Annotated in this window: 86 protein-coding genes, 2 tRNA genes, 22 pseudogenes and 1 riboswitch (2 of these 111 running past the window's edge); of the genes and pseudogenes, 58 read left to right on the top strand and 52 right to left on the bottom strand. The window is 62.3% G+C overall.

From position 1 onward, the window contains the following. Positions 1 to 485, top strand: the 3' portion of a protein-coding gene (locus tag ACF2JD_RS02620; protein ID WP_005325689.1) for a YebC/PmpR family DNA-binding transcriptional regulator. The gene continues 256 nt to the left of window position 1, outside the view; only the last 485 of its 741 coding nucleotides appear in the window; its start codon lies beyond the left edge, outside the window; it ends in the stop codon at positions 483 to 485. A gap of 270 nt (positions 486 to 755) precedes the next feature. Then, the gene (locus ACF2JD_RS02615; protein ID WP_395948742.1) at positions 756 to 2381 is read left to right on the top strand and encodes a phosphoethanolamine transferase; all 1626 of its coding nucleotides are present in this window, start codon (positions 756 to 758) and stop codon (positions 2379 to 2381) included. Between the two features lie 230 nt (positions 2382 to 2611). Here the strand turns inward: ACF2JD_RS02615 and nagC are convergent, their stop codons facing one another. The 3 genes from nagC to nagB are packed head-to-tail and all read right to left on the bottom strand — an operon-like array spanning position 2612 to position 5786. After that, positions 2612 to 3826, bottom strand: a complete 1215-nt coding sequence (gene nagC / locus ACF2JD_RS02610; RefSeq protein WP_162519201.1) for a DNA-binding transcriptional regulator NagC — start codon at positions 3824 to 3826, stop codon at positions 2612 to 2614. Positions 3827 to 3830: 4 nt separating this feature from the next. Further along, on the bottom strand, positions 3831 to 4976 hold the full coding sequence (nagA, locus tag ACF2JD_RS02605; RefSeq protein WP_440986693.1) for an N-acetylglucosamine-6-phosphate deacetylase: 1146 nt from the start codon (positions 4974 to 4976) through the stop codon (positions 3831 to 3833). 9 nt (positions 4977 to 4985) lie between these two features. After that, the gene (nagB, locus tag ACF2JD_RS02600) at positions 4986 to 5786 is read right to left on the bottom strand and encodes a glucosamine-6-phosphate deaminase (RefSeq protein ID WP_163148582.1); all 801 of its coding nucleotides are present in this window, start codon (positions 5784 to 5786) and stop codon (positions 4986 to 4988) included. Positions 5787 to 6057: 271 nt separating this feature from the next. On the opposite strand from nagB, the gene nagE reads away from it, so the two are divergent. Next, complete coding sequence (gene nagE, locus ACF2JD_RS02595) at positions 6058 to 7512, top strand: N-acetylglucosamine-specific PTS transporter subunit IIBC (RefSeq protein WP_106887386.1); 1455 nt, start codon at positions 6058 to 6060, stop codon at positions 7510 to 7512. 123 nt (positions 7513 to 7635) lie between these two features. Then, positions 7636 to 10299, top strand: coding sequence for a beta-N-acetylhexosaminidase (locus ACF2JD_RS02590; protein ID WP_408857173.1), 2664 nt, complete (start codon positions 7636 to 7638; stop codon positions 10297 to 10299). Positions 10300 to 10478: 179 nt separating this feature from the next. On the opposite strand, the gene ACF2JD_RS02585 is transcribed toward ACF2JD_RS02590, so the two are convergent. The 4 genes from ACF2JD_RS02585 to ACF2JD_RS02570 are packed head-to-tail and all read right to left on the bottom strand — an operon-like array spanning position 10479 to position 15178. Beyond that, the gene (locus tag ACF2JD_RS02585; RefSeq protein WP_440986692.1) at positions 10479 to 11243 is read right to left on the bottom strand and encodes an XdhC family protein; all 765 of its coding nucleotides are present in this window, start codon (positions 11241 to 11243) and stop codon (positions 10479 to 10481) included. Beyond that, the gene (locus ACF2JD_RS02580) at positions 11236 to 12453 is read right to left on the bottom strand and encodes a c-type cytochrome (RefSeq protein ID WP_440986691.1); all 1218 of its coding nucleotides are present in this window, start codon (positions 12451 to 12453) and stop codon (positions 11236 to 11238) included. Before ACF2JD_RS02580 ends, ACF2JD_RS02585 begins: the two co-directional genes overlap by 8 nt. Continuing rightward, positions 12450 to 12980, bottom strand: coding sequence for a (2Fe-2S)-binding protein (locus tag ACF2JD_RS02575; RefSeq protein ID WP_163135940.1), 531 nt, complete (start codon positions 12978 to 12980; stop codon positions 12450 to 12452). The genes ACF2JD_RS02580 and ACF2JD_RS02575 overlap by 4 nt, the downstream gene beginning before the upstream one ends. After that, positions 12977 to 15178: a molybdopterin cofactor-binding domain-containing protein gene (locus ACF2JD_RS02570; protein ID WP_440986690.1), complete on the bottom strand. Its 2202-nt coding sequence runs from the start codon at positions 15176 to 15178 to the stop codon at positions 12977 to 12979. The genes ACF2JD_RS02575 and ACF2JD_RS02570 overlap by 4 nt, the downstream gene beginning before the upstream one ends. A gap of 108 nt (positions 15179 to 15286) precedes the next feature. Here ACF2JD_RS02570 and glnS point away from each other — a divergent pair, with 108 nt between their 5' ends. Then, positions 15287 to 16948 (top strand): glutamine--tRNA ligase, encoded by a 1662-nt coding sequence (gene glnS, locus ACF2JD_RS02565; RefSeq protein WP_163135936.1) that lies wholly within the window; start codon positions 15287 to 15289, stop codon positions 16946 to 16948. Between the two features lie 129 nt (positions 16949 to 17077). Here glnS and fur read toward each other — a convergent pair whose 3' ends face one another. After that, positions 17078 to 17506, bottom strand: coding sequence for a ferric iron uptake transcriptional regulator (gene fur, locus ACF2JD_RS02560; protein ID WP_111911275.1), 429 nt, complete (start codon positions 17504 to 17506; stop codon positions 17078 to 17080). Positions 17507 to 17750: 244 nt separating this feature from the next. Between fur and ACF2JD_RS02555 the strand changes: the two genes are divergently transcribed. After that, positions 17751 to 18251, top strand: a complete 501-nt coding sequence (locus tag ACF2JD_RS02555; protein ID WP_393936353.1) for a DUF4442 domain-containing protein — start codon at positions 17751 to 17753, stop codon at positions 18249 to 18251. Positions 18252 to 18297: 46 nt separating this feature from the next. Here ACF2JD_RS02555 and fldA read toward each other — a convergent pair whose 3' ends face one another. From fldA to ACF2JD_RS02535, 4 genes are read right to left on the bottom strand one after another with little or no spacing between them, the layout of a single operon-like run. Then, a complete protein-coding gene (fldA, locus tag ACF2JD_RS02550) occupies positions 18298 to 18822 on the bottom strand; it encodes a flavodoxin FldA (protein WP_005325673.1) in 525 nt (174 codons plus the stop codon). A gap of 38 nt (positions 18823 to 18860) precedes the next feature. Next, a complete protein-coding gene (gene ybfE / locus ACF2JD_RS02545; RefSeq protein ID WP_440986689.1) occupies positions 18861 to 19157 on the bottom strand; it encodes a LexA regulated protein in 297 nt (98 codons plus the stop codon). Positions 19158 to 19177: 20 nt separating this feature from the next. After that, positions 19178 to 19399 (bottom strand): DUF2788 domain-containing protein, encoded by a 222-nt coding sequence (locus ACF2JD_RS02540; RefSeq protein WP_106887376.1) that lies wholly within the window; start codon positions 19397 to 19399, stop codon positions 19178 to 19180. A 55-nt stretch (positions 19400 to 19454) separates the two neighbouring features. Further along, the gene (locus ACF2JD_RS02535; protein ID WP_408857232.1) at positions 19455 to 20219 is read right to left on the bottom strand and encodes an alpha/beta fold hydrolase; all 765 of its coding nucleotides are present in this window, start codon (positions 20217 to 20219) and stop codon (positions 19455 to 19457) included. A gap of 288 nt (positions 20220 to 20507) precedes the next feature. Here ACF2JD_RS02535 and seqA point away from each other — a divergent pair, with 288 nt between their 5' ends. After that, positions 20508 to 21014 carry a replication initiation negative regulator SeqA gene (seqA, locus tag ACF2JD_RS02530; RefSeq protein ID WP_163155970.1) on the top strand — a complete coding sequence of 169 codons (507 nt, stop codon included), beginning with the start codon at positions 20508 to 20510 and terminating at the stop codon, positions 21012 to 21014. A gap of 54 nt (positions 21015 to 21068) precedes the next feature. Continuing rightward, positions 21069 to 22718 carry a phosphoglucomutase (alpha-D-glucose-1,6-bisphosphate-dependent) gene (gene pgm / locus ACF2JD_RS02525; RefSeq protein WP_234677544.1) on the top strand — a complete coding sequence of 550 codons (1650 nt, stop codon included), beginning with the start codon at positions 21069 to 21071 and terminating at the stop codon, positions 22716 to 22718. Positions 22719 to 22802: 84 nt separating this feature from the next. On the opposite strand, the pseudogene ACF2JD_RS02520 reads toward pgm, so the two are convergent. Continuing rightward, positions 22803 to 23683, bottom strand: a pseudogene (locus tag ACF2JD_RS02520) (DMT family transporter). A gap of 96 nt (positions 23684 to 23779) precedes the next feature. Here ACF2JD_RS02520 and ACF2JD_RS02515 point away from each other — a divergent pair. Then, positions 23780 to 24330: pseudogene (locus ACF2JD_RS02515) on the top strand (MarR family winged helix-turn-helix transcriptional regulator); the annotation flags it as partial. A 180-nt stretch (positions 24331 to 24510) separates the two neighbouring features. Here the strand turns inward: ACF2JD_RS02515 and mltB are convergent. The 11 genes and pseudogenes from mltB to ACF2JD_RS02460 form a co-directional block, all read right to left on the bottom strand. Then, positions 24511 to 25482, bottom strand: a pseudogene (mltB, locus tag ACF2JD_RS02510) (lytic murein transglycosylase B); the annotation flags it as partial. A 140-nt stretch (positions 25483 to 25622) separates the two neighbouring features. Further along, positions 25623 to 26276 carry a CDP-alcohol phosphatidyltransferase family protein gene (locus tag ACF2JD_RS02505; protein WP_440986688.1) on the bottom strand — a complete coding sequence of 218 codons (654 nt, stop codon included), beginning with the start codon at positions 26274 to 26276 and terminating at the stop codon, positions 25623 to 25625. Next, the gene (locus ACF2JD_RS02500; protein ID WP_440986687.1) at positions 26269 to 26931 is read right to left on the bottom strand and encodes an ATP-binding cassette domain-containing protein; all 663 of its coding nucleotides are present in this window, start codon (positions 26929 to 26931) and stop codon (positions 26269 to 26271) included. The genes ACF2JD_RS02505 and ACF2JD_RS02500 overlap by 8 nt, the downstream gene beginning before the upstream one ends. Before the next feature lie 23 nt (positions 26932 to 26954). After that, a complete protein-coding gene (locus ACF2JD_RS02495) occupies positions 26955 to 27410 on the bottom strand; it encodes a hypothetical protein (RefSeq protein WP_440986686.1) in 456 nt (151 codons plus the stop codon). Positions 27411 to 27569: 159 nt separating this feature from the next. Continuing rightward, positions 27570 to 28496, bottom strand: a complete 927-nt coding sequence (locus tag ACF2JD_RS02490; protein ID WP_440986685.1) for a hypothetical protein — start codon at positions 28494 to 28496, stop codon at positions 27570 to 27572. 147 nt (positions 28497 to 28643) lie between these two features. Continuing rightward, positions 28644 to 29824, bottom strand: a pseudogene (locus ACF2JD_RS02485) (ABC transporter substrate-binding protein). Between the two features lie 18 nt (positions 29825 to 29842). Then, positions 29843 to 31995 (bottom strand): annotated as a pseudogene (locus tag ACF2JD_RS02480) (FAD-dependent oxidoreductase). Next, a complete protein-coding gene (locus ACF2JD_RS02475) occupies positions 31992 to 32573 on the bottom strand; it encodes a carboxymuconolactone decarboxylase family protein (protein WP_440986684.1) in 582 nt (193 codons plus the stop codon). The pseudogene ACF2JD_RS02480 and the gene ACF2JD_RS02475 overlap by 4 nt, the downstream one beginning before the upstream one ends. Further along, the gene (locus ACF2JD_RS02470) at positions 32563 to 33273 is read right to left on the bottom strand and encodes a DUF1499 domain-containing protein (protein ID WP_163135916.1); all 711 of its coding nucleotides are present in this window, start codon (positions 33271 to 33273) and stop codon (positions 32563 to 32565) included. The genes ACF2JD_RS02475 and ACF2JD_RS02470 overlap by 11 nt, the downstream gene beginning before the upstream one ends. A gap of 203 nt (positions 33274 to 33476) precedes the next feature. Continuing rightward, complete coding sequence (locus ACF2JD_RS02465) at positions 33477 to 33755, bottom strand: peptidylprolyl isomerase (RefSeq protein WP_005325619.1); 279 nt, start codon at positions 33753 to 33755, stop codon at positions 33477 to 33479. A gap of 79 nt (positions 33756 to 33834) precedes the next feature. After that, a complete protein-coding gene (locus ACF2JD_RS02460) occupies positions 33835 to 34209 on the bottom strand; it encodes a hypothetical protein (RefSeq protein WP_163155948.1) in 375 nt (124 codons plus the stop codon). Positions 34210 to 34738: 529 nt separating this feature from the next. On the opposite strand from ACF2JD_RS02460, the gene tamA reads away from it, so the two are divergent. After that, positions 34739 to 36514, top strand: coding sequence for an autotransporter assembly complex protein TamA (gene tamA / locus ACF2JD_RS02455; protein WP_408866307.1), 1776 nt, complete (start codon positions 34739 to 34741; stop codon positions 36512 to 36514). 76 nt (positions 36515 to 36590) lie between these two features. Next, positions 36591 to 40364: pseudogene (gene tamB, locus ACF2JD_RS02450) on the top strand (autotransporter assembly complex protein TamB). A 168-nt stretch (positions 40365 to 40532) separates the two neighbouring features. On the opposite strand, the gene ACF2JD_RS02445 reads toward tamB, so the two are convergent. Both ACF2JD_RS02445 and ACF2JD_RS02440 read right to left on the bottom strand, forming a co-directional pair. Continuing rightward, positions 40533 to 40617 (bottom strand) — tRNA-Tyr (locus tag ACF2JD_RS02445). A 30-nt stretch (positions 40618 to 40647) separates the two neighbouring features. Further along, positions 40648 to 40732: transfer RNA gene (locus ACF2JD_RS02440), tRNA-Tyr, on the bottom strand. Between the two features lie 126 nt (positions 40733 to 40858). Here ACF2JD_RS02440 and ACF2JD_RS02435 point away from each other — a divergent pair. Further along, positions 40859 to 41367 (top strand): annotated as a pseudogene (locus ACF2JD_RS02435) (VC2046/SO_2500 family protein). Between the two features lie 108 nt (positions 41368 to 41475). Here the strand turns inward: ACF2JD_RS02435 and hpf are convergent. Next, positions 41476 to 41813, bottom strand: a pseudogene (gene hpf / locus ACF2JD_RS02430) (ribosome hibernation-promoting factor, HPF/YfiA family). A gap of 392 nt (positions 41814 to 42205) precedes the next feature. On the opposite strand from hpf, the gene ACF2JD_RS02425 reads away from it, so the two are divergent. From ACF2JD_RS02425 to yciA, 5 genes are all read left to right on the top strand, one after another. Next, on the top strand, positions 42206 to 44722 hold the full coding sequence (locus tag ACF2JD_RS02425) for a putative bifunctional diguanylate cyclase/phosphodiesterase (RefSeq protein WP_025326381.1): 2517 nt from the start codon (positions 42206 to 42208) through the stop codon (positions 44720 to 44722). Between the two features lie 86 nt (positions 44723 to 44808). Beyond that, positions 44809 to 46725 carry a transglycosylase SLT domain-containing protein gene (locus ACF2JD_RS02420; protein ID WP_163148563.1) on the top strand — a complete coding sequence of 639 codons (1917 nt, stop codon included), beginning with the start codon at positions 44809 to 44811 and terminating at the stop codon, positions 46723 to 46725. A gap of 178 nt (positions 46726 to 46903) precedes the next feature. Beyond that, positions 46904 to 47902 (top strand): LacI family DNA-binding transcriptional regulator, encoded by a 999-nt coding sequence (locus ACF2JD_RS02415; protein WP_106887359.1) that lies wholly within the window; start codon positions 46904 to 46906, stop codon positions 47900 to 47902. A gap of 246 nt (positions 47903 to 48148) precedes the next feature. Then, on the top strand, positions 48149 to 48964 hold the full coding sequence (locus tag ACF2JD_RS02410; protein ID WP_440986683.1) for an NAD-dependent epimerase/dehydratase family protein: 816 nt from the start codon (positions 48149 to 48151) through the stop codon (positions 48962 to 48964). 142 nt (positions 48965 to 49106) lie between these two features. Continuing rightward, positions 49107 to 49505, top strand: a complete 399-nt coding sequence (gene yciA, locus ACF2JD_RS02405) for an acyl-CoA thioester hydrolase YciA (RefSeq protein ID WP_005325590.1) — start codon at positions 49107 to 49109, stop codon at positions 49503 to 49505. Positions 49506 to 49511: 6 nt separating this feature from the next. Here yciA and ACF2JD_RS02400 read toward each other — a convergent pair whose 3' ends face one another. After that, the gene (locus tag ACF2JD_RS02400) at positions 49512 to 49736 is read right to left on the bottom strand and encodes a hypothetical protein (protein WP_025326386.1); all 225 of its coding nucleotides are present in this window, start codon (positions 49734 to 49736) and stop codon (positions 49512 to 49514) included. Positions 49737 to 49847: 111 nt separating this feature from the next. On the opposite strand from ACF2JD_RS02400, the gene ACF2JD_RS02395 reads away from it, so the two are divergent. Then, positions 49848 to 50693 (top strand): endonuclease/exonuclease/phosphatase family protein, encoded by an 846-nt coding sequence (locus ACF2JD_RS02395; protein ID WP_106887356.1) that lies wholly within the window; start codon positions 49848 to 49850, stop codon positions 50691 to 50693. 69 nt (positions 50694 to 50762) lie between these two features. Here the strand turns inward: ACF2JD_RS02395 and ACF2JD_RS02390 are convergent. Both ACF2JD_RS02390 and gloB read right to left on the bottom strand, forming a co-directional pair. Then, positions 50763 to 52306, bottom strand: a pseudogene (locus ACF2JD_RS02390) (LysM peptidoglycan-binding domain-containing protein). 69 nt (positions 52307 to 52375) lie between these two features. Then, positions 52376 to 53142 (bottom strand): annotated as a pseudogene (gene gloB, locus ACF2JD_RS02385) (hydroxyacylglutathione hydrolase). 81 nt (positions 53143 to 53223) lie between these two features. Here gloB and ACF2JD_RS02380 point away from each other — a divergent pair. Next, positions 53224 to 53946, top strand: coding sequence for a class I SAM-dependent methyltransferase (locus ACF2JD_RS02380; RefSeq protein ID WP_168235455.1), 723 nt, complete (start codon positions 53224 to 53226; stop codon positions 53944 to 53946). A 69-nt stretch (positions 53947 to 54015) separates the two neighbouring features. On the opposite strand, the gene rnhA is transcribed toward ACF2JD_RS02380, so the two are convergent. Beyond that, positions 54016 to 54480 carry a ribonuclease HI gene (rnhA, locus tag ACF2JD_RS02375; protein WP_111911319.1) on the bottom strand — a complete coding sequence of 155 codons (465 nt, stop codon included), beginning with the start codon at positions 54478 to 54480 and terminating at the stop codon, positions 54016 to 54018. Positions 54481 to 54532: 52 nt separating this feature from the next. On the opposite strand from rnhA, the gene dnaQ reads away from it, so the two are divergent. Then, positions 54533 to 55267 carry a DNA polymerase III subunit epsilon gene (gene dnaQ, locus ACF2JD_RS02370; protein WP_440986682.1) on the top strand — a complete coding sequence of 245 codons (735 nt, stop codon included), beginning with the start codon at positions 54533 to 54535 and terminating at the stop codon, positions 55265 to 55267. Further along, positions 55264 to 56529 carry a TIGR03503 family protein gene (locus ACF2JD_RS02365; protein ID WP_440986878.1) on the top strand — a complete coding sequence of 422 codons (1266 nt, stop codon included), beginning with the start codon at positions 55264 to 55266 and terminating at the stop codon, positions 56527 to 56529. Before dnaQ ends, ACF2JD_RS02365 begins: the two co-directional genes overlap by 4 nt. Before the next feature lie 80 nt (positions 56530 to 56609). On the opposite strand, the gene ACF2JD_RS02360 is transcribed toward ACF2JD_RS02365, so the two are convergent. After that, complete coding sequence (locus tag ACF2JD_RS02360; RefSeq protein WP_440986681.1) at positions 56610 to 58127, bottom strand: HD domain-containing phosphohydrolase; 1518 nt, start codon at positions 58125 to 58127, stop codon at positions 56610 to 56612. A gap of 173 nt (positions 58128 to 58300) precedes the next feature. Further along, positions 58301 to 60757, bottom strand: coding sequence for an acyl-CoA dehydrogenase FadE (fadE, locus tag ACF2JD_RS02355; protein WP_440986680.1), 2457 nt, complete (start codon positions 60755 to 60757; stop codon positions 58301 to 58303). 256 nt (positions 60758 to 61013) lie between these two features. Here fadE and lpcA point away from each other — a divergent pair, with 256 nt between their 5' ends. From lpcA to ACF2JD_RS02340, 3 genes are all read left to right on the top strand, one after another. Further along, positions 61014 to 61592 (top strand): D-sedoheptulose 7-phosphate isomerase, encoded by a 579-nt coding sequence (gene lpcA, locus ACF2JD_RS02350; protein ID WP_106887349.1) that lies wholly within the window; start codon positions 61014 to 61016, stop codon positions 61590 to 61592. Between the two features lie 121 nt (positions 61593 to 61713). Further along, the gene (locus ACF2JD_RS02345; protein ID WP_106887348.1) at positions 61714 to 62511 is read left to right on the top strand and encodes a class II glutamine amidotransferase; all 798 of its coding nucleotides are present in this window, start codon (positions 61714 to 61716) and stop codon (positions 62509 to 62511) included. Between the two features lie 297 nt (positions 62512 to 62808). Beyond that, positions 62809 to 63144 (top strand): Hpt domain-containing protein, encoded by a 336-nt coding sequence (locus ACF2JD_RS02340; RefSeq protein WP_106887347.1) that lies wholly within the window; start codon positions 62809 to 62811, stop codon positions 63142 to 63144. A gap of 14 nt (positions 63145 to 63158) precedes the next feature. On the opposite strand, the pseudogene ACF2JD_RS02335 reads toward ACF2JD_RS02340, so the two are convergent. Beyond that, positions 63159 to 64084: pseudogene (locus ACF2JD_RS02335) on the bottom strand (gluconeogenesis factor YvcK family protein). Positions 64085 to 64196: 112 nt separating this feature from the next. Between ACF2JD_RS02335 and ACF2JD_RS02330 the strand changes: the two are divergent. Together ACF2JD_RS02330 and ACF2JD_RS02325 are read left to right on the top strand one after the other, a co-directional pair. Further along, positions 64197 to 65381, top strand: coding sequence for an FIST N-terminal domain-containing protein (locus ACF2JD_RS02330; RefSeq protein ID WP_440986679.1), 1185 nt, complete (start codon positions 64197 to 64199; stop codon positions 65379 to 65381). 18 nt (positions 65382 to 65399) lie between these two features. Further along, positions 65400 to 67481, top strand: a complete 2082-nt coding sequence (locus ACF2JD_RS02325; RefSeq protein WP_440986678.1) for an ATP-binding protein — start codon at positions 65400 to 65402, stop codon at positions 67479 to 67481. Positions 67482 to 67737: 256 nt separating this feature from the next. Here the strand turns inward: ACF2JD_RS02325 and ACF2JD_RS02320 are convergent, their stop codons facing one another. The 4 genes from ACF2JD_RS02320 to narQ form a co-directional block, all read right to left on the bottom strand. Next, on the bottom strand, positions 67738 to 68313 hold the full coding sequence (locus tag ACF2JD_RS02320; RefSeq protein WP_111913686.1) for an LON peptidase substrate-binding domain-containing protein: 576 nt from the start codon (positions 68311 to 68313) through the stop codon (positions 67738 to 67740). Positions 68314 to 68626: 313 nt separating this feature from the next. Beyond that, positions 68627 to 69052 carry a globin domain-containing protein gene (locus ACF2JD_RS02315; protein ID WP_440986677.1) on the bottom strand — a complete coding sequence of 142 codons (426 nt, stop codon included), beginning with the start codon at positions 69050 to 69052 and terminating at the stop codon, positions 68627 to 68629. Between the two features lie 163 nt (positions 69053 to 69215). Continuing rightward, positions 69216 to 69854: a two-component system response regulator NarL gene (gene narL, locus ACF2JD_RS02310; protein WP_005325544.1), complete on the bottom strand. Its 639-nt coding sequence runs from the start codon at positions 69852 to 69854 to the stop codon at positions 69216 to 69218. Then, complete coding sequence (narQ, locus tag ACF2JD_RS02305; RefSeq protein WP_106887342.1) at positions 69854 to 71566, bottom strand: nitrate/nitrite two-component system sensor histidine kinase NarQ; 1713 nt, start codon at positions 71564 to 71566, stop codon at positions 69854 to 69856. Before narQ ends, narL begins: the two co-directional genes overlap by 1 nt. Before the next feature lie 79 nt (positions 71567 to 71645). Further along, a riboswitch (molybdenum cofactor riboswitch) is annotated at positions 71646 to 71785 on the top strand. On the opposite strand from narQ, the gene moaA reads away from it, so the two are divergent. The 20 genes and pseudogenes from moaA to ACF2JD_RS02205 all read left to right on the top strand — a co-directional run bounded on the left by moaA (position 71773) and on the right by ACF2JD_RS02205 (position 87262). Beyond that, positions 71773 to 72768: a GTP 3',8-cyclase MoaA gene (gene moaA, locus ACF2JD_RS02300; protein ID WP_440986676.1), complete on the top strand. Its 996-nt coding sequence runs from the start codon at positions 71773 to 71775 to the stop codon at positions 72766 to 72768. (Overlaps the previous riboswitch by 13 nt.) 250 nt (positions 72769 to 73018) lie before the next feature. Beyond that, positions 73019 to 73528 carry a ferredoxin-type protein NapF gene (napF, locus tag ACF2JD_RS02295; RefSeq protein ID WP_440986675.1) on the top strand — a complete coding sequence of 170 codons (510 nt, stop codon included), beginning with the start codon at positions 73019 to 73021 and terminating at the stop codon, positions 73526 to 73528. 8 nt (positions 73529 to 73536) lie between these two features. Next, positions 73537 to 73827 carry a chaperone NapD gene (locus ACF2JD_RS02290; RefSeq protein WP_226989672.1) on the top strand — a complete coding sequence of 97 codons (291 nt, stop codon included), beginning with the start codon at positions 73537 to 73539 and terminating at the stop codon, positions 73825 to 73827. 125 nt (positions 73828 to 73952) lie between these two features. Then, entirely contained in the window at positions 73953 to 76442 is a 2490-nt protein-coding gene (napA, locus tag ACF2JD_RS02285; RefSeq protein WP_440986674.1) for a nitrate reductase catalytic subunit NapA, read from the top strand. Positions 76443 to 76457: 15 nt separating this feature from the next. Further along, the gene (gene napG, locus ACF2JD_RS02280; protein WP_429100315.1) at positions 76458 to 77192 is read left to right on the top strand and encodes a ferredoxin-type protein NapG; all 735 of its coding nucleotides are present in this window, start codon (positions 76458 to 76460) and stop codon (positions 77190 to 77192) included. Further along, a complete protein-coding gene (gene napH, locus ACF2JD_RS02275) occupies positions 77189 to 78064 on the top strand; it encodes a quinol dehydrogenase ferredoxin subunit NapH (RefSeq protein ID WP_163155913.1) in 876 nt (291 codons plus the stop codon). Before napG ends, napH begins: the two co-directional genes overlap by 4 nt. Next, complete coding sequence (locus tag ACF2JD_RS02270; RefSeq protein WP_106887336.1) at positions 78064 to 78519, top strand: nitrate reductase cytochrome c-type subunit; 456 nt, start codon at positions 78064 to 78066, stop codon at positions 78517 to 78519. The genes napH and ACF2JD_RS02270 overlap by 1 nt, the downstream gene beginning before the upstream one ends. A gap of 12 nt (positions 78520 to 78531) precedes the next feature. Continuing rightward, positions 78532 to 79153, top strand: a pseudogene (locus ACF2JD_RS02265) (cytochrome c3 family protein). 336 nt (positions 79154 to 79489) lie between these two features. Then, positions 79490 to 79996 carry a molybdenum cofactor biosynthesis protein B gene (gene moaB, locus ACF2JD_RS02260; protein ID WP_440986673.1) on the top strand — a complete coding sequence of 169 codons (507 nt, stop codon included), beginning with the start codon at positions 79490 to 79492 and terminating at the stop codon, positions 79994 to 79996. A 9-nt stretch (positions 79997 to 80005) separates the two neighbouring features. Continuing rightward, a complete protein-coding gene (gene moaC, locus ACF2JD_RS02255; RefSeq protein ID WP_440986672.1) occupies positions 80006 to 80530 on the top strand; it encodes a cyclic pyranopterin monophosphate synthase MoaC in 525 nt (174 codons plus the stop codon). Beyond that, positions 80527 to 80769, top strand: a pseudogene (gene moaD, locus ACF2JD_RS02250) (molybdopterin synthase sulfur carrier subunit). The gene moaC and the pseudogene moaD overlap by 4 nt, the downstream one beginning before the upstream one ends. Before the next feature lie 44 nt (positions 80770 to 80813). Further along, complete coding sequence (moaE, locus tag ACF2JD_RS02245; protein WP_440986671.1) at positions 80814 to 81272, top strand: molybdopterin synthase catalytic subunit MoaE; 459 nt, start codon at positions 80814 to 80816, stop codon at positions 81270 to 81272. Between the two features lie 115 nt (positions 81273 to 81387). Further along, positions 81388 to 82087, top strand: a pseudogene (modA, locus tag ACF2JD_RS02240) (molybdate ABC transporter substrate-binding protein); the annotation flags it as partial. A gap of 116 nt (positions 82088 to 82203) precedes the next feature. After that, a pseudogene (modB, locus tag ACF2JD_RS02235) lies at positions 82204 to 82872 on the top strand (molybdate ABC transporter permease subunit); the annotation flags it as partial. 54 nt (positions 82873 to 82926) lie between these two features. Next, positions 82927 to 83967 (top strand): molybdenum ABC transporter ATP-binding protein, encoded by a 1041-nt coding sequence (gene modC, locus ACF2JD_RS02230; protein WP_440986877.1) that lies wholly within the window; start codon positions 82927 to 82929, stop codon positions 83965 to 83967. Positions 83968 to 84037: 70 nt separating this feature from the next. After that, entirely contained in the window at positions 84038 to 84817 is a 780-nt protein-coding gene (locus tag ACF2JD_RS02225; RefSeq protein WP_408846383.1) for an alpha/beta fold hydrolase, read from the top strand. A gap of 112 nt (positions 84818 to 84929) precedes the next feature. Further along, positions 84930 to 85973, top strand: a complete 1044-nt coding sequence (gene parM / locus ACF2JD_RS02220; protein WP_234568201.1) for a plasmid segregation protein ParM domain-containing protein — start codon at positions 84930 to 84932, stop codon at positions 85971 to 85973. After that, a complete protein-coding gene (locus ACF2JD_RS02215; RefSeq protein ID WP_440986670.1) occupies positions 85966 to 86691 on the top strand; it encodes a hypothetical protein in 726 nt (241 codons plus the stop codon). Before parM ends, ACF2JD_RS02215 begins: the two co-directional genes overlap by 8 nt. A gap of 127 nt (positions 86692 to 86818) precedes the next feature. Continuing rightward, positions 86819 to 86926 carry a Bor/Iss family lipoprotein gene (locus ACF2JD_RS02210; protein ID WP_440986669.1) on the top strand — a complete coding sequence of 36 codons (108 nt, stop codon included), beginning with the start codon at positions 86819 to 86821 and terminating at the stop codon, positions 86924 to 86926. Positions 86927 to 87202: 276 nt separating this feature from the next. Then, positions 87203 to 87262, top strand: coding sequence for a hypothetical protein (locus ACF2JD_RS02205; protein ID WP_440986876.1), 60 nt, complete (start codon positions 87203 to 87205; stop codon positions 87260 to 87262). Between the two features lie 22 nt (positions 87263 to 87284). Here ACF2JD_RS02205 and ACF2JD_RS02200 read toward each other — a convergent pair whose 3' ends face one another. Together ACF2JD_RS02200 and moeA are read right to left on the bottom strand one after the other, a co-directional pair. Continuing rightward, positions 87285 to 88106, bottom strand: coding sequence for a molybdopterin-synthase adenylyltransferase MoeB (locus ACF2JD_RS02200; protein WP_440986668.1), 822 nt, complete (start codon positions 88104 to 88106; stop codon positions 87285 to 87287). Continuing rightward, positions 88103 to 89328 (bottom strand): annotated as a pseudogene (gene moeA / locus ACF2JD_RS02195) (molybdopterin molybdotransferase MoeA). Before moeA ends, ACF2JD_RS02200 begins: the two are co-directional and overlap by 4 nt. Before the next feature lie 370 nt (positions 89329 to 89698). Between moeA and folE the strand changes: the two are divergent. Next, positions 89699 to 90355, top strand: coding sequence for a GTP cyclohydrolase I FolE (folE, locus tag ACF2JD_RS02190; RefSeq protein WP_106887327.1), 657 nt, complete (start codon positions 89699 to 89701; stop codon positions 90353 to 90355). A gap of 278 nt (positions 90356 to 90633) precedes the next feature. Further along, positions 90634 to 92283: a methyl-accepting chemotaxis protein gene (locus ACF2JD_RS02185; protein ID WP_408857196.1), complete on the top strand. Its 1650-nt coding sequence runs from the start codon at positions 90634 to 90636 to the stop codon at positions 92281 to 92283. 243 nt (positions 92284 to 92526) lie between these two features. Here ACF2JD_RS02185 and ACF2JD_RS02180 read toward each other — a convergent pair whose 3' ends face one another. After that, on the bottom strand, positions 92527 to 94257 hold the full coding sequence (locus tag ACF2JD_RS02180) for a formate--tetrahydrofolate ligase (RefSeq protein WP_440986667.1): 1731 nt from the start codon (positions 94255 to 94257) through the stop codon (positions 92527 to 92529). A gap of 66 nt (positions 94258 to 94323) precedes the next feature. On the opposite strand from ACF2JD_RS02180, the pseudogene ACF2JD_RS02175 reads away from it, so the two are divergent. After that, positions 94324 to 94739: pseudogene (locus ACF2JD_RS02175) on the top strand (hypothetical protein). 61 nt (positions 94740 to 94800) lie between these two features. Here ACF2JD_RS02175 and ACF2JD_RS02170 read toward each other — a convergent pair. Further along, positions 94801 to 95700 (bottom strand): annotated as a pseudogene (locus tag ACF2JD_RS02170) (LysR family transcriptional regulator). A 110-nt stretch (positions 95701 to 95810) separates the two neighbouring features. Between ACF2JD_RS02170 and ACF2JD_RS02165 the strand changes: the two are divergent. The 4 genes and pseudogenes from ACF2JD_RS02165 (at position 95811) to ACF2JD_RS02150 (ending at position 98721) form a co-directional block, all read left to right on the top strand. Beyond that, positions 95811 to 96371: a YceI family protein gene (locus ACF2JD_RS02165; protein ID WP_025326429.1), complete on the top strand. Its 561-nt coding sequence runs from the start codon at positions 95811 to 95813 to the stop codon at positions 96369 to 96371. Further along, a pseudogene (locus ACF2JD_RS02160) lies at positions 96371 to 97122 on the top strand (hypothetical protein). The gene ACF2JD_RS02165 and the pseudogene ACF2JD_RS02160 overlap by 1 nt, the downstream one beginning before the upstream one ends. A 169-nt stretch (positions 97123 to 97291) precedes the next feature. Further along, on the top strand, positions 97292 to 98413 hold the full coding sequence (locus ACF2JD_RS02155; RefSeq protein WP_163138133.1) for an adenosylhomocysteinase: 1122 nt from the start codon (positions 97292 to 97294) through the stop codon (positions 98411 to 98413). Continuing rightward, positions 98410 to 98721: a SelT/SelW/SelH family protein gene (locus tag ACF2JD_RS02150; RefSeq protein ID WP_163158005.1), complete on the top strand. Its 312-nt coding sequence runs from the start codon at positions 98410 to 98412 to the stop codon at positions 98719 to 98721. Before ACF2JD_RS02155 ends, ACF2JD_RS02150 begins: the two co-directional genes overlap by 4 nt. A 64-nt stretch (positions 98722 to 98785) precedes the next feature. Here ACF2JD_RS02150 and ACF2JD_RS02145 read toward each other — a convergent pair. Both ACF2JD_RS02145 and pepT read right to left on the bottom strand, forming a co-directional pair. Then, a pseudogene (locus tag ACF2JD_RS02145) lies at positions 98786 to 100515 on the bottom strand (lysophospholipid acyltransferase family protein). Between the two features lie 199 nt (positions 100516 to 100714). Further along, complete coding sequence (pepT, locus tag ACF2JD_RS02140; protein ID WP_440986666.1) at positions 100715 to 101938, bottom strand: peptidase T; 1224 nt, start codon at positions 101936 to 101938, stop codon at positions 100715 to 100717. Here pepT and ACF2JD_RS02135 point away from each other — a divergent pair. Together ACF2JD_RS02135 and speA are read left to right on the top strand one after the other, a co-directional pair. Further along, the gene (locus ACF2JD_RS02135; RefSeq protein ID WP_440986665.1) at positions 101894 to 102349 is read left to right on the top strand and encodes a hypothetical protein; all 456 of its coding nucleotides are present in this window, start codon (positions 101894 to 101896) and stop codon (positions 102347 to 102349) included. The two genes, pepT and ACF2JD_RS02135, sit on opposite strands and share 45 nt — an antisense overlap. A 648-nt stretch (positions 102350 to 102997) precedes the next feature. Beyond that, complete coding sequence (speA, locus tag ACF2JD_RS02130; protein ID WP_111912556.1) at positions 102998 to 104899, top strand: biosynthetic arginine decarboxylase; 1902 nt, start codon at positions 102998 to 103000, stop codon at positions 104897 to 104899. A gap of 127 nt (positions 104900 to 105026) precedes the next feature. Here the strand turns inward: speA and ACF2JD_RS02125 are convergent, their stop codons facing one another. From ACF2JD_RS02125 to ACF2JD_RS02105, 5 genes are all read right to left on the bottom strand, one after another. Next, positions 105027 to 106136 (bottom strand): LPS O-antigen chain length determinant protein WzzB, encoded by a 1110-nt coding sequence (locus ACF2JD_RS02125; protein WP_440986664.1) that lies wholly within the window; start codon positions 106134 to 106136, stop codon positions 105027 to 105029. 124 nt (positions 106137 to 106260) lie between these two features. Continuing rightward, complete coding sequence (locus ACF2JD_RS02120; protein ID WP_440986663.1) at positions 106261 to 106494, bottom strand: hypothetical protein; 234 nt, start codon at positions 106492 to 106494, stop codon at positions 106261 to 106263. A gap of 269 nt (positions 106495 to 106763) precedes the next feature. Next, positions 106764 to 107051, bottom strand: a complete 288-nt coding sequence (locus ACF2JD_RS02115; protein WP_440986662.1) for a hypothetical protein — start codon at positions 107049 to 107051, stop codon at positions 106764 to 106766. A gap of 229 nt (positions 107052 to 107280) precedes the next feature. Next, on the bottom strand, positions 107281 to 109389 hold the full coding sequence (locus tag ACF2JD_RS02110; protein WP_440986661.1) for an EAL domain-containing protein: 2109 nt from the start codon (positions 109387 to 109389) through the stop codon (positions 107281 to 107283). 271 nt (positions 109390 to 109660) lie between these two features. Beyond that, entirely contained in the window at positions 109661 to 110338 is a 678-nt protein-coding gene (locus tag ACF2JD_RS02105; protein ID WP_440986660.1) for an HNH endonuclease, read from the bottom strand. Between the two features lie 267 nt (positions 110339 to 110605). Here ACF2JD_RS02105 and ACF2JD_RS02100 point away from each other — a divergent pair, with 267 nt between their 5' ends. Next, positions 110606 to 111073 carry a hypothetical protein gene (locus ACF2JD_RS02100; protein ID WP_440986875.1) on the top strand — a complete coding sequence of 156 codons (468 nt, stop codon included), beginning with the start codon at positions 110606 to 110608 and terminating at the stop codon, positions 111071 to 111073. Positions 111074 to 111187: 114 nt separating this feature from the next. Then, entirely contained in the window at positions 111188 to 111556 is a 369-nt protein-coding gene (locus tag ACF2JD_RS02095) for a VOC family protein (protein WP_440986659.1), read from the top strand. A 13-nt stretch (positions 111557 to 111569) separates the two neighbouring features. On the opposite strand, the gene ACF2JD_RS02090 is transcribed toward ACF2JD_RS02095, so the two are convergent. Both ACF2JD_RS02090 and gdhA read right to left on the bottom strand, forming a co-directional pair. Continuing rightward, positions 111570 to 111785: a DUF3955 domain-containing protein gene (locus ACF2JD_RS02090; protein ID WP_139746071.1), complete on the bottom strand. Its 216-nt coding sequence runs from the start codon at positions 111783 to 111785 to the stop codon at positions 111570 to 111572. A gap of 185 nt (positions 111786 to 111970) precedes the next feature. Continuing rightward, positions 111971 to 113329 carry an NADP-specific glutamate dehydrogenase gene (gdhA, locus tag ACF2JD_RS02085; RefSeq protein ID WP_440986658.1) on the bottom strand — a complete coding sequence of 453 codons (1359 nt, stop codon included), beginning with the start codon at positions 113327 to 113329 and terminating at the stop codon, positions 111971 to 111973. Positions 113330 to 113966: 637 nt separating this feature from the next. On the opposite strand from gdhA, the pseudogene rluF reads away from it, so the two are divergent. Beyond that, a pseudogene (gene rluF / locus ACF2JD_RS02080) lies at positions 113967 to 114991 on the top strand (23S rRNA pseudouridine(2604) synthase RluF). 131 nt (positions 114992 to 115122) lie between these two features. Here the strand turns inward: rluF and ACF2JD_RS02075 are convergent. Further along, positions 115123 to 115343: pseudogene (locus ACF2JD_RS02075) on the bottom strand (MFS transporter) (its annotated part continues 945 nt past the right edge of the window); the annotation flags it as partial.

Here is a 115343-nt window from a genome sequence, read left to right as displayed (position 1 = left end):
TTTATGAAGGTTACGGCCCGGCGGGCTCCGCCGTCATGGTGGAGTGCCTGACCGACAACCGTAACCGTACCGTGGCCGAAGTGCGTCACGCCTTCAGCAAGTGCGGCGGCAACCTGGGCACCGACGGCTCTGTGGCCTACCTGTTCAGCAAGAAGGGTCTGCTGACCTTCGTGGGCGTGGACGAAGATGCCCTGATGGACGCGGCCCTGGAAGCGGGCGCCGATGATGTTGTCACCGAAGAGGATGGCTCCATCGAGGTCTACACCACCCCGAATGATTTCGGCACAGTGCTGGATGGCCTGGAAGCCGCCGGCTTCAAGCCCCAGAGTGCCGAAGTGACCATGATCGCCTCCACCGAGGCCGAGCTGGACGCCGACACCGCCCCCAAGCTGATGCGTCTGATCGACATGCTGGAAGACCTGGACGACGTTCAGGAGGTCTACCACAACGGCTCCATCTCCGACGAAGTGGCCGCGCTGCTCTGATCTGATCGCACCGCCCCTGACCGGGGATAAATACCAGACGGCAGCCTAAGGCTGCCGTTTTTTTATCTTACTGACTCTCCTCTGGCCCCATTTCCCTCGCTTTGCCTCCCTTAATGCCCGCTTAAGTTTGCCTTTCTAGGATCAAATTGCATCCGGGCCGCTGTGCCCATCACCGCGTTGTCTGCTCGGGAAGAGAGACGGGTGACAGGGATGCCCACAACGGAGCCCCCATGCAGGGTCTCCAGATCACTGGTTTGTCGGAGTCTTCTTATGCGCCTCACTCTGGGAGTGATGAAGGTCAATCTGTTGCTGGTGCTGCTGTTTGCACTGGTGTTCAACTGGCCCATTTTCCTGCACTTTTACCGTATTCTCAGCGCCCTCGAGCACGTCAAGGCGGGGTTTGCCCTCTCTATCCCCCTGGTGCTGGTCGCCGCCCTCAATGCGGTCTTCCTGCCGTTCACCTTCCGCTATCTGCTCAAGCCCTTCTTCACCTTCCTGATCGTCACCGCCTCCCTGGTCAGCTACGCCATGCTCAAATACGGCATCATCTTCGATGTGGGCATGGTGCAGAACATACTCGAAACCAACAGCGGGGAGGCAAGCTCCTACCTCAATGGTTCAGTGGTGCTCTGGTTCCTGCTGACCGCCGTGCTGCCGGTGCTTGGCCTCTTGTGGCTGAAGATCGAATACCCAACCCCCTGGTACAAGGGGCTGGGCATGCGTCTGGCGGGGATCGCCCTCTCCCTGCTGTTCCTGGTCGGCGTCGCCGCCCTCTATTACCAGGACTACGCCTCGGTCGGGCGCAACAACCATACCATCGTCAAAGAGATAGTCCCCTCCAACTACGTGCGCGGTCTCTATCGCTACGCCAGGGATATTCTCTTCGCCACCCCTGTCCCTTATCAGCCGATAGGCACAGATGCCAGGGTGGTGGACAAGGGCGGCAAGCCGACCCTGATGTTCCTGGTGGTGGGGGAGACGGCCCGCAGCCAGAACTACTCCCTCAACGGCTACCAGAAGCAGACCAACGGCTTCACCATGAAGGAGCCGGATCTCGTCTCCTTCAGGGACGTGCGCTCCTGTGGCACCGCCACCGCAGTCTCGGTGCCCTGCATGTTCTCCAACCTCACGCGCCGTGGCTATGACGAGACCCTGGCCAAGTCCAGGGACGGCCTGCTGGACGTGCTGCAACACGCCGGTGTCTCTGTGCTGTGGAAGGAGAACGACGGCGGCTGCAAGGGGGTGTGCAATAACGTGCCCACCCTGGAGATCGAGCCCAAGGCCTTCCCCCAATACTGTGAAGGGGACTCCTGCTATGACGAGGTCTTGCTGCAGGGGCTGGATCGGCAGATCGCCGGGATGAAGGGCAAGCAGGGCAGCAAGCTGGTGGCCTTCCACCTGATGGGCAGCCATGGCCCGACCTACTATCGCCGCTACCCGGCCGGGGATCGCGTCTTCCTGCCGGACTGCCCGCGCAGCGACATCGAGAACTGCAGCAACGAGGAGCTGGTCAACACCTATGACAACACCATCCGCTACACCGACAAGGTGCTGTCCCAGCTTATCGCCAAGCTCAAGACCCTGGAGAGCCAGTACAACGTGGGGCTGGTCTACCTGTCGGATCACGGGGAATCCCTGGGGGCGCTGGGGCTCTATCTGCACGGCACCCCCTACAAGTTCGCCCCGGACGATCAGACCCGGGTGCCCCTGCTGACCTGGCTCTCTCCCCAATTGCAGCGGGATCGCGGGCTCAATCAGGATTGCCTGCGCCAGGAGGCGGGCAGCAAGCGCTTCTCCCACGACAACCTGTTCCACTCCATGCTCGGTATCATGGACGTGCAGACCCAGGTCTATGACGGCAAGCTCGATCTGTTCAAGCCCTGTAGGGCGGGGTGAGTCAGGCTAACCGAACGCGACAACCTGTTGCCCCGCACCATGCTCGGTATCATGGACGTGCAGACTCAGGTCTATGACGGCAAGCTTGACCTGTTCAAGCCCTGTAGGGCGGGGTAAGCCACCGCGTCCGATTACGCCGCTACGCGGCTAATCGAACCTACGCTCGAAGCATCCATCAATAAAAAACGGCAGCCACTGGCTGCCGTTTTTGTATCTCAAGGCTTGGACCTTTACTTCTGCTCCATGATGATCTGCAGCAGATCCCCTTCCAGCAGGGAGCGCTTCACCAGGGCGAAGCCGCCTATGGTGGGCTGGTTCTGGAAGCGTGCCTTTACGATGGGCAGGCCACGGTGGAAGCTTGGCAGGGACTGGTGCTCGACGCAGCGACGGATGGCCGGGATCAGTATCTCTTCGGCGGCGGTGATTTCGCCGGCGATCAGCACCTTCTGGGGGTTGAACAGGTTGACCGTGATGGCGATGGCCCGGCCCAGGTGTTCTCCCACGTTCTCGATCACGCTGCGGGCCAGTTCGTCACCGGCCACGGCAGCCTTGCACACCTCCTGGATGGTGATGTGCTTCTCCTGCAGCGAGCTCAGGTGGCCGCGGCTGATGAGCTCCTTCACCTTGTCGACGATGGCCTCATTGGAGGCGATCGTTTCGAGGCAGCCGAAGTTGCCGCAGTGGCAGCGCTTGCCGAGGGGTTCGACCTGGATGTGGCCTATCTCGCCGACGTTGCGGTTATGACCGAGGAATACCTGCCCCTTGGTGATGATGCCGGAGCCGGTGCCCTGGTGCACGCTCACCAGGATGGAGTCCATGCAGTCGCGGGACTCGCCGAAGAAGTGTTCGGCCAGCGCCAGGGAACGGGTGTCGTTGCCCACGTAGCAGGGGAGATTGAAATGGTGCTCCAGCAGCTTGGCGAGCCCCAGGTTGCGGATCTGGTAGGTGGGGGTGTAGATGACCATACCGGATTCCGGGTTGACCAGACCCGGCATGGTGAGTGCGATGCTGATGAGGTTGCGGCTGCGCTCGGTATTGGCGTCGATGAAGGCGCCAATTTCCCGCAGCAGCATGTCGACCACGGGCTGTTGCTCTATCTCTGTCACCTGGGTGATGTGCTGATCGAGCTCCTTGCCGTCGAGGTCATACAGGGAGAGCTGCAGATAGCCGCGGCCAAGCTTGGCGGAGACAAACTGAAAGCGATGCTTGATGGTGGTCAGGGAGATGGCGCGTCGTCCACCGGTTGACGCCTGGGGTGACGTCTCCCTGATCAGCCCATGCTCGATCAGTTGCCGGGTTATCTTGGTCACGCTGGCCGGGGCCAGCTGACTCAACTCGGCAATTTTGACCCGCGAGATGGGCCCCTGCAGGTCAATGAGTCGATAGACGACGGCACTGTTCACCTGCTTGATAAGATCTACGTTTGCTATTTGTCCGCCAGTCATAGTGTCACTGTGTTGTGTAGTGTCCGTTAACCACGGTCCCGCAGACCGTGAAGGCCTGATCAAAGACGGTGAGGTTGGCAATTTTTCCGACCTGGATACTACCGAGACGTGAGTCCCATCCAATGGCGCGAGCGGGGTAAAGGGTGGCCATTCTCAGTGCTTCATCGAGCGGTAATCCGACCTGTTTGACCAGATTCTCCACCCCTTCAATCATGGTGAGGGCGGAGCCGCCGAGTGTACCATTCTCATCGACGCACTGACCATCGCGGAAATAGACGGTTGCGCCACAAAAATCAAACTGCTCAAAGCCTTCCGGTGCACCGGCCGCTGCGGTGGCATCGGTGACCAGCACCAGTTTCTCGCCGAGGATCCTGTGTGCCAGGCGCACGTTGGCCCAGTGCACGTGGTGACCGTCGACGATGACACCGGCATAGACATCCTTGCGATCATAGATGGCGCCCACCACGCCAGGCTCGCGACCGTTGAGGGTCGGGGTCATGGCGTTGTAGAGGTGGGTGGCAAAGCGCATGCCGTTGTCAAACCCGGCCATGGCCTGGTCATAGCTGGCAGCGGTGTGACCGGCGGAGACCAGGATGCCGGCCTCCACCAGGCGACGGATGTGCTCCGGCTTGTTGCGCTCCGGCGCCAGGGTGATCTTGGCGATGGCGTCGCTGTTGGCGCAGAAGAAATCGATCATCTCGTCGACGGGCTGACGGATCTGCTCGGCCGGGTGTATGCCCTTGCGCTTGAGGTTGGTGTAGGGCCCTTCCAGATGGACCCCCAGCACCTCGTTCGGATGGGCGGCCATGTAGTCGCGGGTCACCGCCACTGCCAGCTTCATGTCGGCATCCGGACTGGTGATCAGGGTCGGCAGGAAGCTGGTGGTACCGGACTTGAGATTGGCCGCCTGCATGGTGGCCAGGGTCTGGGTGGTGATGTGACCGTTGAACATGACGCCACCGCAGCCATTGAGCTGGACGTCGATGAAGCCGGCGCTGAGGTTGGCGCCCTTGAGATCAATCTGCTCAATGCCCGCTGGCAGTTCGGCCAGGTGGGAGATGGCGACAATCTTGTCGCCTTCGATCAGTACGCCGTGGCCGGTCAGCACGCAGCTGCCGGTATAGAGGGTGCAATTAGTCAGTGCGTACATGACGGCTCCTTACAGGCGGTCGATGTTGGCGGCTTCCAACTGCTGGAAGTAACGGACCGTCTTGACTTTCAGCTCCATGGTGGAGGGCTCGTCGCACACCATCATGCCCTTGGGATGCAGTTGCAGGGTGGAGATGGTCCACATGTGGTTGACGCAGCCTTCCACCGCGGCCTGCAGGGCCAGGGCCTTGGCGTGGCCTGTCACCAGGATCATGATCTCTTCGGCATCCATCAGGGTGCCCACGCCCACGGTCAGCGCCAGCTTGGGCACCTGCTCCATGTCGCCACCGAAGAAGCGGGAGTTGGCGATGCGGGTGTCCTCGGTCAGGGTCTTGACCCGGGTACGGGAGGCCAGGGAAGAGGCCGGCTCGTTGAAGGCGATGTGGCCGTCGTTGCCGACGCCGCCCATGAAGAGGTTGATCCTGCCGTAGGACTTGATCTTGTCTTCGTAGCGCTTGCACTCGGCCACCAGATCCTCGGCATTGCCGTTGAGGATGTTGATGTTTTCCGGGCGAATGTCGACGTGATTGAAGAAGTTGTTGTACATGAAGCTGTGGTAGCTCTCCGGGTGCTCCTTGGGCAGGCCCACGTACTCATCCATGTTGAAGGTCACCACGTGCTGGAAGCTCACCTCGCCGGCCTTGTGCAGCTCGATCAGGCGCTTGTAGGTCGTCAGCGGCGTGCCGCCGGTGGGCAGGCCCAGCACGAAGGGGCGGTCGGCTGTCGGTTTGAACGCATTGATGCGGTCAACGATGTAACGGGCAGACCAGAGACCCACCTGGCTGGCAGACTTCAACGGGATCAGGCGCATTTTATATACCTCAGTACGGTTGCCGCACAGGATTGACGGCAAGGGACCAAACACGGATTCAAGTTGTTTTATAGCGTAAATAAAGATTGCGAACTAAGCCACATCTATCCGCTACCTTTATCTCTGTTGAGTGATAATGATCACGAAAGCTGGTTTATTAATTTGCGCAGCGAAATAAAACACATAGACTGCCAATCAAGCCTTGATGGCTTATGCGTCGAACGTGATAAGCACTTAATTTCTAGAAAAACATCAACTAAGGAGAGGAACCGTGAACATTCTCGGTTATTTGCAAAAGATCGGCCGTGCCCTGATGGTGCCGGTAGCGGTATTGCCTGCCGCAGCGATCCTGATGGGGATTGGCTATTGGATTGACCCGAACGGCTGGGGCGGTGGAAGTCCGGTCGCAGCTTTCCTGATCAAGGCGGGTGCCGCCATCATCGACAGCATGCCCGTGCTGTTTGCCGTGGGTGTCGCCTATGGCATGTCCAAGGATAAAGACGGTTCCGCCGCGCTGGCCGGTCTGGTCGGCTTCCTGGTGGTCACCACATTGCTGAGCCCGGGCGCCGTTGCCCAGATCAAGGGTATCCCGGCCGACCAGGTGCCGGCAGCCTTTGCCAAGATCAGCAACCAGTTCGTCGGCATCCTCTGCGGTGTCATCGCGGCTGAGCTGTACAACCGCTTCAGCAGCGTCGAGCTGCACAAGGCGCTGGCCTTCTTCTCCGGCCGTCGTCTGGTGCCGATCGTGACCTCCGTTGTCATGATCGTTGTCTCCTTCATCCTGATGGCCGTCTGGCCGGTTATCTATGGTGGCCTGGTGAACTTCGGTGAATCCATCGTCAGCATGGGCTCCACCGGTGCCGGCATCTACGCCTTCTTCAACCGTCTGCTGATCCCGGTCGGTCTGCACCACGCCCTGAACTCGGTGTTCTGGTTCGACGTGGCCGGCATCAACGACATCCCGAACTTCCTGGGTGGCCAATCCTCCATCGACGCCGGCAAGGCTGTCGTGGGCGTGACCGGCATGTACCAGGCTGGCTTCTTCCCCATCATGATGTTCGGTCTGCCGGGTGCGGCACTGGCCATCTACCACAGCGCGAAGAAAGAGCACAAAGAGAAAGTTGCCTCCATCATGATCGCAGCCGCCTTTGCCGCCTTCTTCACCGGGGTGACCGAGCCGCTCGAGTTCTCCTTCATGTTCGTGGCGCCTGTGCTCTATGTCATCCACGCCCTGCTGACCGGCCTGTCCGTGTTCATCGCCTCCAGCATGCACTGGATCGCCGGTTTCGGTTTCAGTGCCGGTCTGGTGGATATGGTGCTCTCCAGCCGCAACCCGCTGGCGACCCAGTGGTACATGCTGCTGGTACAAGGCCTGGTGTTCTTCGGTCTCTACTACGCCATCTTCCGTGCCGTTATCGTCAAGTTCAACCTGAAAACCCCGGGTCGTGAAGATGACGAAGCCGTGCCGGTACAGGCTCAGACCACCGACCGCACCGAGCTGGCTCGCCAGTATCTGGAAGTGCTGGGTGGCCAGGACAACCTGGTGACCATAGATGCCTGCATCACCCGTCTGCGTCTGACCCTGAAAGATCGCAGCATCGTCGATGAGCGCAAGCTCAAAGCCCTGGGCGCGGCCGGTGTGGTCAAGCTCGGTGAGCAGAACCTGCAGGTGATTCTGGGCCCCTTGGCCGAAATCATCGCCGGTGAGATGAAAGCCCTGCGTTAATCGAGCGACTCGCTCACCTCAAGTCTAAGTCCATTGTTGACATAACTAAGGGCCCCGTTCCCGGGGCCCCATATAAAAAAAGCCAAGAAAATCCAACCTTTACTTCAAATGAGAGCAGCAGTTATGAACTTGAAACATTCTCTGTTAGCCATTGCCATGTCTACCGTTTTCGTCAGCCAAGTGCAGGCAGCCGATGCCGCCAAGCAAGCCGTGGTCGATTCCCTCGCCAGCAATCTGGTCGTCAAGTACGAAGTCGTCACCAATGACGGTGCCGGCGCCGGCCTCGACTGCCAGGCCCTGGGCTCCGAGTGGGCGAGCTGTGGTGTTGCCAAGCTGCACCTGACCAATACCGGTGCCGACGTCACCTCCAAGGACTGGAGCATCTATGTCTCCTCCATCCGCCGCATCCAGCGGGTGGACAACGACCAGTTCACCATCACCCACCTGACCGGCGACCTCTATCGTTTGACGCCAACCGAGAAGTTCCAGGGCTTTGCCAAGGACGCCACGGTCGAAGTGCCCCTGGTGGTGGAGTACTGGGTATTGTTCGAATCTGACATCATGCCGAACTGGTATGTCGCCAGTGAAGGGGCCGAGCCGAAAGTGCTGGCCAGCATGAGCAACATCGACGATGCCACCACCTATGAGAAGCCGATGCCGGCCGACGGCTGGAAGCGCACCAAGGATGACAACAACATCCTGATGAACAGCGAGACCCGTTTTGCCGCCAACCAGACCAGCACCCTGCTGCCTGCCGGCAAGATTGACGACCAGATCCTGCCGACCCCGATGAAACAGGTGGTCAAGGCCGGTCCCCAGGTCGATTTCTCCACCATCAAGCTCAATGCCCTGGACCTGCCAAGCGATCGCGCCGAGGCCATCAAGGCTCAACTGACCAAGCTGGGTGTTACCCTCTCCGACACCGGCTACCCGGTCACCATCAAGCTCGGCAGCAAGCTCAAGCAGGCCGAAGGCTATGACATGACCATAGGCGCCAAAGGCACAGTGGTGCAGGGTCATGACATCGACGGGGCCTTCTGGGGCGCCCAGTCCCTGATCTCCCTCTTGGGGGTCAACGACAAGCTGGTGAGCCAGATGAGCGTCGAGGATGCACCGCGCTTCGAATACCGCGGCATGCAGACCGACGTGGCCCGCCACTTCAGAAGCACTGAGACCATGAAGAAGCTGGTTGACCAGATGTCTGCCATGAAGCTCAACGTGCTGCACCTTGGCCTGACCAACGATGAAGGCTGGCGCATCGAGATCCCGGGCCTGCCGGAGCTGACCGACGTCGGCAGCCAGCGTTGCCACGATCTCTCCGAGACCCAGTGCCTGATGCCGCAGCTCGGCTCAGGCCCGACCAGCGACAACATGGGCTCCGGCTTCTACAGCAAGTCCGACTACATCGACCTGGTGCGTTACGCCAAGGCCCGCGGCGTGACCGTGATCCCCGAGATCAACATGCCGGCTCACGCCCGTGCCGCCGTGGTCTCCATGGAGGCGCGCTACAAGCGTCTGCTGGCGGAAGGCAAGGAAGCGGAAGCGAACCAGTTCCGTCTGACTGACCCGGATGACACCTCCAACGTCACCTCTGTGCAGTTCTACGACAAGATGTCCTTCATCAACCCCTGCCAGCCGGGTGCTGCCACCTTCGTGGCCAAGGTGATGGATGAAGTGGCCCAGATGCACCAGGCCGCCGGTCAGCCTCTGACCGCCTGGCACTACGGTGGTGACGAGGCGAAGAACATCATGCAGGGCGGCGGCTATCAGGATCCGGCCGTCACCCAGAAAGCCGATCTGGTCGCCTGGAAGGGCAACGTCGACTCCAGCAAGCAGGACAAGCCGTTCGGCAAGTCCCCGATGTGCCAGAAGATGATCGACGATGGCAAGATCAAGGACGTGGCCGAGCTGCCTGTTCATTTCGCCAAGGAAGTGAGCGAGATGGTCAAGGGCCACGGCTTCTCCACCCTGCAGGCGTGGGAAGATGGTCTGAAGTACGCCACGGACGCCAGCGTGTTCGCCACCGACAAGACCCGGGTCAACTTCTGGGAAACCCTCTACTGGGGTGGCTTCAACGAGGCGATGAAGTGGGCGCACAAGGGCTATGACGTGGTGCTCTCCAACCCCGACTACCTCTACTTCGACTTCCCGAACGAGGTACACCCGGCCGAGCGTGGCTACTACTGGGCGACCCGCTTCAACGACACCCGCAAGGTGTTCGCCTTCGCCCCGGAAAACCTGCCGCAGAACGCCGAGACCTCGGTTGACCGCGACGGCAACGCCTTCGTGGCCAAGGGTGACCAGGATCCGGTCAAGTTCAAGGGGATCTCCGGTCAGCAGTGGAGCGAAACCGTACGCACCGACGCCCAGTACGAGTACATGGTCTACCCGCGGATCTTCTCCGTGGCCGAGCGTGCCTGGCACAAGGGCGGCTTCGAGCTGGATTACGTGAAGGGCCGCGAGTTCTCCGGTACCTCCAAGCACGTCAACAAGGCCACCCTGAACAAGGAGTGGAACCAGTTCGCCAACCTGCTGGGTCAGCGCGTGCTGCCGAAGCTGGATCAGGCCGGTGTTGAATACCGCCTCTCAGTGCCGGGCGCCAAAGTGGTGAACGGCAAGCTGGAAGCGAACGTGGATCTGCCGGGTCTGCCCATCCAGTACAGCCTGGACGGCACCACCTGGACCGCTTATGACGCCGCGGCCAAGCCGACCGTCAATGGCAAGGTCTGGCTGCGTACCACCAGCTTCGACGGCAAGCGCACCAGCCGCGTCACCGAGCTGAACTGATAGTCGTCAATCGTCAACGTTAACAAGGTGGGTCGCAAGACCCGCCTTTCCCAAGGGCGATGGCCATCGGGCTTGGGAAAGGTTGACTGTGCGTGTGAGCCTTTGTTGTGTGTGTATTGTCTGTTTTTGTTTTTCATCACCTTGAACCCCGCCTTGTGCGGGGTCTTTTTTTTCGCCAGTCAGTCAAACCGGCCACCAGTGCAGGGGCATCGTCGATATCCTGGGTCGTGGGCCAGTGCCAGCACGGCGCTCCGGGCCGTGGCATGGCGCTCGACGAAGCGCTCGGGATCGCACCACTCCACCGCTATTCCTCCTTGCTCCGGCCCCCAGTGCCAGTCGCGGCGGTACGGCTCACGGGTATCGCACAGCCGCACCTCGAAACCGGCGGCCTGACCGAGCCGCGCCACCTGCTCGCTCACCTGGCTTATTCCCAGCAGCAGCAGGCGCCAGCGCTGGGCATAGCTCAGGCGTACCCGGCCTGGCGCCTCTTGCTCGCTGGGATCCGTCGTCTCTTCGTCCAGATAGCGGCGTTTCCCCTGCTCGAGCAGCACCTCCCGCACGAAGGGGTGGCCCCCTTGCAGTCTGGTGAGCCACTCATCGAGATCCGCGCTGGCCGCGTCCCCTTCGAGGTGCTCCACCAGCAGCCGGATGCGACCCCCACACGGCAGCTCGAACGCACTGCCATCGGGGGCCAGGTGGGAGCCATAGTCCAGCAGGCTCAGGGGGGCGTCATGCTCCCCCCTGGCCAGCATGTCGACGAAGGCATCCTCGATGCAGCCGCCGGAGATGGAGCCGCTGCGGTGGATGCCGTCGGTGGCGAACAGGGCACCCTTGGGGCGGGGGGCCGAGCCGTAGGTCGCGACTATGCTGCACAGCCAGATGCCTTTCCCCTGGGCCAGCCAGGCGAGGCTCTGACGCAGCACCTCCTGCTGAGCGTCACTCATGGTGCGCCTCGACGATCTCCTTCTTGAGCGTCTTGATGTCGTCGGCACTCAGGGCGGAGGGCTGATGGGCCCAGGTCTGGCGCAGGAAGTTCACCAGATCCGCCAGTTGCTGGTCGTTGAGCTCTTTGGCGTAGCTGGGCATGGGGGCGAAGCGCTCGGTCTGGCTGTAGCTCTGGGCCGGGATCCCGCGCAGCAGCACCGCCAGGGTGTTGGTCGCGCTCGCCTGATCCAGGGTGGCGTTGGTGTACATGGATGGTGTCACGTTCGGCTTGCCCTGGCCCTCCTGGCCGTGACAACCGGCGCAGTAGTCCCGGTAGAGCCCGTAACCCGGGTGCGATGCGTCCATAGTGACCGGCTTGGGTGCAGGCTCCGGCAACGGGGTGTCGCTGCCGAGCAGGTAGCTGGTGACTGCATGCATGTCCTCGTCGGTCAGGTAGGCGAAGCTCTTCTCGACCACGGGATACATGCCGGCGAAGACGCCGCCCTTGACCGAGTAGCCCTTGCGCAGCAGCCGGGTCAGGGAGTCATGGGTCCAGCCCTGGCGCCTGAGCTCGGTGGCGGTAATCTCCGGGGCCATCACCCCCTCTATCATGGCTCCTTTCAGGTAGCGTGAGCCGTCCATCGCCATGAAGGTATCCCGCGGCGTGTGGCACTCGCCGCAGTGTCCCAGCCCATCCACCAGGTAGCGGCCACGGTTCCAGTTGCTGCTCTTGGCCGGATCCGGTTGGAAGGGGCTGTCCTCGTGGGCCACCAGGTTCCAGAACACCAGGCCGGTGCGCACGTTGAAGGGGAAGCCGACCCCGTTGTCGCGGTTCGGGGTGGCGGCCGGCCTGGTCTGCATGAAGTAGGCGTAGAGCGCCTTCATGTCCGCATCCGTGACCATGTGGTAGGAGGTGTAGGGCATGGCGGGATAGAGGCGTCCCTTGGGGGCGTTACCGTTGTGCATCACCTCATAGAAATCCTCATAGCTGTAGCTGCCTATCCCCTGGTTCTTGTCGGAGCTGATGTTGGTGGAGTAGATGACGCCAAAGGGTGTCTTGAACGCCAACCCACCGGCGTATTTCTGGCCCCCCTCTGCGGTGTGGCAGGCGGCGCAGTCACCCACCTTGGAGAGGTATGCCCCCTGTGCCACCAGCGGATCCTGGGTGTCGGCCGCGGATACGGCGCCTGCGCCCAGCAAGAGCGCGAATGTGAGTCTGGAGAGCATCATGTGCGTACTACCCCCTCCGAGATCAGCATGGCCTTGACCCCCTCGTAGTACTTCTTGTAACCGGTGCAGCGGCAGACGTGATCTTTAAGCGCACCCTCTATGGTGGATTCGAGATCGGCCATGGCCACCGGCTCTTTGCGCAGCCGCTCCAGCAGCACAGTGGTCTCGTTGACAAAACCCGAGGTACACCAGCCGCACTGGAAGGAGAAGTGATCCAGGAAGGTCTTCTGCACCGGACTCAGGGCGATGATCTTGCCCAGGTTGTTACGCTGGGCATGGCCTTCCACAGTGCGGATGCGCTGGCCGTTGAAGCGGCCCACCCCGTTGATGCAGGTGCGCACGCTCTCGCTGCTGCCATCCGCCCCGTCGACCACTATGGTGCAGGCATGGCAGACGCCGACGCCGCAGCCGAACTTGGTGCCGGTCAGGTTCACATACTCGTGCAGGAAGTCGATCATCATGGTGTTGTCATCCACTTCGATCGGGCCAATGAGACGGTCGTTGATGGTCATGTTTACGGTGATCATTGGATGGCCTTCTGAATGTCGGTTGCAGTGACGGGAAGATGATAGAAACGGGTGCCGGTCGCCTGATAGATGGCTTCGACCAGGGCGGCGACCACGGGGATCATCACCACTTCGCCTATGCCCTTGGTGGCATCGGTCGGCGAGAGGGGATCGAGCAGGGTGTGGGTCAGGTTCCAGACCGGCAGCTGGTGCGCCAGGGGGACCTGATAGCGGTTCAGGTTCCAGGTGCCGTTGCCCGGCCCGTCCTGCCCGGCGGGCAGGTATTCATACAGGGCGTGACCGACCCCCATGGCCAGGCCGCCCTGGATCTGTCCTTCCACCAGTTCGGGGACTATGACCCGACCGGCGTCCAGCCAGCTGTGGGCAGACAGTATGTGCACCTTGCCGGAACCCTTCTCCAGCGCTATCTCGACCAGGGTGGCGCAGGGGGCGTAGTAGGTCACCATGGCGTTGTTCAGGCTGGTGCTGGGGTAGTGGGCCTGGGTGCGATCGAGCAGCTGGTAGCCGTTGGCATCCGCCTGTGCACGTTTCTCGCTGCTGGCGCCGTCGCCGTAGCGCAACGCCAGCGCATCTATGGGCAGGCGTTGGCTCTGACCCTCTATGGTGAAGTCGCACTCGGCCCAGGCCCAGCGGTTGAAGCTGTGGACCATGGCGCCGGTAATCAGGCCGTTGGCGTGAGCGTGGGCCGCCAGCAGGGCGAGCGGCAGCGGCGGCATGCCACGGGTCGTCAGCCCCGCCGGGGTCCAGCTCGCCTCGCTGGCGGGGCCCAGATCCAAGCCTGCCTGACCGACGAAGTACTGCTTGCGCCAGATGGCGGTCGCCGCCGGCCAGAGCGTCTGCTCGAACAGGATGCGGGCCGCGGTGACGGTGGCATGACTCTGGAAGTAGGAGGAGATGGAGGCCGAAGAGGCCTGCGGAATGGCCAGGGTCCAGCGCGGGTTCTTCTGCATCTCGTCCTGGCGTTCCTGCGAGATGGTGTAGGGGTTGTCGGTCGAGACCAGCTTGAAGCTATCCCAGAGCGCGATTTCGGCGAGCGCTATGGTGTCGGCCGGTTGGCCCAGGTAGCGGCTGACGATCTCGGCCTGGGAGGTCTGGATCCCGGTGCCCATCTCCATGCCGCTGATCTTGAGCAGTATCTCCCCCTTGCTTGTCAGCTCGACGCAGGCGGAGGGGGCCACGGCGCCGGTGCCATAGTCCTTGGTGGTGATGCCAAAGCCAGTGCCGTGCAGACGATCCGGATGCTGGGCCTCGTAAGCCTGCTTCCTGGCCTGGCGCTGGGCCCAGATCTCGTGCTGCCCGGCCATCGCCAGGATCTCGGGGTAACGGTTGTTGCCCTCGGGAATGGCCCCCTGGGTATTGGGCTGGCCGGGCTTGATCAGGTTGCGGCGCCGCAGCTCCAGCGGATCCATGTTCAGCAGTGCGGCGGCCTCGTTGACCATCATCTCCATGGCCGCCATGGTTTGCAGGGAGCCATACCCTCGCATGGAGCCGCAATCCGGGTTCTCGGAGGGCAGGGCGACCGCCGTGATGTCGTTCTTGGGCAGGTAGTAGACCCCCTGGATGGCGCTGGCCCCCACGCTGGCCACCGAGCCGGTGAAGTTCAGGCGACCGCCGCCGTCCACTGTCATGGCGCTGATCAGGGCGCGGAACTGGCCGCTCTGCTTGTCGATCACCAGCTTGTTGTGCATGTTGAACGGATGACGCTTGAGGCCACCCTGGAACTGTTCGAAACGATCGTTGGCCAGACGCACCGGGCCCTCGCCATAAAGGGTCGCGAGCAGGCCATAGAAGGGGAATATGGTGTGATCCTTGGCCCCGAAGCCACCCCCGATGAAGGGGGAGTGCACCACCAGCTTGTCGACCTTGCCGGCCAGCGGCCCCTTGGCCAGCATCTCGGCGGCTTCGTAGTAGAAGTCGTGAGGGGACTGGGTGCTCACCACCAGGTGCATGGTGCGCGCCTTGGCGTCGAACCAGCCGTTGAAGTTTTCCGGCTCCATCATCATGGGCTCGATGAACTGGGTCTGGTAGCGGCGATCCAGCACCAGGGCGTCCTCGGCCTCCAGCTCCTTGTGCACCAGTCCGGCCTGATACATCCCCTGCTCACCGGCGTTGCCATCGGCTCTGGCCGTCGGCCATACCGGCTGGTGGCTGACGATGGCCGGGAAGAAGAGGCCGTTCTTCAATTCTTCAAGGCACAACTTCCCCCAGTGACGCTTTTTGACAGGATCATATCCGGCTTGACGGCGGGGGTATGAGGGTGCCAGCCGGCACAACTTCCGCCAGTGACGCATTTTCGAGGTGAACTCATGAGCGAGGCGAGCAGCCCAACCAACTTTATCCGTCAGATCATCGATGAAGATCTGGCCAGCGGTAAGCACAACCACGTGCATACCCGTTTCCCGCCGGAGCCGAACGGTTATCTCCATATTGGCCACGCCAAGTCCATCTGCCTGAACTTCGGCATCGCCCGTGACTATCAGGGCCAGTGCAACCTGCGCTTCGATGACACCAACCCGGCGAAGGAAGACATCGAGTTCGTGGAGTCCATCAAGCAGGACGTACAGTGGCTCGGCTTCCAGTGGAGCGGCGAGATCTGCTACTCCTCCGACTATTTCGACAAGCTGCACGGCTATGCCATCGAGCTCATCGAGAAGGGTCTGGCCTATGTGGACGAGCTCTCCCCCGAGCAGATGCGCGAATACCGCGGCACCCTGACCGCACCCGGCAAGAACAGCCCGTTCCGCGATCGCAGCGTGGAAGAGAACCTGGCGCTGTTTGCCAAGATGAAGAGCGGCGAACTGGCCGAAGGCAGCGCCTGCCTGCGCGCCAAGATCGACATGGCATCCCCCTTCATGGTGATGCGCGATCCCGTCATCTATCGCATCAAGTTTGCCCACCACCACCAGACAGGTGACAAGTGGTGCATCTATCCGATGTACGACTTCACCCACTGCATCTCGGACGCCCTGGAGGGGATCACCCACTCCCTGTGCACCCTGGAGTTCCAGGACAACCGCCGTCTGTATGACTGGGTGCTGGACAACATCAGCATCGACTGCCACCCCCGTCAGTACGAGTTCTCCCGTCTGAACCTCGAATACACCGTCATGTCCAAGCGCAAGCTGAACCTGCTGGTGACCGAGGGGCACGTCAGTGGTTGGGACGATCCGCGCATGCTGACCGTCTCCGGGCTGCGTCGCCGTGGTTATACCCCGGCCTCCATCCGCGAGTTCTGCCAGCGCATCGGCGTGACCAAGCAGGACAACATAGTCGAGATGAGCATGCTGGAAGCCTGCATCCGTGACGATCTCAACGAGAACGCCCCCCGTGCCATGGCGGTGCTGCACCCGGTGAAGGTGGTCATCGAGAACCTGGCCGGCGACGAGGTGCTGACCGCACCGGCTCACCCGAACAAGCCGGAGATGGGCAGCCGTACACTGCCCTTCACCCGCGAGATCTTCATCGACGAGGCGGACTTCAAAGAGGAAGCCAACAAGCAGTTCAAGCGTCTGGTGCTGGGCAAGGAAGTGCGCCTGCGCAATGCCTACGTCATCAAGGCAGAGCGGGTCGAGAAGGACGCGGACGGCAAGGTCACCTGCATCTACTGCTCCTACGATCCCGAGACCCTGGGCAAGGATCCGGCCGATGGCCGCAAGGTGAAGGGGGTGATCCACTGGGTCAGCGCCACTCAGTCTCTGCCTGCCGAGATCCGTCTCTACGATCGTCTGTTCAAGATGCCGAACCCCGGTGCCGAGGACGACTTCGAAGGGGCGCTCAACCCGGATTCCCTGGTGATCATCGAGGGTGCCCGGGTCGAGGCTTCCCTCAAGGACGCCAAGCCGGAGTTTGCCTACCAGTTCGAGCGTGAAGGGTATTTTTGCGCCGACAACAAGCTCTCCAGCCCGGAGCAGCTGGTGTTCAACCGCACCGTGGCCCTGCGCGACGTCTGGGGCAAGGCCGAGGCCTGATCGCTGCGGTCTGACATGCGGTCTGACAAGAAGAGGGCAGGGGAGACCCTGCCACTCTGGTCCGGATTGCGGACACAAAAAAAGCCAGCGTGATGCTGGCTTTTTCATGGCTGCTCGCGGCCGACGGCGTTATTCGTCGTGCTTGCAGTCACCGTTCGCGCAGTGACCATACAGATAGAGGCTGTGGTTGGTCAGGCGGATGTTGTGGTGTTTGGCGATATCGCGCTGGCGCTGCTCGATCACCTCGTCGGAGAACTCGATCACCTTGCCACAATCGAGGCAGACCAGGTGGTCGTGATGTTCCTGGGTCGCCAGCTCGAACACCGACTTGCCCCCTTCGAAGTGGTGACGGGTGACGATACCGGCATCATCAAACTGGTTGAGAACGCGATAGACGGTAGCGAGACCAATCTCCTCACCCTGGTCGATCAGCCGTTTGTACAGATCTTCCGCACTGGTGTGCTGGCAGTCCGGCTGTTGCAGGATTTCCAGGATCTTGACGCGGGGCAAGGTGATCTTGAGCCCGGCCTTTTTTAACGCTTGGTTGTTGTCTGCCATATTCTATTTATTCGCATTCTCGAAGGTGTGGTTATTCTGATTGACTGCCGAAGGAATGGCAACCACGAACTCGTATGGCCTGACATTATAGGTCGTAGCCAAGTCAAAAATAAACCCAGTGATTCAAGGGGTTTAGCACATTTCTCCCCTGTGGAAGATTAATCTGGCCGGCCCGGACCGGGCTTGCTCCACGAGGGAATGTTGATACTATGTCACTTCTCTATAGTCTGGTCGGATGAGATCCATGGATTGGCTTTTTGGCAACGCGGCCTGGGTGCGCCACGCCCTCAACGCCTGGCCCCCCTTCTGGGGAGCCGGCATCAAGATAGAAACATTGAGCCCCGATTTTCGTTTCTGTCGGGTCACCCTCAAGTCCCGCTGGTGGAACAAGAATGCCAACCGGACCCAGTTCGGCGGCAGCATGTTTGCCATGACGGATCCCATCTATCCGCTGATGCTGATGGGCCATTTCAAGAACCGCTATTACGTCTGGGACAAGGCGGGCAGCATCAATTTCATCAAGCCTGGCAAGGGGATGCTGGTGGCGGAGTTCAACCTGACCGACGCCAAGCTGGCATCCATAGTGGCGGCGACCGAGGGGGGCAACAAGCACTTCCCCGAGTTCGAGGTGCAGGTGCAGGACAAGCGGGGAGAGCTGGTGGCCCAGGTCAGGCGCACCCTGTATGTGAAACCCAAGCCGGAACACAGAACGCCGGGCCAGGCAGCGCCAGCCAGTAAGGAGTAGAAACAACAAGGGCCCCAGCGGGGCCCTTGTTGTCAGAGGAGGGAGATCACTCCAGCTCGCTCAGACACATCTCTTCGTGCAACTGCTTGCACCAGCCCTTGACGCGCTCGGCGGTCAGCTCCGGCTGGCGATCCTCATCGATCCCCAGACCGACGAAGTGCTTGTCATCCACCAGTGCCTTGGAGGCCTCGAACTCGTAGCTCGCGGTTGGCCAGTGGCCGATGATGATGGCACCTTTGGCTTCGACTATGTCACGCAGGGTGCCCATGGCGTCGAGGAAATATTCGGAATAGTCTTCCTGATCGCCGCAGCCGAAGATGGCGACCAGCTTGTTGTTGAAGTCGATCTCTTCGAGCTCGGGGAAGAAGTCATCCCAATCGGCCTGGGCTTCGCCGTAGTACCAAGTCGGGATACCGAACATCAGCAGATCGAAGCTGTCGATGTCGGCCTTGCTGCTCTTGGCAATGTCACGGACTTCAATCAGTTGTTTGCCCAGTTCTTTCTGGATCATCTTGGCGACAGCTTCGGTATTACCGGTATCGCTGCCGAAAAACAGACCTACACTAGCCATAGTGTTTAGTTACCCGTATCTGGTTAATGCTTAACGGTTCAGATTGCGATGCCTGCTGCATGCGCAGACTCAATCTGTTGCTTCAGGATAGATTGGATCAGCTCGGCTCGGCTGACGTTCTGTTGTAGCGCAAGTTGGTTCAGGCGCTCCAGCAATTCGGCCTCCATCTTTAACTCGACCCGCTTCAGGCCGTTCTCCCGATCGCGCTTGAGCTGGTTGCGCTTGTTGATCTTGAGTTGGGTCTCACGGGGGAGTGGATTGGTCTTTGGCCTGCCGGGGCGCTTCTCAGTTGCGAACAGATCCAGTGTTGTTCGATCAGTTTGCTGTTTGGCCATACATCACAGATGAAAAGTAGTTAGCCGATCCCAGAGCCTTCCCAGCCCATTTCGATCAGCCCCTTGGCGACAAAACCCGCGCAACCCAGAAACAGAACCAGCCAGACGATAAAGCGGCCGAAACGGGGCACGTTGCCGCGTTTGAGCACGTCGTGAATGGCCAGACCAATCAGCAGGAAGATGGCCACGAAGAACAGCTTCAGGCCCAGACTCTCGATCAGATCGATATGTTCATACAGCATGGATTGCGCACACTCCTTATGACGGGCGCACTATATCACAAAGGATTTGAAACTGTTAACCGCCTGTCGACAGGAAATCCACAACCAGTTTATTGAACAAAACCGGCTTTTCGGCGTGCAGCCAGTGGCCGGTTCCGGCGATGACACGGGCCTTGGCGGCCGGGAATTGTGCCATCACAGTCTCGGTATATTGAGGCTGCACATAGTCGGAATCTCCCCCCTTGATGAACAGGGTCGGTCCCTCGAAGCGGGTCTGGTCGTCGGGCCAGCCCATGATGTTGGCGTAGTTGCGCTCAAGGGCCGGCACATTGAAGCGCCAGGCCCAGCCCGCCTCGGTTTTGGCAAAGGACTTGAGCAGGAACTGGCGCACCCCGGGGATCTCGACGTACTGGGCCAGCAGGGCCTCGGCCTCGGCACGGCTCTGGGGAGGATTGGCCAGCGTGGCGTTGAGTCCGGCAAACACATTCTGGTGGCGGGCATGGGGGTAGGCCACCGGGGCTATGTCGGCCACCACCAGCCGGTCGACCCGGGCAGGGGCCAGCTTGGCGACCTGCATGGCGACCTTGCCCCCCATGGAGTGACCGACCAGGGCCACCTTGTCCAGCGCCAGGTGATCCAGCAGGGCGATCACATCCGCCCCCTGCTGCGGGTAGCTCATCTCATCCGAGTGAAAGGAGGCACCGTGGTTGCGCAGATCGACGCTGATGACCCTGTAGTGTTCGCTCAGGGGGCGGGCCAGCAGGCCGAGGTTGTCCAGGCTGCCGAACAGGCCGTGGATCAGCATGACGACAGGGCCTTGTCCCTGATCCTTGAAATTCAATAATGAGTTTTGTTGCAAAATGACACCTTGTCGGTCGTGGGCTGTTTCGCCTGATTTTTAACACACTGAAAGAAAAGGATTTCATTCCTCGCAGGGCATTTTTTTGTGGTTTTTTTCCAAAAAAACGGCCCGGGATCGGCTATCAGTGCGGGGGATCACACACTTGGCCCGCCATTATGCCGTATTCTCACCGAGATTCATGCACATCTGCCAGCCCCTCCCTTGGGCTGCCGGGTCTGCCTATGTATAATCGCCGCATCCGAATTTCGACGAGTCCAGCGCATCCCTATGAAAACCATCGAGCTTGATGACGATCTCTACTTCTTTATCGCCAGCCAGACCCGGCACATCGGCGAGAGTGCTTCCGATATCCTGCGCCGTCTGCTGGAACAACCCGTCAAGGCGGGGACGACAGTGCCGGCCGCGCCTGTGGCCCAGCCTCAGCCCCTGGCCGATGCCATGGGGCTGGAAGCCCTGCTCGATTCCGGCGAGCTGCAAAAAGAAGAGAAGTCCATCAACCGCTTCATGCTGGTGCTCAGCACCCTGTACCGGGACAACCCGGAGAGCTTCACTCAGGCGACCGAAATAAAGGGGCGCAAGCGCGTCTATTTCTCCCAGGATCCCGAGGCGCTGCGTGCCAGTGGCAGCACCACCAAGCCCAAGCAGGTGCCGGATACCCCGTTCTGGGTCATCACCAACACCAACACCAGCCGCAAGCAGAACATGGTGGCCCAGCTGATGACCAGCATGGGTTATGACGAGGATTTGACCGCTCGGGTGTGCGGCACCGTTTAACGCATCAACGACTCAAGGCCTTGCTGGGCAAGGCTTCTGCTCAAGGAAAACGCCATGGCACAGCATCCCCACGCCGGTCAGCCGGCCCGTTTAAGCGACTTGACCAACATTCCCCGTCTGGTCAGCGCCTACTACCTCAACAAGCCGGACATGAGCCGCCCCGAGCAGCGGGTCGCCTTTGGCACCTCCGGCCATCGGGGCAGCGCCCTGCACAACGCCTTCACCGAATCCCATATTCTGGCGGTGACCCAGGCGCTGGTGGAGTATCGCCAGCAGGCCGGCATCACGGGCCCGCTGTTTGTGGGCATGGACACTCACGCCCTCTCTGAATCCGCCTTCTCCAGCGCGGTGGAAGTGCTGGCGGCCAATGGCGTCGAAACCCGTATTCAGGCAGGCCTCGGCTTCACGCCGACCCCGGTCATCTCCCACGCCATTTTGCGCCACAACGCGGGCAAGCCGGCGGCCCTGGCGGACGGCGTGGTGATCACCCCGTCCCACAACCCGCCGGAAGACGGTGGCTTCAAGTACAACCCCCCCCACGGCGGTCCTGCCGAAGGGGAGATCACCAAGTGGGTGGAAGACAGAGCCAACGCCATTCTGGAAGCCGGTCTGGCCGGCGTGAAGCGGATGCCGTTCGCCGAGGCCCTGGCCAGTGAGTTCGTGGTCGAACACGACTATGTCACCCCCTATGTGGATGATCTCGAGAACGTGCTGGATCTGGCCGCCATCAAGCAGGCTGGCATCAAGATAGGGGTGGACCCTCTCGGCGGCTCCGGCGTGGCCTATTGGGACGTGATCGCCAAGCGCTACGATCTCGACATCGAGGTGGTCAACTATCGCGTCGATCCGACCTTCTCCTTCATGACCCTGGATAAAGACGGCAAGATCCGGATGGACTGCTCCAGCCCCTTCGCCATGGCGGGCCTGATTGCCCTGAAAGACAAGTTCGACATCGCCCTTGGCAACGACCCTGACTACGACCGTCACGGCATAGTCACCAAGGCGGGTCTGATGAACCCGAACCACTACCTGGCGGTGGCCATCCAGTATCTGTTCACCCACAGAACCGGCTGGCCCAAGGCGGCGGCCGTCGGCAAGACGCTGGTCTCCTCTTCCATGATCGACCGGGTTGCCGGCGAGATCGGCCGCACCCTGAAAGAGGTGCCGGTCGGCTTCAAGTGGTTCGTGGATGGCCTCTACAGCGGCGAGTTTGGCTTTGGCGGCGAGGAGAGCGCGGGCGCCTCCTTCCTGCGCAAGGACGGCACCGTCTGGACCACCGACAAGGATGGCTTCATCCTGGCGCTGCTGGCCGCCGAGATCCTGGCCGTGACCGGCAAGGATCCCCAGGCCCACTACGATGCCCTGGAAGCCAAGTTCGGTCGCTCCAGCTACCGCCGCATCGACGCTCCCGCCAACAGCGCCCAGAAGGCGGTGCTCTCCAAGCTGGATCCGGCGCTGGTGGAAGCCTCGACCCTGGCAGGTGAGCCCATCATCGCCAAGCTGACCAAGGCGCCCGGCAACAACGCCGCCATCGGTGGCCTGAAGGTGGTGACCGAGAACGGCTGGTTCGCGGCGCGCCCCTCCGGCACCGAGTCTATCTACAAGATCTACATGGAGAGCTTCAAGGGCGAGGCGCACCTGGACCTCATTCAGCAGGAGGCCCAGCAGATAGTCTCTGCGGCCCTGGCCAAGGCCGGCGTCTGAGCCTGAGGCAAGTTTTTGAAGCGCATAAAAAGGAGCCATCTTGGCTCCTTTTTGCTGGGTGTCTGGTGGGGTTCTGGTGCCCAATCAGCCATTTCCCGGCTGGTCTGTGCTCGCCCTGGCAGCCTGCTCGCCCTTGAAGAGAGGCCGGGTCGGCAGCTTCATCATGAACAGGGAGAGCAGGATCACCGCGATGCCGAGCCACTGGCGAGCGTCCAGGGTCTCCCCCACCAGCAGCACGCCAAAGGAGACAGCCACCATGGGGTTGGTGAGGGCCAGCATGCCCATCACCTCGGGGCCGTGGCGCTTGAGCCCCCAGAGCCAGGCCCAGTAGGCCAGCGCCGTGTTGAGCAGGACAAGCCAGAGCAGGCCGGGGGCACTCGCCGGTTGCGGCAGTGGCATGGGGCCCGCCAGCCACCAGGCGAGCGGGATCAGCATCAGGCCCCCGAGCAGCAGTTGCCAGGCGGTCAGCGCCAGCAGATCGCTCACCGGCCAGCGCTGCATCCAGCGGCTGGACTGGCCGATGAGCAGGGTGGCCAGCAGGGCGCACGCCACGCCGACGGGATCCAGGTTGGCGGAGGGGTTGAGCAGCAGGAGCACACCCGCGAGCCCCATCAGGCCCAGCAGCAGCCACTTCAGGCTGGGTCGCTTGCCATCCTGCCACCAGGCCAGCCCCATCAGGATGAGGGGCAGGGTGGCGCCCAGGGTGCCCGCCACGGCCCCCGGCAGCCGGAAGGCGGCCACGAACAGCAGGGCGAAGAAGGCGGCGATGTTGCAAAACGCCAGCAGGAACTGCTTGCCCCAGGGCAGGGGCGGCAGGCGGGCGTACCAGCAACAGGAGCAGGCCCGGCCGGCAATGCCCGCCACACCGCCACCCAGTAGGGGGAGTAGTCGGTCAGATAGAGGCTGACGACGGCATAGGTGCTGCCCCAGAGCAGGGGGGCCAGCAGGGCGATCAGCATGGGCATGAACTTGTCTCTTTATGAAGTATCTTTAAGTAAAGATAAATTAGCCTCAAATTGGTTTACCATCAAGTATCTCGATAAAAAGATAAGTGGCCGAAGATGGAATCAGATCATGTAGACCTGCTGCTGGCTCAGTGGGCCCGGCAGCGACCGGATCTCGACTGTTCTCCCATGGGGGTGCTGGGTCGGGTGGCGCGGATGGCGGCAATCGCCGGTCGTGAGGTGAGCGAGGAGCTCAAGGAGTGCGGCCTGCTCGGCAGTGGACTTCTGACATTTTGGCGACCCTGCGTCGGTCGGGTGAGCCACTGACGCCGACAGTGCTCTACCAATCCGCCATGTTGAGTTCGGGGGCCATGACAGGCCCGGCTCGACAAGCTGGCATCAGAGCGGGGTGGCTCGACGTCGATAGAGCGCGGCGCAGGGCACCCGCAGCTCGACCTCGCGAGGTGGCCCAGCGATCTCCAGGCGCAGCCTGCTGGTCTGCCTGACCGAGCGGGGATCGGGCAAAGCGCTGGTCGACCGGGCGGTTGAGCTGCACGTGGCCAACGAGCGGCGCCTGCTGGCGCCACTGACCGAGGCGGAGCAGGTCCTGCCTTGTGAAACTCCATCAGTTGGCCGCACTGCTCAAACGCTGGTTGCTGGAAAACGAAGCCTGCAGGCAAGCAGCAAAGAGCGGGCCAGCAGGCCCGTTCTATCGCGGTGGCTTGGCAAATCAGTGCTTTGAGCGCGGCGTCATCGGCATGTAACCGCCTGGCGATCACCGGCGACTCTTTGGTGTCCTTGACCGCCAGACCCAGCTGCCACACCGCCATGGCGTAGTGGGTGCTGTGGTTGTAGCGGGTGATGGCGTAGAAGTTCGGCAGGCCGTACCAGTACTGATAGCCGGTGCCCACATCCAGGCGCAGCAGGCTCGCCTCCTTGTGGTTGCCGAGCGAACCTGTGGGGGCAAGCCCGGCGCCGCGCAGGGTGGCGACCGGGTAGCGGGTCTGGAAGCCGTGCTCATAGCCGGGCAACTGGCCCTGACCGCGAACCGCCACCGGTTGACCCTTCTCCCAGCCATGGGCCTTGAAGTAGTTGGCCACGCTGCCGATGGCATCCACCGGATCCCACAGATTGGTGTGGCCATTACCGTTGAAGTCCACCGCATAGCTGCGGAAGCTCGACGGCATGAACTGGCCATAGCCCATGGCGCCCGCGTAGGAGCCCTTGGGTTCGGTGGGATCCATGCCCTCATCCCGGGTCATCACCAGGAAGGCCTCCAGCTCGCCGGTGAAGAAGGTCGCCCGGCGCGGGTAGTCGAAGGCCAGGGTCGCCAGGGCATCCAGGATGCGGGTCTTGCCCATCACCCGGCCCCAGCGGGTCTCCACCCCTATGATGCCAACGATGATCTCGGGGGGCACCCCGTAGATCTGCTGCGCCCGATTGAGCTCGCTCTCGTACTCACGCCAGAAGCTGACGCCGTTTTGCACATTGTCCGGGGTGATGAACTTGGCGCGGTAGCGATTCCAGGCGCCGGTCGGCCCTGTGGGCGGCGTGGTGGTGGGCGCCTGGGCGTCCATCAGCCGGATGATCCAGTCGTAGCGCTCCGCCTGGGCCAGCACCCGGTGCAGCTCGGCGCCGTTGAAGCCGTGCTTGTCGACCATGCGCTGCACGAAGTTGTCCACGTTGGTGCGGTTGGCGAAGTCTCCCTTGCTGACCCCTTCACCTGCCCGTAAACGGGTTTGCTCGGCGGCGTCTGGTTGATGAAGGCGCTCTTGGGCTGGGGGACGACCACGGGCTTGGCAGCCGGCGTGCTGCTGCAGCCACCGAGCAGGGGAAACAACGAGAGAGTGAGAAGAGAGGCAAGGCGACGCATAGGGTTCTCAAAGAGACTGAAAAAAGTGCCGCCATGGTAAAACATTGTCATCCATGCGCAAGTGTTCCGTGCGCTGCACCGCCCAATTCATCGCCGTGATGGATTAGCCCTCCGGTGAGGGCTGTGCTGTTTAGCGCTGGGGGGGAGGGTGTGGTAGCCGCTCCAGAGCCGGGTCAGGGTGGTGATGGCGCAGAGCAGGGCAAAGCCGTAGGCCAGCGGGGCAAAGGCGGCGGGCCAGAGGCACATCAGCACGAACAGGGCTATGGTCTCGCTCCCCTCGGTCAGGCCGCCCAGGTAGTAGAGTGACTTGTGGTGGTAGACCGGATTCTCGATGCCGCGCTTGCCCGCCATGATGGCAAAGGCGAGGAAGCTCGAGCCCGTGCCCATGAAGGCGAACAGCAGGGTGGCGGCGGGCAGGGCGTTGGCGGGGTCGCTCAAGGCAAAGCCCAGCACCACGGCGGCATAGAAGATGAAGTCGAGGCTGATGTCGAGGAAGCCGCCGCAGTCGGTGATCCCGCTCTGGCGCGCCACGGCCCCATCCAGGCCGTCCAGCAGCCGGTTGAGCAGGATGGCCGCCAGCGCCCACTGATAGCAGCCAAAGGCCAGCAGCGGCAACGCCAGCATGCCGATGGCAAAGCCGGTGAGGCTTATCTGGTTGGCGCTGATCCCGGCGCGGCAGAGCGGTCTGGCGAGCCGGGTGAGGGGGCTGCGGATAACGGGGATCAGGTGGCGGTCAAACAAGGTGAACTCCTCGGTCAAAAACGGGATTCGGTGAGGTGGAGTATGGTGCCCGGCGCGTCGTCTCGTCGTGGGTCACCAGGATGGCGGGGATGGCCAGCGCCTTGATCTGCGCGAACACCAGTTCGCGAAAGGCGGCCCGCAGCGGCTTGTCGAGGCGGGAGAAGGGCTCGTCCAGCAGCAGGGCCTCTGGCTCTGCCAGCAGGGCCCGCAACAGGCTGACGCGCGCCTTCTGACCGCCGGAGAGCTGGCCCGGCAGCTTGTCCGCCTGATCCCTGTCAGTCCCACCTGCGCCAGCGCGGCCACCGCCTTTTCCCGCCTCGCCGCCATGCCCCTTCACGATGGCCGGCATGCCGAACATCAGGTTCTCCGCCACCGTCAGATGGGCAAACAGCAGGTCGTCCTGAAACAGCATGCCGATGCGCCGTGCCTGGGGCGCCAAGGGGGTGAGCAGCCGCTCGCCGAGTCGTATCTCCCCCGCCAGCCGGATAGCCCCCCCGGGGGGCAGCACCCCCGCCAGGGCCGCCAGCAGGGAGCTCTTGCCGCAGCCGCTCGGGCCCATCAGGGTCAGTACCTCGCCGGGGGCCACCTGCAGGGCGGGCAGCGAGAGCAGCAGGGGCTCCTCCAGATAGAGGCGAAGAGGCGTGGTGCTCAGCATATGGCTGTTTCCATCATGAGAGTTCATCGTGAGCCGCCCCCCTTGAGCGCCGGATTGATCCGCGCCGGCAGCCAGAGCGCCAGCAGATAGATAACGAGTGGCAGCAGCAGTTGCAGCAGGCCGTAGAGCCCCGCCAGTCGCCGGTTGAGGCCGCTGCCGATGGCCACCGCCTCTGTGGTGATGGTGACCACGCGGCCCGCGCCAAACAGCAGGGTCGGCAGGTATTGGGCCAAGCTCACCGCCGCCCCGACGCCGAAGGCAAACAGCAGCGGACGCGCCAGCAGCGGCCCTTTCACCTGCCACCAGGCTCGCCACGGGGTTGCCCCCAGCAGCAGGGCGCTCTGGGTGATCCGCGGATCGAACTGGCGATAGGGGCCGTGCAGGCACAAATAGACATAGGGAAAGACAAACAGCAGCTGGCTCCAGAGCACCCAGCCCCAGCCGATGCCATGCCGTATCGAGTCATGAAGCCAGTCCACCCGAGCCGGATGCCAAACAGCAGGCTGGCCTGCGGCAGCAGCAGCGGCAGGCAGATGAGCCAGAGCGGCCAGGGGCGGCGGCCCGCTGCGCCTCCAGACTACAGCACCGCCATCACCAGCGCCAGCAAGCCGCTCGCCAGCGCCAGCAGGCGCTGGTGGTCAGCAGCGGCGAGCAGGGTCGGCAGCAGGTCCAGCCAGTGTCGGCCGCTCCACTGGCTCGGCCAGAGGGCGGGAAAGGGCCAGCGCCGGGCCAGCGACCAGAGCAGCAGGGCCCCCAGCACCGCCAGATTGAGGGTGATCAGGGTCACCACGCTGCAAAGCCTGCTGCGAGCCGCGTTGGCCAGGGCGCTTGGGTTTGCCCGTCTGCCATCGAGCCAGCAACCTTGCCAAGGGCTTGATGGGCCACTCCAGCAGCCGCAGCAGGGCGAGCAGCAGCGCCGTGATGGCGAGCAGCAGCAGGGCGCCGCTGGCGGTGGCGCCGCGCCAGACCAGATCCGGGTCCTGATACCAGAGCCACAGGCGCACCGCCAGCGGGGCGGGGGCATCGGGCCCGAGCAGCTGGGCCAGATCCACCACCGCCACCCCGTAGGCCGCCACCGCGTAGAGGGGCAGGCGCAGGGCGGGCCACAGCGCCGGCAGCAGCAGGCGCCACCAGATCTGGGGGGCGCTGAAGCCAAGGCTCGCCCCCAGCCACTGCTGGCGTGCCACCCTGGCGGGTTGCTGCGCGGCCATCGCCATCAGCAGCAGGAAGGGGGTCTCCTTGAGGGTCAAGCAGTGCATGAGCCCGAGCCCGGCGGGATCGCGCAGGGTCTGCCAGTCGGGGGGCAGTTCGAACCCGGTGAGGGTCGGCGAGAGCAGGCGCAGCAGCCAGCCGGAGGGGGCGAGCAGAAAGGCAAAGCCGATGGCAAAGGCGACGTGGGGCAGCGCCAGCAAGGGCGAGAGCAGCCGGCGCAGCCAGCCGAAAGCCCGGCTGTCGCTGTGGGCCAGCAGCAGGGCGGTCAGCAGCAGGCTGGTCAGGGTCGAGGCGGCGCCAATCCACAGGCTCAGCAGCGCCGAGTGCCACAGGCCCGGTTGGGCCAGCAGCAAGGCAGATGAGGGCGGTCAGCCCCTCCGCCAGCAGTTGCCACAGCCCCGCCAGCAGGGATGACGAAGAGCGCCAGATAAACCGCCATCCCACCCTGCGGCGTGTCAAACAGGGGGCGCCAAGGAAGCGAGGTGACCAGCACCGGCTCATCAGTGGCCGTAACGCTCGGCCCAGGCCGCTTCCAGTTTGAGCTGCCAGCTGGGGTGGGGCTCGGCCACCGCTTTGAAGCGCAGTGCCGGTTGCCCTTGGCGGAGTCAGGCAGGGCATCGGCCCGCAGCACGCTGGGATCACCCCAGAAGGCCGGGCTCGGCCTTGCGCGCCTGGGCGGCCGGGCTCAGCAGGAAGTTGGCCACCACCTTGGCACCCGCACGGGCGTTGGCGTTGAAGGGGATGGCGAGGAAAATGGCTGTTGGTGAGGGCCCCCTTGCTCATGGCAACGGCCCTCACCGCAGGGGGCAGGGTGCCGTTTTGCACCGAACTCTGGGCCTCGCCCGGGTTGAAGCTGATGGCCATGGCCAGCTCGCCGTCATCGAGCAACTGCCTGGTCTCGGCGGCGCTGGTGGGGAACAGCTTGCCCTTGCGCCAGAGCGCGGGGTGAAGCGCATCGAGCCAGACCCAGAGCGGGGCCGTGAGGCGGGCAAAATCGGCGTCGCTCGCCTCCCGATACAGTGGCGCGGGATCGGAGGTCAGCTCCAGCAAGATCTGCTTGAGAAAGCTGGAACCATGGAACTGGGGCGGCTTGGGGTAGGTGAAGCGCCCGGGATGAGCCTTGGCCCAGGCGAGCAGCTCGGCCGCCGAGGTGGGCGCTGTGGTGACTTCCTCCGTGTTGACCATCAGATTGAGCTGCCCTATGCCCCAGGGGGCCTCGAGCCCGGCGACCGGCAGGGTGAAGTCCTCGTGCACCGGCAACTTGGTGTCCACCAGGGCCATGTTCGGCAGATCCTGGGTGAAGGGGGCCCCCAACAGCCCCTGCTCCTTGAGCGCCTTGAAGTTCTCCCCGTTGACCCAGAGCAGGTCTATGGGGCCGCCCGACGTCTTGCCCGCCTGCTTGCTGGCCAGCAGCTGGCTGACGCTCTGGGCTATGTCATCCACCTTCACCTGCACCAGGGTGACCTGATAGTCGCGCGCCAGCTCCTGCCCGGCCCATACCAGATAGGCGTTGATCTCCGGGCTGCCGCCCCAGGCATTGAAATAGACGCGCTGGCCCTTCGCCTCGGCTTAGGGTCTGCTGCCAGGCCTCCTGGCTTGCGTGGAGCTGGGTCGCCAGCAACAGGGGGAGGGCTGCGACGAGCAGGGGGTGGAGCAGGGCGCTTAGCCGGGTCTTGAACATGATGAGGGTCTCGTGGGCTCAGGCGCCGCGGCGCCAACTGTGATAACGGGCCAGCAGGGCCAACAGGCGGGTGGGCTGGTGGGCCCGCTTCACTCACCGGCCAGGTACTTGTTCCCCTCCATCAGGGTGGGATAGGCGTGTATGGTGCCCAGGATCTTGCCGAGCCCCAGACGGTGGCGCATGGCGAGCACAAACTCGGCGATCCGCTCGCCGGCGTGAGCGCCCACTATGGTGGCGCCGAGGATCCTGTCCTTGCCCGGCACCGTCAGCACCTCGATAAAGCCGTGGCGCTCGCCGTCGGCGATGGCGCGATCCAGCTCGGCCAGATTGAAGCGGGTCGCCTCGAAGGGAATGCCTTGCGCCTCGGCCTCCTTGCGATTGAGACCGACCCGGGCAATCTCGGGGCTGGTGTAGGTGGCCGCCGGGATCACGCGATAGTCCGCCTTGAAGCGCCTGAACTGGTCAAAGAGGGCGTTGACGGCGGCATACCAGGCCTGATGGGCGGCGAAGTGGGTGAACTGATAGGGGCCCGCTACGTCTCCCACCGCCAGTATGCTGGGGTAGTTGGTAGCCAGGAAGCCGTCGACCTTGACGGTGCCACGGGGGGCCAGCTCCACCCCCAGCTCTTCGAGCCCGAAGCCGCTCACGTTGGCCACCCGGCCAAGGGCCAGCAGCAGCTGATCCCCCTCAAGCACTTGCATCTCATCGCCCCGGCGCAGTTGCAGCCGGATAGGCAGAGTGCCCTCGGCCGCGGGCTCATAGTCGGCGCGCTCTGCCCGCCAGCCGGTGAGTAGCCGCACGCCGTCGCGGGCCATTTGTGCGGCCAGCGCCTCGGCCACCTCCCGCTCTTCCCGGGGCAGCAGCTGATCGACGAGTTCCACCAGGGTGACGGGAATGCCGAGCAAGGCAAGGCTCTGGGCCAGCTCGCAGCCGATGGGGCCGCCGCCGAGTACCAGCAGGTGGCGGGGAGGTTCGCGCAGTTGCCAGAGGCTGTCCGAGGTGAGGTAGGGCACCTGCTCAAGACCCGGCAGCTTGGGCACCAGGGGCCTGGCGCCGGTGGCAAGCACTATATGGCGGCTGCTAAGGCGCCTGCCGTCCACCTCCAGCTCCCAGGGGGAGACGAAGCGGGCCCGGCCCTGAATGCACTCCACCCCCAGCCCCTGATAACGCTCAATGGAGTCATGGGGCTCGACCTCCTTGATCACCGTCGCCACCCGCTCCATCACGGCGGCAAAATCGGCCCGGGACTGGCTGGGGCTGAAGCCGAGTTCGCCAGCCTTGTGCTGATCAAAGGCGAAGCGGGCGCTTCGGATCAGCGCCTTGGAGGGAACGCAGCCGGTGTTGAGGCAATCTCCCCCCATCTTGTGCTGCTCGATCAGGGCCACCCTGGCCTTGACCGCGGCGGCTATGTAGCTGGTGACCAGGCCCCCGGCACCGGCGCCTATCACCAGCAGGTTGTAGTCGAAGCGAGCCGGTTTGCGATAGGGGGCGTGCAACCGGCGCAGGGCGAGCCTGCGTTGCAGCCCTCGCATCAGCCAGGGCATCAGGCCGAGCAGGGTCAGGGCCGCCACCAGGCCGGGGGAGAGGATATTGCCCGTGCTGGTGAGGCTGGCGAGCTCGCTGCCCGCCAGCACATAGACGAAGGTGCCCGGCAGCATGCCGAGCTGGCTGACCCAGTAGTAGGTACTGACTCTGATGGGGGTGAGCCCCATCAGCAGGTTGATCAGAAAGAAGGGGAAGAGGGGGATGAGGCGCAGGCTCAGCAGATAGAAGGCGCCATCCTTCGCCATGCCGGCCTCAAAGGTGGCCAGCTTGTCCCCAAAGCGGCGGCTCACCCAGTCGCGCAGCAGGAAGCGGGCGCTGAGAAAGGCCAGGGTGGCCCCGAGCGAGCTGGCAAAGGAGACCAGCAGCAGCCCCCAACCGACGCCGAACAGGGCGCTGCCCCCCAGGGTCAGCAGGCTGGCGCCGGGCAGGGAGAGGGCTGTGGTGACCACGTAGAGGAGGGTGAACAGCAGGGCCGCCTGGCCGAAGTGGGCCTGCACCCAGGCCGAGGCTTGCTCCTGGTGTGCCTGCAACCGGGAGAGGCTGAGGTAGGCATCGAGATCCAGGGCGAAGAAGGCGCCGACCAGAGCCCCCATCACCAGCAACAGCAGCAGGCGGCGCCGGCTCATTGGCCATCCCTGTCGGAGGGGGCCGGGCGCTCGGGCTGCACCGGCAGCTGGCAGAAGCCCTGGGGGGCTATGTCGAGGGCGGCATTGAACTTGGCCGACATGTTCTGGAAGGCGATGAGGCCGGTCAGCTCCACCAGGGCATCGTCATCGAACCAGGGCTTGAGGCGCGCGGCCTGCTCGTCGCTCACCCCATCCAGCCCGGTCATGGCCTCGGTGTAGTCGAGCACTGCTTTCTCCCGCTCGTCAAACAAGGGACTGGTGCGCCACTGGGCCAGCGCCTCCACCTTGTCGCTGGAGCCCGCCCGTTTGATAAGGGTCATGGCATTGATGTCGACGCAGAAGCGGCACCAGTTGAGCTGGGAGACCCGCACCGTCACCAGGGAGCGCAGCACGGGGTCTATGGGGGAGCGCTTGCGGTTGATGACGCCGTAGAGGGTGGCGACGGCGGCAAACAGGCGCGGCGAGCGGCCCCAGCACTTGCCCGGGATCAGCACCTGACCGTAGTTGCGTTGCTGCAGCCAGAAAAAGGGGCGGATAAACCAGGCATATTCCCGATCCGGCTTGACCTCAATGCGCATGTTGTTCCTCGTCGAGTCTCTGCATCTTGGGTTTGTAGGCACCCCCCAGCCGTTCGTTGAGCCGGTTCAGGAAGTTCAGGATCCGCCCCCGGTTGACCCCCAGATCGCTGCGCCCCTGGCGGGAGGCGGAGCGCATGTCGACACGGGTCTCCTTGGGGCCCGTAAAGACCCGCAGCGCCACGTCATCCTCAAAGCCGAACCAGCCGGTGGTGACCACGGCATCGAGGCCGTCCGGGCCCGGGCGTACCCGCCAGCCGAGCTCAGTCATCAGCTCCTCCGCCTCGGCGAGCACCTCGGCCGGGGAGGCGTGGGTATAGAGAGGACCGGGGTTGCCGGGAAAAACTTGCAAGGGGGGGACATTGACGGGGAGATCCTGCGCCGTCCTCAGCTGCTCTGCCCACAGCAGACGGGGCGGATGATGGGGATCCGTGCTGACGTCGTTGGTGAGGGGCGAGCGCAGCGCCTGAATGACAAACAGCAGGGGCAGCAGCAGGGGGGCTATGCCCCAGGCATCAGCCCACAGACTGGGGGAGCTGCGGTAGCGCCAGGGCAGGCGCAGCAGGAGCCAGAGGCTTATCAGGGCGCTCGCGAGGCAGAGGGCGAAACCGACCCACCAGGGCCAGAGATGAGCCCGGCTGCCGAGGGCGCCCCCCAGGGGCAGCAACCAGGCCAGCAGGGGCCACCACAAATAGCTGTGCATATGCAGGATCCACTGGTTATGATGGAGCAATGCCCAGAAGGATAAACTTAATTACCTGATAACGTTAGTAAATTATATTTATCTTGGCACTTTTTGCCGCCCTGTGCGCAGGGGCTGCAGGGCGGTGGCCAGGGCCCGGCCGGGCAGGGAGCCGGCGGGCGCCCTTGTCAGGGCAGAGGGGACACGGGTAAGGGCGCCTGCCCTCAGTTGCGGTAGAGCACCTTGATGAGGTGGAAGCCGAACTTGGTGCGCACCGGCCCCAGCACGGTCAGCAGCTCCCCCTTGAAGACGGCATCGTCGAAGGACTTGACCATGTCCCCCTTGGAGAACTCCCCCAGATCGCCGCTGCGCTTGGCGGAGGCGCAGGTGGAGAAGCGCTTGGCCATCTGGCCGAAGTCGGCACCCTTGGCGAGTTTTTCCTTGATCTCGAGACACTCTTTCTCGGTCTTGACCAGGATGTGCTGGGCACAGGCTTTTTTCATCGGAACGCTCCTCGGCGAGGGTAAAGGGGGCGCAAGCGTACTCCAATTAGGCGCGCGCGTCAGCCCCGCCGGCGGCACATCAGCCGCGGGTATGGGTCGCCAGGCGTGCCCTGGGGCGAGACTGCCACAGTATCTCCAGTCCCAGCAGGGCGTAGAGGCTCCAGATGGCCAGGGGATTGAGCCAGTCGCCACCGAGCTGCAGGGTGAGCAGGGCGCCGCCGACCAGCAGAAAGGCTATCCCGGGCAGGCGCCAGTGGGCCGGCAGCGGCGCCAGTATGGCCAGCCCCAGCAGCAGGGCGAGACCGAAGGGCAGGTTGAGGGCGGTGAAGGCCAGGGCCTGCTGGCCGTTCATGCCGGTCAACAGGGCCAGCAGGGCACTGCAACAGGCCAGGAAGGTGACGAATTCGAGTCTGTCGGCTATGTAGTCAGCCAGTTGTTCGCTACGTAAGGGCATGGGATCTCTCCTGCGATTGATGACATCAGTGTGGGGCAGGGAAGGAAGCAGTGGCAGCGGGATAAATCGATTGGATTGAACGAAGCTTTAGTGCCACCTATTCAAGTTGTTGATTTAAACTTATTTTCCTGTTCAATAGCAGGATATGGCAATGGGGGCCCCAGACGATGATGTCAAGCCTGCCAGGGTATCCGGGGTCTCAAGGTCCGGGGCCGTCCGACAGGGGCTGTCGCGTGGCGAGCACTGCAGCGCCGCGGGCGGCGACGGGAATGAACCGCTGGCATCGGACTTGAGTGCCGTTTTTTTGTACGCCCCTTGCCGGGAGAGTGCGCACTTTCCCCCGCTGGCGGGCTGTTTTCCCTGTCAGACCCCAGTGAAAGCCGGCCCCGGCAGAGGACGCCAGCCCCGGGGGAGAGGGGGATTTCGCGACTGCGGTTATGCTAGGATGAGCCGCGCTCGCCTGGGGTGAGCCCCATTATCATTCTAAATCGAACAGTTTTTTACTTATGTTATTCGGGGAAATTGACGTTTGACAGGATGCCATCCTATTTTGCCTGCCGGGTTCAGCTCACCCGGGCGAACCGGTCGCCGTGGGCTCGGTACCTTGCTGCTCGCCCTCTGTCTGTGGCTGCTGGTGACTCCCGCCATGGCGGCCAAGCTGACCTATCAGATCAAGGGCATCAAGGGGGAGCAGAAGGATAACGTCGAGGCCTACCTCAATGCCCTGCCGGTCTACCAGGAGCGCCAGTATCGTCCCGCCCGCGCCAAGATCACCGAGAGCGTGCAAAAAGCCCTGCAGGTCTATGGCTACTACCAGCCGAAGGTAACCCTCAAGCGCGACAAGAAATCCCCCGCCAAGGTGGTGATCGAGATAGTGCGGGGGGAGCCAGTGCTCATCTCGCGCCTCGACATTCTGCTGGAAGGGGAGGCGGGCAGCGACGAGGTCTACAGCGAGCTGCTGGACAAGCTGCCCCTGAAGGAGGGGGATCCCCTCAACCACGGCAAGTATGAGTCCATCAAGGCGGATCTCGGCAGCCTGGGGCTGGCGCGGGGCTACTTTGACGCCAAGATCAGCAAGAGCCAGGTGAAGGTCTTCCCGGATCAGGGCAAGGCCGAGATCTATATCCTGTTCCGCTCCGGTCCCCGCTATCACTTCGGCGAGATCCACTACGATGCGACGCCGGAGGCCCTGCGCCTCATCCGGCCGCTCATCAACATCAAGAGTGGCGACCCCTATCTGGCGATCCGGCTGGCCGAGATGTCCCAGGACGTCTCCTCCACCAAGCTGTTCAAGCAGGTGGACATCAAACCCATGATAAGCCAGGCCGAGGGCAATCGGGTGCCGGTGCAGGTGACCCTCTCGAACCGGGTCGACCACGAGATCGAAACCGGTATCGGCTATGCCACCGACGTGGGGCCGCGCCTGAGTGCCACCTGGGAGAAGCCCTGGGTCAACCGCTATGGCCACAGCCTCTCCAGCACCGCCAAGGTCTCGGCCCCGGAGGCGGAGCTCAGTTTCGATTACCAGATCCCGGTCGGCAACCCGCTGCGGGACTACTACTCCCTGCAGGCCGGTTACCAGTACACAGACAACAACGATACCCGCTCCGATCTGGCCACCTTGGGGGTGCACCGCTGGAAGCGGCGGCCGGAGAGCTGGGACAGGGACGTCTTCATCCGGCTGGAGAACGAGCGCTACGTGCAGGGGAACGACGAGGGGAACAGTCTGCTGCTGATCCCCGGGGTCTCCTGGTCGCGGTTGCGGGTGCGCGGCGGCCTGGTGCCGGACTGGGGGGATCGTCAGCAACTGACGACGGAATTCTCCAGCCCTTACTGGGGCTCGGACATCAACTTCATGCGGGTGTGGGGGCGCAGCAAGTGGCTGCGCACCCTGGGGCAGGATCACCGCTTCCTGATGCGGGTCGAGCAGGGGGCCATCATAGGGGATGACTTCTCGCTGGTGCCCCCCTCCCTGCGTTTCTTCACCGGTGGCGATCAGACCATACGTGGCTACGGCTATGAGACGGTCTCGCCGAAGGACGAGGATGGCAAGCTCACCGGCGGGCGCTACACCAGCGTGGGCAGCCTGGAGTACAACTACCGCTTCAGCGACAAGTGGCTCGGCGCCCTGTTCGTGGATGGCGGCACGGCCACCGTCGACTACAGCGAGGCCTGGAAGATAGGCACCGGGGTCGGGGTGCGCTGGGTGACGCCCATAGGTCAGGTCAGGCTGGATCTGGCGGTGGCCATCTCCGAGGAGGATAAGCCGTTGCGGCTGCATTTCGCGCTGGGGCCTGAATTATGATCCGGTTTGAACCCACTCATCCTCTTTGTTCTCTCTCCTGGCCGCTGCGGCTGCCTCTTTCTCGGGGGTCTGCGCTGTGATCTGGGTAAAGCGTATTTTCTTGTGGCTCATGGGGCTCTTCTTCCTGCTGCTCATCGGTGTCAGCCTGCTGGGCTTTACCCATCAGGGCAACAAGTGGCTGTGGCAGCAGGCCAGGGGGGCGCTGCCTTCTCTCAAGGGGGAACTGGTGGCGGGCCAGCTCGGCTATGGCTGGACCCTGGAAGGGGTTGGCTGGCAGGACGAGCTGGTGGATGTCACCGTCGAGCGGGCCGTGCTGGACTGGGATCTCGGCAAGCTGCTGCAGGGCAAGCTCTGGATCAAATCCCTGACGGTTACCCACCCTGTGGTGAAGGTCGCCGACGCTGAGCCTGTGCCAGAAGAGCCCACCGAGCCCTTCGTCTGGCGCCCGTTGCCACTGCGCATTCAGGTGGACAGCCTCAAGGTGACGGATCTGGATCTGGCCGTCCCCGGGGTGGGGGTGACCCTCAAGGATCTGGAGATAGGCGCCACCCTGGATCGCAAGGGGCTCATAGTGCGCGGGCCCGTGCTCGATGGCCTGAACGTGACCCTGGCCGAGGCCCCGCCTGCCACCGAGGCTGCCAAACCGGCTGCCAGCAAGGCAACCTCCCAAGACAAGGCTGCGGCCAAGTCGCCTGTCACCGCCAAGGCGAAGCCGGCAAGGCAAGGCGCAGCAGGCAACCGCCCCCATCGAGCTGCCCGCCATCCGGCTGCCTTTCCCCATCCAGCTGGAAGGATTGCATGTCACGGCGTTTCGCTATCAGCAGGGTGAATTGATTGAAGGGCTCGACAAGCTGCTGCTGTCGGCCAGTGCCGAGGGGAGCGCATCGCGCTGCGCGAGCTCTCCTGCGCCATGCCATGGCGATCTGGCGCTCAAGGGCAATATCCAACTCAGTGACGACTATCCGCTTGCCCTGACCCTGGATGCCAAGGCCCGCAAGGGGCTGCTGGATGGCGAGCTGCAGGGGCAGCAGGCCACGCTGGCGCTGAGCGGTTCGGTCGGCAAGCTGGGGTTGGCGTTGTCGGCCAAGGGGCCGGTCGCCGCCAATCTCAAGGGCTCTCTGGCAGCCCTCGACCCGGCTCTCCCTTTAATTTGACCCTCGACTGGAAGAGCCTCGGTTGGCCTCTTCACAAGCCTGCCAAAGATGAGCCGAGCTATCGGCTGGATAAGGGGAGCCTGACTGCCAAGGGCAAGCTCTCCGGCTACCAGTTTGCCCTCAATACCTCCGGCAAGGGCACGGACGTGCCCCCCTTCAAGCTGGCGCTGACGGGCAAGGGGGATCTGACGGCTCAGCCGTGTCGCCTGCTGCTCAATGCCCTCAAGGGGGAGCTCAAGCTCGACGGCAAGCTCGCCTGGCAAGGGGGTCCAGTGGCAGGGGACCACAGAGTTCAAGGGGATCAACCCGGCCGAGCTGGTGCCCGAGCTGAAAGGGACGCTGGCCGGTGAGCTGGAGAGCCGTTTCGAATTCGACGAAGCGGGCCACTGGCAGCTGAAACTGCCCGAGCTCAAGGTGGATGGCAAGCTCAACCAGTATCCCGCTGGCCCTCAAGGGCAGCTCAGCGGCAACGACAAGATGGAGTGGACCATCCCGGCGCTCTCGCTGCAAAGCGGCCCCAACCAGCTGCAGGCCAAGGGCAGCCAGCAGCGCCCAGGTGGCAGCTCGATGCCAACCTGCAGGCTCCCCAGCTGGGGGGCATCTATCCCGGCCTGAAGGCGGGATATCAAGGGACAGGTGAAGGTCAGTGGCAATCAGCAGACGCCTAAAGTCGATGCGGATTTGGTTTCCGAGCGGCCTCGCCTATGCCGGCACCGACCTGAAGGGTACTGTCATCAAGGGCAATGCCGCGGTCGGTGCCAAACCGGCCGGCGAGCTGGCCGCTGTCGGTGGCGCAGCCTGAAACAAGGGACGACGACGCTCTCAGCCAGCTGGCCCTGAACCTGAGCGGCGATATCGACCGCCACGGGCTCACCTTGACCATGAAGGGTGACCCTGTTGCGGCCAACCTCAAACTGGGTGGCGGCGTGCGCGGGGATCACTGGCGCGGGGCGCTTTCGAGTTGCAAGGTGAAGACCCCGTTCAAACGCTGGACGCTGGCCGCCCCCTGGTCCCTGGATCTGGACTTGCCCAGACAGCAGCTGACCATGGGGGATCTCTGCCTGGGCTCCCAGGGAGCCAGCCTCTGCGTCAAGGGCAGCCAGGTCTCCGCCGCCCAGGGTAGCCTGGAGTTTGCCCTGAACGAATTCGATCTCAAGCGGCTGCGCCCCTGGCTGCCGGACAACTTCCGCTGGCAGGCGGTGCTGTCGGCCGACGGCCGTGCCAGCTGGCGCGGCAATCAGCCGACCCTGCATGCCAGGGTGAGCACCACGCCGGGTACATTGGTGGCCGACGAGATCAAGACCGAGTACCAGCGCCTGGAGCTCGGGGTCGATTTCGAACGCCAGCAGGCCGCCATCCGGCTCGATTTCGCCTCCAGGCAGATAGGCAACATAGACACAGATCTGCTGATAAAGGAGCCTGCGGGCCCTGGCCTGCTGTCGGGGCAGCTCAAGTTTGACGACCTCAAGCTGGCGACCTTTGCCCCCCTGATCCCGGAGGTGCGCTCCCTGCAGGGCTTCATCTCGGCGGATGCCCGCTTCGATGGCACCCTGGCCGCGCCCCTGCTGTACGGTGAGCTGAACCTGCTGGAGGGGGAGGTGCAGACCCACTCCGACATGGTGACTCTCTCCAAGCTGGTGACCCGCCTCAAGATAAACGGCAACCGGGCCGAACTCGACGGCTCCATGCTGGTGGGCAAGGGGCCGCTCGCGCTGGGGGGATGGCTGAGCTGGGCCAAGCTGCCGGTGACCGGCAGCCTCACCATCCAGGGCAAGGATCTGGAAGCCCAATATCCGGGCATGGGTCGGGTCAGGGTGACACCTGACATCGCCATCTCCCTGGGGGAGGAGACCAGGGTGAGCGGTCAGGTGGACATCCCCTGGTCGCGGATCCTGGTCAAGACATTGCCGGAGAGTGCGGTGGCGGTCTCAGATGACGTGACCGTCATCTATGACGATCTGCCGCCTGTGCCCAAGACGGCGCCCCTGCCGATGGAGATCAAGCTCGCCATCCGGCTCGGTGACGATGTCCGGCTGGAGGCCATGGGGCTCAAGACCAAGGTGACGGGGGCGCTCGGTATTCGCCAGGAGCCCTCCAAGCCGCTGTCGGGCAATGGTCAGCTGGAGCTCAAGGATGGGCGCTTCAAGGCCTACGGTCAGAACCTCATCATCAAGGAGGGGCGGATCCTCTTCTCCGGCCCCATCGACCAGCCCTATCTCAACATAGAGACTTACCGGGATCCTGACACCATAGAGGACAACGTCACCGTCGGGGTCCGGGTGACGGGGCCGGCGGCCAAGCCGAAGATCACCGTCTATTCCGAGCCGCAGATGGCGCAGTCCGAGCAGCTCTCTTATCTGCTGCGTGGCAAGGGGCTGCAGACCAGTGGCGAGGATGGCGGCTTCAACGGCCTGCTGGTGGCGGGGGCTGTGAGTCAGGCGAGTGGCGTTGTCTCCAGTATCGGGGAGTCCCTTGGCATGAGCGATGTGGCACTCGACACCGCAGGGAGCGGCGACGACACCCAGGTGACACTGTCGGCCTACCTGCTGCCCGGCCTGCAGTTCCAGTACGGCGTCGGGGTGTTCAGCCCCATCGCCGAGTTCAAGCTGCGCTACGAGCTGATGCCCAGACTCTATCTGCAGGCCATGAGCGGGGTGGCCCAGGCGGTAGACATCTTCTATCGCTTCACCCTGTGAAGGGAATGAGCACGAAAACGGGAAGACATGACGGGAGGCGCAGGCCTCCCGTTTTTTATTGCGCGCTCGGCAGCAGGCAAACGGCGATAGCTGGCAATGCAGAGGGATAGCGGATTAAGACAGGCCGGAAAAGCAAAAACCCGGCGCCAGGCCGGGTTTTCTGAATGATGGTGGAGGGAGAAGGATTCGAACCTTCGAAGGCAGAGCCGTCAGATTTACAGTCTGATCCCTTTGGCCGCTCGGGAACCCCTCCACGGGGCATGACCTGATTGTTGCACTTGAATGGTGGAGGGAGAAGGATTCGAACCTTCGAAGGCAGAGCCGTCAGATTTACAGTCTGATCCCTTTGGCCACTCGGGAACCCCTCCACAAGTGCGAGGCGCATACTAACAGATCTGCCGGGGTTTTGTGAACCCCCAAGCAAAATTTTTCTATTAAAAGAATTGGATTTGTGGCCGATAACCAATGAAATCGCCATTTTTGAGAGTTATCTCATGCTGCCCAGTTCAATTCGTGATCACTTGCTCGTCGATGAGGGGCAGTTGGGGCAACGGCTTAACCGTGACCTGCAGCATGGCGACCGGGCTGATTTCCGGCTGCATCTGGCCCTGCTGACCGACGCGGTGGAGGAGCAGCCCTGGTTCGATACCAAGCCGACAGCCAGTGCCGATGCCGTGACTGGCGCGTGCACTTTGAGCTGAGGCCGCGTGCTGTGCTGGTTGCTGATGGTCAGGAGACCGATTGCAGCGCCATCAATGAGCGGCTACAGCAGGGGGGAGCATGATGGATGTGCGGCTCTGGCTGGCGCTCCAAAGACCAGCCCTGATTACGAAACCGCCGTTATTTGATGAGGCTGTCTATGACAACCTGTCACCGCTGGCGCGGGAGCGGTTGCAAGGAAAGCTGGCGGTGGTGCCGCGCCAGGGAGGATCCGCTGGTCATGCTACCGATCCTTGAGTGCTTGCAACAGGGGGTGGATACCCGTCTGCACTGGCTCGGTTGATGGTGGGCGCACTGACGTGGGTGCCACCTATTCGGTCAATCACAGGCAACAAAAAAGGCGGGATATCCCGCCTTTTTGCACGCTGTCATTTGTTCTTGAGTGCCATTGTTACGCGTCAGCTTCATCCGTTTGCGGCTGATCCTTGAGTCCGGCGTTGGCACGACGGGCAATCGGTTTTCGGTATGACGGTTGAGCTGGCGCTCCAGTTTTTGTCCCAGTTCATTGATGGCGGCGTACAGATCCTCATGCTCTGCCTGCGCAAACAACTTGCCGTTGGGAATGCCGGCGGTGGCTTCGACGATATACATCAAACGCTCTTTGGAGATGATCACATGGGGTGTGATAAGAGGCACCTGAAGACGCTCGAGCTTTTCAAAACGGGATTCAATGCGCTCGCGGATGGCTGGGGTAATGTCGATGATTTTACTGGTCATTTCGATTTTCATATTGGCCCCCTTCGGGTCGTCTTGCTTGTGTCTTCACCCTCAGATTACCCATTGGTAAAGATTGAAAATGTGATCTGCGTCACGAAACCTTCCCCTTGGCTATTCAGCAACCTATAAATTGTGAGCTTTTCCCGTTTCATGCCAAAAACCGCTTGAGCTCAGCGAAACGGGCAGGCAGTATGCGCGAATAGGATCGTTTCTGTCCCCCCTTGGCAGCGCCTTGTGTCGACCCGATGTCTGGTTTTCACCGCTCAGTCTCGCATTTTCTCTACCCACATCGTTTATCGCATCGCAAAAGGATTGCCATGCGCCGGTGGAGATATGCGCACAAACGGATATGCTTTTCTGCATGTGTCGGGGTGGATAACGTGGTTGTAGTGTTGGAGTCGTAAATGAAGCAACAAGCCACCCAGATGATGTGGTTTTATGATCGGCAGCATGAGCAGTGGAGTCTGTCTGATCATCTCTCTTGCCAGCCCTGGCAAGGGGAAGGGGCTCATCCCTGGGCCAGCCAACTGGCGCCAGAAGATGAGTCCGGTTTCGCCGATTTTCTCGCAAGACTCCACCATTCGGGCCAGCCCGGACAGTTCATCGGTCACCTCTGCGATGAGGCAGGCACAGTGCATCACGTGCTCTGGTACGGCCAATATGTGCCGGCCCAGCAGCTCTGCTGCGGCTGGCTGGCGCCCCTGGAGATGGCTCACAACGCCGCTAGCCGCGTCGAGCCGCCCGCCAGTCTGGCCCCGCCGCTTCCCCTGCTGCAAGCCCCCTTGCTGGCCCAGCTTGCGCAGGCGCTCTCCGCGAGGACGGGTCTCGATTTCTGCCATACCCTGGTCAACGAGCTTGCCCATATCCTGGGGGCCAACGCTGTCTGGCTGACGGAGCGGGTGGGCCTTGACCGGCTCAGGGTGCTGGCGAGCCACGGCATCGACTTCAAGGAGTACGCCCTGGCAGACATGCCTTGCCAGCAGCTCTATCGGGGCGCCGCCAGTGCGACCCCCATCAGCGAACCCCTGACCGGCTGTACCTGCCTGCCCCCGGGCCAGCACTACTATGCCCAGCCCCTGCTGGATCGCAGTGGCCAGATCCTGGGCCATCTTGCCCTGTTGTTCCCGAACCAGACCCAGACTGCCGATCTGGGATCCGTGCTGACCATCTTCTCGGTGCGCATGGTGGCCGAGCTGGAGCGCCTGCAGAGCGACGCCCTGATGCGGCTCTCTGCGGTGGCGTTCGAGACGCACGAAGGCATCATCATCACGGATCCGGACTTCAAGATCCTGCGGGTCAACTACGCCTTCAGCCAGATCACCGGCTTCGACAGCCAGGGGGTGATAGGCCTGCACCTTGGCAACGACCTCTGGTCCGGGCTCGGGGGGCTCGGCTATGAGCTCAACGCCCTGGATCGCTGGCAGGGTGAGACCCTGCGCCTGCACGCCGACGGTCATGTCTATCCTCAGTGGGAAATCGTCACGCCGGTGCAGGATGACAAGGGGGGCATCAGCCACTACGTCATCTTCTTCGAGGACATCTCCGAGCGTAAGGCGGCGGAGCGCCGCATCCAGGATCTCGCCTATTACGACGAGCTGACCGGTTTGCCCAATCGTCGCCAGCTCCACGAGACCCTGGCCCAGGCATTCAGCGAGGCGAGCCGGGAGCACCTGATCGGTGCCCTGCTGTTTATCGACCTCGATCACTTCAAGACCATCAACGACTCCCTCGGTCATGCCACCGGCGACTGGCTGCTCAAGGAGGTGGCCAACCGCCTCAAGCGGCTGGTGCGGCAGGGGGATTGTCTGGCCCGGCTCGGCGGCGACGAGTTCGTGTTGCTGCTGCCCGGCCTCTCCATCAGCCCGCCCCAGGCGGAGATGCAGGCCGATCTCATCGCCGAGCGGCTCATCGGCGAGATTGCCGCCCCTTACAGTCACGGGGGCCAGGTGCTGCACATCGGGGCCAGCGTCGGCATCACGCTCTTCCCCGGAAGGGAGCAGGAGGCCGGGGATCTGCTCAAGCAGGCCGACACCGCCATGTACCAGGCCAAGTCGGCGGGCCGCAAGACCCGGCGTTTCTTCGATGCCTCCATGCAGTTGCAGGCGGACAGGCGTCTGCTCATCCACAACGAGCTGCGCAGCGCCCTCAACAATCAGGAGCTGACCCTCCACTATCAGCCCCAGCACATGGTCGAAGGGGGAGACATCATAGGGGTGGAGGCGCTGATCCGCTGGCAGCCGCCGGGCCGTGCCCTGGTCTCTCCCGCCGAGTTCATCCCCATCGCCGAGGAGACGGATCTCATCGTCGATATCGGCAACTGGGTGTTGCATGAGGCCTGTACCCAATATGTCTCCTGGGAGGAGAACGGGATCCACGTGCCCCAGCTGTCGGTCAACGTCAGTGCCAAGCAGTTCCATGCCCACGATTTCGTCGATCGCATTCACGATGTGCTGGCCGCTACCGGCATGGATCCCTCCTGCCTGAACCTGGAGATCACCGAGTCAGTGGTTCTCGGTCATGCGGAGGACACCATCAGCAAGATGGCCGAGCTCAAGACCCTTGGCATCAGCTTCGCCATCGACGATTTCGGTGCAGGCTACTCCTCCCTGAGCTACCTCAAGCGGCTGCCTGCCGATGAGCTCAAGATCGACAGATCCTTCATCCAGGACATCCCCAAGGATGGCGACAACATGGCCATAGTGGAGGCGGTGATCGCCATGGCCCGTCACATGGGATTCAACGTGACGGCCGAGGGGGTGGAGTCTCGCCAGCAGCTGGAATTCCTGCAGGCGCAGGGCTGTCATTTCTTCCAGGGCTATCTCGCCTCCAAGCCGCTGCCCGTGCCCTATCTGGAGCGCTACATCAGCCGCCTGACCCGCCATGATCGCGCCGCCCCTGCCGACAAAAATAGTGTGGCGTAGCGCCCATCTTTAACGGGTAGAATGAAGGTATCTCACCACCGCCAGCGGGCGGTGGTTATGCCTCTTCTTAAGGGAGAATGCCTTTCGTGAAAGCCGTGCAGGGAATCATCTTTTCGGCGTTGTGCGTGCCAGGGCTTGTGGCACCCGTCTTTGCGCAAACCATGGAGCAGTCCCTCTATCGCGAGGGTTATGACGCCGTGCGTGCCAATGATCAGGAGCGTTTCCAGCAGATCCGCGCCCGCCTCAACCATTATCCGCTGCTGCCCTATCTGGATTACTACCAGCTGGCGTTCCGGCCCGGGGCGGCAGATTACAACGACGTGACCCGCTTCATCCGCCAGCACGGGGATACCCCCCAGTCCAACCGTCTGGAGCGTAGCTACCTCACCTACCTGGCCCAGAGCCAGCAGTGGTCCCAGTTCCTGCGCTTCTACCCGGCCAAGCCGAACTCCACCGATCTGCTCTGTATGCACTACCAGGCCCGCTATTACACAGGCCACAAGAGCGAGGCCCTGCAGGAAGCGGGCAAGCTCTGGCTGACTGGCCAGTCCAGGCCAGATGCCTGCGATCCCCTGTTCCAGCTCTGGCAGCAGGCGGGTCTGCGCACCCAGGATAAGATCTGGCAGCGGATGAACCTGGCCTTCGAGGCGCAGAACCCCAATCTCATCCGCCACCTCGGCGCCCAGCTGGGGGGCAGTCTGAAACCCTATGGGGATCAGATGATAGCCCTGTTTGATCAACCGGCCAGGGCGATGAACCCGGCTTCCTTCTCGACGGCGCCGCCGTCGAGACAGCTGCTCTCCCTCGGGCTGGCCCGCTATGCCAACGAGCAACCCGAGCCCGCCCTGCGACAACTTGGGGAGATGAAGCGTCGCTTCGGCCTGAACCAGGCCGAGGTCGCTCGGGTGGAGCGGGCCGCCGCCCGCCGCCTGCTGCTTGACAGATCCCTCGCCCAGCGCAACTGGCTGGATGCGACCCTGGTGCGGATGAAGGATGCCGAGCTGGTGGAGCTGCGGGCACGCCTCGCCATCTGGGAGCAGGATTGGCGCGGCCTCGAGGGCTGGGTCAAGCGGATGCCCATGGCACTGCAGAAGGAGGATCGCTGGCGCTACTGGCTGGCGCGCTCCCTGGAGGTGCAGGGCCGGCAAAAACCGGCGCGGGAGCTCTATCTCGAGACCGCCAACCTGCGCGGCTTCTATGGCTTCATGGCGGCGCAGCGCACCGGGGTGCCCTATCGTATCAAGAACCAGAGCGTGGGGCACAAGGTGCCGGACTGGCGTACCGCCAGCAGCCGCTGGCCTTTCCTGGTGCGGGTGCGTGAGCTGCTGGCGATGAACGAGATCACGGCGGCGCGCTCTGAGTGGATCCACAACATGGATCGCAATCCTGTGGCCCAGCGCCTGGAGTTCGGTCATATCGCCCTCAACCAGGGCTGGCACGAGCTGGCGATCCTCTCCAGCATCCGGGCCGAGGCCTGGGATGCGATCGACTTGCGCTTCCCCTTGCCCCTCAAGCGCACCTTCTCCCAGATGGCGCAGGAGCGCACCATGAACACCAGCCTGCTCTACGCCATCTCCCGTCAGGAGAGCGCCCTCTATCCGCTGGCGCAGTCGCCGGTCGGGGCACGTGGCCTGATGCAGCTGATGCCGGCGACTGCCAAGGAGACGGCCGCCAAGCTGGGTGTACCCTATCGCAATGAGCAGCAGCTGTTCGATCCCACCATGAACATCCGCCTCGGCAGCGCCTACCTCAAGCGGCTGCTGGACGTCTATGACGGCAACCGGATCCTGGCGGCGGCGGCCTACAATGCGGGCCCTGGCAGGGTCAAGCGCTGGCGGGATCAGAGCACCAACAAGCCGATGGATGTCTGGGTGGAGAGCATCCCCTATAGAGAGACGCGCAACTATGTCCAGAACGTGCTCTCCTTCGATCTCATCTACCAGCACAAGTTGCAGCAGCCCCTGCGTTTCATGTCGGAACGCGAGCTCAATCACGCCTATTGAGGACAGAGGCAGTCGCGTCAGTGACTGCCTTCCCATTCTTGCCTCAGAATGGTTATCATCCCTTAAGCTTTGTTACAAAAGGAAACCTGTCAGGTGATCGGGCGCCGCGTCTTGGTCTGACTGGTTCGATATAATGCCCGATCAACACAGACAGGCTTCCCCAACAAAGGAATTGAGAGTGGCAACGATCAAAGACGTATCTCAGCTGGCGAATGTGTCCATTTCGACGGTGTCGCGAGTCATCAACAACACGGCGCAGGTTGCCCCCGAGAAGCGCGAGGCCGTGCTCGCGGCCATGAAGGAGCTGAGTTTCCGTCCAAACAGCTTCGCCCAGGCCCTGGTCAGCAAGCGTTCCAACTGCATCGGTGTCCTGGTTGGGGACCTCTGTGGCGGCCCCTTCTTCGCCCAGATGATGCGTGGCATCGAGAGCATGGTCGACAAGGCGAACAAGTTCACCATAGTGGTCTCCGGCAACCACGACGCTGCCCGGGAGCGTCACGCCATCCAGGCACTGCTGCAACGCCAGTGTGACGCCCTGATCCTGCACAGCAAGGCGCTGCCGGACGAGGAGCTGAGCGAGCTGGCGTCGGGGTCCACCCCCATCGTCTTTATCAATCGTCAGGTGCCGGGCTGCGAGGAGCGCTGCGTCTGGCTCGACAACCAGGCGGGCATCACCACCGCCTGTCAGCACCTGCTGGACGCGGGGCACAGCCGGATCGCCTTCATCACCTCGGATGACGAGGAGTTCGTCGATGGCCAGCAGCGGATGGCTGGTTATCGCTTCGCCCTGCAACGGGCCGGCATCGAGCTGGATCCCGCCCTCATCGGTCGCGCCTTTGCCGACGAGAAGGGGGGCTATGTGGCCATGAGCGAGCTGCTGGAGCGCGGCGTTCCCTTCACGGCCGTGCTAGGCTTCAACGATGCCATGGTGGCGGGGGCCATCTCCTGCCTGCTGGAGCGGGGCTACAAGATACCGCAACAGGTCTCTGTGGTCGGCTTCGACGACATACCCTATGCCCGTTACATCTATCCCAAGCTTACTACTGTGCGTTACCCCATCGAGGAGATGGGAGAGCGGGCCGCCGAGCTCGCCTTGCGACTGCTGGATCACAAGCCGGTAGAGGGCCTGGCGCTCAAGTTTGAAGCTGAACTGGTGCGTCGGGAGTCCGTGGCCTGAGCCATGAGGTTGGCCCCAAGCGGGCCAGCTTTTTTGTCAAACAGTGAAAGCGCTTTCAGAAATCCTTTTCAACTGTGATCCGCTTCAAAGCTTTTTGACCGCGCTGCCACTAGGATAGGCCCACGAATTAGGAGCGTGCGCTCCCGATTTTCCCGCTGTGGGAGGTAACCGGTTCATCCGGCTATTTCCTTCGTTACTTTCGACGGTCATCATGGATGGCCGTTTTTTTTTGTCAGGATTTTGCCAATGACGACCGAACATGAGTATCAGACGGGAATAGTGGGAGCAGGTTGGTTGGGGTTGCCCCTGGCCAGAGCGTTGCAGGCGCAGGGTCAATCCGTCGCCGTGACGGTCAGCTCCCTTGAGAAGGCCACCCGGTTGCGTGACGGGGGCATTGCGGCCTGGCCGCTCCTGCTGACCCCGGACATGGCGGGTCCGCTGCCCTTTCGCTGCCGTGATCTGGTGATCTGTGTGCCCCCCAGCAAGACCGAGGACTACCCGGCGTCGGTGGCACGGCTGTGCCAGCTGGCCAGGGAGGCAGGGGTTGGCAAGGTGCTCTTTATCAGCGCGACCTCGGTGTGGGCGCCAGGGCAGGGGGAGGATGAGATCCCGAGCCCGGCCAGCGCCAGGGGAGAGCGGATGCGAGCGGCAGAGCGCGCGGTCCAGGAGGGCGGCTTCGCCTGCGCCATGGTGCTGCGCCCGGCCGGCCTCTACGGCCCGGACAGGCACCCCGGCCGTTTCCTCGCGGGCAAGACGCTGGCGGGGGGGGGGCAGGCGGTGAACCTGGTGCATCTGGACGACGTGGTGGCGGCCTGCCAGCTGATGTTGGCGGCGGGGCAGGAGGGGGATGCCTACAACCTGAGCGCCCCGGTACATCCGCGCCGGGAGCAGCTCTATCCCTTCGCGAGTCGTCTGCTTGGGCTGGCGCCCCCGCAGTTCATCGAGCCCGCCGGCGTCTTTGCACCCATAGAGGGACAGCGCATCTGCCAGCGACTGGGTTTCGTCTACCGCTGGCCGGATCCGGCCCATTGGTTTGCCGAGCAGGCCACCTTGCAAGGCTGAGTCCGGATGGGCTTCAACCTGGTCTCCTTTGCATGGGGTTGGGCACGGGAGCCCCGTGCGGCGCGGGTTCGCTCGGCAATTGAGGTTTGCCAAGGGCGGGATCGCCCCCTATCATGCCGCCATCCATATAGAGAGAGCGGTAATGATGGAAGAGACAAAGCGTCATCCCGATGGGGAGCTGTTGCTGAGAACCCTGGCGATGCCAGCCGATACCAACCCCAATGGCGATATCTTCGGGGGGTGGATCATGTCCCAGATGGATATAGGTGGGGGCATCATGGCCAAGGAGCTGGCAAAAGGACGCATCTGTACCGTCTCGGTGGAGGGCATGACCTTCCACAGTCCGGTCAAGGTGGGCGACGTGGTGTGTTGCTATGGTCGCTGCCTGAAGGTCGGGCGCAGCTCCATGCGCCTCAAGCTGGAGGTCTGGGTCAAGCCGGTGCTGCGGGAGAATGAAGCCCAGCGTTACTGCGTGACGGAAGGGGTCTTTACCTACGTGGCCATCGACGATCAGGGCAAATCCCGTCCCGTTCCGGTCTGAATCTGCTCAGATGAGCCGGGCGTTGATGATGGATATTTCCTGCTCAAGCCCGGTTTTTTGCCGTATCATGCGTTCCAGCATCTCTTCCGAGCCGACGCACTGATCCGTGTCGAACAGGCAGAGATCGCACTGGGGATCCCGTCTGATCTGATAGACGGTGGAAAGCTCCACTTGATGACAGGTTCCTTGTTGATCATAAAATGTCACGCGGTACTGGTGCTGTCTCGCCATTGCGGGATCCCTCATGGATGAGTCGGGCCGGACACGAATAATGAGACTAGTCGGCGTCCATGACCTCTGTGAGGATCATGGCGCCTTGCAGAGGCAGGTGATTGTTAGCCAATGAAAAATAGTTATCGGATTCTGGGGACTTCCCTGCTGACGCTGGGACTGGTTGGCTGTTTCGAGGTGCCGGATCAGGATCACCTGGTCACGGCGGCGGGCATAGTGCCCGGCGTCGATTGCCAGAAGCCCCCCCTGGTGGCGCTGGCCACCACCGCCTTGCCCCGCGAGTTTGGCATCACCGTCTGGAATCTCTACAAGGGGCAGCGCAAGAACTGGCGCGAAGGGCTGGACGAATATGCCAAGTCCCAGGATCTGGTGCTGCTGCAGGAGTCGGCGACCCGGCCCGAGATGCTGCAATGGCTGCGTGCCGGCGACTTCCAGTGGCAGCAGTTGCAGGCGTTCACCCAGGGTGGTGTCTCCTTCGGTGTCATGACGGTGGCCAAGACGCCGCAGGCCTTCGTCTGTGGCGTGCGCTCCCCCGAGCCGCTGCTGCGCATCCCCAAGTCCGGTCTGGTGAGCCTCTACCCCTTGCAGGGGGATCCTGACGGCGTGCTGGTGGTCAACCTGCATGCGGTCAACTTCGAGCTGGGGATGGCCACCTTCCGCGAACAGCTCAACGATCTGACCGCGTTGATCCATCGTCATCAGGGCCCGGTCATTCTGGGGGGAGACTTCAACACCTGGAGCGACAAGCGCGAGTTCTGGTTGAACAAGCTGGTCGGCGAGCTTGGCCTGCAGGAGGCCATCCCTGTGCCCGACTTGCGCCGTACCGCCTTTGGCCGTCCCCTGGATCACCTCTACTACCGCAACCTGGACCTGGTGGAGGTGAGCTCACCGGCCACCGATGCCTCGGATCACAATCCCATCATGGCGCGGTTCGCGGCCCAGGCCATCACCCCCTGAGGTTTGATGGATTGCAGGTAAAAAAATACCCCGCACTCGCGGGGTATTTTTTTATGCGGTGATAAGCAATCAGCTGTTGTTCTTCACGAACAGGGTCAGCTCCTGTCCCGGCTTGAGGTAGTCGCTCTTGCCGAGCTGATTCCAGCGCATCACGTCGTTGACGGCGACCTGGAAGCGGGCGGCGATGGAGGAGAGGGAATCCCCGCGACGCACCTGATAGACCATGGACTTGTTGCTGCCCTTGCCCTGCTTGGGCCAGACCACCAGCTTCATGCCCGGTTTCAGGGCTGACTTGGCGCTCAAACCGTTCCACTTGGCCAGATCGGCGTGGGTCACCCCGTGGGCCTGGCTGATGCTCCACAGATTGTCGCCCGAACGCACCTGATACTGGATCTTGCTGCCACTGCGGCTGGCCAGTTGCTGGGGCTTGCTGCGGGTGACCTGGCTCGCGGTGCCGCCGTTGGGGATCACCAGGCTCTGGCCACGGCGCAGATTGTTGCCGCGCAAATTGTTGGCCAGCTTGAGCTGCTGCACGCTCACCCCGTGATTCTGGGCGATGCGGGAGAGGGTATCGCCGCTGGTGACCTGATAGGAGCGCACACCACGGGTACGTTCACGCTGAGGCAGATCGGCCAGGGCCAGCTCCAGGGTGTCGGCGTACTCGATGGGTACCAACAGGTTGTAGGGGCCCCGGGGCGAGGTCATGCCACGCTTGAGTGCGGGATTGAGGGCCTTGAGCTGGGAAGCGGAGACGCCTGCCAGCTGCGCCGCCACGTTCAGATCGATCTGGCCACCCGTGTTGATGGTCCGCAACTGCGGCTTGTTGGCCAGCACCGGCAGGGTGACATTGTATTTGTCCGCATTGCGGATCATGTCGGCCATGGCCAGGATCTTGGGCACATACATCCGGGTTTCACGGGGCAGATCCAGCGACCAGTAATCGGTCGGCCGACCGGCCTTCTGATTGCGGATGATGGCGTTGCGTACCCGGCCTTCACCGGCATTGTAAGCGGCCAGCGTCTGCAGCCAGTCACCGTCGAAGAAACGGTTCAGGTACTCCAGATAGTCCAGTGCGGCATTGGTTGACGCCAATACATCGCGGCGGCCGTCATACCAGTTGTCGTGGCGCAGGCCGAAGTTCTTGCCGGTAGCCGGAACGAACTGCCAAAGACCCACCGCATTGCTGCGGGAGCGGGCATTGGGATCGAACATGCTCTCGATCATGGGGATGGTAATAAGCTCCATTGGCAGCTCACGCCGTTCGATTTCCTCTACCATCAGATACAGGTAGGGCTCAGCCCGGCTGGCAATGGTCGCCATATGCTTATCATTACGCAGTAACCAATCACGCTGCTGGCGGACACGGGCATTTTCGTGCGCGAGTCCAGCTGCATATCATCGCTGATACGCACCCACAGGTTATCCGTGTCATCCAGTTCTTCAATCTGTTCATCGCCGAACAGGAAGCGCGCTGAATGTTTTTTGTATGTTTTCTTGCTGACTTGGGGGGATTTGATCGGCTCGATTGCCGTTACCGCCCGGTCATCCTGATGGTTCAGGTTTTGACAGCCGCTGAGAAACAGCGCCGCCAATAAGGCCGTTCGTAGCTTCATCTCGCTCAGGTCATCTCTTGAAAAACAGCTCGCATCATAAGGGGCAATGGCCCCCTGATCAAGGTTTGTTCAAAAAACGTCCTTCCAGCCCCTCAGTACGGTGAAGGTATCCTCTGGATTTTCCAAGCATTTAAGGGCGTATTTCTCTCAGCAGAAAATTTCACTGAGTCCTCATTGCAGCGCAGAAAAACATTGAAATGCCGCTCATCCCCCAGGCATGAGGGTAGACTCGGCAAGCCCTGCTGACGCAGCTTGCTGATCACCCCGATCCGCCGCTGGATCGCCAGGTTGTCCGGCTCGACCGCGTGGGCGAAACGCAGGTTGGAGAGGGTGTATTCATGGGCACAATAGAGGAGGGTGTCATCGGGCAGGGCCGCGAGCCGCTGCAAGGATCCGTACATCTGGGCGGGGCTGCCCTCGAACAGGCGGCCACAGCCGGCACTGAAGAGGGTATCACCACAAAACAGCATGCCATGGCCGTGATAGGCGATGTGGCCCAGGGTATGACCGGGGATGTGGAGGACATCCAGGCTCAGTCCGTGCCAGTTGATCTGATCGCCGTCATCGAGCCACTGGCCGTGATGATCCGGCATGGGGTCATGTTTGGGGCCATAGAGGCGGGCATGAGGGAAATGATGGAGCAGATCCGTGACGCCGCCCACATGGTCGCGATGATGGTGGGTCAGCAGGATGGCGTCGAGCTCAAGCCCGAGCGTCTCGAGCCGCTCCAGCACGGGGGTTGCCTCGCCCGGATCCACGACCAGGCAGTGATTTTCGTGTCGGATCAACCAGATGTAGTTGTCGCTGAAGGCGGGAACTGTGATGACGCTATACATGGGTCGGCTTCTCTTTGTGTTCTCTTTGTGGAAGGGATCTTATATAACAAGATGGCATTCGCACCCCGGATTGGTCCCATTATGCAGCTGGCACGTACCGAACAACAGATCGCGATCCCGACCAGCTGGTCGGCACTGCCCATGGGTGACTGGGTGGCGGCCGAGATCCAGGAGCGGCTCGACAACTGGTGCCCTCATTTGTTTGGCTACCATCTGCTGAAAATTGGCGCCCTGAGCGCCGAGCTCTCCTGCGGCAGTTCCACCATTCGCCACCAGCTGGGTGTCGCCCCCGGCGGGCGTCTGCTGGATATCAAGGGCGATCCCCTTGCCTTGCCGATCCGCACCGCCAGCGTGGATGCCTGCCTGCTCGCCCATTGCCTCGATTTCTCGCCGGATCCGCACCAGGTGCTGCGTGAAGCCGAGCGGGTGCTGACCGATGACGGCTGGCTCATCGTCAGTGGCTACAACCCCACCAGCCTGGTCGGTTTGGGTCATTACCTGCCTTTCATGCGACAACACCTGCCCTGGTCGGCGCGCATGTTCACCCCGGCCCGGGTGACCGACTGGTTGCAACTACTGGGGTGCGAGGTGATGTTTGACGATCGCTTCGGCTTCTCCTTCATGGGGAAGCAGAGCCGGATCGGCTGGTGGCGGGAGAGTGTGGGGCGGGATTACTGCAGAGCCTTTGCCTCTGTCTATGTGATAGCCGCCCGCAAGCGGCGTTTCCCCGTCACTCCGGTGCGCCGTCGCTGGCGCCTGCCGGAGTCGATGGCGGCGCCTGGCATGGCGCGCCAGGGCTGGTGACCAGCCTGTCCCGGCAGACCGCTTGCTGTTCCTTTCGTTAATAGAAAAGCATAGGCCTGGCATGGCGCGTCAGGGCTGGTAACCCGTGTCTTCGGCGAGCTGTTTGCCGCTGGCGGCATCCCGGGCCAGCACGTCGCAGCGTTCGTTTTCAGGGTGACCTGAGTGACCCTTGACCCAGAGCCATTCGATCTGGTGGCGCGCCACTTCCGCATCCAGCGCCTGCCAGAGATCGACATTCTTGACCGGTTGGCGACTGGCGGTCATCCAGCCTTTCTTCTTCCAGCCGATGATCCACTGGGTGATCCCCTGGCGCACATACTGGCTGTCGGTAGTCAGGCGAACCTGGCAGGGTTCGTTCAGGGTGCGCAGTCCCATGATGGCGGCCATCAGCTCCATCCGGTTGTTGGTGGTCAGCCGATAGCCCCCTGCCAACTCCTTGCGGTGCTTGCCATAGACCATGACGGCGCCATAGCCGCCGGGGCCCGGATTGCCGAGGCAAGAACCATCCGTATACAAATCAATCTTTTTTAGCATGTGTCTTGGGGTAAACTAGCGAATAAAACCGAAGTTTGACATGGATTCGATCATGAGCACACCCCAACTGAATCGCCAGATCATTCTGGATACTGAAACCACAGGTATGAACACGGCTGGCGGCCCCATCTATCAGGGTCACCGCATCATCGAGATCGGCTGTGTGGAGGTGATCAACCGCAAGCTGACGGGCAACCATTTCCATGTCTACATCAAGCCGGATAGGCTGGTGGACCCCGAGGCCATCCAGGTGCACGGCATCACCGACGCCTTCCTGGCGGACAAGCCTTCCTTTAGCCAGATAGCCGACGACTTCATCGCCTTCATCCGCGGTGCCGAGATCATCGCCCACAACGCCCCCTTCGACGTGAGCTTCATGGACTATGAGTTCAGCAAGCTCGGCCTCGGCTTCAAGACGGCGGACATCTGCGGCATCACGGATACCCTGGCGATGGCGCGGGATCTCTTCCCCGGCAAGCGCAACAACCTGGATGTGCTGTGCGATCGCTACGGCATCGACAACTCCCACCGTACCCTGCACGGGGCCTTGCTTGATGCGGAGATCCTGGCGGATGTCTACCTGCTGATGACGGGTGGCCAGACCAAGCTCAATCTGGCCAGCGAGAGCAACGAGAATGACAGCAACCAGGACACCGGGATCCGCCGGCTGGAGAGCAACCGCGCCCGCCTCAAGGTAGTGCGCGCTAGCGACGAGGTGGTCGCCGTCCATGAGGCCAGGCTGGATCTGGTGCAGAAGAAAGGGGGAGCCTGCCTGTGGCGGCAATGAGTTCGCTCTGGGGGGGCCTGCTGCTGCTGACCTCCCTCTCCGGCATGGCCAACGAGGTGTTTGCCCCCTCCGACATTCCACTGCTCGACAACCGCTTTCGCATCGATTACGGGGTCAAGGAGATCACCTTCATCATCAAGCGCAAGCCGGGCACGCCGTCGGTGATCCTGGTGCGGCCGGATGGTAGCAAGCTCTATGTGGGCAAGGTGACGCCGCCGGATGTGGGCTGGCTGACGCAGCAGGATCAGGATCTCATCACGGTGCGCAACCCCATGCCCGGCCCCTGGCAGGCCATCGGCGAGGTGGACCCCGACAACAGGGTGCGCCTGCTCACCGACATCCGGCTCGAGAGCGAACCGCTGCCGGCCCGCCTCTATCAGGGAGAGCGGGTCAAGCTGCAGTCCAGGTTGCTGATCGATGGAGCGGCGCCGGGGGCGGGCTACTACCTCTCCGATCTCGGCATGACGGTGAAGCTGCAACAGTTCAACGACGCCGCCCAGAGTGGGGAGCCCATCGTCGAGGAGACCCTTGGACATTATTTGGATGATGGCAAGGGGCTCGACGAGGTGCCCGGGGATGGCATCCTGACCGCCGAGGCGGTGCTGGACGTGCCGGCAGGCAAGTATCGCGCCCTCTACAGCAGTGGCAATCAGGTCTTCTCCCGTGCCCAGTCCCAGCAGGTGCTGCTCTTCCCCTGGCCGCTGAGCTACACCCTGGATGCCCCTTCCGGCGACATTGGGGCCAGGCTCTCCTTGCTCATCGATGCCGACGAGCTGGATCCGGCCTCAGTGGTGATCCAGGGCAAGGCCATCGACAGCGCAGGGGTCGGCATGGCCTTCAATGCAGTGGCAACCGAGCCCCGCCTTGGGGTCGATCTCTCCGCCCTCAAGGCGGCGGGTCAGTACAGGGTGGAGGCGACCCTGTTTGGCACCACCCGACTCGGCCGCGAGGTGCAACTGCAACTGCCGGTCAAGTCGTTCACCATAATGCCGCCACCGGCGCCCACCCCGTCAGCGGCATCTCCCACTTCGGCGGCGGTACCGACCAAGGCCAAGTTTGAGGAGCGGGAGAGCCCGGTCTGGTTGCCCTGGGCCCTGGGAGGCGGCGGCCTGCTGCTGCTCCTGCTGGGGGCGGGTGGCTTCATCCTGCTGCAAAAACGCCGCACCCTGCACAAGGCGATGGCGGCCCAGAAGGCGCAAAGCGAGGCTGCGGCCCCGGCGGCGCAGGCGCCCAAGCTGGATCTCAATCTGCCAGAGCAGTAGCTCGCGCTCAATGCAAAGAAGCCGCCCTGTGGGCGGCTTCTTCATGATGGCGAGGTGGCTGCTCGTTGGACACCCCTATCTCAGTGGGCGCCGATATAGATGTCTTTGTACTGCTCGCGGATCTCGAGGAACTTCTCCAGGTTGGCCAGCATCAGATCCACCAGCAGGGGATCGAAGTGCTCTCCCTTCTCTGCTCTGATCAGCGCCAGCACCTGCTCCAGTGGCCAGGCCTGCTTGTAGCAGCGATCCGACCCCAGGGCATCGAACACGTCCGCCAGCGCGACTATGCGCCCCTCCAATGGGATGGCATCCCCTTTAAGTCCGCGGGGGTAGCCGGTGCCGTTCCACTTCTCGTGATGGTTGCCAGCTATGGTGGCCCCTATCTGGAACAGCGCGAGATCGCTGCCGGAGAGCATGTCCTGCCCTAGCTGGGCGTGGGTCTTCATGATCTCCCACTCATCCGGAGTGAGCTTGCCCGGCTTGTGCAGTATGGCATCCGGGATCCCCACCTTGCCGATGTCGTGCAGGGGAGAGGCGCGCTTGATGAGCTCGCACCTGTCTTCGTTCATGTCGAGCAACTGGCAGAACAGCTCGGTGTAGAGCGCCACCCGCTTGACGTGCAGGCCGGACTCCTTGGAGCGACTCTCCACCAGTTCGCCGATGCGGTAGATGATCTCGCGCTGGTTGTCGCCGATGACCTCGTTGAGCCGGATGTTCTCCAGCGCCACTATGATGTTCTCGGTGAACAGGCTCAGCAGGCCGGTATCCATCTGGCTGAGGGGGCGAGTGGTCTCGATGTGGAACAGCAGGTGGTGACGGGGGTTCTGGCAATAGAGCACCATCTGGTTGCCATCGTAGACGTTGGCGCCCTTGTCCATGGCGCTGCGCAGTATGGCTGGCGCCTCACTGAGGCGCAGGGCCGGGCCCTCGCTGAGCAGGGGTTCCAGCACCTGGTCCCGCACCTCGTAGGCCAGATGCTTCACATCATAGATCTGGGACTCTTCCAGGTTGAGCAGGGCGCTGAGCTGGGTCTGGGCCCCTTCGACGAACTGCCGCAGTGCCCGTTGCTCGAAGATCCCCTTGGAGGCCTCGATGACCTTTTCCAGCCCCTGGCGATTGCTCTCCAGGGTGCGAATGTCCCGGTAGGAGCGCAGGCTGGCGCGCAGCAGGGTGCGCAGCTTCTGGGAGGTGAGCTCCGTCTTGTCCTTGTAGTCGTTGATGTCGTAGTTGGTGACGACGTCGTCTTCCGGGGCCTGACCGGGTTGGCCGGTCCGCAGCACTATGCGCACCATCTTGTTTTGCAGTTCGTCGCGCACGAACTTGACCACCTCCAGACCGGCGTGATCGGCTTCCATGACCACATCGAGCAGCAGCAGGGCGACATCCGGGGTGACGGCGAGCAGGGCCTTGGCTTCGGCGGCGGAATAGGCGTGCAGAAAATCGATGGGCTTGCCGTCGAATTCAAACTTGCTCAGGGTAATCTTGGTGATGCGATGCACCTCGGGTTCATCGTCCACTATCATCACCTTCCAGCCGGCGGGTCGCGGTGCTGTTTGGGGCAGGTCTTCATCGTCAATTATCAGGATTTGATCATCCATTACGCAATCCTGTGTGTGATCCTGTGCTTACCTTAACCGCTTCATTCAAGTTAGGAAACGGATTGATATCCAAAATATGATCCAGCTGGTTGCTCTTTCTCCATCCGGGGTTGCCGGGCAGATGCCAGCATGAAAAACGCCTCCACGAGGGAGGCGTTTTGGCATTCATGGCATCAGGCTGCCCTGTGATAGGCGGACGCTTCAAACAGCGCCTTGTTGGCCACCAGATCGATGGGGTCGAAGTCATCGACGTTGATGGTGCGCAGGCGGCTCTCTTCGGCACGGCGCAGCAAGTCGGCCTCGGTCTGGTTGATGACGCCAAGGGCCAGGCCGGCGTCTGCCACCTTGTCCAGCTGGGTGAAGGGACGCTTGCGGCCCTCTGCTTTGCACACCTTGTCAAACAGCGGCTCGGCGGTCAGCACGTCATCGAGGGCCTGCTCCAGCAACCCGAAGGGGTTGCCCTCTTCGCGGGTGAGGTACTGCCCTTCGGCCAGACGGTCGCGGGTGGCGCTCGGGGTCTGCAGCAGACGGGCAACCTGGCTGTCCAGCTTGTCGGAGGGACGCTTCATGTCGCGACCCAGCGGCAACACTATGACGCGCAGGGCCAGGCCAATCCAGCGATTCGGGAAGTTGCGCAGCAACTCGTCGATGGCTTCTTGTGCCTTGAACATGGCGTCTTGCAGCGCCCAGTGCAGCAGCGGCAGGTCGGCCTGCTGGCGTCCCTCATCCTGATAGCGCTTGAGGGCGCTGGAGGCAAGATAAAGCTGGCTCAGCACGTCGCCCAAGCGGGCGGAGACCCGCTCCTTGCGCTTGAGCTCGCCACCCAGGGTGCCCATGGCCATGTCGGACAGGAAGGCCAGGTTGGCACTGAGGCGCGAGAGCTGCTGGTAGTAGCCCTTGGTCTGATCCCTGTAGGGGGCGGAGGCGAAGCGGGCGCCGGTCAGGCCCAGCCAGAAGCTGCGCACCAGGTTGCTGATGGCAAAGCCCACATGGCTGAACACCGCCTTGTCGAACTGCTTGAGGGCTACTTCCTGATCCGGATGGCTGGCGGCCAGCATCTCCGGCAGCACGTAGGGATGGCAGCGGATGGCACCCTGACCGTAGATGATCATGCTGCGGGTCAGTATGTTGGCACCCTCAACGGTGACCGCGATGGGGGCACCCTGATAGCCACGGGCCAGGTAGTTGTTCGGCCCCATGCAGATGGCCTTGCCGCCGTGGATGTCCATGGCATCTATGATGCACTTCTGGGCACGGTCGGTGAGGTGGTACTTGACGATGGCGGAGATGACGGACGGCTTCTCCCCCAGATCGATGCCGGTCACCGTCAGCTTGGCGGCGGCACCCATGATGTAGGCGTTGCCGCCGAGGCGCGCCAGCGGCTCTTCGATGCCTTCCATCTTGCCGATGGGCAACTTGAATTGGCGACGGATGCGGCTGTAAGCACCGGTGGCCAGGGCCAGCATCTTGACGCCGCCCGTGCTATTGGAGGGCAGGGTGATGCCGCGACCGACCGACAGGCACTCCACCAGCATGCGCCAGCCCTGACCGGCCATGGCCGGGCCGCCGATGATGAAGTCCAGCGGCACGAACACATCGTTACCCTTGGTCGGCCCGTTCTGGAACGGCACGTTGAGGGGGAAGTGACGGCGGCCTATCTCGACGCCCTTGATGTCGGTGGGGATCAGGGCACAGGTGATGCCAAGCTCCTCTTCCTCACCCAGCAGGTGATCCGGGTCGCGCAGCTTGAAGGCCAGCCCCAGCACAGTCGCGATAGGGGCCAAGGTGATGTAGCGCTTGTTCCAGGTCAGGCGCATGCCGAGCACCTCTTCCCCTTCCCATTCGCCTTTGCAGACAATGCCGAAGTCGGGGATGGAGCCCGCATCCGAACCCGCTTCCGGGCTGGTCAGGGCGAAGCAGGGGATCTCCTTGCCGACGGCCAGGCGCGGCAGGTAGTGGTCTTTCTGCTCTTCGGTGCCGTAGTGTTGCAGCAGCTCGCCCGGGCCCAAGGAGTTGGGCACGCCGACGGTGGAGGCGAGCACGGCGCTGGCGCCGCACAGTTTTTGCAGCACGCAGGACTGGGCGTAGGCGGAGAACTCCAGGCCACCGTACTTCTTCTTGATGATCATGGCGAAGAACTTGTGGTCCTTCAGGTACTGCCACACCTCGGGGGAGAGGTCGGCCCGCTCGTGGGTCACTTCCCAGTCGTTGACCATGCGGCACACGTCTTCAACCGGGCCGTCCATGAAGGCCTGCTCTTCGGCTGACAGAACGCTGACCGGAATGGTGTGCAGTTTCTTCCAGTTCGGGTTGCCGGCAAAGAGATCCGCTTCCCACCAGGTGGTACCCGCCTCTATGGCTTCCTTCTCGGTGCGGGACATCTCCGGCATGATGGACTTGTAGATCTTGAACAGGGGTTTGGTCAGCTGGTTGCGACGAAACTCCACCAGGTTGAGCGGGATGGCTATCACCGCGAACAGCACCCACACCAGCAGGGGCACATGGCCATAGAGGGCGCCGGCGACCAGGGCGGCGGCCGTGGCAAGCGTGGAGGTGAACAGTGACGCCCGGCGGTAAGCCATGGCGCCGATCACCAGGATCACCCCGAACAGAGTGAGGGTCGTCGTCATTTTTCGCTCCTTGCATGAGTTGCCGAAGTTGGGGAAACGTGGGTTAACTGATCCAGAGGTCTGACCTGTTGGATGTGGCCCCTGTTGTAATTCATACGCACAAAATTATCAAGATGTTTACAAGCTTGTTACCTTGACACCGTGATCGGCCTAACGTACCGGGGCCGCATCTTGGCGGGCGGGGGGCGACGATTGGATTGGCTTGTGCGACAATGCAAAACCCTATGTTGGACGATACAAAGAGACATCAGACGCCATGTACCAAGAACTTATCCGCAATGAATTGACCGAAGCTGCCGGCGTGCTCCAGGCCTTTCTGGCCGATGAGCAAAATCTGAAGAACATAGAGGCGGCCGCCAAACTGCTGGCTGACTCTTTCAAGGAAGAGGGCAAGGTGCTCTCCTGCGGCAACGGCGGCTCCCACTGCGACGCCATGCACTTTGCCGAAGAGCTGACCGGCCGCTATCGCGAGAACCGCCCTGGCTATGCCGGCATCGCCATCTCCGATCCCAGCCACCTCTCCTGCGTCTCCAACGACTTTGGCTATGACTATGTCTTCTCCCGCTACGTGGAAGCGGTGGGTCGTCGTGGTGACGTGCTGCTCGGTATCTCCACCAGCGGCAATTCCGGCAACATCCTCAAAGCCATCGAGGCTGCCCGCGCCAAGGGCATGAAGGTCATCGCCCTGACCGGCAAGGACGGTGGCAAGATGGCGGGTCTGGCCGATGTCGAGATCCGGGTGCCGCACTTCGGCTATGCCGACCGCATCCAGGAAGTGCACATCAAGATCATTCACATCCTGATCCAGCTGGTCGAAAAAGAGATGGCCAAGTAATCAGAGAAAGAGGGCGGGTGGGGCTGCCGGGGGGCCGATGAGCGATCCTGGCGCCTCGCATCCAGCTTGAGTTCGCTGATTGACGCAGAGATGATCAATTAATTCAGGGAGTGGACTGGACATGTGCGAACTGCTCGGCATGAGCGCCAATGTGCCGACCGACATCTGCTTCAGCTTTACCGGGCTGATGCTGCGGGGCGGCAAGACGGGCCCCCACAAGGATGGCTGGGGGATCACCTTCTACGAGGGGCGAGGCTTTCGCACCTTCAAGGATCCCGAACCCAGTGCCCAGTCACCCATCGCCAAGCTGGTGCAGGCGCTGCCCATCAAGAGCCGCGCCGTGGTCAGCCATATCCGGCAGGCCAACCGGGGATGCGTGTCGCTGGAGAACACCCACCCCTTTACCCGCGAGCTGTGGGGACGCTACTGGACCTTTGCCCACAACGGCCAGCTGACCGGCTACAAGGGGTTGCGGACCGGGCGCCACCGTCCTGTGGGGGACACCGACAGCGAGCACGCCTTCTGCTGGCTGCTCGACAGGCTGGAGCAGAAATACCCCAAGCGTCCGGCCAATTTCCCCGCCATGTTTCGCTATCTCGCGACCCTGTGCGACGAGCTGCGCGGACTCGGGGTATTCAACATGCTGCTGTCGGATGGGGAGTTCGTGATGACCTATTGCAGCAACAACCTCTACTGGCTGACCCGCCGGGCCCCCTTTGGCGAGGCCCGTCTGCTGGATGAAGATGTGGCCATCGACTTCCAGAGCGAGACCACCCCGAATGACGTGGTGACCCTGATAGCCACCCGCCCGCTCACCGGCAATGAGAGCTGGGTGAAGATGGCGCCCGGGGAGTTCTGCCTGTTCAGGCTGGGTGAGCTGGAATACGGCAATGCAGCCAAGCTGCTGACCCGCCAATAAAAAAATACCAGGGTAGAATCCTACCCTGGTTCTTCGCAGCAGCCATACAGGCAAAAAGGGATGAGAGAGGTGTTGCTGAGCCGCATCATTCTCATGGCCTGCATTGTTATGTCATTGTTAATTTTGTGACAACATTTATCTCTTTCCTGCCTGGGACTGTGTGTTGATAACTTGAACTGGCTCACATTCTGATGGCGCTACGCCGCTTCAACCGACTCTCGCCGCAGAGCGGGTGACAGCCGGTGTGCGGGTCGGCTATATTGTGGTCTGTTTGAATACCATCATAGGGAAGAGAAGATGGAGTGGCTGGATCAGAAAGTGCTGAGACAACTGGCAGATGACATAGGTCACGACATGATGCCGGTCGTCATCTCGGTGTTTGTCGAGGAGGTGGGCGGGCAACTTGCCCAGCTCAGGCCGCTCTTTGATCAGCGGGACTGGACCGCCCTGGCCCGCCTCGCCCACAGCATGAAGTCCTCTTGTGGCAGTTACGGTGCCGAGCCCAGCTATCGGCAGGTGATGGCGCTGGAGCTCGCCTGTCGCCGGGAAGATGCGGAGGAGGCCGGCCGTCTGCTCGAGCAGCTCGAGCACTCCCTGCCGCAGGTGTTCTCCCATCTGGCCAAGTATCACTAGATCGCACTGGCGGATTAGCCCGCCTTGTCACGCTCTGCGTACCAGCTCAGTATCACCGCATCCAGCGCCTGTCGAAGCTTGAGGCGATCGTGGCGATGGGGCAGGGCCGCCTCACCCAGACTGGCCTGAATCAGGCAATGCGCTGCAGCTCCGGGGCCCCATGGCCTTCGGGGGCCAGGATGGCATCGATCCGCCCTTGGCCGATCCGCTCTTCCAGCCAGCGATGCTGATGGGACAGGGTCAGCTTGCCAGCCGGCCCGTTTTCGGCCACCAGATTGCTGATGAAGACGACGATGGCGCCGCTGCCGCGGATCGCTTCTGCGATCTCGCTCAGCAACAGGGGCGGCATGATGGAGGTGAGGAAGCTGCCGGGCCCCAGAATGATCATGTCGGCCTGGCCCAGGGCGTCGATCGCCTCGCGGGTGGCGGGCACGATCGGGTTCAGGCTCAGGGCCCGTGGCGGCGTGGTGAGCTGATCGATGGAGACTTCCCCCAGGATCTGATCGCCACAGACGGTGTGGGCACACAGATCCGTGGGGTGCTCGGACATAGGTAGCAGGCTGGGCGCTATGTGCAACATGTCGCTGATGAGCCGGATGGCATCCAGGGGACGGACACAGAGGTTGTCGAGGGCCAGCAGCATCAGGTTGCCGAGGTTGTGACCCGCCAGCTCGCCGCGACCCGTGAAGCGGTATTCGAACAGCTGGCTGCCGATGCTGGGCTCGGTCACCAGCTGATTGAGGCAGTTGCGCAGATCGCCCCAGGCGATGCACTCCTGGCTCTTGCGCAGGCGTCCGGTGGAGCCGCCATCATCCGTGGTGGTGACTATGCCCGTCAGCCGAGTGCCTAGAAACGAGAGGGAAGAGAGCACCCGGCCCATGCCGTGACCACCGCCGATGGCGACGACCCGGTCGAAGTCATTGATATTTTTCTGCCACATGCAGTCATCCTGTGGGAGGCCAGTGCGCATCAGTTTAGCCCGCCTGGCCAGGTAATTGTTTGATAAAGGTATGATTTTTGCTTGATGCCCCTGCATCACATACCACTAGGAGATGGTGTTGAACTTCCTGACGGCTCACTCTCTTGCCGAGACGACCCCGCTGGCCGCCCAACAGATAGTTGAACGGTTGCTCGCTCAATCACCTCATTCCCCGTCGTTGTTGCTGGTCTATTTTACCCAAGCACACGATGCCGCGGTACTGCGCCGTGCGCTCAAGGCCCGTTTCCCTCATACCCGGCTCATTGGCTGCAGCTCTTGTGGCGGTATCCTGACCCAGGCTGGCCATCATGGCCGGCTAGGCTGGAGTCTGGCAGTGGCGGCCCTCTATGACGACAAGGGGGCCTACGGCGTGGCCGGTCAGGCAGGGGACGAGCTGGATGTGCGCCAGTTGCTGCGCCGCGCCATCGCCGATGGCGGGCGTCCCGGCGAGTTGCCGCAACTCATACTGCTGCACACCAGCCCTGGGCAGGAAGAGGCGGTGCTGGCGGGCATAGATGCCGAGTTCGGGGCGACGGTTCCCGTCGTCGGCGGGTCGGCGGCGGACGACAGTGTCAGCGGCGAGTGGCAGCTGTGCTGGGATGAGGGGGAGGGGCGCCAGGGCTGCGTGGTGGCTGTGCTCTATCCCGATTGCCAGCTGGCCTTCCAGTTCCACTCCGGCTATGTGCCCACCGAGCGCCATGGCACCATTACCGCGCTGGATGGCCGCGAGGTGCTGACCATAGACAATGAACCTGCGGCCCGGGTCTATGCCCGCTGGACAGAGCGCCAGCTCCCCTGGCCTGTGGGCCCCATTTTGCGGGAGACGACCCTCTCCCCGCTGGCCCGCCAGGTCGGGACCCTGGATGAGATGCCCTACTACAAGCTCTCCCATCCTGAGGCGGTAACCGAGCGGGAAGGGTTGCGCCTCTTTACCGAAACCCGGTTGGGGGAGCGGCTGCAACTCATGTACAGCAGTCAGGAGGGCCTGCTTCAGCGCAGCCTGAATGCGGTGCGCATCGAACCCGAATATGGCATGGCGGGGAACCTGCAGCCCATAGGCGCTCTGGTGGTGTTCTGCGCAGGCTGCCGTCTGGCGCTGGGAGATTCGCTCAGCGATGTCGTCGGCCATTTCAGCCAACGGCTGGGGGAGATCCCCTTTATCACGCCATTCACCTTTGGCGAGCAGGGGCGATTGCCCCACGGTGAGCTGGCGCATGGCAACCTCATGGTATCGAGCGTAATCTTCCTCGAGAACTGACAAGGTGCTGGACACAAGATGATAGGCAATAGCGAACTCGAAACCCTGGGCGACAAGCTGCAAACCACGCTGGTGGAGCTGATGCGTTGCCGGGAGCGGGAGGCCAGATATCGCCAGGAGTCACAGGCTCTGTTGTGCGGCGTGGCGACGCTGGCACAGGCCAAGAGCCTGGAGCAGGTGCTGGACAGCCTCATTCTGGCGCTCAAGCCCTTCATCGGCTTCGAACAGGCTGACGTTGTCGCCTGGGAGAGCACGCGCGGCACCACCCATCTGAGCACCCAACCCGGGGAGGTCGGCCGCACCTGGCCGCTGACGCCGCTCTTCTCCCGGGCCATCGCAGGTGAAACCCTGGTCATCTATGATCCGGCCCAGTTGCCCGAGCTGGCCTCCCTGGCAGGGGCGGCGGGCTGGGCCAGCGTCATGATGACGGGCTTGCAGGCGCCGGGCTTCTCCGGGGTGCTCATCTGCCGGCACAGTGCCGCGGGCACCTTCGATCTCCAGAGCAAGGCGGCGATGCAGCGGTGTCGCCCGCTCATCTCCCAGGCGCTGGTCAACATTGCCTATAGAGCCCGCCTGCAGGAGCAGGTCGACCTCAAGACCCTCGCCTTGCAGGCCAGCGAGCAACGCTTTCGCAGCTTTGCCGCCATGGCGTCCGACTGGTTCTGGGAGACGGATCCCGAGCACAGGCTGAGCTATGTCTCTGCCCCCGGCTATCAGGGGGAGGCGCTTGTCCGCCAGGCGGGGCGCAGCCTCTATGACTTTGCCCACGATAAAGAGGATCCCACCTGGTGCAGGTATCAGCACCAGATAGCGCGCCATCTGCCGGTGCGGGCGATGCGCGCCCAGGTGACGTTGGCGAGCGGCCCCTGCTGGATGGAGATCAATGCCGAGCCCTGCCATGACGCCAGCGGCGCCTTCATCGGTTATAGGGGCACGGCGCGGGAGATTGGCAGCCAGATCCGCCGCGAGCAGGAGCTGGCGCGGGCGCGGGATGAGGCCGAGAGTGCCAACCGCGCCAAGTCCCAGTTCCTGGCCATGATGACCCACGAGATCCGCTCCCCCATGAATGCGGTGCTGGGGATGCTGGATCTGCTGCAACATGGCCGGCTCGAGACCCCGCAACAGACCCTGCTCGGCCACGCCACTCACTCTGCCCATCTGCTGCAGACTATCATCGACGATGTGCTCGACTTCTCGAAGATTGAATCCCATACCCTGGCCCTGCACTGCGAACCCTTTCAACCCGCCGAGCTGTGCCGGGCCCTGGTGGAGCCGCTGCAGGCGCAGGCCAGCGCCAAGGGCATAGCACTGCACTGGCAGCTGGATGAGGAGGTGCCGTCCCAGCTGCAGGGGGATGCCGTTCGCCTGTCCCAGGTGATCGGCAACCTGCTCGGCAACGCGGTGAAATTTACCGCCGCCGGTAGCGTGCGGCTCGCGCTGGCGTGGCAGGATGAACGGCTGAGGGTGTCGGTCAGCGACACCGGGATTGGCATATCCCCCGAGGATCAGGCGCTGCTGTTCGAGCCGTTCTATCAGGTCGACAGCTCGGCCACCCGTCGCTTCTCCGGCTCCGGGCTAGGGCTTGCCATCTGCCGGCGGCTGGTGCAACTTATGGGGGGCGACATCCGCCTGCAGAGCGCCCCTGGGCAGGGCAGTTGCTTCTGGTTCGAGCTGCCCGGGATGGCCTCACCTTGCGTCGCGTCGACCAACCCTGCCATCGAGGGGGTCCCCATGCTGGATCTGGATGTGCTGGTGGTGGAGGACAGCCCGGTCAATCAGCTGGTGGTGTCACTCATGCTGCAAAAACTGGTGTGCCGAGTGAGACTGGCAAGCAATGGCCTGGAGGCGCTGGCACAGGTCGGCGAGCGGCGACCGGATCTCATCCTGATGGATATGCGGATGCCGCAGATGGATGGGCTGGAGGCCACCCGTCGTCTGCGAGCCATGGGATGCGAGGTTCCCATAGTGGCGCTGACGGCCAATGCCATGACGGAGGATAGGGCCCGTTGTCTGGCCCAGGGGATGAACGATTTTCTGGCCAAGCCCATCAGCCTGGCCCGGCTGCGCAGCTGTTTGCTGCGCCATTGCCGGCTCCCCTAGCCCGATTTTGGGTAAAAAAAATGGTCAACCTGGTGGGTTGACCAATTCTTCAGCAAATACTGAAGAGAGCACGGGATAAATCGGGTTGTACGGTCTTATATGAAAAAGTCGTGCCAACTTTTCATGACCTGTTATTGCGGCTTGCAGCTGTGTTATCTGTTTTATATGGTGGCTGCTGGTTGCAAAATGCAAATGTCTTGTTTCATTGTAAGAATTGTCAGTCGTTATTTTCGCATTTTGCAAACCACTTCTTGACTCACTGTGCGATCAGTCGGCGCAGGAACTGGCGCGCCGCTTCACTGTTTTGTTTGGCAATCAACATCTGTTTCTCATAGATCGGCATGGGCAGGATCTCGAGCCAGCGCTGGCAGAGCCAGGCCGCGTCGTCGAACTGCTTGTCCGGGTAGAGCTCATCCAGTTCCGGATATTGTTCAAAGACCTCCTGCAATCTGCTGACCAGCTGCTTGTCGCTGAAGTCCGAGTGCGCGCTCGGCCAGTTGGGCAGGGTTTCCACCTGAGCGTGACGCAATCCGGAGCCATCCGTTTCCATTTCATGGATGCAGAAACGTTCCAGACCGAGCACTGTGACCCCGAGCAGGCCATCGTTGAGGGTATAGAAATCAGTCACTTTGACACGAGTGCCGACCGGCAGTATGCGTCCGCAGGTGCCCGTGCTGGTGGTCTCTTCCATAACGATGCCAAAGCCCCGATCATCGACGAAGGACTCCTTGAGCATCTGCAGGTGGCGAGGCTCGAACAGGCGCAAGGGGAGTTTCCCGCCCGGTAATATGTGTGAGGGCAAGGGGAACAGTGCCAGGTGTTGAAGTTTCATGTTCCATCCTCCGATAAGTTGCATCTGGATATGACAATGCAGTGACTGTGCCAGAGCTCGGGGAAAAGGGAGGTACGGCAGGAAAATGAGACCGATAATTTAAATATCCATTAGTAATCAAGCTATTAAGATTTGATTGAATGGCAGGGACGGGACAGCTCAGAAGGGGATTCAGGTGGCCTTGTAGGGGCTCGTACATGCCCCACCTGCAGAATGGGGCAGAGTTCGCATATTGCAAATGATCCCCCTGCAAAATGGGTATCTGCTGTCCATCTTAAGCGGCAGGATTTCTCGGGCGTGATGGCAGAGGCGGCTAGGCGACGGATTCGGTGGGCTGACTGAGCCCTTCCAGCATCAGGGCGGCTATCTCGTCGTACATCTGTGACCAGGCATCAGAGAGCGCTGGCGTGAAATGCTCCCCCAACCGACGTGCCAGCACCAGGGTCAATGCCTGTTTCAACAGGGCGAACTGGTGTGACTGCACCTTGAATTTTTGATGCCGCCTGCCGAGATCCCGGATGATGAAGCCCAAGGCATCCAGCTGCTCCAGGCTGGTGATCACTGTGTTCAGGGTATCCGACACCTTGGCGACCGGCATTCCCGCAGGATCGGGAAAGAGGTTGATCAATTCCGGCGACAGTCGGAACAGCTCTGCATATACCTCCTGGACATAGGTGTTGTTCAGTGCGGTGACCTTGCCCCAGGCCCTTTGCACCAGCTCGATCTGTTCGGATGTCATGTCGTGCGCCCTCCATGTGCTGTCTCCTGAATATAATAATTCATTTGCTCAATAAGATGCGGGGGACGGTGACGTTTTGTGAGGCGGGGGAGGGAGGCTGCCAGCAAAAGGCCCCGGGGTGGCGGGGCCTTGGCTGGCATGAGATGGGGCCTGTAACGGGAGCTTAGTTGCGCTGCTCCAGGTACATGACGGCGGCTTCCACCCGGCTCTGGGCCTCGAGCTTTTTCAGCAGGCTCTTGACGTGTACCTTGACGGTGCCTTCCGAGATGTGGAGCACTGAGGCGACCTGCTTGTTGGAGAGACCCTTGGCAATCTCGCGCATGATCTGCATCTCGCGGCGGGTCAGGCTTTCCAGCTTCTGCTGCAGGTGATCCAGCTCGTAGATGTTCTCGAGGTAGGGGCGCAGCGGCTCGCTCAGGATCTGCTTGCCGGTCATGACATCGGCCAGCTGGCCCAGCAGCATGTCGGGCTCGGTGTCCTTGAGCAGGTAGCCATCGGCGCCGGCCTTGAGCAGGGCAACCACGTCCTGGCGGGCGTCGGAGACGGTCAGGATCACGACCCGGGAGGTGACCTCTTCGGCGCGCAGGGCCTTGAGGGTATCGAGGCCGGACAAGCCCTTCATGTTGAGATCGAGCAGGATGAGGTCCGGCTCAGACTCCTTGGCCATGGCCACGGCGTCAGTGCCGTTAGAAGCCTCGCCTATCACTTCGATGTTATCTTCCAGCTCCAGCAGTTGCACAATGCCTTTGCGCATCAGGGGATGGTCATCTACGACCAGAACACTATATTTCATCTCGTCCATCAGGCGTCTCTTGTTAGGCTGGTGGGAAAGGTCAGGTGTACACGGGTGCCCCCGGAGGGTGGTTCACTGATGGTCAACTGACCGTGCAACTTGCTGGCACGCTCGTTCATGATGCTGAGACCGTAGTGATTCACCGCCGAGCTTGCGCCCCCTATTCCGACACCATCATCTGCAATCTGAACCTGGATGTTACCATCAGCCAGGGTCTCACAGCTAACGTCAATGCGCTGGGCGCAGGCATGTTTGATGGCATTGAGCACTGCCTCACGGATCAACTGCAGGATGTGAATGTGTTGCCCTGCCTCGAGATCCGTATCGGTCAGTCCGTATTGGAGCCTGATCTCGGCCCGGGTCTGGGGCTTGAGCTGCTCCAGCATGACACCTATGGCTTCGCCGAGGTTGGCATCGCCGATGCTGAGGCGGAAGGTGCCGAGCAGCTCGCGCAACTGGGTATAGGCATTGCTGAGCCCCTCGTCGATCTGCTGCATGGCGGCCTCGGCCTTGCCATTATCCCCCTTGGCGACGGAACGCTTGAGCAGGGTGGACTGGATCTTGAGGTAGGAGAGCGCCTGCGCCAGCGAGTCGTGCAGCTCGCGGGCGATGACGGCCCGCTCCTCCATCAAGAGCAGGCGCTGGTGTTGCAGCAGGGTCTGATCCTTGTGCAGCACCTGGGCCAGCAACATGGAGAAGTTCTTCATCAGCCGCTCGTCTATGGGGTGTTCGCTTATCATGTCGAGCCGGCCGTACTCCTCATCATCCATCTGCAGATAGAAGCTCACCACGGCCTCCAGATCACCGGGCCAGCCCTTGCGCCCCGTGATGTAGACCGGCATGGCATTGTGCTCGAAGCGGGTCAGCCGGATATGGTCTATGTGCTGGTGGGCGGCGGCCCGCTCCAGCAATTTTTGCAGGGTGCGCCGGCTCAGCGGCGCCGCGTGCAGCTTCTGGGCGGTGGAATAGAGGAAGGAGAGGGTGTCGTTGGCCTGCTGCAGCTTGGCGGTTTTCTCTTCCACCTTGCTCTCCAGCTCCCGATAGAGCTTGCCGAGCTCGTCCGCCATGGTGGCGAAGGCACCGGACAGTTCCCCCAATTCGTTTTCGCAGTGGGGGGGCAGGGTCAGGTCGAACTCCTGGCGCTGGATCTGGCGGGCGCAATGGACCAGCTGATTGAGGGGGGCCACTACCTGCTGGCGGGTGAAGCGCACCGTGAACCAGGCGATGGTGATGATGGAGAGCAAGCCCAGCCCTTCCGCCAGGGCCAGCATGCGCACCTTGAACTCCACGTGATACTGCATCTGGTTGACGAAGTCATCGATGGCGGCGACGAACTGTTCCGTGTTGTCGGTATAGCGGCTGGGGGTGGCGTTCTCGATGTGCTCGCGCATCATCTGCCATTGCAGCAGCACCTCGCCATAGGTGCGGCGCAGGGAGGCGGGGGTGATCCAGCGTTGGGTCTCCTGCAACTCGGAGGCGTGCAGTGTCTGCTCGAACTGGTCGAGTCGGCCGAGGACGGCCTGATCCTTTTCGATTTCGTAGGCCATGCGATAGGCCTGCATCCGCAATGATCCCGACAGGTTGATCGCCTTGGCATCGGGTACCGAGTAGAAAAGGGTGACCATGGCCACCACGGCGATCAGGCTGGCCATGAACAGGATCAGCACCATGGAGCGGCCGATGGCGCTGCTGACCGAGTGTACTTTGAACCACTTTCCCATGCCGATTGGCTTCCTTCAGATCAGACAAAGACCCCACAAAGTAGCATGGGAGTGTACTCCAACTTGTGCTAGCATCGAAAAACTAGATGAACTCCGAGCGTTTTTGCCTAAGTCATTGAGATAGGGGGAAAACGCCGTCAGCCGTCGTTCGAGCTGAAAGGGTCAGGAAAGAAATGCCCTGGCCTCCCGTATTTGGAAAGGTGTTTATGTTGCCACTTGAAGATGGTTTTTCCCGTCGCTTTTACTATTTGCGCCTGTCGATTACCGACGTGTGCAATTTCCGTTGTACCTACTGTTTGCCGGACGGTTATCGCCCCCCGGATGGGAACAAGGAGGGGCGCAAGTCGTTTCTCTCCCTGGAGGAGATCCGCCGCATCGTCTCTGGCTTCGCCGCCATGGGCACCCGCAAGGTGCGCCTGACCGGGGGGGAACCCTCCCTGCGCCGTGACTTCACCGCCATCATAGAGACGGTGGCCAATACCCCCGGCATCGAGAAGGTGGCCATGACCACCAATGGCTATCGCTTGAAGGAGCGGGCCCAGGAGTGGTTCGATGCCGGGCTCAATGCCCTCAATGTCAGTGTCGACAGCCTGGATCCGCGCCAGTTTCACCAGATCACCGGCGAAAACAAGCTGGCGGAGGTGATGGAGGGGATAGAGGCGGCACTGGCCGCCGGCTTCAAGTCGGTGAAGATCAATGCGGTGCTGCTCAAGGGGCTCAACGACCAGCAACTGGATCAGTTTCTGGCCTGGATCAGGCACAAGCCCATTGAGCTGCGCTTCATCGAGTTGATGCAGACCGGGGAGATGGACAAGCTGTTTCGCGACCACCACACCAGCGGCGAGCTCATCAAGGAGCAACTGCTTGGCAATGGCTGGATCCAGCAATTGCGCGCGGTGGACGACGGCCCGGCCCAGGTGTTCATGCATCCCGAATCACAGGGGGGAGTGGGGCTCATCATGCCCTACAGCAAAGACTTCTGCGCCGGTTGCAATCGGCTGCGGGTCTCCTCCGTGGGCAAGTTGCACCTCTGTCTGTTCGGTGACAACGGGGTGGAGTTGCGGGATCTGCTCGGTGACGACAGCCAGCAGGAGGCCCTGCAACAGCGGATCCGTCAGGCGCTCACCGGCAAGGCCGCCACCCATCGTCTGCACGAGGGCAATGCCGGCATGACCCCCCATCTCGCCTCCATCGGCGGCTGAGAGCTCGCCGTCAGAGCAAAATAGCCATCGATTAATAAGCAATCCTCACATAGGGGTAATTTACCTTACCCCTCTGCTGCCTTATTGCGCCAAGGGTTTGATCCAGCGCAATAATCCCCCCTGTTTATCTCCCTGGTGGTATATCGCTGGACTTGTGAGAGTCGCAATATACACCCACGCTTATAATCGGTATTGAAAATACCAGTCACTGCTTCCGCGCTCGAATTCTGTCCTGTGAAGAGGAATTGATATGCCTGATGGGGTCAATCTGTCACGCCGCAGCCTGTTTCGAGGACGACTGAGTGCGCCCAGACCCGAGGTACAGCTGCCCTGGTCTGTCTCCTGGGCCGACTTCGTGGCCGATTGCACCCGGTGTGGCGACTGCCTGACGGCTTGCCCGGAACAGATCCTGGTCAAGGGGGACGGTGGCTTCCCGACGGTGGATTTCCAGCGTGGCGAGTGCACCTTCTGTGGCGAGTGCGTCAGCGCCTGCCAGGCGCCTGTGTTCAGGCCGACGACGCAGACGCCCTGGGACTATGTGGCTCACATCGAAGCCGGATGCCTGGCCAGTGCCCAGGTCTTCTGCCAGCGCTGTCAGGACAGCTGCGAGCAGCAGGCCATCCGTTTTTCTCCTCAGCTGGGGCGAGTACCCACCCCCAGCATCCATACCGAGTCGTGCAATGGCTGTGGTGCCTGCGTGGCGGATTGTCCGGTCGGCAGTATCAGGGTGGGCGTCCCCCATCAGGGGTCGTCCACATGAAGCAAGGGATGAGCAAGTTGGAAAACAACCATATGACCCGAGAAGAGTTCCATGTATCCAGCCTGGTGGTACTGACCCAGCCCCCCTTGCGCCACCGGCTCGCAGAGCAGATTGCGGCTCTGGACGGTGCCGAGATCCATGCCGTCAGTGACGAAGGCAAGCTGGTGGTGACCCTGGAAGGGCCCAGCCAGCGTCCCATCATGGCGGCCATCGATGCGATCAATGCCATGCCGGGTGTGCTCTCTGCCGCCCTGATCTACCACCAGTTTGATGAAGTCGAAGCCGAGGGCAGGGAATAGCGCCATTAGGCTGGGCCGCGAGGTTCGCGATGCCTGAAGAAAGCAATAAAGCGCCATGACGCTGAGCCAGCGCGGCTCGTGACAATGGCTGTCATTGATGTGATTAAGCAATGCGAGGATATGTCATGAAGCTGAGTCGACGCGACTTTATGAAGGCCAATGCGGTGGCGGCAGCCGCTGCCGTGGCCGGAGTCAGTGCCCCCACCCTGGCGGCGAACCTTATTACCAGCACCGACAAGACAGCCATCACCTGGGACAAGGCACCCTGCCGCTTCTGCGGCACCGGCTGCTCAGTGCTGGTGGGTTCCCAGGCCGGCCGTGTCGTGGCGACCCAGGGCGATCCCGATGCGCCGGTCAACCGTGGCCTCAACTGCATCAAGGGTTACTTCCTCTCCAAGATCATGTACGGCGAAGATCGCCTGACCCAGCCCATGCTGCGCATGACCAATGGCAAGTTCGACAAGAATGGCGACTTCGCCCCCATCAGCTGGGATCAGGCGTTCGACATCATGGCCGAGAAGTTCAAGGCCACCCTCAAGGAGAAGGGCCCGACCGCGGTCGGCATGTTCGGCTCCGGCCAGTGGACAGTGTGGGAAGGCTATGCCGCCGCCAAGCTGATGAAGGCAGGCCTGCGCACCAACAACCTGGATCCCAACGCCCGTCACTGCATGGCCTCCGCCGTGGTCGGTTTCATGCGCACCTTCGGCATGGATGAGCCCATGGGCTGCTACGACGACATCGAGCAGGCCGACGCCTTCGTGCTCTGGGGCTCCAACATGGCCGAGATGCACCCCATCCTCTGGTCGCGGATGTCCGATCGCCGCCTCTCCAATCCGGATGTGCAGGTGCACGTGCTCTCCACCTTCGAGCACCGCAGCTTCGAGCTGGCGGACAACGGCATGGTGTTCACGCCCCAGACCGACTTGGCGATCCTCAACTACGTCGCCAACTACATCATCCAGAACGACAAGGTGAACTGGGACTTCGTCAACAAGCACACCCAGTTCCGCAAGGGGGTCACCGACATCGGCTACGGCCTGCGTCCGACCAATCCGCTGCAGCAGAAGGCCAAGAACCCGGACAGCGGTGACTCAACCCCCATGAGCTTCGAGGACTTCGCGAAATTCGTGGCGGATTACGACGTCGACTCCGTATCCAAGCTCTCCGGCGTCTCCAAGGAGAAGCTGGAAAAACTGGCCCAGCTTTATGCCGATCCGGACAAGAAGGTAGTCTCCTACTGGACCATGGGCTTCAACCAGCACACCCGTGGCGTCTGGGCCAACAACCTCTGCTACAACATCCACCTGCTGACCGGCAAGATCTCCACCCCGGGCAGCGGTCCCTTCTCCCTGACCGGCCAGCCCTCTGCCTGCGGCACGGCGCGGGAAGTGGGCACCTTCGCCCACCGCCTGCCCGCCGACATGGTGGTCACCGATCCTGCGCACCGCGCCATTGCCGAGAAGATCTGGAAGCTGCCGGAAGGCACCATTCCCGAGCAGGTGGGTTATCACGCCGTGCTGCAAAACCGCATGCTCAAAGACGGCAAGCTCAACGCCTACTGGGTGATGTGCAACAACAACATGCAGGCCGGTCCCAACATGAACGAGGAGGGGTTGCCCGGTTATCGCAACCCGGCCAACTTCATCGTGGTCTCCGACCCTTACCCGACCGTCACGGCGCAAGCGGCTGACCTTATCCTGCCCACCGCCATGTGGGTGGAAAAAGAGGGGGCCTATGGCAACGCCGAGCGCCGCACCCAGTTCTGGCACCAGCAGGTCAAGGCGCCAGAAGGGGCCAAGTCCGACTTGTGGCAGCTGATGGAGTTCGCCAAGCGCTTCACCGTGGAAGAGGTGTGGCCGGCCGAGCTTATCGCCAAGATGCCGGAAGTGAAGGGCAAGACACTGTTCGAGGTGCTCTATGCCAACGGTCAGGTCAACCAGTTCCCGAAAGAGCAGAGCAAGGGGGCGCTGAACGACGAGGCCGACCACTTCGGCTTCTACGTGCAGAAGGGGCTGTTCGAGGAGTACGCCTCCTTCGGTCGTGGCCACGGTCACGATCTGGCTCCCTTCGATCAGTACCACGAGGCGCGCGGCCTGCGCTGGCCCGTGGTGGACGGCAAAGAGACCCTGTGGCGCTATCGCGAAGGGTTCGACCCTTATGTGAAGGCGGGGGAGGGGGTGCGTTTCTACGGCAAACCCGATGGCAAGGCGGTGATCTTCGCACTGCCTTACGAGCCGGCCGCTGAGGCACCGGACAAAGAGTACGACATGTGGCTCTCCACCGGCCGCGTGCTGGAGCACTGGCACACCGGCACCATGACCCGTCGGGTGCCCGAGCTCTATCGCGCTTTCCCGGATGCGGTGCTCTTCATGCACCCGGAAGATGCCAAGGCCCGTGGCGTGCGCCGTGGCGAAGAGGTGATCGTCGCCTCCCGCCGTGGCGAGGTGAAGACCCGCGTCGAGACCCGCGGTCGCAACCGCCCACCCAAAGGCCTGGTGTTCATGCCCTTCTTCGATGCGAGCCAGCTGGTCAACAAGCTGACCCTGGACGCCACGGATCCGCTCTCGAAAGAGACGGATTACAAGAAGTGCGCCGTCAAGGTCATGAAGGCGTAAGGCGGGGCCGGGGGGATGAGTCGCAGCCGTCGCCAGTTCCTGGCCGACCTTGCCAAGGGGGCCTGCTCCGTGGGCCTGCTTGGGGCAGGGCTCGGTACTGTGGCCCGCCAGCAGGCGCAGGCGGTGCCCGCCCAGGCTCTGCGGCCGCCGGCGGCACTGGGGGAGGCTGACTTCCTCGGTGCCTGCGTGCGCTGCGGGCTCTGCGCCCTGGCCTGTCCCTACGACACCCTCAAGCTCGCCCGGCTGCTGGATCCCGTGACCACGGGCACCCCCTATTTCGAGGCGCGCGCCGTCCCCTGCGAGATGTGTGACGACATCCCCTGCGTGGCGGCCTGCCCGAGCGGGGCGCTGGATCAGGGGATGACCGACATCGATCAGGCACGCATGGGGGTGGCGGTGCTCATCGATCACGAGACCTGCCTCAACTATCTGGGCTTGCGCTGCGATGTCTGTTATCGGGTCTGCCCCCTGATAGACAAGGCGATCACCCTGGAGCTGCAACGCAACCCGCGCACCGGCAAGCACGCCATGTTCCTGCCCACTGTACACAGCGACATCTGTACTGGCTGCGGCAAGTGCGAGCATGCCTGCGTGCTCGAGACGGCGGCCATCAAGGTGGTGCCCCATGGGCTCGCCAAGGGGGAGCTCGGTCATCACTACCGGCTCGGCTGGGAAGAGAAGGCCAAGGCGGGCAAGTCCCTCATCGGTGAGCGACTCACCCTGCCGACCCGCAAACCGGAGGGGCTATGAGTCGTTATCCGGGGGCCGAGGCCTGCGCCAGGCTGGGCTGGTGGCGCGCCCACCGCTTCCTGCTGCTGCGCCGCCTCAGCCAGTTTGGCGTGCTGGGGCTCTTCCTGCTGGGGCCGCTGGCGGGGGTCTGGATCCTCAAGGGCAACCTCTCCAGCTCTTTATTGCTGGAGACGGCGCCGCTGAGCGATCCCCTGACCCTGCTGCAGTCGGTGGCGGCGGGCCATTGGCCCATCACCACCCTCTGGCTCGGGGCTGCACTGGTGCTACTGGGGTACTGGCTGGTCGGGGGGCGGGTGTTCTGCTCCTGGGTCTGCCCGGTCAACCTCATTACGGACGCCGCCGCCTGGGTCAGGGCCCGGCTTGGACTCAAGGGCAACGGCCAGTTCAACCGCAACACCCGCTACTGGCTGCTGGCCATGGTGCTGGCGGCGCCCGCCATCACGGGCGTGCTGGTGTGGGAGCTGGTCAATCCGGTCTCTTTGGCCATGCGCGGCCTGCTGTTTGGCATGGGGGCGGGCTGGGGTCTGCTGGTGGCCCTGTTCCTGTTCGACCTCTTGGTGGTGGAGCGGGGCTGGTGTGGTCATCTCTGTCCGGTGGGGGCCTTCTATGCCCTGGTCAACCGGGTCGGGTTTATCAAGATTTCTGCCAGGGGGCGTGAGCGGTGCAGCAACTGCATGGATTGTTATGCGGTCTGCCCGGAGCGTCCCATCCTGCGCGGCCCGGTTCACGGGGCCAGGCGCGGTCACGGGCCCTTGATTGTGGCTCAGGAGTGTACCAACTGCGGCCGTTGCATCGATGTCTGCGCGGAGCAAGTTTTCGAAATCACTACAGGTTTTGCCGTCAAGGCAGAGAAAACGTCGGAGAACAAATAATGAAAAAGCTGATTGGAGCAATGCTGGCCTGCCTGATGGCGGGCTCCTTGATGGCAGCCACCCCCGAGATCACCAACAGCACGGGGGGGATCAAGTCGGAGCGGGGGAGTACGGATCTGGTCACGGAGGCAGATGCGGCCCCCATGAAGAACTATCGCAAGGATGGGGATCTCTATGATCGCCAGTACATGCATCAACCGCCGCTGATCCCCCACGATACCCGCAACTACGAGGTGGACAACAAGGTCAACAAGTGCCTGGCCTGCCACAGCTTCAAGAACGCCAGCAAGATGAAGGCCCCCAAGATCAGCCCGACGCACTTCGAGACCCGCGACGGCATGACCCTTGGCGAAGTGTCACCCCGTCGCTACTTCTGCCTGCAGTGCCACGTGCCGCAAGCGGATGCCAAGCCGCTGGTGGAAAATACGTTTAAACCAGTTGAAGCGCTGAACTGAGGAGCCAACTAGATGAAATTACCCGGCTTTATCCAGCGTCTGTGGACCACTTTCAAATCCCCCTCGAAAGCGGCCCTCTGGGTGCTGCTGCTGATGGGCTTCTTCGGCGGCGTCATCTTCTGGGGCGGTTTCAACACCGCCATGGAAGCCTCCAACACCGAGAAGTTCTGCACCGGTTGCCACGAGATGAAGGACAACGTCTTCGTGGAGTACCGCGACACTATCCACTATGCGAACCGCTCCGGGGTGCGTGCCAGCTGCCCGGACTGCCACGTGCCCCACGAATGGACCTACAAGATCATTCGCAAGGTGCAGGCCTCCAAGGAGCTGTGGGGCATGCTGACCGGCAAGGTGGATACCCGCGAGAAGTTTGAATCCCACCGCCGGGAGATGGCGGAGCGGGAGTGGCAGCGGATGAAGGACACGGATTCGCGCGAGTGCCGCAACTGCCACAACTTCGAGTACATGGACTTCTCCCATGCCCTGCAGGGGCAGCGTGCCGCCAAGATGCACTCTACCAATCTGGCCAGTGGTGAAAGCTACCTGTATCGACTGTCACAAGGGGATTGCTCACCAGCTGCCCGACATGACCGGGGTGAAAGGGTTGGCTTTGAGGTGGGTGCTGTCGGTATAGAGGAACCATCCTGCGATTTCATCGAAGATTTCTTGATAGATGGAGGACGGCAAAGCGCACAGGCCGGGTTTGCCCGGCCTGCAACGGGGCGGCCATTGCCCTGGCAATCGAACCTTGTCGCGAATGAATTCATATTGTCGATGGGACAAGCATCAGATTTGTGTGTCTTTTAAATCCCATATCTCGTGAAACCTTTGATAGAATCAGCCCGCCGTCACACGCTTGAGCAAGTTGGTCCACTCCTGTCTGCGTCAGTTTTTGCGCCCTGACAGCTGGCCTCTCATACCCCTTCTCTTCCTGCCTCGTTGACGGCCCATTGCCACAAGGAGCTGCCCGATGGGACAGAAACACAACGCATTTATTCCCCTCAAGATCGCCGTGCTGACGGTTTCCGACAGCCGCACTGCCGCCGATGACAGCTCGGGCGACTATCTGGTCTCGGCCCTTATCGACGCGGGCCATCAGCTCGCGGATCGGGCCCTGTGCGCCGACAACCTGTTCCGGATCCGGGCCCAGGTGAGCCAGTGGATCGTCGACGAGGCGGTGCAGGTGGTGCTGATCAACGGCGGCACCGGCTTCAATGAACAGAACCGGGTGCCGGAGGCTGTGGGGGTGCTGTTCGAGCGCACCGTACAGGGCTTTGGCGAGATGTTCCGCCAGCTCTCCTTCGCCGAGATAAAAGGCTCGGCCATGCAGAGCCGCGCCCTGGCGGGGCTCGCCAATCGCACCCTGATCTGCTGCCTGCCGGGCTCCACCGGCGCCTGCCAGCTCGGCTGGGAGCAGCTCATCCGGGATCAGCTGGACGCCCGCACCAGGCCGTGCAACTTCGTGTCCCACCTGTGAGAGCAAGTGATGAACCAGACCGATACCAAGCAGACCCAGCCCAACCTGACCCATCTCAACCAGAGCGGCGAAGCCCACATGGTAGATGTGACCGACAAGCAGGTCACAGAACGTGAAGCCCGCGCAGAGGCCTTCGTGACCATGGCCCCTGCGACCCTGGCCCTGATCCTCGGCGGTCAGCACCACAAGGGGGACGTGTTCGCCACCGCCCGCATCGCCGGCATCATGGCGGCCAAGAGGACCGCCGATCTCATCCCCCTCTGCCATCCCCTGGCGCTGACCCGGGTGGAGGTAGAGATCGAGGCCCAGCCCGAGCACAATAGGGTCCATATCCGCACCCTCTGCAAGCTTTCGGGCAAGACAGGGGTGGAGATGGAGGCGCTCACCGCGGCGTCCGTGGCGGCCCTGACCATCTACGACATGTGCAAGGCGGTGCAGAAGGACATGGTGATAGAGCAGCTGCGGTTGGTGGAGAAGAAGGGCGGCAAGTCCGGCCACTTCCAGCTGGGCCCCCAGGCAGGAGAGAAGGCATGATCAAGGTACTGTTTTTTGCGCAAGTAAGAGAGCTGGTGGCCTGCGACGAGCTGAGCCTGCCATGCGACTATACGCCACTGCCGAACAACTGCGCAGCGCCTGTGAGCGCGGCGACAAGTGGGCGCTGGCGCTCGAGGCTGGCAAACTGCTAGTGGCGGTCAACCAGACCCTGGTGCCTCTCGATACCCCCATCAATGATGGCGATGAGGTCGCCTTCTTCCCCGGTGACCGGAGGTTAAGGATGAGCGAGCCGGTAACGACCGGAGGCTGAGGATGAGCAATCATGACCGATCGCATTCTGGTGCAGCGGGAGGATTTCTCGCTGGCGGACGAATATGAGCGCCTCGCCACCCGCCATGACACGGGTGCTATTGTCACCTTCGTCGGCAAGGTGCGTGACTTCAATCAGGGGGAGGAGGTGAAGGGGCTGGCCCTCGAGCACTACCCCGGCATGACCGAGAAGGCGCTGACGGACATAGTCACAGAGGCCCGTGGCCGCTGGCCGTTGCAGGAGTGCACCCTTATTCATCGCATTGGCGAGTTGTGGCTTGGCGATCAGATCGTGCTGGTGGCGGTGAGCAGTGCCCACCGCGACGCCGCCTTTGATGCCTGTCATTTCATCATGGATTTCTTGAAGACCCGGGCACCCTTCTGGAAAAAAGAGCTGACCGCCGAGGGCGTTCAACGCTGGGTCGAGGCGAAGCAGAGCGATGACGCCGCCGCCGCCCGCTGGCAAGCCTGACCTGTTCATGACGAGGGGCGCAGGTTCAACGGGAACCACGGCCCCGCTTGGGGCGCGGATACGCGGAGCCCCATCAGGAGAAAGGGAATGAAACAGTTGTTATCCGTGTTGTTGCATCGCCGGTGTCTGCGCCGGCGCCTTGCACAGCGGTGCCGTGCAGGCCGATGAAGTGAAAGTGGCCGTGGCCGCCAACTTCAAGGGAACCATCGAGCGTATCGGCAAGGAGTTCACCGCCAAGACAGGCCACACCGTCGCCATCTCCTCTGCCGCCACCGGGGTGCTCTACACCCAGATCAGTCACGGCGCCCCGTTCGATCTCTTCCTCTCCGCCGATGTGGCGACCCCCGAGAAGCTGGAAAAAGAGGGCAAGGGGAGCGATCGCTTCACCTACGCCATCGGCCAGCTGGGGCTGTGGAAGAAGGGGGGGCCTGCCCCTGACGAGGCGACCCTGCGCAATTGGAAGGGCAACCTCGCCATCGCCAATGCCCGACCGCCCCCTATGGTGCTGCCGCCATGGCGACCCTCACCCATCTCAAGATCGATCCCAAGCAGTACCGGTTGCTGACCGGCGCCAACATCGGCCAGACCTGGCAATTTGTCGACACCGGCAATGCCGAGCTGGGCTTTGTCGCCTGGGCCAATCTGGTGGAAGCGGGCAAGACTGGCGAAGCCTGGGCCGTGCCGGCTGACTTCTATCCCCCCATCGAACAGCAGGGGCTGGTATTGAAGAAAGGGAGCCGCGGTCGAGGCGCTGGTGGCCTGGCTCAAGGGGCCGGGTCAGGCAGCAGATCAAGGCAACTGGTTATGCCTGCCCCAATAAGGGGATGGGCCTGATGCGATACCCTGAGTGGTCGGCCTTCGGGTCGGCCACTCTTTGCAATAAGGATAGATACCATGCTGTTGGGGGCATTTATCAACCGGGAGGTCGGCAATGAGTGAAGGGGATCTGCTGGCGGTCTGGCTCACCCTGAAGCTGGCGGCCTGCACCACAGCGATTTTGCTGCTGCTGGCGCCGCCGCTGGCCTGGTGGCTGTCGCGCAGTCAGAACCGGCTGCGGCCGCTGGTGGAGGCGCTGGTGGCGCTGCCCCTGGTGTTGCCGCCGACCGTGCTCGGCTTCTATCTGCTGCTCGCCTTCTCGCCGGAGTATGGCCTCGGCGCCTGGTGGCGGGAGACCTTCGGGACGACCCTGGCCTTCAGCTTCCTCGGCCTGCTGTTTGCCTCCATCCTCTATTCGCTCCCCTTCGTGGTGCAGCCCCTCACCTCCGCCTTCGTCAACATGGGCAACAAGGAGCTCGAGGCCGCCGCCACCCTGGGGCTGGGGCCCCTCGAGCGCTTCTTTCAGATCATCTTGCCGATGACGCTGCCGAGCTTCGTGATGGCGGCGGCGCTGGGCTTTGCCCATACCCTGGGGGAGTTTGGTGTGGTGCTGATGATTGGCGGCAACATCCCGGGGGAGACCCAGGTGCTCTCCATCGCCCTCTTTGATCACGTGGAAGCCATGGATTATCAACATGCCCACTACTTGGCAGGGGGCCTGATGGGCTTCTCACTGGTGATGCTGGTGCTGGTCTATGGGGTGTTGCAGCGCCGACAGCGGAGGTGTTCGGATGAACCTGCACCTCAAGGCCAACCGTGCGTGCCGCACCGCCATGCCCTGAACCTCCATGCCCGCGCGATTCGGCGATTTACCCTCGATTTGGCGCTGCCCCTTGGCGGCATTCTCGGCCTCTTTGGCCCCTCAGGCTGTGGCAAGAGCACCTTGCTGCGCATCATCGCCGGGCTGGACCGCGCCCCCTCGGACGTCCTGCACTGGCAGGGGCGGGATCTGGCGGCCTTGCTGCCGGAGGCGCGCCGCATCGGTCTTGTGTTCCAGGACTCCCGCCTCTTCCCCCATCTGAGCGTGCTCGGCAACCTGCAGCTGGCGGCGGGCAAGGGGCGAGGGCGCTGGCAGCCCGAGGCGCTGGCGATGCGGCTCGGTTTTGCCGATCTGCTGGGGCAGCCCGCCCACGCCCTCTCCGGCGGCCAGCGCCAGCGGGTGGCATTGGGGCGGGCCCTGCTGGCGGAGCCCGATCTGCTGCTGCTCGATGAGCCCTTCTCGGCGCTGGACAGCCGCAGCCGCATCCATCAGGCCCATGTGCTCAAGGGGTTGCAGCGCGAAAGCGGCATCCCCATGATCTTCGTGAGCCACGCCATGGAGGAGGTGAGCCTGCTGTGCGATCAGCTGGTGCTGCTGGCTGACGGCAGGCTGGAGGCGCAGGGCAGGCCGAGCGAGATCTTCGCCCGCACCGACCTCTCCCTCGCCAGTCGCGACGATGCCGGCGTCATGCTGACTGCGACCCTGGCCCACTACGACGACGAGGAGCAGATGGCGACCCTGCAACTGGGGGATCAGAGCCTGATGGTCACCATGGAGCATGCCCCTGACGAGACAGGGGAGTTGCAGATCAAGGTGGCGGGGCGGGATCTGGTGATCGCCACCGCCCCCATCACACACTCCAGCCTCTCCAACTGCCTCGCGACCCGACTGCTCGAGGTGAGGGAGGTGAGGCCGGGGCAAACCCTGTTGCAGTTGGCGCTGGGGCAGCAGATACTGCTGGCCCGGATCACCAGCCGCTCCGCGAAACGGCTGGCGCTGGTGCCTGGGCAGCGCCTCTACGCCTACATCAAGGCGGTGAGCCTGGTGGGAGAGGGCTGAGGGGCGTGTCGCCACAGCATGGGCAGCAAGGCCGTCGGTGGCCGCTATCGAGTCGAGAGGGAGAGCACGGGTGCGTCGCAACCAGGTAATGAAATCCCATGGATTGGCCTTGCGCAGCGCGGGGGAGGGCCCCTTGCTGCTGTTGCTGCACGGCCTTGGCTCCTCCAGCCTCGACTGGCAGGCCCAGATCGAGCACTTCTCCCAGCACTACAGGGTGGTGGCGCTGGACCTGCGCGGCCACGGCCAGAGCATGCAGGAGGGCCCCTTCGACGTGCCCACCCTGGCGGCGGACGTGGCCCGCTGGCTCGAGGAGCAGCCGGAACCCGCCTGGGTGGTGGGGCTCTCGCTCGGGGCCATGGTGGCGCTGGAGCTGGCGCTGCGACTGCCTCACAAGGTGCGGGGGCTGGTGCTGGTCAACGGCTTCAGCGAGTTTCTGCTGGAGACGCCGAAAGAGCAGGAGCGCCATGCCATGCGCCTCAAGTGGCTGCGCTGGTTTGGCATGCGGCCGCTGGCCTGGTGGCTGGGGCGCGAGCTCTTCCCCGGCCCCGAGCTCGCCCAGGTGCGCCACACCTTCCGGCTGCGCTTCGTGCGCAGCAACAAGAAAAAGACTTATCGTGCGCTGCTGGAGGCGCTGCCCGGCTGGTCGGTACGTGCCCGGCTCGGTAGCCTCTGGCAGCCGGTGGCCATCATCTCCACCAGTCACGACTACCTGCCGCTCGCCAAACGGGTGGAGCAGTTCGCCTCCCTGCCCAACGCCAGCATCCATACCCCGGAGGGCCATCACGCCTGGCCCGCGGAAGATCCCGCCGGGTTCAATCATTTGCTTCACCGGATTTTAGAAACTCATTAAACTTGTCGCCCCTTAGCCTTATTACCCGTGTATGTATTGGTCCGATCGCCTTGCCAATGGCACAAGGCAAGGCAATCGGACCCATTTTGCTCTATTTAACAGGTATTTCCTCATGTCTGAAGTAATGAAAATGGCCATCGATGATGGCTCCACCAACGTCAAGGTGAGCTGGATCGAGAACAAGGTGCTCAAGACCATCATCTCCCCCAACTCCTTTCGCAAGGATTGGAAGAGCGCCGCCTTGCGCAAGGACAAGAAGATCTACAACTACGAAATAGGCAACACCAAGTACACCTATGACGCCACCTCGGACAAGTCCCTGGCGACCACCCATGTGGAGTACCAGTACGACGATCTGAACCTGCTCTCCGTGCACCACGCCCTGCTGCAGACCGGCGTGACCCCCTGCGACGTGGCCATCACTGTCACCCTGCCCATCACCGAGTTCTACAACCCGGACGATTGCCAGCGCAACGAAGAGAAGATAGAGAAGAAGCGGCGCAACCTGATGCGGGCCATCAGCCTCAACAAGGGGGAGCTGTTCAACATCGTCAGCGTGGAAGTCATGCCGGAGAGCCTGCCTGCGGCACTCTCCCGCCTGATCGGCTCCGGCTGCAACGAGTTCACCAAGACCCTGGTGATCGACTGCGGTGGCACCACCCTGGACATGGGGATCATCGTCGGCGAGTTTGACGATGTCTCCGATGTGTATGGCAACAACGAGATCGGCGTCTCCATGGTGACAGACGCCACTCGCAAGGCACTGGCGGCGGCGGACAGCGACTCCAGCTATCTGGTGGCCAACGAGTTCATCAAGCGTCGCCACGACATGAGTTTCGTGCGGGACGTGGTCAACGACGAGAGCCAGATCCCCAAGATCCTCGAGAAGATGCAGAACAAGATCGACGAGCTGGGCTCCCAGGTGGCGCACGAGGCGAAGAAGTTCGCCAAGAACCCGAACCGGGTCTACCTGGTCGGCGGCGGCGCCTCCCTGATCCATGAGGCCATCAAGGCCGCCTACCCGACCCTGGGTGACAGGGTGGAGCTGCTGGACGATGCCCAGTCCGCCCTGGCCCGGGAGATTTGTCTCTACACCACGGAAGAGGAAGAAGTCTACCGGGAAGCGGCCGTGATGGCCGGGGTGGCGGATGAGTAGCCAGCTCAAGCGCATGACCTTCTCCATCTTCATGGATCCGGGTGCGCTGGAGTCTGATCGCTATGCCGCCGGGGTCTTGCAGAGCTGGTACCAGCGGGCGCGCAAGATCCAGGACGATGTGGAGGAGTTCGACTTCTCCAAGAGTCGCTTTCACAAGGACATCTACCTCTCCGGCATGTTCATGTACGTGCTGGCGCCCAACCTCTGCAAAGCGATTGCCAATGCGCTGGGGCCGGAGCAGGTGAGCATGACGACCCTGCGTCATGCCTTTGCCAGCTGTGGTTTCAATCTGGGCGAGGTCGCTGGCGAGGCGCAGCCTGCGGCGGATGTGATGATCAAGGGAGATAGTGGCCAGGCTGGCGCCCAGCTGGGACAGAGTGATACCACTTCACTGGTGGACGAGATTGTCAGCCGGCTTGGCGAGCAGCAACCCGCCGAGATGTGGGATGAACTCAGGCAAGGTCTGCCTGCCGCGCTGGATCATGATCAGCTGGCCGAAGCCATCGCTGGCAAGCTGCCATCAGCAGGGGCCGAGCAGGACCTGGCTCCCCTTGCCAGCAGCATCCAGTTGCTCTCTCGTCAACTGGAAGAGCAATCCCGGAAGAGCAGCACAGATCGCGTCCAGTGCCCCCGCTCGACAGAGTGTTGTCGGCACAGAGGCAGAACCCTTGATACGAGGATCTTTCAGATTCTTCTAATGTTCCCGCAATGGCAGTAGCCAGGATAAGAAGCATGAAAAAAATAGTATGGATGGCGTGTTGCGCCTTGCTGTTGTCGGGGTGTGCCCGGCAGACCTTCTTCGTACACGAGGGCGCCAACACGAGAAGTGCGCCATGATTTTGTGAGTGGCCTGCCATGACCCGCGCAGAGCCCGAAGATGTGCTGCAGCAGAGTCCATTCTGACGTTGGGCATTTATACCCCAAGAACGGCCCGAGTTTATTGCAATCTGTGACCTGCCATCTGGCAACATTAAGTCTCAAATAAAGCCTTGTTGCCCTCATTTTGATAGTGTGCCAAGGGTATTTTCTGAAATCGGCAAAGCCGGAAAAATAATGATTGTCAGGGATAATAAAATGAAAAAAATGGTGTTAACTGCGGCCGTTGCAATGATGATTACCGGCTGGCGCCACCCATTCCGGTAATGGGGTGACTCATCATTTCTTCATCTCCGAAGTGGCGGCCACCGTTTCAATGGCTGCATACCTTCGTCAATGGTTTGCTGGCCGCGGTGACCTTCGGTATCTACACCCCGCGCGAGGCTCGTGTTCTACTTTTCGCGCGGGCTTGATGCAACGGAGCAAAAAGCCGAACTATGGGTTCGGCTTTTTTGAGGTGCCGTTGGTGGCATGCTTCACCCGATGGGAGCAGACCGGGCAGTCGGGGCGCTTGGGCAGCTTCATCTCGCGGAAGGTGCCGCTCAGGCCGTCGATCATCAGCAGGCGGCCGCTGTAGCTTTTGCCCATGCCCGCCAAGCAGCTTGATGGCTTCCAGCGCTTGCAGGCTGCCCACCAATCCCACCACGGGGGCCAGCACTCCCGCCTCGACGCAGGGGGCGAGACACCGGCTTCGACGGTGAGGGCCTGCTCGCCAAACAGGGCGCTGAGGCAGGCGTAGCAGGGTTCATCTTCCTGCCAGGTGAAGCTGCAGAGCTGACCCTCCAGCCGGATGGCGGCGCCGCTGACCAGCGGCACCCTGTGCTGGCGCGCCTTTTGATTCAGCAGGTTGCGAATGGCCAGATTGTCGGTGCAATCGAGCACCAGCTGGTGCCGGGGCAGCAGGGTATCGAGCAGCGCCTCATCGGCCACGGCAGCGTGGGTTTCCACCTTGAGCCAGGGATTGAGGGCCCGCAGCGCCAGGGCGGCGGAGTCCACCTTGTACATGCCGATGCGCTCGTCGGTGTGCAGCACCTGGCGCTGCAAGTTGGAGAGCTCCACCCGATCGAAATCCACCAGGGTGAGGTGACCGACCCCGGCCACCGCCAGGTATTGGCTGGCGGCGCAGCCCAGGCCCCCGGCGCCTATCACCAGCACTCGCGCCTGCTTGAGCGCCTCCTGCCCCTCGAAGTCGAAAGACTTGAGCACTATCTGGCGGTTGTAGCGAAGGAGCTCGGCATCGCTCAGGATCTCGCTCACAGCAGCAGCCCCCAGAAGGGCTCGACGGTGACCGTCTCACCGGCGGCCACCTTGCCCCGCGCCTGCTCGAGGACTATGTAGCAGTTGGCCCGGGAGAGGGAGCTGAAGACGCCGGAGTCCTGGGAGCCGGTGCTGCGCACCTCGAGGCCGTTCGGGCCAAGGCTCAGGATGCCGCGCTGGAAGTCCAGACGCCCCGGCGCCTTCTTGAGGGGCTCGGCAGCCATGACCTGCAACGGCAGGGGGCGCGCGAAGTGGTGGCCGGCCAGCTTGGCCAGCGCCGGTTGCACCAGTTGATCGAAGGTGACCATGGCGGAGACGGGGTTGCCCGGCAGGCCGAAGAACCAGGCGTTTGGCAGACGGCCGAAGGCAAAGGGCTTGCCCGGCTTGATGGCGAGCTTCCAGAAGCCGATTTCGCCAAGCTCCTCCAGCAACTGCTTGGTGAAGTCTGCCTCCCCGACCGAGACGCCCCCTGTGGTGATCAGGGCATCGGCCTCGCGGTCGGCCTGAATGAAGGCGGCGCGCAACTGAGCGGGGTCGTCGGGGATGATGCCAAGATCCAGGCAGTCTATGCCCATGCGGGTCAGCATGGCCTTGACCCCGTAGCGGTTGGAGTCATAGATGTCGCCGTGGGCGAGGGGGGTGCCCACCGGCTTAAGTTCGTCGCCCGTGCTGAAGATGGCGACTTTCAGCGGGCGGCGCACCGCACGGTGGCGATGCCGAGGGAGGCCAGCAGCGGCATTTCCCGGGGGTGAGGCGAGTACCGGCTGGCCAGCACGCAGGCGCTTTGCCAGGTCCTCTGCCACGGCGGCGGATGTTCTGGCCCGGTTCGGGTTGTGCCAGAAAAGTGATCCGATCGCCGTCGGCCTGCGTTTCTTCCTGCATCACCACCGCATCCGTGCCGGCCGGCACCGGGGCGCCTGTCATGATCCGCACGCAGTGGCCGGCGGGCCATTCACCCTGATAGGGCTGACCGGCAAAGGCCTTGCCCGCCATGATGAGCGGGGTGCCGGCGGCGAGATCCGCCAGGCGCACGGCATAACCGTCCATGGCGGAGTTGTCGAAGGGGGGCACGGCGAGGGGAGAGGCGATATCGCTGGCAAGTACCCGGCCAAGGGCCTCTGGCAGGGGCAGCTGCTCGCTGTCGCAGCAGCAGGCGAGTTGCTCCAGCATCCCTTGCAGGGCATCGCTTAAGGGGGAGTAGTCCGCTGGTATCAAATCCCATCGTCATGACCTCTTGTGATGATTGAAGGCGGGATTATCACAAAATTCCCCGGGTATGGGCAGGTTATCTCAAGGGAATCTCGGGGTAATCGGCGCAGAAACGGGGTGAGATGGCCATAAAGTATGAGGTGACGCACAAGTTGACTTGAATCTTGGCGGCAATGGCCGTTTACTATGCCGCCATAACAGATGGCCGTACATATCGGCCTGTGAGAGGAGAGGGTAAACGGGGCGGATTGGCATAAAGTCGGGTACGGGCTTGAGTTAGCTTGAATTATTACAATACCGTCGGCCCTGTGCGCCGCCATAACATAAGGGGTTGCTCATAGACAAGCGGCCATCACAGTCCCTGAGCGTGGGAGAGAAACAAGATGACGAGCTTTAGCCAGGAAGCCCTGTTGGTCAGGGCAGCGCTCGAGGCCGAGGGCCTGGAGACACCACTGGTGGCCAATGGGTTGAACGGCCAGCAGAAGAAGGAAAACATCGAAGGCCATATGCGCGCCATCATGGAGACGCTTGGGCTGGATCTGGCCGATGACAGTCTGGCCGAGACGCCGCACCGCATCGCCAAGATGTACGTGAACGAGATCTTTTCCGGCCTCGACTACGCCACCTTCCCCAAGGTGACGGTGATCGAGAACAAGATGAAGGTGGACGAGATGATCATGGTGCGGGACATCAGTCTCACCAGCACCTGTGAGCACCACTTCGTCACCATAGACGGGCTGGCCCACGTGGCCTACATCCCCCGTGGCAAGGTGATCGGGCTGTCGAAGATCAACCGCATAGTGCAGTTCTTCGCCCGCCGTCCCCAGGTGCAGGAGCGGCTCACCCAGCAGATACTGCTGGCGCTGCAGACCCTGCTCGGCACCAGGGACGTGGCCATCAGCATCAAGGCGACCCACTTCTGCGTGAAGGCCCGTGGGGTGATGGATTCGACCTCCTATACCACCACCACCTCCCTCGGCGGCGTCTTCAAGACCCAGCCAGACACCCGTGCCGAGTTTCTCGGTGGCCTGAAAGGCTAGTCACCCAGGGGCATGTCCCACCGACATGCCCCGACTTCTTCTTCCCTCCCGTCTGCCCACCCCGGTTTACTTTCTGAAAAAATCCTAAAGGGATGCCCGCGTGCGCCGATACAGCTCACCGTGCCGCGAGATGGTCTATTTGACACCCGTTTGGCCCCCTCGTCCGTGCCGATACGGATGAGATTTGAATGACTGCTATGGATGGCAGCTAGCGTGCTCGCGCCTCGAAGGGCCAGCGCCGACGAATGCCACTTGATGACCCATATGCAGGACATGCCATGAACACCATGACGATAGGCAAGAAACTCACCGCCGGCTTTGCCGTACTCGGCCTGATGATGGCCTTTATCGGCGGCTTTTCACTGTTTGAATTCAGCACCATGAACCGGGCCGCCACCGGGTTCACCGACAGCATACTGCCCGCCGTGGTGCGCACCAGCACCCTGGGGGAGACCATCAATGCGGTGCGCCGCTATGAGCTGGATGTCTTTCTGGTGGCGGACGATCCCCAGCAGCAGGCCCATTACCGCAATGAGAGCGAGAAGAGCCTGAGGGAGGCCGGGCAGCAGATAGCGGCCCACGATGCCACCATTTGGGCGGAGGATGTGGAGGAGCGCCGCACCTTCGACATCGTCAAGGCGGACTGGGAGAAATACCTCGGCCTGCACCAGCGCATCAGGCAGATGCAGGACGCCGGTCAGATGACCGAGGCCCAGCACCTCTTCATGGGGGAGGGGATCACCCTCTACACCAACCTGGCCAAGTCTGTTGGCGATCTGGTACGCATCAACCATGGCTATGCCGACGCCTCCCGCAAGGTGGTGGTGGGGGCGTATGACTCCGCCAAGCTGAGCGTCACCTTGGCCCTGCTGGTCGGTCTGGCGCTGGTGATCTGCCTCTCTGTGGTGCTGACCCGCCAGATCCGCGACCCGCTCATCATGCTTGCCCGTCAGGCCCAGCGCATCGCGGGCGGCGATCTCGGCAAGGGGGAGCTGCAGGAGTGGATCCGTGGCAGTCGCTTCAACCGCGACGAGCTGGGTCAGCTCGGCTCGGCCATCGACCGCATGCAGGGGGCGCTGGCGGACCTGGTGAGCGAGATAGCCGGCTCGGTGAGTCAGCTCAGCAGCGCTGTGGAGGAGGTGAGCGCCATCTCCGAGCAGTCCGCCAAGGGCATGGCCAGCCAGCAGAGCGAGGTCTCCCAGGTGGCCACCGCCATGAACGAGATGCAGTCCACCGTCAATGAGGTGGCCCGCAACACCACGGATGCCATGAGCGCGGCCAAGGATGCCTCCCGCACCTCGACCCAGGGCAACCAGGTGGTGCGCAGCGCCATCGGCAGCATAGAGCAGGTGTCCCAGCAGATAGAGCAGGCGGGCACTGTGGTGTCGCAGCTGGAAGCGGACAGTGCCAGCATCAGCATGGTGCTGGATGTCATTCGCGGCATCGCCGAGCAGACCAACCTGCTGGCACTCAACGCGGCCATAGAGGCGGCCCGGGCCGGCGAGCAGGGGCGTGGTTTTGCGGTCGTCGCGGACGAAGTGCGCTCCCTGGCCCAGCGTACCCAGGCCTCCACCGCCGAGATCAGCAAGATGATAGCGCTGCTGCAGGAGCGCACCGCCGAAGCGGGCAACGCCATGCAACTGAGCCGTCAGCAGATGCAGGAGAGCGTCGGACTGGCACGGGAAGCGGGGGGCAGCATCGACAGCATCAACGGCGCCGTCACCCAGATCAGCGACATGAACACCCTGATCGCCACCGCCACCGAAGAGCAGAACGCGGTGACCGAGGAGCTCAACCGCAGCATAGTGAACATCCACAATGCCGCCGACGAGAACGCCCAGGGGGCGCAGCAGACCGCCCAGGCCTGTGTCGAGTTGAGCAAGCTGGCCAACAACCTGCACCATATGACCCAGCGCTTCACCCTCTAAGCCTTGACCCACGGATAGCAGAAGGCCCCGCCAATCGGTGGGGCCTTGTTGTTTCTGGCGTATTGCTTGGGGCTGACTATGTCGCCGTCAGCTCAGGCCCACTATCTTGCCGTCGTCGTCGATATCGATATGACGGTTGGGGAGGGCAGGCTGCCGGTGCGGTTATCAGCTCAGACCCACTATCTCGCCGTCGTCGTCGATGTCGATATGGCGCTCAGGGAAGGCAGGCTGCCAACAGGGTTCTTAGCTCAGTCCAAAGATCTCGCCGTCGTCATCGATATCGATATGGCGATAGGCCGGCAGGCTGCCAAGGCCAGGCATTGTCATGATGGGGCCCGCCAGGGCATAAACGAAACCGGCGCCGGCGCACAGGCGCACCTCCTCGATGGGCACCTCGAAGTCCGTCGGTACTCCCTTGATGGCAGGATCATGGCTGATGGAGAGCGGCGTCTTGGCCACGCAGATGGGCAGGTGATCCCAGCCCTCGGCCGAGAGCCGGGCCAGCTGCTGGCGCGCCTTGTCCGAGAGCCGCACACCGCGCCCGCCGTAGCCGCACTCCACCAGGGTGGCGAGCTTGGCGCCAAGGCTCATCTCGTCCGGGTAGAGCAGCTTGACGTCCCTTGGCAGCGCACAGGCGGCGACCACGGCCCGGGCCAGCTCGCTGGCGCCCTTGCCCCCCTCGGTGAAGGCGTGGGAGATGGCGGCGTCACAGGCGCCGGCGGCCAGCGCCTCGCGGGCCAGCAGATCCAGCTCGGCCTGGCTGTCGCTCGGGAAGCGGTTGATGGCGACCACCACGGGCACTCCATAACGGCGGGCGTTGCGGATATGCCAGGCGAGGTTGGCGCAGCCCTGCTTGAGGGTGGGCAGGTCTTCCCCCTGGAGGCTGGCCGGCAGCGGCTGGCCCGGGCGAATGTCGAGCAGGCCGCTGTTGGCCTTGAGACCGCGCACAGTGGCCACCAGCACCACGCAGGAGGGGGTGATGCCGGACTGGCGGCTCTTGATGTTGAAGAACTTCTCCAGCCCCATGTCGGAGCCAAAGCCCGCCTCGGTCACCACGTAATCGGTGAGCCCGAGCGCCATGCGGTCGGCGATGACCGAGGAGTTGCCGTGGGCGATGTTGGCGAAGGGACCGGCGTGCACCAGCACCGGGGTCTGCTCCGTGGTCTGCATCAGGGTCGGTTGCAGGGCGTCTTTGAGCAGCACCGTCATGGCGCCCGCCACCTCCAGCTGCTCGGCGGTGATGGGGCTGCCGTGGATGTCCAGCGCCAGCTGGATGCGGCCGATGCGCGCGCGCAAGTCTTTCAGATCGCTGGCCAGCGCCAGAATGGCCATCAGCTCGGAGGCGGCGGTGATGACGAAGCGATCGGAGCGCTCCACCCCGTCGGCGGGGCCGCCCTGGCCTAGGGTGAGGTGGCGCAGGGCGCGGTCGTTCATGTCCAGGGTGCGCGGCCAGAGGATGTTGGCCGGGTCTATCTCGAGACGCGAGAGGCCGGTTCTGGCGCTGAACTGGTCGCCCAGTTTCTGCTCGTGGAACAGGCGGGCATCCAGGGCCGCCGCCGCCAGATTATGGGCGGCGCTCAGGGCATGAAAGTCCCCGGTGAGGTGCAGGTTCATCTCCTCCATGGGCACCACCTGGGCATGTCCGCCCCCGGCGGCGCCCCCCTTTACCCCGAACACCGGCCCGAGACTCGGCTGGCGTATGGTGGCGATGCTGGACCGGCCTATGTGGTTGAGGCCCATGGAGAGGCCGAGGGTGGTGACCGTCTTGCCCTCGCCAAGGGGCGTGGGGGTGATGGCGCTCACCAGCACCAGCTGACCTGCCCGTCCGGGCCGGGACTTGAGCAGTTCGAGACTGAGTTTGCCCTTGTGGTGGCCCTGGGGGCTGAGCTGGTGGGGCGGGATGGCGAGGCGTTCGGCCAGCGCCTGGATGGAGAGACGGGGGGACTGGCGGGAGATCTCGATATCGCTTAGCATCAGCACCTCGTTGGCATGTCAGGTCAAAGATGCGGCGAAGTCTAGAGGAATCAATAAGGTTATCCAATGACGAAAACGATTTTATTTGGCAGGGTGAGGTTCATCAGAATCCTGTTCTGCTGGATCTCAACGCACTCTATCGCCCCAAGCAGCCGATGACGGCGCTGGGGATTGTCAGCGCGCTGGTGCCGCTGTTCGGTTTCGGCTGGCAGGCGATGACCCAGGATCCCGAAACCCAGCTGCGCCACGAACTCCGCAAACGGGTCAACAAGCACAAGACCGACGAGGCAAACCTCATCCTGATCCTGCAGCTGGCCGCCATGTTTGACTGCCCCGAGCTTGAGGTGGCGCTCCCCTATGCCCTCAGTGAGCCGCAGTTGTCGGTTGATCCGCACCCGTTGCCACGCTGGCAGTTAAGCCTCGAGCAGGAGCGTCTGCTGGCGCAGCTGGTTCCGCAGCGGCCCCGCACCCGCCAGCGTTAGGTTTCAAGCCGGGCCTGCAGGCCGGACCAGTCAGGCCGTACCCTCTGCTCTGGCAATCAGGTCACGGCGCATCCCACTGTTGCGGGGCGAGATAGCGCTCCTGCACGAACTCGATAAAGCAGCGCACCTTGGCCGAGACGAAGCGGCGGTGCGGATAGACCGCATAGAGCCCCACCTCCCCCTTCTCCCACTCCGGCAGCAGGCTGACCAGCTGCCCTGACCGCAGGGCCTCCCCCACGATAAAGGTGGGCTGCAATATGATGCCCTGATCATCACAAGCGGCGCGGGTCAGCGCCACCCCGTTGTTGGCCCGCAGCGGCCCCTGTGGCCGGATGCTCTGCTGCTCGCTTCCCCGTTTGAAGTGCCACTCCGGCTGGGTCAGGGTGTAGATCAGACAGTCGTGCTGCTTGAGATCCTCGGGTTTTTCCGGTCTGCCCTTGCGTGCCAGATAGGCGGGGCTGGCGCAAAGCACCAGCTACATGGTGGCCAGCGGCTTGGCCACCAGGGAGGAGTCCGGCAGGTTGCCGATCCGCAGCGCCAGATCGAATCCCTCCTCCACCAGTGCCACCCGCCGGTCGCTGTACTCTATCTCCAGCTTGAGCTCGGGAAACCGCGTCCGAAACAGCGGCAGGGCGGGGGAGAGGTGCAGGTAGCCAAAGTCCATGGGCACCGAGAGCTTGAGGGTGCCCTGGGGCTGCTGGTTGTTGTGGGTGAGCTGGCTGTGGGTCTCTTCCAGCTCCGCCAGCAGGGCCAGGGAGCGCTGGTAGTAGAACTGGCCCGCCTCTGTGGGGTTGACCTGGCGGGTGGTGCGTGACAGCAGCCGGGTCGACAATGACTCCTCGAGCTGCTGCATCAGCTTGGAGGTCATGGCGACCGAGATGCCGAGCTGATGGGCGGCCTTGGTAAAGCTCTGGCACTCCACCACCTTGATGAAGGTGCGCATGGCGGCTATCTGATCCATATTCCACTCTCGGTTGATAATTATTTTAATAAATCGATGATTATCCATTCCTGCTCGGAGGTTAGCATTTCGGGTATCGATGTGAACCCCCCAATGAAGGAACGATCGGAATGAAAATGACCAAGGCCCTGCTGGCTTCCTGCCTGTTTATGGCGGCTCCCCTGATGGCGGCCGACTACGATGTCGATGCGGCTCACACCACAGTCCAGTTCAAGGTGGGCCACCTCGGCTTCTCCGAGCTGGTCGGCCGATTCAACACCTTCAGCGGCACCTTCAGCATGGATGATGCCAATCCGACCGCCGCCAAGGCGAGCTTCGAAATCGACGCCGCCAGCGTGGACTCCAACCACGAGGCCCGCGACAAGCACCTGCGCAGCCCCGACTTCCTGGACGTCAAGCAGTACCCCAAGATGACCTTCGTCAGCTCAGGCTATGAAGGCACCAAGGACAAGGGCGTGCTCAAAGGCACCCTGACCCTGCACGGCGTTTCCAAGGATGTGGCTTTCGACATGGTCCACATCGGCGAAGGCAAGGATCCCTGGGGCGGCTATCGCAGCGGCTTCAACGCCACCACCACCATCAAGCGCAGCGACTTTGGCGTGAACTACATGCTGCCGGGCATTCCGGACGAGATGAGCATCAACCTGTTCGTCGAAGGTGTGCGCAAGTAATGGGCGCAGCACTCTTGCTACAAACCCTGGCGGCTCCTTTAGGGGCCGCTTTGCTGTCATGGCGCTGGCCACGGCTGGGTTATCTGTGGGGGGCGCTCGCACTCTGGCTGGTGGGCTGCCTGCTGGGCGGCGCCTATGGCCTGCCGGTCAAGGCGTGGCAGTGGCTGCCGCTGTGCCTGCTGGTGCCCGCCATGGCGCTGCAACTGGCAGACAAGGGCGGTTCGCTGCTGCTCTTTGCCGTGTTCAGTGCGCTGGTGTGGTGGCAGGGGCTGGCCTCGGTACTGGCGAGCGAACCCGGGATCTGGCTGGCGCTACTGCCCGCCATCCTCTGGTTTGGCTGGACGGGCTGGCGCGGTGACAGCGAGGAGGGGCTGGGCTTTACCCTGGGCTTCATCTGGCTGGCGCTGGTCATCGGCATCGATGGCAGCCTGCTGATCGCCCAGCTGGCGGGCGCCCTGGCCGCCTTCGCCGGTTTCCGTGCCCTGCTCGGTGCCTTTGCGGGCATCAAGGTGACTCCTGCCGCCCTGGCGCTGGCGCTGGCCTTCGTGCAGATGCTGGCCTGGCAATATGTGGAAGTGCCGCTGCTGGTGCTGCTGCCGGTCTGGTTGCTGCCGCTCTTGGAGTGGGCCCTGCGCAAGCGCCCGGGGTAGTGCGTTGGGGTCTGCTGATCCTGCTTCGGCGGGCAGTTGGTGCTGGTTTGAGCCTGTGGTGGGTGTGGCCTGCTGCTTCACTTGTACTGATTTTTGCATGAAAAACAGACAATTACCTTATTTTGGGATAGTCAAAGTCTGCACAGATAAAGATTGAGCCCCATGGTGCTTTCAGATAAAAAGGATTTTCAATTATCTGGACACACACAGAACCCGGCTATGCCGGGTTCTGTTTGCCTGCTTTCTCGCGGCACGCTAAGGAGGCCACAGTTGCGCAGTCAGGGATCTGAGCATCTGTTTTTTCGCCATTTCACCGAGCAGGGACGCCTCGGGGATCTCTGCATTCTGCTGGTGACCCACCTGCTCCCGGACCGACCCCATTTCATCCAGGTGCTCGACCGGGTGGGGCGGGTCGGCGCCATACTGCCCAAACCCAAGTCCGTGCACGGGCCGACCCTGGCCTGGGCTCAGCAGCACTACCCCGTGCTGCCCCTCAATCGCCACTGGACCTCGGATCCCGAGGGCGTCATTGCCCAGATTGCCCCCCTGGTGCGGGAGCATGAGCGGCTCATCATCCTGGACATAGGCGGCTACTTCGCCAAGACCCAGGCGGTGCTCTCTGAACACTTCGGCGAGCGCTTTCTCGGGGTGGTGGAGATGACAGAGAACGGCCATCAGCGCTACGAACAGGAGCTGCTGGCCGCCCCCGTCATCTCGGTGGCGCGCAGCCCCCTCAAGCAGGCGGAAGACATCCAGATCGGCCTGAGCGTGGTCTACTCCGCCGAGTCCCTGGCGCGCACCCTGAGGCGTACCTTCAACGTCTGCCAGGCCGCCCTGTTTGGCTATGGCAAGGTGGGGCGCAGCATCGCCCGCGAGCTGCGCTGCCGCAACCTGCACCTGGAGCTGGTGGAGACGGATGCCCTGCGCCAGGTGGAGGCGCTCTCCCACGGCTTCAAGCTGGTGAACAAGGCCGAAGCCCTCGGCCGCGCCGAGCTGGTGATCTGCTGCACCGGCAACGGGGCCCTGGACATCGCCGACTTGCAGGCGCTGCGCCCCGGCGCCATGGTGGCCTCTGTCACCTCGGCGGACGACGAGTTCGCCTTCTGCCTCTCCCAGCTGCCCTGGCCGAGCGAGGAGGTGTGCCCCCATGTGCTGGCGCTCACGCGCCCGGATGGCAGCACCATCTTCCTGCTCAATCGCGGTGAGGCGGTGAACTTCGTCCACGGCGCCGTCATCGGCGAGTACGTCTATCTGGTGCTGGCGGAGATCATCGAAGGGGTGCACCAGTTGGCCGGGCAGCGGCCGGCACCCGGCCTGCTCGAGCTGCCCCAGGCCACCATGCAGACCATAGCCCGCCACTGGTTAACCGATTTTCATGGAGTCATCGCATGACAGAACGACAGACCCCGGTCAGCAAGCCGCGCATCGAGATCCGCTACTGCACCCTCTGCCGCTGGATGCTGCGCGCCGCCTGGCTGGCCCAGGAGCTGCTCTCCACCTTCGACAGCGATCTCGGCGAGGTGGCGCTGGTGCCCGCCAGCAAGGGGGAATTCAAGATCTTGGTGAACGGGATACAGGTGTGGGACAGGGTGGCCGACGAGGGCTTCCCCGAGGCGAAAGAGATCAAGCAGCGGGTGCGTGACCTCATAGCCCCGGAGCGCGATCTCGGTCACGCCGATCGCAAGCCTGCCACCGAGTAGGCCGGGGACAAGGGGTTGAACGAGAGGGAGGCGCAGGCCTCCCTCTCTTTTTTTGTCCAGGCGGCTAAGAGGCTGCTGGCGACGGGGCGTCGGTCCCGCTCGCGGGAGAACCTATGTAGCGGGCCCGCTTGTGGGGCTTGATGCGGCTCACGTCCACCCACACCAGGCCGTCGATGCAGTGGTTGAAGTCGGGGTCTATGCCAAAGTCCATGAACTGCACGCCCCCCGGTTCGCACAGCTCGGAATACTGCTTGTAGAGGGTGGGGATAGCGCAGCCCAGGTGGTCGAGGCGGGCCTTGAGCGCCTTGAGATCGGCGCCGTAATCGGTCCCCTCGAACAGGGGCGCCGTCTCGGGGTAGGGGCGGCGCGAGGGGGCAAGGGCAAGCTCGGGGGCGAAGTGCTGGCGGTAGAAGCCCACCAGCAGATCCTTGGCCGCCGGTGGCAGGCTGCCGGAGAGGGTCACGGGCCCGAACAGATACCGATACTGGGGGTAGCGGGCCAGGTAGGCCCCTATGCCGAACCAGAGGTAGTCGAGCCCCCGCTTGCCCCAGTAGGCGGGTTGGATGAAGCTGCGGCCAAGCTCGATGGCCTGCTCCAGCCGGGGCAGCAGTCTCTCTTCAAACCCGAACAGGGTTTGGCTGTAGAGGCCGCTCAGGCCTTTGCGCGCCAGCAGCTCGGCCACGGGGGCGAAGCGGTAGGCTCCTATGATGTCGAGGCGGGCCGGATCCCAGAGGATGAGGTGGTGGTAGTCATCGTCGAAGGCGTCGAGATCCCGCCGCCTGCCCGAGCCTTCTCCCACGGCGCGAAAGGCGATCTCCCGCAGCCGCCCCAGCTCGCGCAGTATCACAGAGTGGCCCTGCTCGTGGCGACGATAGAGCAGGATGCGCTGGCCATCCGGGGTGGTGCCGAGCTGCTCGCAGCATTCGATGGCCTGTTTGAGCTGGCGGCGCTCCTCCGGCAGGGCGATGGGGGCTTCGGTCTGCCAGCCGGCCCGCCTTGCCACGGCCAATCCGGTAGAGGTGGCGGCGCACCAGCCGGCCGCGTCTTGGCGGGCAGCTCCTGAAAACTGGGGCCGGTGGAATGCGCGCTCCTATGGTGACCGGAGATGCGTCTGCCCCTGCTGGCGAAACAGCTGGCGCACCAGCAGCAGGGCGGAGGCGGGCTTGTGGAGCCAGGAGGCGAGATAGAAGGGGAGGCCGTTGCGCCCGTCCAGATGAATGGGCACCAGCGGGGTGCGGGTGCGCTGGGCCAGCTTGATAAAGCCCCCCTGCCAGGGACCGTCCTTCACCCCCCTGGGGCCGAGGCGCGACACTTCGCCGGCGGGGAAGATGATGAGGGCGCCTTCTTGGGCCAGGTGCTCCCCCATGGCCAGGATGGCGCGTCTGTCTGTCTTGCCCTCCAGGTTGTCCACCGGCAGCAGCAAAGGGCGCAGCGGCGCGAGCTGGGCCAGCAGCTGGTTGGCGACGATCTTCACATCGGGGCGGATGCGGCCGAGCAGTTGCAGCAGCGCCAGTCCATCCAGCGAGCCGATGGGGTGGTTGGCAACAAGAATGACCCGGCCGCTGGCGGGGATGTTCTCGAGTTGCGCCTCGCTGACCCGATAGTCGAAATCGAGCTGGGTCAGCGCCTGCTCGACAAAGTCGAGGCCGCGCAGGTGCGGGTAGCGGGTGGCAAAGTCGGCAAAGGCCTGCTCGTTGAGCAGCCAGCCCAGCCCCGCTTTAACAGCGGGGTGAGCAGGGGGTAGCCAAGCAGGCGGGGGAAGTGCTGGGTCAGCAGGGTATCGATAGTGAACATCTGGAGGGCTCCGGCGATCGTTGCTCCCAGCATGATGTGGCACTGTTCCCGCGACATGTCAGCGGGATGACAGTTTGATGGCAGCGGCAACCAGTAGCTCCTGAGCGACCCTCCCCTGGTTTCCCTTTCCTGATGGGTGATGGCATAGCAAGGTGGTAAACCGGCTCCCCCTTGGTGGTCATGGTAATGACAGCGCCGATTAACCGCGCCAGGCTGCGGTGAGGCGCACCAGCTCCACCAGGGTGGCGACCGCCTTCTCCATGGATTGCAGCGGGATGAACTCGTGCTTGCCGTGGAAGTTGTGGCCTCCGGTGAAGAGGTTGGGGCAGGGCAGCCCCATAAAGGAGAGGCGGGCGCCGTCGGTGCCGCCGCGAATGGGCTTGATCTTGGGGACCACGTCTGCGGCCTCCATGGCGGCCCTGGCCAGCTCGACTATGTGCATGTGCGGCGCTATCTGGCTGCGCATGTTGCGGTAGTTGTCGGTCAGGGTCAGCTCGATGCGGGCCTTCGGATACTCGGCCTGCAGGGCGGCGACCCGGCCCTTGAGCTGGGCCTTGCGGGCGGCGAAGTGGTCATCGTCGAAGTCGCGAATGAGGTAGTGCAGTGTGCTCTGCTCCACAGTGCCCTCCATCCGGGCCAGGTGGAAGAAGCCCTCATACCCTGCCGTGCACTCCGGGGTCTGCTCGGGGGGCATCTCGGCGTGGAAGCGGGCGGCCAGGGTCTGGCTGTTGATCATGCTGCCCTTGGCGGTGCCGGGGTGCACGTTGTTGCCTGTGATGCGCACAGTGGCGCTGGCGGCGTTGAAGTTTTCATACTCCAGCTCGCCCAGTTCACCGCCATCGACGGTATAGGCCCATTTGGCCGGGAATCTGTCCAAGGGGAACAGATCGGCGCCGCGGCCTATCTCCTCGTCCGGAGTGAAGCCTATCCAGAGATCCCCGCGGGGGATGTCGGGGTTGGCCTGCAGATACTGGGCGGCGGTGAGGATCTCGGCGATGCCCGCCTTGTCGTCGGCCCCAAGCAAGGTGGTGCCGTCCGTGGTGATGAGATCCTGTCCCAGGTAGTTTTTCAGGCAGCGGTACTGGCGAATGGCCAGCACCTCGTCCCCCTTGCCGAGGCAGATGTCGCCTCCCTGATAATTCTCGACTATCTGGGGCACCACCTGCGCGGCCTCGTAATCGGCGGTGTCCATGTGGGCGATGAGCCCGATGGCCGGTGCCTGTGGCTGGTTGCCCGGCAGGCAGGCGGTGAGATAGCCGTGCTCGTCCAGGGTGACCTGGGTCAGCCCCAGCTGGATCATCTCCTCGAAGAGGGCGCGGGCGAAGACGAGCTGGCCCTCGCTGCTGGGGCAGGCAGGATTGGTCGCATCGGAGCGGGTATGAAAAGTCAGGTAACGCAGAAAACGCTCAAGCAGGGTATCCATTGGCAGGCCTCAAACCACAAAAGAGGCACCATTGTGGACAAGACGGCCAGCCTGATTATTGCGTCAGCGCATTTTTTGATGAATTTCTTGGGCAGGGATCCCGAGGGGACGCTGGGGGAGGGGGCCAAACCTGAAGGTGTTTTGAATAAAAATTCCGAATTTAAAACTGGTCATGCATATGCGAAAGGGCTGAATTTCCCCCCGGCCCAGCACTGGCAAGGGGTGGGGGAAAATGGCCGGTTCCCCTGTTATTTTCAGGGCCAATCCCGAGCGGGCTCATCCCTCGCCATCCCAGAGCCAGCCTTGCTGGCAGCAAGATTTGACCCTTCGATCAAAACCCGTTTTTTAACACGATTTTTTATTGTCAGTGGCGCCGGTAAGTGTGTACACTCCGCGCCGATCCGAGGGTAACCCTGAGCAGGCAGAGGCCGCCAGACACCGACAGGATCAGACGCCTATAGGGCGAGGCACGCAGAAACGACAGACACTGCTGGGGAATGGTTTCTTTAATACCGGTTAGGCTCCGGTATCAGGGAGAACAACAGACTCTCATCACCTACTGACCGAGTGGGCCAACGGCTCATCATCTTCCCTTGTCATGGGCGGTCACTGGCGTTGAGCGGGCTGTGGTGGTTGTCGTTTATCAACACGCGTGCGTGCTGACGTCTACCCTTCTCTTCCTTGAACCTCTCTCCTTCTGTCGGGATGGCTGCCGAATGATGAACGAACGGCGTGGCTGATGCCGGTTGTCATCAAAGTACCGCGGCGCCCCATTAGAGTGGCACCGCATACCGTTGAGCTTGATGTAAAGCCACCAGCCCCACATCAAGACTCGTTACTTCCCAAGATCCACCAGGCAGCCTTGGCTTGCCGCGATGTGCAATAGAGGATCTGGCTGTGACAAGGCCCAGGGTCAGGCGACAACGCCTCCCCCGCTGGCCGTGACGCACCGGGTGCCCGCAGGCAGCCTTTGCTCGCCGCATGTTGCAATCGATGGTCTGGATGTGATTGAGGGTAACGAAGGCGGCCTTCTGGCCGCTCATTTGCGAGGCATAGCCCATGACTAACTGGTCCAGCAAGGACTCCTTGAAGGTCTACAACGTTCCCTACTGGGGTGCGGGTTTTTTCAATATCAATGACGCCGGTCATGTGACCGTCTCCCCCGACAAGTCTCGTCCCGGGGCGCATATAGTGCTGTCCGAGGCCATCGAACAGCTGCGCCAGTCCGGACTGACTACCCCGGTATTGCTGCGTTTCCCCGACATCCTCAAGAGCCGGGTCGATGCGTTGTTCAACGCCTTCGGTCAGGCCATCGAGAAGTCAGGCTATGAAGGGGACTACCTGTGCGTTTACCCGATCAAGGTAAACCAGCAGCGTCGCGTCATCGAGACCATCAGTCAGTCCTACAGCGACAAGCCGCGGCTTGGGCTGGAGGCCGGCTCCAAACCGGAGCTGCTGGCCGTGCTGTCCCATCATCATGAGCAAGGCTCCGTGATCGTCTGCAACGGTTACAAGGACCGCGAATACATCCGCCACGCCCTCTTGGGCAACCTGATGGGCCACAAGGTCTACATAGTGGTGGAGAAACCCTCCGAGCTGGAAATGGTGCTGGACGAGTCAGTTCGCCTCAACATCAAGCCCAACATAGGGGTGCGTGCCAAGCTCGCCTCCACCGGCTCCGGCATGTGGGAATCGAGCGGTGGCTCCATGTCCAAGTTCGGCCTCTCCGCCTCCCAGATCCTGGCGCTGGTGGAGCGTCTGCGCAGCCTCGGCAAGCTCGATTGCCTGCAACTGCTGCACTTCCACCTGGGCTCCCAGATAGCCAACATCCGCGACATCCAGGGCGGCATCCGTGAGTGCGGCCGCTTCTATGCCGAACTGCGTCGCCTCGGCGTGCCCATCGACGTGGTCGATGTGGGCGGCGGCCTGGGTGTGGACTATGAGGGCACCCGCTCCCAGAGCCACTGCTCCGCCAACTACAGCCTGTCCGAGTACGCCAACAACGTGGTGTGGGGCATAGGCGATGTGTGCCGCGAGTTCGACCTGCCGCACCCGACCATCATCAGCGAGTCCGGCCGTGCCCTGACCGCCCACCACGCCGTGCTGGTCACCAACCTGATTGGTGCCGAAGGGGTGGAGGTGAACGACATCCACGCGCCGGATGAAGACGCCCCGACCATCTTGCAGAACATGTGGAAAGGCTGGCTGGACCTGCGCAGTGAAGATCCCTCCCTGCTGGAGATCTTCCACGACTCCGTGGCCGACCTTGGGGATGTGAACGCCCAGTTCACCATGGGTCTCTTGAACCTGGAGCAGCGCGCCTGGGCCGAGATGCTGCACCAGAACACCTGCCTGGCGCTCAAGGAGCTGCTCAACCCGGTCAACCGCAACCACCGCGCCCTGGCCGACGAGCTCTCCGAGAAGCTGGCAGACAAGTGCTTCGCGAACTTCTCCCTGTTCCAGTCCCTGCCGGATGCCTGGGGCATAGGTCAGGTGTTCCCCGTGATGCCGCTCACCGGCCTCGAGCGCCCGCTCACCCGCCGCGGCATCCTGATGGACATCACCTGTGACTCCGACGGTCAGGTAGAGCACTACGTCGACGGTCTGGGTGTCGAGAGCACACTGCCGATGCCGGAGTACGGCGAGAACGAAGAGTGCCACGTCGGCTTCTTCCTGGTGGGTGCCTACCAGGAGATCCTGGGGGATCTGCACAACCTGTTCGGTGATACCCACTGCGCGGAAGTGTGGCTGGACGAGGAAGGCAAGATGGACATTCGCAACGTGGTGCGCGGCGACACCGTCGACCAGCTGCTGCGTTACGTCAACATCGACCCGTCAGTTATCCGCGAGAACTACCAGCGGATCGTCTCCCACCCGGCGCTGGACGACGCGACCCGCAAGGCCCTGCTCGACGAGCTGGAGCTGGGTCTGCAAGGCTACGCCTACCTGGAAGACGAATAAGCCACAGGCTGGTTCGCCCCGTCGGTAAAAAGACGGGAATGAAAAACGGCGCCTTCGGGCGCCGTTTTTGTTGTCATCTGAACAGGGGGCAGAAACGCAGGAGGGGTCTGCTCGGCTATGGATAACCTCAGCCAGCGTTGACCAACCGTGGATGGCGGAAATCATGATCGGCTTCAGCTTTATTCCTGCCTTGCAACATCGCATGTTGAAGCAGTACCAGTGCAACCCCCAGTATGCCTCCCAGTATGGTCGCCAGGACGACGATGAGTGGGCGCTTGGGTTTGTCCCGACTCAGTGGCTGACTCGGCGTGTCCAGATAGGAGAATGGGCTGAGTTGCAGCTCGCCAAGGTTGATGCCCTTCAAGCGAGCGAGTTGTACGTTCAACTCCATTATCTCAGGCATGTACTCCTCGATCTTCAGGGACTTGAGGATGCTCAACTTTCTTGCCAATGCATCTTCACCCAGGGTGATCGGGAAGCGATCGCCATAGTTGAAGTTCTCCAATGGTTTGTTCACCCCGGCTGCTTTGGCAATGCTCATGCTGTATTCGATGCCTTCAATCTCTCTCGTCAGCTTGCGCTGTGCATCCTCGGTCTTCAGCCTTATCTTCAAATTGAGCGTGCTGACCTGACTATTTCGATTGTTCTCCAATATTTCGAGCAGTTCCTGACTCTGCAACTGGACAATATAATCGATATAGCCCGTCAGCATGGATAGAGCATCTTCCTTCTTAAAGAAGGAGAAAGAGAGACGGATGCCAGGCTGTTCACCCTTCTTGTCTTCGGGAGCGATCTCCATCCACTCTGACCAAGTTCTCAGCAGACGCTGCTGCTCCAGTTCACCAAGATTATTATTGGCCACATGCTCTTTGAACTGGTCTGTGGTCTGCAGATAATTGCTGATGTTGTTGTAAGATTTGAATTCCAGTAAAAAATCGTTGTAAATAGACTTGTTATTCTTCGTCCCCCCCAGTCCTTGTATGTTGAGGACTGTTCTTAGCCGATCGAGCGTCAGCGTATCCCGTTGTTTGGGCTGATAAATGGTGGCACTAGCGGTCCACTGCTCCGGTGCGACCATGGCATACAAGATGCCTATGCTACCAAAGATAAGGGTGGAGAGCAGGATACGGAACTTTTTTTTCCACAGTAGTGTGAACAATTCATAGAGATCTATCTCATCATCGGAACGTCGTTCACTAGCTCCGTAATTTATTTTTTTGTTAATTATGTCATCCATAGCACTATCGGTCAAAAATTGTCACAGATGCCTTTTATAGCGCATTTGAGACCTATGTTCATCTATTTGTTGACTGAACAGGTGGAGGGGCGGGTATTTCCGACTCTTGTGCGGCGAATGATATTTATATCACCACTTTTTCTTTTTTGTTGTGTTTTTGTTTTGTTTTGTTTTGTTTTGTTTTGTTTTGTTTTGTTTTGTTTTGTTTTGTTTTGTTTTGTTTTGTCTTTGTTGTGTTTTTTTTGCTAGTGCAGTTAAATTGTGTTTCTTGTTTTTTCTGGGCGTGCGCCCTGAATAGTTCTTGTATGGGGGAGATAAACAGGAATAGCGCTGATATAAACCGTATCAAAAACGCCATGGTGTTGACTGCTGTTAGATGGGATATAGGTTATCGTTCATAGAGTGCTGATATTTTTGAAAGGGGTTATGTGGACCCACATTTTTAGCCAGTTTTTAGGTTGAAATCCAAGTAAGCCTTGTCAGATAGTCGATATAAAAGATGTTTTTCATCCGATATCAGAGTGCTTTCTCGGGGCGACTAAAGTGAATGACGGATTCAGCGAACCCTCGCTCTTGGATTAAGGAACCCCTTCTCCTGAGTGCCCGTTGGTCATATTTTTACCGTTATCAACCCGGCTTTCGACCCAACAACCGCTTTCCCATCTCCATCAGGGCACTCGCTGCGGTATAGCGGCTGTCTGACTTGCCCACCTCGTCTGCCACATAGAGAAAGTCTGATCTGTGCTTCTCCACCACCTCCTGCGGGCTGGCGGCATAGATAAAACCCTCCTGCACCTCGAATCCCTGCGCCAGCGGCGCCGCTTTCTCGGTCAGAAAGCTGGGGGAGGCCATGTCGATAAAGGTGTACTGCTGCCGGTTGGATGCTGGAATGCTGAAAAACGGGTATCTGGCCATCTGTGCTCCGCGCCTGCACGGCGTTGCCTTGATGTGATTGCCACTCGTCGAACGGCCTCCCTGTTTGCCGCCTGTGCAGGGGACGGAAAGCAATATTCGACTCTTTGTTGGGGCGGCTTATCCCGACTCAGCGAGAGGCGCAATTGGAAAGCGTACGAGGCAGGGGAGCAGGCCGAGCGCGGCAAGGCGTTGCCCTGTGCCCGGGCGGTTCTGCCTCTGCGAGGCAGGATCAGGCTGGCTCGGCGAGCACGCCGTCCGGGTGCCGTTCGCCGCAGTGGGCCAGCAGCTGCTCCCCCGGTATGGGGCGCCCCAGCAGATAGCCCTGCAGGGTGTCGCAGCCGAGCTGAGTCAGCAGGGTGCGCTGCTCCGGGGTCTCCACCCCTTCGGCCACTATGCGCATCCCCAGGGCCTGGCCCAGGGCTATGATGGCGCCGATGATGGTGGCATCGTCACCCTCGTGCGCCAGGGTGGCGACGAAGCCCTTGTCTATCTTGAGCTCGTTGGCGGGGAAGCGCTTGAGGTAGAGCAGGCTGGAGTAGCCAGTGCCGAAGTCATCGATGGAGATACCAAGCCCAAGCTTTGCCAGGCGATTGAGGATGGCCAGGCTCTCCTCGGCGTTCTCCATGGCGGTGGATTCGGTGATCTCCAGGGTGAGGTGGCGGGCCTCGAGCCGGTGGCGGGCGAGGGCGGCCTCCACCACCTCCAGCAAGCCGGGGCTGGCCAGCTGTATGGTGGAGAGGTTCACCGCCACGCTCCAGTCGTGATGACCCGCCTCCCGCCAGCGGCTCATCTGACGGCAGGCCTCATCCAGTACCCAGTTGCCGATGGGGATGATGAGCCGGGTCTTCTCCGCCAGGGGCAGGAAGCTCGCCGGGGAGATGGCGCCATGGTGCGGGTGCTGCCAGCGCAGCAGCGCCTCGGCGCCGACCACCTCGCCGCTGTGGGCGCCGTACTTGGGCTGATAGTGCAGGGCCAGCTCCCCCCGCTCCAGGGCATGGCGCAGCTCCTTTTGCAGCAAGAACTGCTGGTGGGCGTTGGCATTCATGGCGCTGTCGAAGTAGTAGTAGTCGTTGCGCCCCCGCTGCTTGGCGTAGTACATGGCGGCATCGGCGTTGAGGGTCAGCTCGTGCAGGCTGGTGCCATCCTGGGGGTAGACGGCGATGCCGATGCTGGCGGTGATGTGCAGGCTGTGATGCTCCCAGGGATAGGGCTGGGCCAGGGTGGCCAGCAGCCGCTCGGCGAAGGCCGTGGTCTGGGTGATGTCCCCCGGCGCCAGGGCCAGCACGAACTCGTCGCCGCCAAAGCGCGAGGCGGTGTCGCTGGCGCCGAGCAGCCCGGTGATCCTTGTCGCCACCTCGGCCAGCAGCAGATCCCCGGTGTGGTGACCGTGGGCATCGTTGATGATCTTGAAGCCGTCGAGATCGAGAAACAGCAGGGAGAAGCTGCGCTGATTGTGCTGGCACTCCTGGATGCGCTGCTCCAGTCGGTCGGCAAACAGCAGCCGGTTCGGCAGCCGGGTCAGGCTGTCATGGAGCGCCAGCTTGAGCAACTCGTCGTGGGCCAGGTGCAAGGAGGTCGAGAGGCGGGCGGCGTGGGCATCCAGCAGGGAGAGGACCAGGGCGATGGCGAACACCGCCAGGGTCACTATGATGATGACGGTCGCGAGCCACTGGGTATTGAGTCCTGTGTAGAGGGCGCCGCACAGGCTGCCTTCCGGGAACTGGGCCGCCGCCATGCCGGTGTAGTGCATGCCGATGATGGCGGCCCCCATGACCAGGGAGGCGAGGGCCTTGCGAAAGAAGGCGCGCGGTGTGCTGTTTCGCAGGCGAAACGCAATCCAGAGCGCGGCGCCGGAGGCGAGCATGGCAATCAGGATGGAGAGGACGAAGAGCCCGCTGTGGTAGTGAATACCAGGCTCTATCTTCATGGCCGCCATGCCGATGTAGTGCATGGCGGCGATGCCGGCCCCCATCAGCAGGGCGCCCCCCGCGATCTGGCGCCAGGGTAGCTCGGGGCGGCTCACCAGCCAGAGCGCGAAGGCCGAGGAGCCGATGGCCGCCACCAGGGAGAGGCCGGTCAGGGTCAGATCGTAGCCCAGCGCTATGGGCAGGTTGAAGGCGAGCATGCCGATGAAGTGCATGGACCAGATGCCAAGCCCCATGGCGAAGGCGCCCCCCGCGAGCCAGAGGGCGGCGGCCCGTCCCCGGCTCTGGCTTACCCGGCTCGTCATATTCAGCGCCGTGTAAGAGGCGAGCACCGCCACCAGGATGGAGAAAAACACCAGATCCTGGCTGTAATAACTGTCGAGCATGGGGTGGGTCGCGGTCACTTGATTCACTCTGGGATGGATAACGGCCTGAGCCATGGCCGGGCTGGGAAATCGGGTGGCAGATTGTACACCAGAGGTGCCCCATACCGGCCAGCTATACGCACCAAAATGGGCCCAGGATCAGAGTAAAAACACTGAATTTACCCCTTGATGGCAATGCCCTCCCGCCCCTTGTCCCAGGGTGGGTTCCAAATTTTCCCGCTTGAAAATGAGGGGTATAGACAGGAGGGGATCACTGCCACAGCCCCGTATACCTTGGGGAGTAAGCTGTCAGGTACCTTTACTCTCTGATGAGTCTTGGGAGCTTTTGGTAAAGTGCGTCTCGGTGCGCCTCTTTGTTGGCACCATAGTGCAGCTCGCGGTGGCAGTTGGGACAGAGGGCGACAGTGTTGCCGACGGTATCCGAGCCACCTTCTGCCAAGGTGCGCAGGTGATGAACCTCGAGAAAGGGTTCCCCGGTCGCCGTGATAAAGGGAGCTTGCTCATCACAACACTCACATTTAGCGGCTGCGGTCACTAGTACCCAGGCTTTGACCTGCGGATCCCTCACATAACTCATAGTGCTGGCATAGCGCTGGGCTGGCTCCTGCGTCCCAAGAGGAAGAGGGAGCACGGGCTTTGTCTTATATTGGATGACCTGATGCTCGAACTCGGCCTGCCCGGTATAAGGTTGGCCATCAAGCTCGCAGATCAGGCGCTCTATGATAGGCGCATGCTGTGGGCCAACATGTTTGGCGGGTTTTAATCCAGAGACCCAAGCCCTGCCCATCAAGACGCAGACGTAAGAGATATTTTGCATCCGATATTCAAATGATTTCTCGGACCGTGCGAAGCGTGTCGCCAGCTCAGTGTAATAGTGCTTTTTGACAAAGGGGATGCCATCCAACGCCTTGCTGTGCATATCCAGATAGGCGGCCACCGTTGCCCTTAACTCTTCTTCCGTCCATGTCTTGCGCAAAGCCGACTCCTAGCGTCCGATACCCCCCTCCTATGCTGCTTCAGGCATAAGGATGGTTTCATCCGAGTTGCATTTGATGGTGCGCATCTTAATCCAATCGACACCATTCTTCAGCCGAAAAGTCGAAAAACATGTGTCTTATCAATGGATTTATGTAGATAAATCAGTAGGCTGGTTTTTACACCGCCTGATGGGGGTCATCGGAGCCCAATAATGGGGTGTGGGTGTTGATTGAGTTCCACCAAAGCCAACCACAGGGAGGTGGTGATGGATCCGGTTTCTTACCTTTTTTCGACTTATCTCAATTTGGTGCAGCAGCAGGTGACGGATATCTATGGCACCGAGGTCAAGGCGCTGGTGGTGCAGTATGAGGGGGAGCAAGTCCCCTTCTCTTATCAGCTCTGGCAGATCAAACAGAACAGCGTCTGCCGTCCCTATGAGCAGGATGTGCGGCGCTTTAGTCAGTGTACGGTCAAGGCAAGGGCGCTGTTTGGCAAGCTGTGCGATGAGTTATCGCGCCAGGATGACAGTGGCTGGCAGCTCCCTAAGTACCGCACCATGTACTGCTCGGTCGCCATCGGCTATCGCCCCATGATTGCTGAGATCGCCGATGCCAAGCAGAGCCCGGCGAAGCTCGCGGAGCGGGCCTGCAATCAGGCCATTCTGGCGGCCATGGAGAGCGAGGACGAAGCCCTGCTTGCCCAGCGCGACAAGGCCTGTTCCGCCGTGCGATAAGGCATATTCCCCTGATAAAAGAAATGCTTAGGGATAATGGATGTGCGCCAAGGCACAGTCTTTGCCAAGGGGGCTGGCTATGATGGGGGGCGATCACCATCACAGGGAGTAAGCATGATAAGCCATATCGACCATCTGGTATTGACGGTCAGCGACATAGAGCGGGCGGTGGCCTTTTACAGCCGCGCCTTCAAGATGGAGCCCATCACCTTCGGGGCCGGGCGCCAGGCCCTGCGCTTTGGCAACCAGAAGATCAATCTGCAACTGCTGGGGGAGGAGCCGCGCAACCGGGCTCAGGTGGGATCGGGGGATCTCTGCCTCATCACTCGCTGGCCCCTGGATCAGGTGATGGCCCAGCTCGAGAGCCAGGGGGTCGAGATAGTGGAGGGGCCCGTGACGAAGAGCGGCGCCTGCGGCCCCATCGAATCTGTCTATTGCCTGGATCCGGATCAGAACCTCGTCGAGATAAGCCGCTATCGCTGAGTCCCCTGACGCATCAGGGCCGGTTTTCTTCCCCTTTGGCGAGGGCCCTGCGCAGTAGCGGGAGCAAGCTGAGCACCATGCCGGTGAAGAGCAGCAGATAGCCCAGGGGCAGCAGGGCAAAGGGCTCGTGCAAGAATCCCTGTGCATCCACTGTGGTGCCAAGCAGGTTGAAGGCCACAAAGCAGCCGAGCCCGGCCAGGATCAGCAGGGCGCCTATGGTCGTTGTCATCTCGTTCTCCTCGTTCGCGTCTGGAAGAGGGGTGAGGGTGTCATGGCTGGGTGAAGCGAGCGTGAAGTGACGCCGGGCACACTACCTGCGATCGCCCAGATTAAAGCAACAGCTATGCAGATAAGACAACAGGGCAGCCATGGGCTGCCCTGTTGCTTTGGGGGATGTCACGGGGAATGGCGTGACTAGCAGACCCCTTGCGCCAGCATGGCGTCGGCCACCTTGACGAAGCCGGCGATATTGGCGCCGCTTTCGTAGTTCACATGGTCGTCATCCTGGCCCTGATCCACCTGGCCGTAGCGTACACAGGTGGCGTGGATGCTGGTCATGATCCCCTTGAGGCGGGCATCCACCTCTTCCCGGGTCCAGGAGAGGCGTTGGGCATTCTGGCTCATCTCCAGGCCCGAGGTGGCGACCCCACCGGCGTTGGCCGCCTTGCCCGGGGCAAACAGCACCCGCGCCTCGTGGAATACCTTGATGGCGGCGGCGCTGGAGGGCATGTTGGCCCCCTCGGCCACCAGCTGCACCCCCTGCTTCACCAGCAGCCTGGCGTCCTCTTCCCCCAGCTCGTTCTGGGTGGCGCAGGGCAGGGCGACGTCGGCTTGCAGGTGCCAGGGAGTGCGACCGGTGAAGAACTCCAGCCCCAGCTCATGGGCGTAATCCGCCACCCGCTTGCGCTGCTCGTTTTTAAGTTCCATCAAGCGGGCCAGCTTCTCTGGAGTGAACCCGTCCGGATCGTAGACGGTGCCGCCGGAGTCGGAGGCGCTGATGACACAGGCGCCCAGCGCCATCGCCTTCTCGATGGCGTATTGGGCGACGTTGCCCGAGCCCGACACCGAGACCCGCAAGCCATCGAGGGACTGGCCACGGTGGGCCAGCATGGCCTCTACGAAGTAGAGCAGGCCGTAACCTGTGGCTTCCGGGCGGATCAGGCTGCCGCCAAAGGAGAGCCCCTTGCCGGTGAAGACGCACTCGGCGCTGTTGGTGAGCTTCTTCATCATGCCCGCCATGTAGCTCACCTCGCGCCCGCCCACCCCGATGTCACCGGCCGGCACGTCGGTGTTGGCACCCAGGTGGCGATAGAGCTCCAGCATCAGCGCCTGGCAGAAGCGCATCACTTCCCCCTCGCTCTTGCCCTTGGGATCAAAATCGCTGCCCCCCTTGCCGCCCCCCATGGGCAAGGTGGTGAGGGCGTTCTTGAAGGTCTGCTCGAAGGCGAGGAACTTGAGCACCGAGAGATCCACCGAGGGGTGGAAGCGCATGCCCCCCTTGAAGGGACCTATGGCGCTGTTGTGCTGGATGCGGTAGCCGCGGTTCACCCGCACCTGGCCCTGGTCATCCACCCAGCTCACCCGAAACTGGATGAGGCGCTCGGGCTCCACCAGCCGCTCCAGCAGGCCGTGTTGCAGGTAGCGGGGGTGACGTTCCACATAGGGCCAGATGGAGGCGACCACCTCGCTCACGGCCTGGATGAACTCCGGTTGGTGGGGGTTGCGGCTGGCCACCTGGGCCAGGAATGCCTCCTGAGAGAGGGAATGACTCATCTGTAACTCCTGTAATAAAGGGAAATTGGCCTCTTGCCAGAGAAGGGTCGGCGCCGCACCCCGCTTTATATTCGACGTTGAAAGTGAATACGGATAAAAATTTGTTTCGTGGCGGAAATTGCCGACAATGATGGCGATGACGCCGCTAAATAGCCGACACTAGGGTGATAATTCGCGCTGACGAAAATCTTTTTATGCATTTTTGGTCAATAAATAGCAAGTTTTAGTTCATCCCTCTCTATGGGTATCCTTCGGCGCTCTCTGCGGCCCTGGGCCTGTCGCTTCAGGCGAGGCTGGGCAGGGGAGAGGAGGGGGGGAGCATGGGCAAGATGAAGGGGCGAAAGGGCAAGGGGAAGCTGACCTGCGAGGCGGCATCCGCCGGGCGGCGGTTCTCTTCGGGGCGGATTGCAGGATCCGGCGCACGGGGCGGGGCAAGGGATGGCGCAATATGCTACTGTAGCGGCGTTTTTTTGATGGGTTTATTGATGAAAGGGCAGTCTTGCCCTTTTGAAGAGACTTTTTGCAGGTGCTTTTGTAGATTCTTTTTGTAGATGGAACCGTATGCAGACTAACCCGACCATGACCCGGCTGACTCAGCCGACACTTCTTCTGAACTCCACGATCTGGCAGGTGACCCATGCTGGCCGATGAATCCATGCGCCTGAACAAATACATCAGCGAGAGCGGCATCTGCTCCCGTCGCGAGGCCGACCGCTTCATCGAGCAGGGCCATGTCTACATCAACGGCAAGCGGGCCGGGATCGGCGATCAGGTGTTTGCCGGGGATCTGGTCAAGGTCAACGGTCAGGTGATAGAGGCGCGCGAAGCCGACAGCCTGGTCTTCATCGTGCTGAACAAGCCGGTGGGCATAGTCTCCACCACAGAGGCGGGAGAGAAGGACAACATAGTCGACTTCGTCAACCACAGCACCCGCATCTTCCCCATAGGGCGCCTCGACAAGGATTCCCAGGGGCTCATCTTCCTCACCAACCACGGGGATCTGGTGAACAAGATACTGCGGGCGGGCAACGATCACGAGAAAGAGTACCTGGTGACCGTCGACAAGCCGGTGACCGATGAGTTTATCCGGGGCATGGGGGCCGGGGTGCCCATCCTCGGCGCCGTCACCAAGAAGTGCAAGGTGAAGAGAGAGGCCCCCTTCGTGTTCCGCATCACCCTGGTGCAGGGGCTGAACCGCCAGATCCGCCGCATGTGCGAGCACTTCGGCTTCGAGGTGACCAAGCTCGAGCGCATCCGCATCATGAACGTCAGCCTCAAGGGGCTGCCGGTGGGGGAGTGGCGCGATCTCACCGACGACGAGCTGATCGAGCTGTTCAAGCTCATTGAAGACTCCTCCTCCGAGGCAAAACCGGCCAAGGGGGAGAAACCCAAGACCCCGGCGGCGCAAACCGCCAAACCGGCCCAGGGCAAGAAGCCGCGCCGGGACGACGATCACGAGATTGGCGGGCGCCCCAATGTGCCGGGCCCGGATGCCTTCGAGAAGAAGAGCCGGTAGGCAAGGTCGGCGCGAGTAAAGGGGCTGCCAACAAAGGCGGTGCCGGCAAAGCGGCTGCAGGTAAAGGTGCCCCCAACAAGGGTGGCAAACCGGCCGCTGGCAAGCCGCGTACCGCTAACACAGGACGGCAGAAGAAGGGGCGCTGAGTTGCGACCCTGAGTGGCTTCAGCCTCACCTTGTTATCCCCACAACACGGTTCTCCCCAACACACCGGCCTCAGGCCGGTGTGTTGCTTTGGGCCGCAGCCTTGTTTAGTGGCAGGTTGGGCGGGGCGGCATGGGGTCTTGCTTGGCAAGATGGCGGACGGCAACCGCATAACGCGGGGGTAGTGGCGCGGGTCGAGGCGCACTACCAGCAGGCTCATCAGCAGCAAGCCTCCCAGCTGCCACTGCCAGGCGGCCGCAAAGTCGCCGAAATGGTGATGGAGGCGGGCCGCCACCCAGGGGCCTGTGGCCGCCAGCATGAAGCCAAATCCCTGCATCAGGGCGCTCAGGCTAC

It is taken from the genome of Aeromonas ichthyocola (assembly GCF_046087985.1).
Lineage (GTDB): Bacteria > Pseudomonadota > Gammaproteobacteria > Enterobacterales > Aeromonadaceae > Aeromonas > Aeromonas rivipollensis.
The sequence above is the reverse complement of the archived record's forward strand: the minus strand, read 5'-3'. Positions and strand labels throughout refer to the sequence as shown.

Bases quoted from the DNA above. Each gene is read 5' to 3' on its own strand.
- ACF2JD_RS02270 (WP_106887336.1), top strand. From the start codon at position 78,064: ATGAAAAAGCTGATTGGAGCAATGCTGGCCTGCCTGATGGCGGGCTCC.
- ACF2JD_RS02090 (WP_139746071.1), bottom strand. From the start codon at position 111,785: ATGACAACGACCATAGGCGCCCTGCTGATCCTGGCCGGGCTCGGCTGC.
- moaC (WP_440986672.1), top strand. From the start codon at position 80,006: ATGAACCAGACCGATACCAAGCAGACCCAGCCCAACCTGACCCATCTC.
- ACF2JD_RS02400 (WP_025326386.1), bottom strand. From the start codon at position 49,736: ATGGCGAGACAGCACCAGTACCGCGTGACATTTTATGATCAACAAGGA.
- ACF2JD_RS02345 (WP_106887348.1), top strand. From the start codon at position 61,714: ATGTGCGAACTGCTCGGCATGAGCGCCAATGTGCCGACCGACATCTGC.
- ACF2JD_RS02215 (WP_440986670.1), top strand. From the start codon at position 85,966: ATGAGTAGCCAGCTCAAGCGCATGACCTTCTCCATCTTCATGGATCCG.
- ACF2JD_RS02380 (WP_168235455.1), top strand. From the start codon at position 53,224: ATGCAGCTGGCACGTACCGAACAACAGATCGCGATCCCGACCAGCTGG.
- ACF2JD_RS02185 (WP_408857196.1), top strand. From the start codon at position 90,634: ATGAACACCATGACGATAGGCAAGAAACTCACCGCCGGCTTTGCCGTA.
- seqA (WP_163155970.1), top strand. From the start codon at position 20,508: ATGAAAACCATCGAGCTTGATGACGATCTCTACTTCTTTATCGCCAGC.
- speA (WP_111912556.1), top strand. From the start codon at position 102,998: ATGACTAACTGGTCCAGCAAGGACTCCTTGAAGGTCTACAACGTTCCC.
- ACF2JD_RS02365 (WP_440986878.1), top strand. From the start codon at position 55,264: ATGAGTTCGCTCTGGGGGGGCCTGCTGCTGCTGACCTCCCTCTCCGGC.
- narQ (WP_106887342.1), bottom strand. From the start codon at position 71,566: ATGGGAAAGTGGTTCAAAGTACACTCGGTCAGCAGCGCCATCGGCCGC.
- ACF2JD_RS02095 (WP_440986659.1), top strand. From the start codon at position 111,188: ATGATAAGCCATATCGACCATCTGGTATTGACGGTCAGCGACATAGAG.
- rnhA (WP_111911319.1), bottom strand. From the start codon at position 54,480: ATGCTAAAAAAGATTGATTTGTATACGGATGGTTCTTGCCTCGGCAAT.
- ACF2JD_RS02125 (WP_440986664.1), bottom strand. From the start codon at position 106,136: ATGGATGACATAATTAACAAAAAAATAAATTACGGAGCTAGTGAACGA.
- pepT (WP_440986666.1), bottom strand. From the start codon at position 101,938: ATGGATACCCTGCTTGAGCGTTTTCTGCGTTACCTGACTTTTCATACC.
- folE (WP_106887327.1), top strand. From the start codon at position 89,699: ATGACGAGCTTTAGCCAGGAAGCCCTGTTGGTCAGGGCAGCGCTCGAG.
- narL (WP_005325544.1), bottom strand. From the start codon at position 69,854: ATGGACGAGATGAAATATAGTGTTCTGGTCGTAGATGACCATCCCCTG.
- ACF2JD_RS02340 (WP_106887347.1), top strand. From the start codon at position 62,809: ATGGAGTGGCTGGATCAGAAAGTGCTGAGACAACTGGCAGATGACATA.
- gdhA (WP_440986658.1), bottom strand. From the start codon at position 113,329: ATGAGTCATTCCCTCTCTCAGGAGGCATTCCTGGCCCAGGTGGCCAGC.
- ACF2JD_RS02330 (WP_440986679.1), top strand. From the start codon at position 64,197: ATGGTGTTGAACTTCCTGACGGCTCACTCTCTTGCCGAGACGACCCCG.
- ACF2JD_RS02500 (WP_440986687.1), bottom strand. From the start codon at position 26,931: ATGCTGAGCACCACGCCTCTTCGCCTCTATCTGGAGGAGCCCCTGCTG.
- ACF2JD_RS02180 (WP_440986667.1), bottom strand. From the start codon at position 94,257: ATGCTAAGCGATATCGAGATCTCCCGCCAGTCCCCCCGTCTCTCCATC.
- fadE (WP_440986680.1), bottom strand. From the start codon at position 60,757: ATGACGACGACCCTCACTCTGTTCGGGGTGATCCTGGTGATCGGCGCC.
- ACF2JD_RS02575 (WP_163135940.1), bottom strand. From the start codon at position 12,980: ATGATCACCGTAAACATGACCATCAACGACCGTCTCATTGGCCCGATC.
- ACF2JD_RS02465 (WP_005325619.1), bottom strand. From the start codon at position 33,755: ATGAAAAAAGCCTGTGCCCAGCACATCCTGGTCAAGACCGAGAAAGAG.
- napF (WP_440986675.1), top strand. From the start codon at position 73,019: ATGCCTGATGGGGTCAATCTGTCACGCCGCAGCCTGTTTCGAGGACGA.
- ACF2JD_RS02120 (WP_440986663.1), bottom strand. From the start codon at position 106,494: ATGGCGTTTTTGATACGGTTTATATCAGCGCTATTCCTGTTTATCTCC.
- ACF2JD_RS02165 (WP_025326429.1), top strand. From the start codon at position 95,811: ATGAAAATGACCAAGGCCCTGCTGGCTTCCTGCCTGTTTATGGCGGCT.
- ACF2JD_RS02460 (WP_163155948.1), bottom strand. From the start codon at position 34,209: ATGCCCTTACGTAGCGAACAACTGGCTGACTACATAGCCGACAGACTC.
- moaA (WP_440986676.1), top strand. From the start codon at position 71,773: ATGTTGCCACTTGAAGATGGTTTTTCCCGTCGCTTTTACTATTTGCGC.
- nagB (WP_163148582.1), bottom strand. From the start codon at position 5,786: ATGCGCCTGATCCCGTTGAAGTCTGCCAGCCAGGTGGGTCTCTGGTCT.
- nagA (WP_440986693.1), bottom strand. From the start codon at position 4,976: ATGTACGCACTGACTAATTGCACCCTCTATACCGGCAGCTGCGTGCTG.
- nagC (WP_162519201.1), bottom strand. From the start codon at position 3,826: ATGACTGGCGGACAAATAGCAAACGTAGATCTTATCAAGCAGGTGAAC.
- ACF2JD_RS02135 (WP_440986665.1), top strand. From the start codon at position 101,894: ATGAAAAGTCAGGTAACGCAGAAAACGCTCAAGCAGGGTATCCATTGG.
- ACF2JD_RS02555 (WP_393936353.1), top strand. From the start codon at position 17,751: ATGGATTGGCTTTTTGGCAACGCGGCCTGGGTGCGCCACGCCCTCAAC.
- ACF2JD_RS02115 (WP_440986662.1), bottom strand. From the start codon at position 107,051: ATGGCCAGATACCCGTTTTTCAGCATTCCAGCATCCAACCGGCAGCAG.
- ACF2JD_RS02150 (WP_163158005.1), top strand. From the start codon at position 98,410: ATGACAGAACGACAGACCCCGGTCAGCAAGCCGCGCATCGAGATCCGC.
- ACF2JD_RS02585 (WP_440986692.1), bottom strand. From the start codon at position 11,243: ATGAGTGACGCTCAGCAGGAGGTGCTGCGTCAGAGCCTCGCCTGGCTG.
- ACF2JD_RS02540 (WP_106887376.1), bottom strand. From the start codon at position 19,399: ATGCTGTATGAACATATCGATCTGATCGAGAGTCTGGGCCTGAAGCTG.
- napG (WP_429100315.1), top strand. From the start codon at position 76,458: ATGAGTCGCAGCCGTCGCCAGTTCCTGGCCGACCTTGCCAAGGGGGCC.
- ACF2JD_RS02100 (WP_440986875.1), top strand. From the start codon at position 110,606: ATGGATCCGGTTTCTTACCTTTTTTCGACTTATCTCAATTTGGTGCAG.
- yciA (WP_005325590.1), top strand. From the start codon at position 49,107: ATGATGGAAGAGACAAAGCGTCATCCCGATGGGGAGCTGTTGCTGAGA.
- ACF2JD_RS02360 (WP_440986681.1), bottom strand. From the start codon at position 58,127: ATGGATGATCAAATCCTGATAATTGACGATGAAGACCTGCCCCAAACA.
- ACF2JD_RS02475 (WP_440986684.1), bottom strand. From the start codon at position 32,573: ATGCGCATTGAGGTCAAGCCGGATCGGGAATATGCCTGGTTTATCCGC.
- ybfE (WP_440986689.1), bottom strand. From the start codon at position 19,157: ATGGCCAAACAGCAAACTGATCGAACAACACTGGATCTGTTCGCAACT.
- ACF2JD_RS02590 (WP_408857173.1), top strand. From the start codon at position 7,636: ATGAACTTGAAACATTCTCTGTTAGCCATTGCCATGTCTACCGTTTTC.
- lpcA (WP_106887349.1), top strand. From the start codon at position 61,014: ATGTACCAAGAACTTATCCGCAATGAATTGACCGAAGCTGCCGGCGTG.
- parM (WP_234568201.1), top strand. From the start codon at position 84,930: ATGTCTGAAGTAATGAAAATGGCCATCGATGATGGCTCCACCAACGTC.
- ACF2JD_RS02615 (WP_395948742.1), top strand. From the start codon at position 756: ATGCGCCTCACTCTGGGAGTGATGAAGGTCAATCTGTTGCTGGTGCTG.
- ACF2JD_RS02425 (WP_025326381.1), top strand. From the start codon at position 42,206: ATGAAGCAACAAGCCACCCAGATGATGTGGTTTTATGATCGGCAGCAT.
- dnaQ (WP_440986682.1), top strand. From the start codon at position 54,533: ATGAGCACACCCCAACTGAATCGCCAGATCATTCTGGATACTGAAACC.
- ACF2JD_RS02320 (WP_111913686.1), bottom strand. From the start codon at position 68,313: ATGAAACTTCAACACCTGGCACTGTTCCCCTTGCCCTCACACATATTA.
- ACF2JD_RS02470 (WP_163135916.1), bottom strand. From the start codon at position 33,273: ATGCACAGCTATTTGTGGTGGCCCCTGCTGGCCTGGTTGCTGCCCCTG.
- ACF2JD_RS02395 (WP_106887356.1), top strand. From the start codon at position 49,848: ATGAAAAATAGTTATCGGATTCTGGGGACTTCCCTGCTGACGCTGGGA.
- ACF2JD_RS02325 (WP_440986678.1), top strand. From the start codon at position 65,400: ATGATAGGCAATAGCGAACTCGAAACCCTGGGCGACAAGCTGCAAACC.
- fldA (WP_005325673.1), bottom strand. From the start codon at position 18,822: ATGGCTAGTGTAGGTCTGTTTTTCGGCAGCGATACCGGTAATACCGAA.
- ACF2JD_RS02410 (WP_440986683.1), top strand. From the start codon at position 48,149: ATGACGACCGAACATGAGTATCAGACGGGAATAGTGGGAGCAGGTTGG.
- moaB (WP_440986673.1), top strand. From the start codon at position 79,490: ATGGGACAGAAACACAACGCATTTATTCCCCTCAAGATCGCCGTGCTG.
- glnS (WP_163135936.1), top strand. From the start codon at position 15,287: ATGAGCGAGGCGAGCAGCCCAACCAACTTTATCCGTCAGATCATCGAT.
- ACF2JD_RS02580 (WP_440986691.1), bottom strand. From the start codon at position 12,453: ATGATGCTCTCCAGACTCACATTCGCGCTCTTGCTGGGCGCAGGCGCC.
- pgm (WP_234677544.1), top strand. From the start codon at position 21,069: ATGGCACAGCATCCCCACGCCGGTCAGCCGGCCCGTTTAAGCGACTTG.
- ACF2JD_RS02315 (WP_440986677.1), bottom strand. From the start codon at position 69,052: ATGACATCCGAACAGATCGAGCTGGTGCAAAGGGCCTGGGGCAAGGTC.
- moaE (WP_440986671.1), top strand. From the start codon at position 80,814: ATGACCGATCGCATTCTGGTGCAGCGGGAGGATTTCTCGCTGGCGGAC.
- napH (WP_163155913.1), top strand. From the start codon at position 77,189: ATGAGTCGTTATCCGGGGGCCGAGGCCTGCGCCAGGCTGGGCTGGTGG.
- napA (WP_440986674.1), top strand. From the start codon at position 73,953: ATGAAGCTGAGTCGACGCGACTTTATGAAGGCCAATGCGGTGGCGGCA.
- fur (WP_111911275.1), bottom strand. From the start codon at position 17,506: ATGGCAGACAACAACCAAGCGTTAAAAAAGGCCGGGCTCAAGATCACC.
- ACF2JD_RS02290 (WP_226989672.1), top strand. From the start codon at position 73,537: ATGAGCAAGTTGGAAAACAACCATATGACCCGAGAAGAGTTCCATGTA.